Source organism: Archangium primigenium (assembly GCF_016904885.1).
Taxonomy (GTDB): domain Bacteria; phylum Myxococcota; class Myxococcia; order Myxococcales; family Myxococcaceae; genus Cystobacter; species Cystobacter primigenius.
Genome location: NZ_JADWYI010000001.1, coordinates 9092406 through 9205510, shown reverse-complemented (window position 1 = coordinate 9205510; position 113105 = coordinate 9092406). Strand labels below are relative to the sequence as shown.

Here is a 113105-nt window from a genome sequence, read left to right as displayed (position 1 = left end):
AGTCATGGTGTGGGGTCTCGAGGGGGATGGCGTGTCTTATCCTACCCCTCAAGAAATGGCCCTTGGACCCCCAGAACACGGTATGTTCGAACCTATCCGGTCTCGCCGGACTTACTCGAACGGAGCGACGACATGATGAAGCAGGCGAAGGGTCTGTGGGCGGTGGGCGCGTTGATGCTGGGCCTGGGAATGGGCTTCACCGCGGGGGCTTCCTCCACGGCGGCGCAGGCGCCGGAGGCGCCGGGCATCGTGGAGTGTTCGAAGGACTCGCAGTGTGATGCGCGCTGTGGCGGCACGGGCAACGGCGCGTGCCAGATGGGCCGCTGCTACTGCATCCGCTAGGCTCTGTTCGATGCCTCCGGGACCGTTAGCGTGGGCGGACGGTCCCGGGGCTCAGTACCACTGCGCCTGACCCGCCACCCACGTGCCGAGCACCGACAGGTCCGGGCTGAGCAGCGTGAGGTCCGCGTGGTAGCCGGGGGCCACCCGGCCCCGCTGCCGCTCCAGTCCGAGCAGGCCCGCCGGGTAGAGCGAGGCCATGCGCAAGGACTCCTCGAGGCTCAAGCCCAGGAGCTTCACGCAGTTGCGCACCGAGGCCGCCATGTCGATGTCGGCGCCCGCCAGCGTGCCGTTCTCCGTCACCAGCCGCCCGTCGCGCCGCAGAATGGTCTGCCCATAGAGCTGGAAGGTGCGCGCGTCGGTGCCCACCGGGGGCATGGCGTCCGTCACCAGGAACACCTTGCCGGGCGCCTTGCTCTTCACCAGCAGGCGCAAGAGGGCGGGGTGCACGTGGATGCCATCGGCGATGATGCCGCACCACGTGTTCTCGGTGTCGACCGCGGCGAGCACCGGGCCGGGCTGCCGGTTGTTGACGGCCGGCATGGCGTTGCACAGGTGGGTGAAGCCGCGCACGCCCGCGGCCACGGCCGCGTGGGTCCGCTCGTAGGTGGCCGCCGTGTGGCCCGCCGAGAGGATGATGCCCGCCGAGGCCAGGCGGGTGATGAGCGCGTCCTCGACCTGCTCGGGCGCCAGCGTCATGAGCAGCCGGCCCTCCTGGGTGGCCAGCCGCGTGGGCAGGGTGAGCAGGTACTCGATGTCCTGCGCGTCGGGCGCGCGGATGTAGCGCGGCTCGTGGACGCCCGGCTTGTCGCCACTGATGAAGGGGCCTTCCAGGTGGATGCCGAGCACGCCGCCGCCGGGCCGGGCCAGGGCCTGGAGGGTGGCCTCGCACGCGCGCCGCATCTTCGCCTGCTCGTCGGTGATGAACGTGGGCAAAAGCCCCGTCGTCCCGGAGCGCCGCACGGCGGCGGCGATGGCGAGCGCGGCCTCGACGGTGGGCGTCTCGTTGAACAGCACGCCCCCGGCGCCGTTGACCTGCGCGTCGATGAAGCCCGGGGCGAGCACGGCGTCGCCGGGCAGGCGCACCCGCTCGGCGCCCGCGGGCACCTCGGCCTCGGGCAGCACGGCCTGGACGTGCCCGCCCTCGAGCACCACGCCATGCCCCTCGAGGAGCTTCTCGCCCGTGAAGACCCGGGCCCCACTGAGCACGCGTGCCATCACACGGTCTCCGTCACTTTGCGCAGGTGCACGGGCACGTCGGGATCCAACTGGCGCGCCACGGCGAGCCGGTGCACGGCCATGTAGAAGCTCTGCACGTGGCACAGGGGCACGATCGCGGGGTGCGCGCCGCTGATGCTCGGCAGCGGCAGCGCGCCGGGCACCGCGAGCGCCGAGTGCACCTCCGCGCCCAGCTCCACGAAGCGGCGCACCACGGTGCGGGTGCTCTCGGCGGAGTTGTCCTCCTGGCCCAGGGCGATCACCGGGAAGCCGGGCCCCACGAGCGCGAGCGGGCCGTGGATGACCTCCGCGGTGCTGAAGGCCTCGGCGTGCAGGCGGCACGTCTCCTTGAGCTTGAGCGCGATCTCCAGCGCGGCGCCCAGCCCGCTGCCCCGGCCCAGCACGTAGATGCTGCGCGCGTCGGTGAGCCGCGACAGGGTGGGGCCCCAGTCCAGCTCCCGCGCGGCCTCCAGCGCCTCGGGCAGGCGGCGGACGGCCTCGTGCAACTGGGCCTCACCGGACCAGTGCGCCACGAGCTGCAGGAAGGCCAGGCCCGACAGGAGGTAGGACTTGGTGGCCGCCACGCTCTGCTCGGGACCGGCGCACAGCGGAATGCCCACGTCGCACATGCGCATGAGCGGGGAGTCCTCGGTGTTGACGAAGCCGACGACGAGCGCGCCCGCCTCCTTCGCCCGCTCGGTGAGCCGCAGCAGGTCCGGGCTGCGGCCGGACTGGGACACGGCGATGAAGAGGCTGTCCTTCAGGTCCAGGTGGGGCGTCTGGTAGACGGACGCCACGCTCGGCCCCACGGAGGCGACGGCGCGCCCCAGCGTGGTCTCGATGAGGTACTTGCCATAGCTCACCGCGTGGTCGGAGCTGCCCCGGGCGCAGGTGACGACGAAGCGCGGCGGGTTCTGGCGCAGGCGCGCCCCCAGCTCGGCGAAGCGCCCCGCGCAGCGCTCGATCTGCAGGCGCGCGACGTCCGCCGACTGGGCGGCCTCCCGGGCGAGCGCGGGGGCCGGTGGGACGCCAGGGTTCACGGGGTGGGGAGCGAGGCTCATCGGGTTACCTCTCGGGCGGGGGTGGCCAGGTTCAATTCAACGATGAAGTCGTAGGAGTCGCCCCGGTACTGGGAGCGGACGAACTCCATGGGGGTGCCGTCCTCGAGCAGCGTGCGGCGCTCGATGTAGAGGGCCGCGGCGCCCTCGGGCACCCCGAGCTGCTCGGCGTGCTCCACCGTGAGCTGGATGGCCGACAGGCGCTGCAGCGCCCGGAAGGGGATGACGCCCTTGCGGCGCAGGGTGTCGTAGAGCGAGCCCTGGACCTCGTGGGGGTCGGCCAGGAAGCGCGTGGGCAGCACCGCGAGCTCCACCGCCATGGCGATGCCGTTGGCGGTGCGCAGGCGCTGCAGCCGGCTCACCTGGGTGCCCGGGCTCAGCCCGAGCGCCAGCGCCTCCTCGGGCGTCGCGAGCGCGACCGCCCGGTGCAGCCACAGCGAGCCGGCCGCCAGTCCGCGCGAGCCCATGTCCTCGGAGAAGCCCGTGAGCGTGGACAGGCGCTGCTCCACGATGGGCCCCCGGTTGACGAAGGTGCCCGCCCCCTGGCGCTGCTGCAGCAGCCCCTCGTCCAGCAGCTCCTTGAGCGCCTTGCGCACGGTGACCCGCGACACGCCGAAGCGCTCGGCCAGCTCCCGCTCGCCGGGCAGGGCATCACGGTGGCCATAGCGGCCACTGTTGATCTGTCCCCGGAGGTGGCGCGCGAGCTGGAGGTAGAGGGGCAGGTGCAGGTCGCTCGACAGGGCGTCCCGCTCCGTGGGCTCCGATGCGCTCGGTGGGGTGGTCATGGCTCCAGTTCCTTCGGACCGCGATAGGACCATGATAATACCACTATGAGACCATGACGCAAGGCTGAATCCAAACCGGGAGTGCTTGTAAATCGACTCAACCCCTTGGAATCACGAGGTTTTCACTTTCCGTCGTTTTTTTTGACCCGATGCGCCACCGCACAAAGTGAAATTCTCGTTGAAATCGAGAAAGGTGCTGGTATGGTGCACCAGTCCAATCTAATACCAGTCGCTGCCGAGGGGACTCCACATGTCGCGGGAAACGGAAGGGTCGCCCCAGCGCTTGAAGGGGTTGGACACCTGGAGCACCGGGGAGGTCCTCGAGACGTTGTGGGCGAGCCAGTCCCGGGCGGTGGCGGCCTGCCTGCCCGTTTTGCCGGAGCTGGAGCGCGCGGTGGGCGCGGCGCACGAGCGGCTGGCGCGCGGCACCGGGCGGCTCATCTACACGGGGGCGGGGTCCTCGGGGGCGCTGGCCGAGCTGGACGCGCTGGAGCTGGCGGGCACCTTTGGTTGGCCCTCCTCCCGGCTCGCCATCCTGCTGGCGGAGGGGCGGGACCTGGCCGGGGGCATCAACGGGCCCGCCGAGGACGACGCGGCGGCGGGGCGCGCGCGCCTGGCGGAGTTCGGGCCCGGGTCCCAGGACGTGGTGGTGGGGGTGTCCGCCAGCGGCCATAGCGCCTTCACGACGGGCGTGCTGGCGGAGGGGCGGCACGCGGGCGCGCTGACGATCGCGCTGGCCAGCGTGGAGGACTCGCCGCTGATGCGCGCCGCGGAGCACCGGGTGCTGCTGCGCACCGGGGCCGAGGTGATCGCGGGCTCCACGCGGCTGGGCGCGGGCACGGCCCAGAAGGTGGCGCTCAACCTCTTCTCCACGGCGCTCATGACGCGCCTGGGCTTCGTCTTCGACAACCTCATGTGCCATGTGCGGCCGGGCAACACCAAGCTGCGCCAGCGCTGCATCCACATCATCCGCCAGATCGCCCAGGTCGGGGAGCAGGCCGCCGCCGAGGCCCTCGCCGCCCATGGGGACATTCCACGCGCCGTCCTCGGGCTGAGCGGATGCTCCGCCGCCGAGGCCGACGCCCTCCTCGCCCGTTCGGGGGGCAATCTGCGCACCGCGCTCCAGGAGCGCGCTTCCCAGGGGAAGGCCGGTCCATGTCCACGTTGAGTCTCGTCTCTTCCACGGAGCCGGGAACCATGTCCATGCTCAAACTCATCGCACCTCTCGCGGGCTGGGCCACGCGGCTCGAGGAAGTGCCCGATCCCGCCTTTTCCCAGAAGATGGTGGGGGATGGGATCGCCGTCGACCCCACCTCGTCCGAGCTCCAGGCGCCGTGTGACGGCGTGGTGGTGTCGATCCATGCCTCGGGGCATGCCTGCACGCTGCGCGCCGCCACGGGCGCGGAGATCCTCCTGCACATCGGCCTGGACACCGTGAACCTGCGCGGCGAGGGCTTCACCGTGCGCGTGCGCGAGGGCCAGCGGGTGAAGGCGGGCGAGCCGCTCATCTCCTTCGACATGGACTTGCTGGCGCGCCGGGCGCGCAGCCTGTTGACGGTGATGGTGGTGGTCAACGGCGAGGGCTACAGCATCGCGAGCCGGCGCCAGGACCGCGCGGTGTCCCTGGGCGAGCCGCTGCTGGAGATCGAGGGCGGGGAGCGCGCGCCCGAGGAGGCCGCGGCGGGTGCCACGGCCGAGCGCGCCGTGCGGCTCTTGATTCCCAATGGACTGCACGCCCGTCCCGCCGCCGTGTTCAGCCGCCATGCGCGGATGCACCCGGGGTCGGTGAGCGTGGCCCATGGCGGGCGCGTCGCCAATGGCAAGAGTGTCGTGGCGCTCATGGGCCTGGGGGCCAAGCATGGCGACACGCTGACCCTCACCGTGCAGGGCGCCGAGGCGGGCCAGCGGCTGCAGGCGCTGGTGGACCTGGTGTCCAGCGGCCTGGGCGATCCCATCCAGCCCATCGTCGAGGCGCCGGCGGCCACCGCGCCCGCGCCCAGGGCCGCGTCGCCCGTGGCCCTCACGCCCTACGCGGCGGGCGCGCCCGCCCTGTTCAAGGGCACGCCGGCGGCCCCGGGCATCGCCGTGGGCATCGCCGTCCGGGTGCTCGAGACGCAACTGGAGCTGACCCAGCGGGGCCAGGGACAGGCCGAGGAGCAGCGCCGGCTCACCCATGCCCTGACGAGCGTGCGCCAGGAGATCGAGGTGATGATCGAGGGCGAGTCGGGCGTGGCGCGCACGGAGATCTTCCGGGCGCACCTGGTGCTGTTGGACGACCCGGACCTCAATGACGCCGCCCTGCAGTCCATCTCCTCGGGCCACAGCGCCGAGTGGGCGTGGCGCAGCGCCATCGAGCTGCACGTGGGCATGCTGCAGCGGCTGGAGAACGCCCTGCTGGCCGAGCGCGGTGGGGACCTGCGGGACATCGGTCGGCGCGTCGTCGCCCTGCTCACGGGGCAGAGCGGCTCGCGGGTGCCCGAGAACCTGCCCGACAACGCCATCCTCGTGGCGGACGAGCTGATGCCGTCGGACCTGGCGGCGGTGCCCCCGGGTCGGCTGGCGGCGCTGTGCACGGCGCACGGCGGCCCCACGTCCCACGTGGCCATCCTGGCCGCGGGCCTGGGCATTCCGGCGGTGGTGGCTGCGGGCGACGCGGCCCTGCGGGTGCCCAACGGCGCGGCGATGATCGTGGATGGCGAGCGGGGCGAGGTCCACGTCCATCCGAGCGCCGAGCTCCAGTCGGCCACGCTGCGCTCGCTGGCGGAGCGGGCCACCCGGCGCGAGGCCCACCTGGCCCGGGCCCACGAGGGCTGCCACACGCTGGACGGCCGGCACGTGGAGATCTTCGCCAACCTGGGCCGTCCCGGGGACGCGGCGTCCGCGGCGTCGCAGGGCGCGGAGGGCTGCGGCCTGCTGCGCAGCGAGTTCCTCTTCCTCGAGCGCTCCACCGAGCCGACCGAGGAGGAGCAGACGGCGCAGTACCAGCACATCGCCCAGGCGCTGGGCGGCCGTCCGCTCGTCATCCGCACCCTGGACGTGGGCGGGGACAAGCCCCTGGCCTACCTGCCGCTGCCGCGCGAGGAGAACCCGGTGCTCGGCCTGCGCGGGGTGCGCGTCTCCCTGCGGCACCCGGACATGCTGCGCACCCAGCTGCGCGCCATCCTGCGCGTGAAGCCCGAGGGCGTCTGCCGCGTGCTCGTGCCCATGGTGACGTCCGCCCACGAGATGCGCGCGGTGCGCATCATGCTGGAGGAGGAGCGCCGGGCGCTGGGCGTGTCCACGCCGGTGGCCCTGGGGGCGATGATCGAGGTGCCGGTGGCCGCCATGCTGTCGGACCGGATCGCGCGCGAGGCGGACTTCCTGTCCATTGGCACCAATGATCTCACCCAGTACGGGCTCGCCATGGATCGCGGCAACCCGCACGTGGCGGCGCAACTGGACGGTCTGCACCCGGGTCTCTTGCGCCTGGTGGCGAGCACGGTGGAGGGGGCGCGCAAGCACGCGCGGCCGGTGGCGGTGTGTGGTGGCATCGCGTCGGACCTGCGGGCGGCGCCGCTGCTCATCGGCCTGGGCGTCGACGAGCTGTCGGTGTCGCCGGCGGTCATCCCCGGGCTCAAGGCCTTCATCCGCACGCTCTCCATGAGCCAGTGCGAGAAGACCGCCCGTCAGGCGTTGGAACTCGAGAATGGTGACGAAGTGCGCGCGCTCGTGACGAGCACGTGGCCGGGTCTCTGAGGAAAGGCATTACCCATGGAGAACACGAGATGGTGAGCAACAAGTTCGCGGGAGTACAACAGCTCGGGCGCGCCTTGATGTTGCCCATCGCCGTCCTGCCGATCGCGGGCCTGCTGCTGCGTCTGGGTCAACCAGATCTGCTCGGCATCTCGTTCATCGCGGCGGCGGGAGACGCCATCTTCGCCAACCTCGGCCTGTTGTTCGCCGTGGGTGTGGCGGTGGGCTTCGCCAAGGAGAACCACGGCGCCGCGGGTCTGGCGGGCGCGGTGGGCTACTTCATCGTCATCAAGGGCACGGATGCCCTGGTGCAGGTGCCGCCCGCGGTCCTCGACGGGCTGGTGGGCGCGGCCAAGGACCTGGCGGTGTCCGGGTACAAGGCGCGCCTCGCCTCGAAGATCAGCGTGCCCACGGGCATCATCTCCGGCCTGCTCGCGGGGGTGCTGTACAACCGCTTCAAGGACATCAAGCTGCCGGAGTACCTGGCCTTCTTCGGTGGCCGCCGGTTCGTTCCCATCATCACGGGTCTGGCGTGCCTGGGCGTGGCGCTGGTGTTCGGCTTTGGCTGGCCCCTCATCGAGTCGGGCCTGGACAGCGCCAGCCGCGCGGTGTTCAGCGCGGGCCGGGCGGGTCTGTTCCTCTACGGCGTGTTCAACCGGCTCTTGCTCGTCACCGGCCTGCACCACATCCTCAACAACCTCGCGTGGTTCATCCTCGGGGACTACAACGGCGCCACGGGTGACCTGAACCGCTTCTTCAAGGGTGACCCCGCCGCGGGCGCGATGATGGCGGGCTTCTTCCCGGTGATGATGTTCGGCCTGCCGGCGGCGTGTCTGGCCATGTACCGGGCGGCCCTGCCGCGCAACCGCGCCAAGGTGGGCGGCCTGCTCTTGTCCATGGCGCTCACGTCCTTCCTCACCGGCGTGACCGAGCCCATCGAGTTCGCGTTCATGTTCCTCGCGCCGCCGCTCTACCTGCTGCACGCGGTGCTCACGGGGGTGTCCATGGTGGCCATGGACGTGCTCAACGTGAAGCTGGGCTTCGGCTTCTCGGCGGGCATGTTCGACTACGTGCTCAACTACAAGCTGGCCACCAACCCCGTCCTGCTGCTGCCCGTGGGCGCGGTGTACTTCGGCCTCTATTACGGCCTGTTCACCCTCTGCATCTCCCACTTCAACCTGAAGACCCCGGGCCGTGAGGAGGACGACCTCGCCTCGGCCGCTCCGGCCGATGGCGCCTCGCTGCCCGCGCCCGCCCTGTCCCGGGGCGCGGCCTGGATCCAGGCGCTCGGAGGCGCGGCGAACATCCAGGTCGTGGACGCCTGCACCACCCGCCTGCGCCTGAACGTGGCGGACAACACCCGCGTCGACGAGAAGGCCGCCTCGGTGCTCGGCTCGCGCGGCATCATCCGGCCCGCGCCCGGCAGCGTGCAGATCATCATCGGCCCGCAGGCCGACCAGGTGGCCTCCGAGGTGCGCGAGGCGCTGCGCGCGGGTCCGGCCGTCGCTCCCGCGGCCGTCAACCCCGAGCGCACCCTGGCGCAGGGCATGATCGTCGCGCTGGGCGGTGCCTCGAACATCCGGGACATCGGCCTGTGCTCCACGCGCCTGCGGCTGGTGGTGGTGGACGATCAGCGCGTGGATGACGCGGCGCTGCGAGGGCTCGGCACGCGCGGCGTGGTCAAGCCGGCCGCCGGCTCCGTGCAGGTCATCATCGGGCCCACGGCGGACCGGGTGGCCGACGAGCTGCGCGCGCTGCTGCGCTGACGCCTCGAACACGCAGGGTGGGGGAGGGCCCCGGGAGTCTGGTGAACGCCAGACTCCCTCGGGGGTTGGGGGAACTCTGTCTCAAGAACACACAACCGAAGTGAATCCGTTCGCCGGAGGCAACATGAAGCGGTTTCTGACGTCTCTTCCCATCATGGCGGTGCTGGCCTCGGGATGTACTGGCGGAGACTCGCCGACTCCCAACCCGGAGCCCAACAAGCCCGGTGAGCCCCAGCCCGAGCCGGTCCCCACGCCCTCCTCCGCGCTCTCCGTGGAGTGGCAGGTCGTGGAGAACTTCCCGAGCGCGCCGGGCTTCTTCCGCTCCACCTTCACCCTGGAGAACAAGGGCCCCGAGGCCCTGGGCAACCAGGGCTGGAAGCTCTACTTCAGCTTCGTGCGCCGCGTGCTCAACGAGGGCGAGGGCAGCAAGGACCTGCGCATCTACCAGGAGCTCGCCAAACAGGGCGTGAAGGTGTCCCGGGCGGACCGGGCGGGCAGCGGCGACTACTTCGTGCTCGAGCCCCTGCCGGACTTCAAGCCCATCGCGGTGGGCGAGCGGCGGGCGCTGGACGTGCTGGCCACCGACTGGGCCATCCTCAAGTCGGACGGGCCCGCGGGCTTCCACATCGTGTTCTCCGGCGGCCAGTTCAAGAGCGACCGCGCGTACGCCGTGCCGTCGACGGCGAAGCTCGACGCCGCGGACCCCAAGCAGACCTCGCGCTTCAAGGACGACACGCTGCCGGTGCAGACCCCCGCCCTGCGCTTCCAGGAGAACCCGGCCCTGGCCGACCTGGAGCTCAAGCGTCGGCTGTTGCCGTCGCCCCGCGCCGTCACGGCGCGTGAGGGTCAGGTGACGCTGCGCGAAGGCCTGCAGGTGGGCCACTCCGAGGCGCTCGAGAACGAGGCCCGCTACCTGGTCTCGGCGCTCGGCGACGTGATGGCCGGCAGCATCGGCGCGCGCGTCTCCACGGGGAGCGAGGCCATCCAGCTGCGCATCCAGGCGGACCTGGACATCGACGGGGACGGCAAGGCGGACGCCGAGGGCTACCAGCTCGACGCCAAGGACGGCCGCATCACCATCACCGGCACGGACGCGGCCGGCGTGTTCCACGGCCTGCAGACGCTCCGCCAGCTCATCCCCACCGAGGCCTACGCCGCCGCGGTGAAGCCGAGCGGCCGCCGCACGGAGCTGTCCATTCCGGCGGTGCTCATCTCCGACGCGCCGGGCTTCACCTACCGCGGCATGCACCTGGACGTGGGCCGTCACTTCCAGTCCAAGGAGACGGTCAAGAAGCTGCTGGACGTGCTCGCCTACTACAAGATCAACAAGTTCCACTTCCACCTCACGGATGACGAGGGGTGGCGCCTGGAGATCCCGGGCATCCCGGAGCTGACGGACTACGGCTCGCGCCGCGGGTTCGATCCGGACGAGACCCAGATGATGCACGCGGCCATGGGCTCCTCGAACGACCTGGAGACGGGCGATCGCATCGAGCTCAAGCCCGCCAGGCGCGGCGCCACGGAGACGGTGCGTCCGGCCTACCAGGGGTTCGAGCAGGAGATGCTCAACTTCGTGGGCAAGGGCAGCGGCTACTACACGACCCAGGACTTCGAGGAGATCCTCCGCTACGCCACCGAGCGGCACATCGAGGTGATCCCGGAGATCGACATGCCGGGCCACGCGCGCGCCGCCGTGCTGTCCATGGAGTACCGCTACCGCAAGTACAAGGACACGGACCCGGAGAAGGCCACCCAGTACCGGCTCTTCGATCCCAACGACACCTCCAAGCACACGAGCGTCCAGGGCTACACGGACAACTTCGTCAATCCCTGCCTGGAGACCTCGTATGCCTTCCTGACCAAGGTCGTCCAGGAGATCGCGGCGCGGTACGCGAAGGTCCCGGGCGCCAGGCTCACGACCATCCATGGCGGCGGCGACGAGCTGCCCTCGGTCCAGTCCAACGTCTGGTGGCAGGGCTCTCCCCTGTGCAAGGCCAACGCCGAGACCAAGGATCTGGGCGACATCGCGCTGGCCAACCACTTCTTCAAGCGCTGGAGCCAGATCATCACCACCACCGGCGCGAAGATGACCGGCTGGGATGATGTGATTCACAACGGTCTGGACCTCGAGGGCTTCATTCCCATGCCCTGGAGCAACGTGTGGGGTTGGGGCCGCGAGGATGATGCCTACAAGTTCGCCAACCAGGGCTACTCGGTCATCCTCTCCCACTCGACCAACCTCTACATGGACCTGGCCTACAACAAGGATCCGGACGAGCCCGGCTACTACTGGGCCAACTTCACGGACGTGAAGAAGACGTTCGAGTACCGGCCCTTCAACATCTACGCCAACGCCACCCACAACCGGATGGGCAATCCCATCTCTCCGAGCGACCTGAAGGACAAGGTCCGCCTGTCCGCCGAGGGCAAGAAGAACATCCTCGGCATGCACGGTCTGCTCTGGAGCGAGAACGTGAAGACGCCCGAGGTGATGGAGTACCTGGCCTTCCCGAAGATGTTGGGCGTGGCCGAGCGCGCCTGGAATCCCGAGCTGCCCGCCGAGGCGGAGATGCCCGCGCTCTGGGCGCAGTTCACCAATGCCCTGGGTCAATCCATCCTGCCGCGGTTGGATACCTACCGGCCGGTAGACACGCGCGGCGAGCTGCCGGATTCCGTGGGCGTGAACTACCGCATTCCCCTGCCGGGCGCGGAAGTGAGCGGCGGCAAGCTCACGGCGAACGTGCTCTTTCCGGGCATGGTCATCGAGTACTCCACGGACAACGGCGCGACCTGGAAGCGCTACACGGCGCCGGTGGATGTCTCGGGCCGCGTGCAGCTGCGCACGCTCGCGACCGATGGCCGCACCAGCCGTGTCGCCACGCTGAACTGAGGCCGGTTTTCCCGACGGCGCACGCTCCGCGTCAGGCTTTGCCTGGCGTGGGGCGGGCGCCGTTTTCTTTTGCGGGCTATCCCTCTCCAGCCCCGCTTAAGAGGGATGCATGGAAGACGAGAGAAATTGAGAAAAACCGCGCAAACGGGCTTGACCCGAATCACATCCTTGGACAATCTTAGACAGCGGTTCCGCTGAGCCTTCGTGCGGCTGGCCGTGTGTGGCGCGGTCATGTGCGGGTGGCTGGAGTGTCAGACACCCGACAAACCTTGCACCGCGCGGTCCCGCCCCCCTCAAGTCATCCCCAGCAATCTGGAGAGGTCCATGATGCGTCGCAATAAGTTGGCCGTGGGTCTGGTCGTTTCCGCGCTGTCCGCGGGCTGTGGTCCGGAAGCTCTGATGTCCGAGATGGCGGAGGGCCCGGGCTCCGTGCGCAAGGCGCCGCTCGCGGATCCCGCCTGGGCGGCGAACACCGCGTACGCCGCGGGAGCTCGCGTCACCTACGGAGGCAAGTCCTATCAGTGTCTGCAGGCGCATACGTCGCTGCAGGGCTGGGAGCCCCCCAACGTCCCGGCGCTGTGGAAGGACGCGGGCGGCACCACCAACCCTCCCACCACGGGCGACACCACCGCGCCCACGACGTCCCTGAGCGCCAACTCCACGAACTTCACCGCCGCCGGGACGCTGAACCTGACGGCGACCGCGTCGGACGCCGTGGGCGTGACGAAGGTGGAGATCCTCCAGAACGGCGCGGTCGTCTCCACGAGCAAGACGTACAGCCGCTCCTTTACCTCGTCCAACAACGGCACGTACACCTATACGGTGAATGCCTATGACGCCGCGGGCAACGTGGGCAGCTCCAGCGTGACCGTCTCGGTGGCCATCGGCACCACCCAGCCGCCCCCCTCCACCGGCGGCAAGAAGATCGTGATGTACTTCACCGCCTGGGGCATCTACGGCCGCAACTACCAGGTCTCCAACATCCCCGCCGCCAAGGTCACCCACCTCAACTACGCCTTCTCCAACATCGCCAATGGCCAGTGCGTGCTCGGCGACTCGTACGCCGACATCGACAAGGCGGGCGGCTGGACGGGTGAGTGGGACGCCGGCGCGCTGCGCGGCAACTTCCGCGGCATCAAGGAACTCAAGAAGAGCTACCCGAACCTCAAGGCCCTCATCTCGGTGGGTGGCTGGAGCTGGTCCAAGGACTTCTCCGCGGTGGCCGCCACCGCGTCCTCGCGCTCGGCCTTCGTGAAGTCGTGCGTGGACCTGTACATCAAGGGCCAGTACCCGGGCGTCACGGGCTCCAACGGCGTGGGCGTGTTCGACGGCATCGACATCGACTGGGAGTACCCGGTGGGTGGCGGTCTGCCGGGCAACGGCAACAGCCCCGCGGACAAGCAGAACTACACGCTGCTCATGCAGGAGTTCCGCAACCAGCTCAATGCCCTCACCGCTCAGACGGGCAAGCAGTACCTGCTCACGATCGCCTCGGGCGCCTCGCCGGACCTGCTCGCCAACAAGCAGGAGACCAAGAACCTGGCGAACACGCTCGATTGGATCAACATCATGACGTACGACTACCACGGCGCGTTCGAGGCCTCGACGAACTTCCAGTCGGCGCTCTTCCGCGTGACGGGCGATCCGGCGGCCAAGGACGGCTTCTACACCGACGGCACGGTGGCCAAGATGCTCGAGCTGGGCGTGCCCGCGAGCAAGATCGTCCTCGGCCTGCCCTTCTACGGCCGTGGCTGGGGCAACGTGGGCTCCACGAACAACGGTCTGTTCCAGGCCGGTACGCCCACCAAGGGCACCTGGGATGACGGCCAGTCGGGCCTGACGGGCGTGTTCGACTACAAGGACCTCAAGAAGAACTACGAGGGCAAGGGCTACACCAAGTACTTCCACGCCGAGGCCAAGGAGGCCTACCTCTACAGCCCGAGCACGAAGATCTGGATCGCCTACGACGACGCGCAGTCCATGGCGGCCAAGTCCGACTACATCCTGAGCAAGGGCCTGGGCGGCGCGATGGCCTGGGAGCTCAGCGGCGATGACGGCACGCTGCTCGACGCGGTGTACCAGAAGCTGAAGTAGTCGAGCGCGGTCCTCCCAAGGCCGGTGCGGGCTCACGCCTTCACCGGCCTTTTCATATCCAAAACACCGGTGTCCTGCCTCTTCCCGCCATGACCACGATGAAAGCCAATTCGCGATGCCGCCGTCCGGTGAGGGCTTCCCTGGAGGAGCTTCGCCTGCATGCCGTCCTGGACGGCCCGAACGAGTCCGCCGAGACGTTGGTGGCCCGGCTGATGCCCCGGGTGCGCAACCTCGTGCGCTACACGGTGCGCGGCGACTCGGACGTGGATGACATCACCCAGGATGCGTTGATCGCCATCCTGCGGGGCCTGCCGTCCTACCGGGGCGAGGGCGCGTTCGCGTCGTGGGCGGATCGGGTCGTGGGCCGGGTGACGTTCGCCGCCTCGAAGCGCGCGCGCGCCGAGCGCACGCTGCTGCATTCCGAGGAGGAAGGGGCGGAGCTGGAGCTGCCGCGGCCGGACGGGGACGAGCCCGAGGACTGTCTCTTGCGCCGGCAGATGGAGCGGCTGCTCGACAAGCTCTCCGAGGAGCAGCGCCGCGCCCTCCTGCTGCACCACGTGATGGGCATGAGCGTGCCGGAGATGGCGGAGGAGCTGGAGGTCCCCTTCGAGACCGTGCGCAGCCGGTTGCGTCTGGGCAAGGCGCACCTGCGGGAGTTGCTCTACCGCCAGGTGGACCGGGAAGCGGAGGCGCTGCTCTAGCCGCCCCGCGCTTCCCTGACTTCACGACGCCCGAACGTCCCCGCTAGTACTTGGGCAGGCTGGGGATGCTCTGGTTGCAGTTGCTGGTGATGCCGAGCATCTGGCAGACCTTCTGGCCCGTGGCATTCACGGACGCGGCCCCGGACGGCGGCGCGGCGTGCACGCGCTCCTTCCACACCTGCCAGACCATCATGCCGTCGGTGGGCTTGCCCTTGTTCTTCATGTACGTGGCGAGCGTCTCGACGTTGTAATACTTCGTCGCCATGTTGTTCTGCCCGGTGAGCATCTCCGCGTCGTAGACGGTGCCCGAGTCGGCGTTGAGCCGCAGCGTGGCGCCGCCCGCGCCCTCGGGCGCGATCTCCAGGCCCATGGCGATGGGGCCCGAGTAGATGGCCCGGTAGGACTCATAGCCCTCGCGCGGATCGTAGTAGTCGCCGCCGTCGTAGGACATGAGGTTGATGTGGCGCAGCTTGGAGCCGTGGTTCTTCACCACGCTGTACATGGTGCCACCGAAGGGCGAGCCCCACTGCACCTTGCCCTCCTCGAACGGCGTGCCCTTCACGTAGTAGGCGCCCGTGGACCAGCCCGCGATGGAGATGCCCAGGTTGAGGCCCCGCGAGCGGATGGTGCTGTCCAGGGTGGTGATGATGCTGGCGATCTCCCCGTCCTTGCTGCAGCTGAACTGGGACTCCTCGAGCTTGTTGCAGCTGCTGCCGCTCGACTCCCAGTCGATGTCCACGCCGTCCGCGCCCAGGTCCTGCGCCAGGTCCACCACGTGGCCCGCGTTGAAGCGCGACCACTGGTCGCCCTGGCTGTAGCTCCAGCCGCCCACGGAGATCCACACCTGGGTGCCGCGCGCGCGCAGCGCCTTGATGTTGTTGATGAGCGTCTGGGACTGGGCCGCGGTGAACTTCTTCTGGCCGCTGTTGGTCGCGGCACCCTCGAAGAACTCGAAGCCCGCCACCGCCTGGTCGAACGCGAGCGAGCCGCGGGTGTAGGCCATGTCCGGGCGCACGAAGGACAGGTTCAGGTGCGTGTAGTAGCTGGGGATGTTGGCCGTCGTCAGGTCGTTGATGCTCGTGTTCCAGCTGCTCGCGTAGCCGATGTACATGCGGCCGCCCGTGGTGGGCGGGGGCTCGCTGGTGGTGAGCTTGACGGTGACGCTGGCGGCGGAGGACGTGGCGGAGTTGCCCGCGGCGTCGAACGCCTTGGCCGTATAGCTGTAGGTGCCGTTCTGGGTGGTGGACGAGAAGCTGTCCGTGGCGTTGTAGGGGCTGGTGGTGTCGGTGCTCAAGAGCGCGCCGTTCTTGTAGAACTCGACCCGGGCCACGCCCACGTTGTCGCTGGCGGGCGCGGTGAGCGTCACGGTGCCCGCGCTGGTGAGGTTGGTGGGGCTGGCCGACAGGCTCACCGTGGGCGCCGTCTTGTCGCTGGAGGGCGGGGTGCCGCCGGTGCACGCATAGCCGTTGATGTTGCAGGTGCTCACGCCACCGTAGGTGCCCGTGCCCTCGAAGGTCACCGTCACGCTGCCGTTGGCGGGCACCGTGCCACCGCCCCAGGAGTTGGGCAGGAGGGTCCACGAGCCGTCCGAACCCTTGGTGGCCGAGCCACCCGCGCCCCACGGCGTGCCACTCACCGCGGCGCTGCCGTTGAACTTGAAGTTGATGGCCCAGTCATTGATGACACTGGCCGTGGTGTTCTTGATGGTGACGGTGGCGCTGAAGCCGCCGCCCCAACTGGACGCCTGGGCGAACGTCGCGGTGAGCCCGGCGGCGGTCGCGGCGCCCTGCTCCAGGCTCTCGACGTGGGCCGAGGCGGGCAGCTCCTGCTCGGCGCCACAGGCGACGAGCAGGCCCATCAGACTAGGAATGAGGAACTTGGACGACCGACGCATGCTGCCTCCGGATTAGGAGAAAACGAGGAAAAGACAGGCAGAAGAGAGAGCGCCGCGAGCGGCGTTTCGGGTCAACCTGTCTTGCTCGGGTCCGGAGGCGTGCGGGTCGCGCGGCCTACTTGTACGTGTCCAGGTAGGCGCGGTGGCTGTTGGAGAACTCGAAGTTGGTGAACTTGTCCCAGTTGATGGACCAGGTCATGAGCCCCTTGAAGTCCGAGTAGCCGGAAGCCTGACGCAGCACGTAGGAGCCGCCGAAGGACTTGCCCTTGATGAGGTAGTCGAGCGCCTTCTGCACGTTGGCCGGCGTCGTGTAGCCGCCACCCGCCGCCTGGGGCGAGGAGGGCAGGCCGATGACGATCTGGTCCGCGCGCAGGCCGGGGAACATCTGGTTGGTGTTGCCGCCCACGGGGAAGCCGCGGATCATCATCTCCGCCATGGCCACGTGGAAGTCGGGCGTGCCCTGGGCGTAGGACTTGCCATCCAGGCCGGTGACGGTGCCGGTGTTGTAGTGCTGCACGTGCAGGTAGGTGAGGCGGTCGCGCAGCGCGTAGATAACGGGCAGGTAGGCGCCCCACGGGCCGCCGTACGCGGAGTAGCCGCCCTGCACGTAGGCCGTCTCGGGCGCCATGGTGAGCACGAAGCCCGAGCCGTAGCGGTTGATGAGCTGGCGCGTGGCGTCGATCAGGTTGACGATCTTCGGCGTGGTGGGGCTGCGGAAGTCCGTGTCGCCGCCGTTGAGCGCGAGCGAGCTGCCCTCGAGGTCCAGGTCCAGGCCATCGAAACCATAGGTGTCGATGATGGACTGCATGGTGGAGAGGAACTTCGCCTTGCCGGTGGTGTTGTCCAGGTGGATGGTGCCGTTGGCGCCACCGATGGAGATGAGGACCTTCTTGCCCAGGCTCTTGAGGTAGGCGACGTCCGACTTGAACTCGGCCTGCGTCGCGTTGTACGGCGTGAAGACCATGTTGCCCGTATCGGCGCCGCCCACGGGCTCGGCGAACGCGACCTGGATGACGTCGTACTTCGTGGAGATGTCACGCAGGCGGATGTTGGTCGAGCCGTTGTCGAAGTTGTGCCAGTAGCCGACGATGATCTTCTTCGAGCTGCTCGGGGGCGTGCTCGTCGTGGTGGCGGAGACGCTGTTGCTGGCGGTGGAGCGGTTGCCGGCGGCATCGCGCGCCTTCACGCTGAAGGTGTAGGTGGTGTTGGCGTTGAGGCCCGACACCGTGGCGGACGTCGTGGTGACGGTGGTGGCGAGCGTGGAGCCGGTGAACACCTCGTAGCCCGTGACGGCCACGTTGTCGCTGGAGCCCGTCCAGGCGAGCGACACGCTGTTGCCGCTCACGCCCGTGGAGCGCAGGCTGGAGGGCGCCGTGGGCGCCTGGGTGTCGGCGGGGGCGGTGGGAGAGGTGGTGGTGCTGAAGGCGGAGCTGGCGGCGGAGCGGTTGCCGGCGGCGTCGCGGGCCTTCACGGTGAAGGTATAGGTGGTGTTGGCGTTGAGGCCGGAGACGGTGGCCGAGGTGCCGGAGACGCTGGCGGCGAGGGTGGAGCCGTTGAAGACCTCGTAGCCGGTGACGGCCACGTTGTCGCTGGAGGCGTTCCAGGAGAGGGAGACGCTGTTGGCCGTCTTGCTGGGGGAGGTCAGGCCACCCGGCGTGGAGGGCGCCTGGGTGTCCTGGGGCGGCGTCGTGGAGTTCTCCAGCCAGAGCGCGGGGACGTTGGGCGGCTCCCAACCGGTGAGCGAGGTGTGGTTCTGGCGGCAGTCATAGCCCTTGCCGCTGTAGGTGACGAAGTCGCCGGTGACGTAGGAGACGTTGGCGGCCCAGGCGCCACGGTTGGCGGCGAGCGCCAGGCCCGGCGCGAGGCTCCACAGCAGGGCGACGAAGGCCACCAGCACGGAGAGCGCCGCGCGGCCCGAACGAGTCGAGGTGTGCATCAGGGAATCCCTTTCAGGAATGAGTCGAGGAATGGGGAAGGGGTGAATGACAAGGCCACTCAGGGCGCGAGCACCGGGCTCGCGTAGTACTGCTGCACCCGGGTGATCCAGTAGTAGGCGTCCGTGGGCTGATCCTCCGGGTAGGCGCCCGGCTGGGGAATGCCACGGGTGCTGATGCCCACGCCCGCGCCCATGAGGATGGCGACGATGCCCGCGTTGGCCGCGTCCTGGATGTGCGAGCCCCAGGTGACGACGTTGCCGCTCACCGACACCTTGGAGTCGTTCCACACGTTCTTGGAGAAGTAGGACAGGCGGTTGCCCGACAGCGTGATGCGGTCGCCGAAGAAGAACGTGGAGGCGGAGTCCTCGTAGCGCTGCGTGGTGTGGTCGAGGTCCGGGAAGGTGCCCGAGGCGTTGTAGGTCGTGGGGCTCGACTGCTGGGTGCCGTTGATGTGGCCCACGGGAATCTGCCAGAGCACCACGGGCAGGCTGAGCGTCTCCTTCAACGTCTTGCAGAAGAGCAGGTAGTTGTTCCAGAGGTCCGCGTTCCAGAACCACGGCGAGCTCGCCGGATCCGCCGGGTTGCCGCCCGCGGCGATGCCGCCGTCCAGGCCGTACTTGTCGATGGAGATGAACTCGGCATTGCCATACTTCACGCCGGCCTTCAGGGCGAAGCCCGCGTTGGCGCGCGCGTTCTCCTGGATGCGCGTCTTGCCCGTCTCCAGGCCCCACACTTCCGTGGCGTGCATGATGCCGTTGCTCGGCGCGCCCGACGCCGCCCACAGGTTGAGCTGCCAGCCGAGGAACGCCTTGGGGGTGTACTTGCGCAGCGTGTAGTTGATGGCCTGCACGAGCCCCGTCAGGGTGTCCGGGAACGCGGGATCCACGCCCCGCTGCAGCACGCCCGAGTCGTACGCGGCATAGGTGGCCGCCGGGATCCGGGTCGGGTCATTGCCATACTGCGAGGCGTAGTGCTGCATGAGGTAGCCCAGCGTGTCGGGCTCGATGACGTAGCCGATGCGGCCCGTGCCGATGATGCCCGTGGCCGTCTGGCCCACGTCCTTGATGCCCTTGAAGTAGCCGTTGAGGAACCCGGCGCTCTGCAGGTTGCTCCACACCACCCCGTGGTCGTCCGTGTTGCCGCCAATGCCATACACCACGAAGATGGGCGTCATGCCCTGCTCCTTGCTCTTCGTGGCCAGGCGCACGGTCCGGTCATGCCACTCGGACATCTGCGAGCCGCCATTGAGATACAGGTAGCCGTAGTTGAGCCGCTTGCCCGAGGGGAACTGCGGGTTCACCTTGGAGAAGTACTTGTCCGTGCCCGTGAAGGGCTCGTACACGGTGCCCAGCGCCACGTAGCCCGGGCGCCAGGACGTGTCCGGGTTGGTGGTGCCCGCCTGCGTGGTGACGCTCAGCGTGGCGCTCGCCGTGGACTGGTTGCCCGCCGCGTCCCGCGCCTTGACGGTGTAGTTGTACGCCGTCGAGGCCGCGAGGCCGCTGTCCGTATAGGAGGTGCCCGTCGGCGTGCCCACCTGGGTGCCGTTGCGGAAGACGAGGTAGCCGGTGACGGCCACGTTGTCGCTGGAGGCGTTCCAGGCGAGCGACACGCTGCTGGCCGTCTTGCTCGGCGAGGACAGGCCACTCGGCGTGGAGGGCGCCTGGGTGTCGGCGGGGGAGGTGGGGGAGGTGGTGGTGCTGAAGGCGGAACTGGCGGCGGAGCGGTTGCCGGCGGCGTCGCGGGCCTTCACGGTGAAGGTATAGGTGGTGTTGGCGTTGAGGCCGGAGACGGTGGCCGAGGTGCCGGAGACGCTGGCGGCGAGGGTGGAGCCGTTGAAGACCTCGTAGCCGGTGACGGCCACGTTGTCGCTGGAGGCGTTCCAGGAGAGGGAGACGCTGTTGGCCGTCTTGCTGGGGGAGGTGAGGCCGCTCGGCGTGGAGGGGGCCTGGGTGTCCTGGGGCGGAGTCGTGGTGCCCTCCAGCCAGAGGGCGGGGACGTTGGGCGGCTCCCAGCCGGTGAGCGAGGTGTGCGTCTGGCGGCAGTCATAGCCCTTGCCGCTGTAGGTGACGAAGTCGCCGGTGACGTAGGAGACGTTGGCGGCCCAGGCGCCGCGGTTGGCGGCGAGCGCCAGGCTCGGCGCGAGGCTCAAGAACAGCGTCGCGGAGGCCGCGAACACGGCCTGGGCGGGAGCCTTCCAGTAGGGGGAGAACATTCCAGTCTTCCTCGATGCTGAGTGGGCCGAGGACCGACATCGGCCCCAGCGAGATAACAGCAAGAGAAGGAAGCCTTTTTTTTCGGGTCAAACCCGCATTTCCCTCGACTTCTCGTCGCGACCGGACCCGGAAGATGCGCCGTGGGGGCGCGTGCATCCGATAGATTGCCCGCGCCGCGCACCCGACGGTTGGGTCCCCCCGCGGCCAGGGACTTCATGACGCCATCGGTGCAAGAGACGGACGTGCTCATCGTCGGGTGTGGCCCGGTGGGAGCGCTGACGGCCAACCTCCTGGGCCAGTACGGGGTGCGGACGCTCGTGCTCGAGCGCTCCCTGACGCAGCACAACCAGCCCCGGGCCATCACCTGTGATGACGAGGCGCTGCGCATCTACCAGTCCGTGGGCCTCGCCGACGTGCTGGACGCCCACATGTACACCTGCCCCGAGGTGGAGCTCGTGGGGGCCACGGGGGAGGTGTTCGCCCGGTTGGGCGTGGGCAGCACGGACTTTGGCTTTGGCTACCCGGCGCTGCGCTTCTTCAGCCAGCCCTTCGTGGAGCGGGTGCTGCGTGAGGGCCTGGCGCGCTTTGCCTCGGTGACGCTGCGGCTCGGCCAGCAGGTGGAGGCCTATACCCAGGACGAGGATGGCGCGTCGGTGACCGTGCGCGACGTGCGCGACGGGTCCGAGTCCACCGTGCGCGCCCGCTACGTGCTGGCGTGTGACGGGGGCCGCAGCACGCTGCGCCAGCTCGCGGGCATCGACATGGTGGGCTCCACCTATGACGAGGGCATGGTGGCCATCTCGCTCCTGTTGCCCCACGAGCCCCCGGCCGTCAGCCGCATGGTGTGCGACCCCTACCGCCACGTCTTCGTCGCCCGGTGCGCGGGCAACGAGCTGCGCGTGGAGGTGATGATCCGCGAGGACGAGAAGCCCGAGGACATGGTCCAGCCCGAGCGCGTGCGCGCGTTCATCGCGCCCTACGTGGATCCGGACACCGTCACGATCCTGCGCGCCGCCACCTATGTCTTCAACCGCCGCGTGGCCGCGCGCTGGCGGGACGGGCGCTTGTTCCTGCTCGGCGACGCGGCCCACCTCATGCCGCCCGTGCTCGGCCAGGGGCTGTGCTCGGGGCTGCGCGATGGCGCCAACATCGCCTGGAAGCTCGCGGCCGTGCTGCAGGGCCACGCGGAGCCCTCCCTGCTCGACTCCTATGAGGAGGAGCGTCGTCCGCACGCGGAGGCCATGCTGGAGGCGAGCGTGAACATGGGCCGGCTCGTGCTCACCGGCAGCCGCCCCGTGGCCTTCATGCGCGACCGGCTCGTGCGCGCCCTGGACCGCATCCCCCGCGTGCACCGCTTCATCCGGGACCTCGAGTTCAAACCCCGGCCCCTCATCCTCCGGGGCTTCCTGATGGGCGGCGGCCGCAGCCATCGCCTCTCGCCCGAGGGCACCTACTTCCCCCAGCCCCGGGTCGCCCTGACGGACGGCGCGCCCGTGCTGCTCGACGACGTGCTGGGCCCGGGCTTCGCGGTGATCGTGCGCCACGGCGTCCCGGAAGCCTCGGCACGGGCCGCGCAGGTGCTCGCCGACAGCCTGGGCGCCACGTGCGTGCGCCTCGTGCCGCCGCGCAAGACGCCCGCCCAGGCGGGCGAGGTGACGGACCTGGGGGGAAAGCTCGCCACCTGGTTCCACCAGCATGACGCGGACATCGCGGTGCTCCGTCCGGACCGCTACCTCTTCGGGGCCGTGCGCAGCTCGCACCTGTCCTGGCTGTCCGTGGCCCTGCGCCAGCGGATCCAGGGCCCCCTGCGCTCCACGACGCCGCCGGCCCGGGCCGGTGCCTCGGTGGGTTGAGCGCACGCGGGGCTGGGCAACTCATTCGACATGGAAGGGAAGGGTGGATGCGCGGACAGAAGTGTTTCATCGCCAGCCTGATGCTGGCGGGGACGGTGGCGTGTGCGCAGGGCCGCGCGGCGAAGGCGCCCGCGGCGGCGGACACGACCGCGAAGGCCACGGCGACGGCGTCCGCCCAGGTGCGGACCCGCACGCTGTCCAACGGGTTGAAGATCATCGTGTGGCCCGTGCCGGCCAACCCCAGCGTCGCGCTGTACAACTGGTTCCGCGTGGGCAGCCGCAACGAGCGGCCCGGCATCACCGGCCTGTCCCACTTCTTCGAGCACATGATGTTCAACGGCGCGAAGAAGTACGGGCCCGGTGAGTTCGACCGCGTCATGGAGGCGCACGGCGGCAGCAACAACGCCTACACCTCCGAGGACGTCACCGTGTACCAGGACTGGTTCCCGCGCTCGGCGCTGGAGACCATCTTCGACCTGGAGGCGGACCGGCTCGGCCACCTGGCCATCGATCCCAAGGTGGTGGAGAGCGAGCGCGGCGTCGTCTACTCGGAGCGTCGCTCCAGCGTGGACAACAACAACGCGGGCCTGCTCATGGAGCAGGTGCAGTCCACCGCCTTCGTGGCGCACCCGTACCAGATTCCCACCATCGGCTGGCCCTCGGACATCGAGAGCTGGAAGCAGGAGGACCTGGAGCGCTACTTCCGCACCTACTACGCGCCCAACAACGCCACCCTCATCGTGGTGGGCGCGGTGACGCCCGAGCAGATCTTCACGCTCGCGGAGAAGTACCTCGCGCCCATTCCCGCCCAGCCCGAGCCGGAGCCCGTGCGCACCCAGGAGCCCCCGCAGCTGGGCGAGCGCCGCGTCACCGTGCGCAAGCTGGCCCAGGCGCCCCTGCTGCAGATGGCCTTCCACAGCCCGCGCGCCCGGGACGCGCAGATGCCCGCGCTCGACCTGCTCGTGCGGGTGCTCACCGAGGGCGACTCGTCGCGGCTGCACCGGCGCCTGGTGGAGGAGGAGCGCGTGGCGCTCGCGGTCGGCGGCTACCTGGGCGCGGGCTTCGATCCCTCGCTCACGTGGGTGCTCGTGGATCTGCCGCCCGGGGGAGACCCGACCCGGGTGGAGGCGCTGCTCGACGCGGAGCTCGCGCGGGTGAGCACCGAGGGCATCACCGACGCGGAGCTGCGCAAGGCGAAGAACATCGTCGTGGCGGACTTCTGGCGCCGCCTGGAGACGAACAGTGGTCGGGCTCAGGCGCTGGGCACCTTCGAGGTGTTCCACGGCGACTGGCAGGCGCTCTTCGGGGCGCCGGAGCGCTACGAGGCGGTGACGCGCGAGCAGGTGCGGCAGGTGGCCGCCCAGGTGTTTGGACGCAACAACCGCACCGTGGGGGTGCTGGTGCCCGAGCAGGCCTCGGGGGATGCGAAGCAGGAGGCGGCGCGATGAAGGGGCTCAAGGCGGGAGTGGTGCTCGCGGCGTGGAGCCTGACGGCGGCGGCGGCGCCGGCGGCCGAGTCTCCGCGCCCGGCGGTGGTGACCCGGGACGCGACGCGTGACGCGGTGGTCCTGCCCCCGGCGCGCACGGTGACGCTGAAGAACGGCGCCCGGCTGCTGCTGGTGGAGAAGCGGGACGTGCCGCTCGTGGCCTTCAGCGCGCGGGTCCGGGGCGGCTCCCTGGGTGACCCCGCGGGCAAGGAGGGGCTGGCCGCGCTCACCGCCGAGCTGCTGCAGCGGGGCGCGGGCGCGCGGGACGCCAACCAGTTCGCCGACGCCGTGGACGGGGTGGGGGGCTCCCTCGAGGTGTCCCCGGGGCTCGAGGCGCTCGTCGTCCGCGGCCAGTTCATGGCGCGCGACATCCCCCTGATGGTGGAGCTGCTCGCGGACCTGCTCCAGCGGCCCCGCTTCGAGCAGGCCGAGGTGGACAAGACGCGCGAGCGCATGGTGTCCACGCTCGCGGCGGAGAAGGACGGAGACCTCCGTCAGCTCATGCCCGTGTACTTCCAGGCCTTCCACTTCGGCGCGCACCCCTATGCGCGGCCCGTGGGCGGCAACGAGGCCTCGCTCGCCCCGCTCCAGCGCGAGGACGTGCTGGCCTATGCGAAGGCGCAGCTCGGTGGGGACCGGCTCATCCTCTCGGTGGTGGGCGACTTCGACGCGAAGCAGCTCGCGACCCGGCTGGAGGCGGCGCTCGGGGGCTGGGCCCGCGCATCCAGCCCGGCACCCGTGGCGCCTCCGACCGCGCCCACGAAGGGCCGGCGCGTGCTGCTGGTGGACAAGCCGGACGCCACGCAGACGTACTTCACGTTGGGCAACACCGGCATCTCCCGCACGGACGCCGAGCGCGTGGAGCTGGGCGTGGCCAACACCGTGCTCGGGGGCCGCTTCACCTCGCTGCTCAACACGGCGCTGCGCATCAAGTCCGGCCTCACCTACGGCGCGTCCTCGCGGCTGAGCACACCCCTGCGGGCCGGCGCCTACTCCGTGGCCTCGTACACGAAGACGGAGTCGACTGGCCAGGCGATGGACCTGACCGTGGAGGTGCTCACGCGCTTTCGCGAGCAGGGCCTGGACGCGCCCACGCTCGCCTCCGCCCAGGAGTACGTGCTGGGGCAGTTCCCGCCCACGCTGGAGACGGGCGCGCAGATCGCCGCGCAGTGGTCCGAGCTCGCCTTCTTCGGCCTGGACGCGAGCGACGTGGACGACTACGCCCGGCGCGTGTCCCAGGTGGACCCGGCGCGGCTCAAGGCCGTCATCCAGCACCGGGTGCCCGCGCCCGAGGATCTCACCGTGGTGATGGTGGGCAAGGCGGCGGATATCCGCGAGGTGGCGCGCACGTACGGCCCCGTCACCGAGATGCGCATCGCGGATCCGTTCTTCGCGCCGCCCCCGAAGGCTCCCAAGCCCTGAGCCCCGGCGCTACTTGGGAGCGGGCGGCGCGGCCCGCCCCAGGCAGCGCTGGTAGCGCTTGTTCACGGACTGGGCGAACCAGGCCGTGGACCGGTCCCCGCTGAGCTTGGGACTGCGGATGACCACCGTGGGCAGCTTCGCGTAGGCGGGCGCCTTGCCCGTCACCCGCTGGTAGGCGCTCTTGATGGCGCTCCAGGTGTCCGTCTCCTCGAAGGCCAGGGTCTTCTCCTCGCGCGCGTCCTTGCGCACGCGCCGCTCGCTCAGGTCCGGCGCGTGGCGCGCGCGGAAGGCGAGCAGGGCCTTGAGGGAGTTGCTGTCCGTGTCCACGGGCTCGCCCTGCTTGTCGTAGGCGAGCAGATCCCCGTCCTGCACGAGGTCGATGCCCGTGAGCGCGGTGACCTGCTCCTGGAGCGCCGCGTTGCGCGAGGTGTAGACGCCGCCGTTGTAGTCCGCGAAGCGGTAGAGGGGCTGGTCGTAGTGCGCCTCGTAGCCGAGCAGCCGCGCCGTGCCGTAGTAGACGCCGCCGCCGCGCGTGTAGAGCTCCTCGCGCACCCGCCGCCGCGCCCGCTCGTCGTCCCCCGCCAGCTCCTCGGAGAAGCGCACGCTCACCTGCATGGAGCCCGCGGTGGTGATGGGGTTGAGGTCCTCGAGCCGCGTGCTCTTGAAGAGCGAGCTGGCCACCCGCGCCGCCGCGTACGTCACGGGAAACTCCGTGTCGTAGTACTCCAGCAGCTCACGGAAGATGCGATCCAGGTCCCGCTCGGTGCGCACCGCCTCCAGGCGCTGGGCGAAGCTCTTCGACTGGCCGGGGGCCTGACCTCCCAGCAGGGCGGACAGGGCGGGGGGACCCAGTGGGCCCAGCTTCTCCGCGTACGCGTCCAGGCGCTGGCGCACGATGCGCGAGAGCCCCGGTACCGGGGGGTTGGCCTGGAAGCCGGACTCCTGCTCGATGACCGCGAACACCGCGCACACCGCCTCCACGGACGGGTGCTGCTTGTGCGCGTCCAGCGCCGCCAGCACGTCCTCGGCCCAGCCCGCGCGGTCCTTCACGTCCGGGGGCATCAGCCGCTGGGCCTGCTCGGGGGTGACGCGGGGCGGGAGGGGCTCGGCCGGAGCGGCGCGGCGGTGGGCGCACCCGCTCAGGAGCGCGAGCGCGAGGGCGATCCACCCGACGGCGGATCGGGGATGGTGGGGGGCGACGGGCACGGAGGGTCTCCTCGAGGGACGGCGGGGCACGAGCGACAGGGCTATCCTGGATCCAGGGCCCAGGTGCCTTCCTCCCAGCGCTTCAGGGCCTCACCTGCTTCGAAGGGAACAAGTCCCTGGCCCTTGGCTGCTTCCTCCAGAACCGCCTTGGCCTCGGTGGTGCGATAGCGGAGCAGATGCGCGGCGGCCATGACCCGTACATCCATTCGCTCGTGCTCGAGCAACACGAGCAGTGCGTCTCGTCCCGTATCTCCATGGGCCAGGAGCTTGTCGACCGCGGCCCCATACTTCCGGGCGTGCTTGTTGCCGGTCTTGGCATCACCTCGCCAGATGGCCTCGGTCTGCGCCGCGACGTTCAGCGCGAACCGTTCGACAAGTGCCTCCAACTTCATCACCAGCTTCCCTTCCGAATGTTCTGGATGGCCAGTATCCCGAACTCGCGTTGGGCCGCATAGGACTGGGCGCTCAGCCACTTTCGGGCTCGCCGTTCCACACCCGGCCAGGAGCACCCACAGCATCACCAAGCCGCACGTCCGCATGGCGATTGGCCGTAGTGGGAATTCGCGCCGTGTTTCATGAAGATCCACACTGGGGCATGTCCGAGATCACCGCTCCGCGCTTCGAGAACGGCCGCGCCATGCTGATGGCGGGTCTTCGTGTCCACCATGGCTATGACGAGGCGGCCACGGCCATCCCGGCGCAGTGGGCGCGGTTCGCGCGCCTGCTCCCGCTTCCCGGTCAGGTGGGCCGTCAGGACTACGGCGTCATGTGTGGCGGTGATGTCGCCGCACGGCGGTTCGAGTACATGACCGCGGCCGAGGTCGAGCGCTTCGACGGTCTGCCTCAGGACCTGGACCGGATGAAGATCCCCGAGGCCCACTACGCGGTGTTCACCCACGTGGGGCACGTCTCGGGGTTGCGACGGACCTGGGCCGCCATTCACGAATGGCTGCCGACCTCCGGGTGGAAGTCGGCGGCGTCTCCTGATTTCGAGCGCTACGGTCCGGGCTTCGACCCGGTGACGGGCCTGGGCGACATGGAGATCTGGTTCCCCGTCGTCAGGCCCTGACTTCGGGACTCAGCGGCGCAGCACGATGTCGCGCGCGAGGCTGTCTCCCGCGCCCACCAGGTCGAACGAGGCGCGCACCGGAGTGCCCTCGGAGATGCGCTGCAGCGGCACCCGACGGCCCTGGCGCAGGCCCCGGCTGCGCTTGTCGATGCGCAGCTCGTACACGTTGCCCTCGTTGTCGCTCACCTCGATGGTGCTCTTGCCCACGCGCTTGACCCGACCGTCCACCGTCGCCGAGGCGATGGTGATGTCCTCGGTCGCCACGCTCGGATCGATGTTCGGATTGCCCGCGCGCGCCGCCTCGGCCGACTCACTCAGCCAGATGCGGTCGTCCCGCTCCGCCTGACCCTGCGGTTGCGCGCGCGCGGGCTGCCCGGCGGGCACCCCGTTCGTCGTCGGCGCGGTGGCCACCTGCTGGGCCGGAACCACCGGCGTCGCGGGCATCTCCTGACGCGCGACCGGTGCCTGCTCGGTGGTCGTGGTCGAAATCACCTTGGCGGGCTCCGTGGGCTCCGTCCGGGACTCCATCCGGCAGCCCGTGACCCCCAGGACACAACAGCCCAACGCCACCCAACCCCATCCCCGTCCATTCATGTGTGCCCCCCATCCCTCGTTGGTCAGGAAAGGATGGGTCCGATTCCCCGATTCGGCAGGCCCGTGCCCCCCGGTTCCCGCCTGCCCGCCTGCTCAGGGGGCAGGGCTTGTCAGGGCGTGGGCCACGACCGTCACGTGCTCGCGCACGAGCTGTCGGGCCCGCTCCAACTCCGCGCGTGTGCCCGGGGCATAACCCAGACACAGCACCACGTCGTCCTCGGAGGCCGCCCGGGCACCCAGGGCCGCGTAGTCGAGGATGCGGGAGACGGGCTCGCCCTCGGTATCGGGGGTGAAGCGGCCGAACACGGCGGCGTGGGTGCCCCGGTCCGGCGCCGTCTCCTTCAAGGCGAAGAGCCGGCGCATCGCGGCGAGGGCCTCGGGGTTGCGCACGAGGGCCTCCAGGTCCACCGGCCCCGCCTGCTCCCATTCGAGCAGCCGCAGGCAGCCGCGCACGAACTCCACGTCGGTGATGACGAGGCCGTACAGGTACCAGTCCGCGCACGCCGCCTGGACGAGCCGGGCCTGCGCGTCCGTGAGCCAGGTGAACGAGGGGCAGGTGAACGTCTCGCACAGCTCGGCGTGGTAGACGCCGCAGTCGCGCAGGTCCACGCCCCCCGTCACCTTCGGGTGGCCGAGGCAGCCCACGCGCGTGCGCTCGGCATCGAGGAAGCCCAGCAGCGGGCACACCCGCACCGCGGGGAACAGGGGCGGGCCCGCCCGGCGGGCCTCCAGCAGCGAGACGGCCGTGGTGTGCCACGTCTCGCGCTCGGGCGGCAGGGCGCGGAAGGTGTCCGTCTGGAAGCCGAGGCGCTCGGTGAGGCGCTCCCGGGAGTGGTCCCGGAAGTTGTAGAGGCCACAGCAGGCGCCACACGAGGCGCCCCGTCCGGGCTGGCACAGGTGGAAGGAAACGGACACGTCAGAACCACTCGGGCTTCATCCGCGTGTACGAGTCCTCGCCCGTACGGCACAGCGCCACCAGCAGGCTCACCCGGGGCAGCTCCGTGCGGATCCAATACTGCGCCGCCGCGAGCTTGCCCTCGTAGAAGTCCGGCGCGCCCTGGCCCCGGGCGAGGCCCTCCTTCGCCGCCGCCGCCTGCTCCAGCCACCGCCACGCCACCGCGAGCACGGAGAACAGCTCCATGTAGTCCGCGCTGTGGCGCAGCATCCGCTCCACGTCGCCCGTCATGCCCGCCGCGCCCAGCTCCGTCGTCAGCTCCAGCACCTCGCCCGTGGCCTTGTTCAGCGCCTCGCCCCACGCGGCCTCCACGCCCGCGCGGCGCGCCCGCTCCACCGTGGTCGCCACCTCCTCGGCGAACGCACGCAGGCCCGCGCCCCCGCCCGCCCCCACCTTGCGCCCGAGCAGATCCAACCCCTGGATGCCCGTGGTGCCCTCGTGGATGCTGTTGAGCTTCTGGTCGCGCAGCCACGCCTCGGGCAGGTACTCCGTCGAGTAGCCATAGCCGCCGTGCACCTGGACGGCGAGCGTGTTGGCCTCGAAGCCCTTCTCCGCGGGGAACGTCTTGGCCAGCGGCACGAGCAGATCCACGAGCAGGCCCGCGCGCTCGCGCTCCTCGGGCGTGGCCCCGTGCTCCGCCACGTCCGCGTACCACGAGCACGTGGTGAGCAGGGACAGGCCTCCCTCGACGATCGTCTTCTGGCGCAGCAGCATGCGCCGCACGTCCGCGTGCTCGACGATGGGCCGCTGGGGCCGCGCCGCGTCCTTCTCCCACGCGAGCCGCCCCTGGGGCCGGTTGCACGCGTAGGCCAGCGACTCCTGGTAGGCCACCGAGGCCGTCGCCACGCCGTTGAGGCCCACCATGATGCGCGCCTCGTTCATCATCTGGAACATGTGCATGAGGCCCTTGCCCTCCTGCCCCACGAGCCAGCCGTGGCAGTCCCCGCCCTCGCCGTAGTTGAGCGCCAGGCTGGGAATGCCCTTCCAGCCAATCTTGTGGATGGCGCCCGTCACCCGCACGTCGTTGTCCACGAGCCGTCCGCCCTCGGGCCGGCGCGCGGGGATGGCGAACAGGGACAGGCCGCGCGTGCCCGCGGGCGCGCCGTCGATGCGCGCGAGCGTGAGGTGCACCACGTTCTGGGTGAAGTCCTGGTCTCCGCCGCTGATGAAGATCTTCGAGCCCGCGATGCGGTAGCTGCCGGAGTCCGTGGGCGTGGCCCGGGTGCGCACGTCCGCGAGGCTGCTGCCCGCCTGGGGCTCGGTGAGGGCCATGGTGCCCGTCCACTCGCCCGAGTACAGGGGCGCCATGAACGTCTCCTTGAGCCACGGCGTGCCGAAGGCCTCGAGCAGGTGCGCGGCGCCGGTGGTGAGGCCGATGAAGGCGTAGGCGCTGAGGTTGGCCGCCATGAGGTAGGCCGAGGCGACCGAGTACACCGTGAGGGGCAACTGCTGCCCGCCCACCTCGGCGGGCCGCGTGGCGGACAGGAGGCCCATCTCCACGAACTGGGGGTAGAGCGAGCGCATCAGCGGGTGGGTGTGGACGCGGCCATCCCGGAAGGTGGGAGGCTCGGCGTCCATGAGCCGGTAGCTGGAGGCGAGCACGTCCCGGGCGAAGCGGCGCGTGCTGTCGAGGAAGAGCGAGAAGGTCTCGCGCGAGTGGTCCGCGAAGGCGGGCAGTCGGCAGAGGGCCTGGACATCGAGCACTTCGTGGAGCTGGAAGTCCACGTCGCGGTCGGAGAGCAGGGGATTGGGGGCGGGCGCGCTCATGGGCGCGGACTGTAACTCACGTTTCCTCGTCGGGAAGGAGGGTGAGCAACAGCGGGTCGTCCGGACCGAGTGGACGCCAGCCGGGCGGGGGTGGGGTATTCATGAGTGCATCCCCCACGCGGCTGACACGCTCCTGGTGCGTGTCGGGTGTGTAGGTCCCCCAGCGGGCAAGGGCATGCGCGACATCGAACCGGGTTTCCCCGTCCAGAACGGGCGGCCAACCGAGGGGAAGGTGTTGGGACAGCTCTCGCACGAGCTGTCCGCGCACCAATCGTGTGACCCGACGGCTGCGCTCCGCCTCGGCCACCAATCCACTGAACACCTGCACGGCGGCGATGTCGCCCTGACCAAGTTCCTCGGCCAACGCCACCAATGATGCGGTGGGGCGCGCTTCCGCGAATGCTGTGAGCGAATTGTAGCCACACGCACGAGCCCGTTCATACAGGCGCGCCTTCACGTCGCCCTGCCATGCACGGCCATTGCTCACGGTCCCCTCCACATCATGAAGTTCATGGGGATGTCGTATTCCTTCATGTATCCGGCGACGATCTTCAAGAGTTGGCTTGGGGTCAACATCCGACCGGACCTGGCTTCGGTGTCGAGCAGTGCTTTCATGATCATCCGGTTCCACTCACCGGGCCACGTGCGGCCCAAGCGCCAATCGCCACCGCCATGAATGGCTTGATGGTGCGCCTGCTCCATCCGGACACAGAACCGGTCGATGCTCAGCTCGCCGGTGAAGCCGCGCTGCTCGAACCATTCGCGATGTTCCCGAGGGAGGACATGATGCCTCGGGGACTCGGCCATTCCCGCGCCTGCCCTGTCCGTTGGGTGCATCGCGCGCACCTCGGGTCCATCACCCAGCGCCTCACGTACTCCGCGTGGGAGTTCCTCAGGCGCCCCCATCATCTGGACCTGGCCTGATTGGAGCCGCACGGCGGCGCCGACGGCGGGCAGCGACAGGACTCCCGCTCGCACGAGTCGGCGCATGGTTTCCACCCACTCGGCGGAAATGACGACTCGTGTGCCCATCATCACGCCAGGTGTGCCCATGGCCAGGCCCTGGCCGACCACGAGGGGGGCGGATGGCGGCAAGGCGGGCAGTGAAAGGCGCAGCGCCGACAGCAGGGTGAAGGCTTCAAGGGTCTCCTGGAGCACCCGGAGTTGCTGGACGCGTTCTTCTCCCTGACGCGCGGCCGTGCACGTCGCGGCGAATTCACCCGTGAAGTGGCCCAGCAGCGCGGGCATGTCTTCCGCCACGGCTCGCATCTGTCCTGGCTCCAGGGAAGACAGGGCCGTCATGGCGGGCTCGAGCCGCCCGTGGACACGCTCCAGGTCCACGAACAGACGCTCCTTGCTGTAGAGACGACGGGTGAGCAGGACGTCGGCGAGGTGGAGGAAATCGAGCCACATGGCGAGCAGGGGCGCGCCCAGCAAGGCGGCCTCGAGCCGTGGGCCCGCGAGCCGTAGCAGGGCGAGCCGCATGTCCGGGTCCTGCACCTCCGCGGTGGCGGTCGTCAGTCGCCTGGCGGCGGCGAGCTCGGTGTCGAGCCAGCGCAGTCGATGCTCGCCCTGTTCGATGAACCGGCCGAAGACGTCGCTGTTTCCGCCGCAGAGGCCCTGGGTGCTGGCCTTGAGCCTGGAGAGTTCCCCGGAGAGGCGGCGCGAGGCTTGTGAGAGCTCGGCCATCGTGCCGGAGACCGCCAGATGAACCGCGAGGACTTGCCGCGATGCGGTCTCGCCCCCGTGGGGAGGGGCGGCCATCGTTGTCATGTCCCGAGTGCCGTGACGACGGTTCAGCAGCGAGGGGGTCGCGGACGATGGAGACGACGACGGAGCGGGCAAGGCCGCTTGTTGCCGCATTCCCTGGTGGAGGGGCGTGTACGCGCCACAGCCGGAGAGCAGCAGGGCAGTAATCCACGGGCCTGTCCATGTGACGAGTCGGGCTATAGGGTGTGCGCGCTGGGATGGAGTCATCGCCGTCGTTCTGCCCTGCTCTTCAGTTGTGAATACGTCCACGCTCGCCTGGTGCGTCAGGGACGGTTCGAAGTATCGCCGCCGCGCGGTGTTCACCCGCACGTTAAGAGTTCGGCTCAGGCCTCCTCATCGGGAAGGAGGGTGAGCAACAGCGGGTCGTCCGGGCCGAGCGGACGCCAGCCAGGAGGGGGCGGGGTGGTGCGCAGCGCCGCCCTGGCCTGTTCCACGCGCTTCTCGTGGGTTTCCGGGGTGTAGGCGGACCACAGGCCGAGTGCCTTGGCGATCTTGAAGCGCTGGGCTTCGTCCATGACCTCGGGCCAGCCCTCCGGACTGCTCTCCGCGAGCTCGCGCACCAATTGGCCGCGGACTAGGCGGGTGACGCGTCGGCTCCGCTCGGCCTCGGCCACCAGTCCGCTGAACACCTGCACGGCGGTGACGTCCGTCTCACCCAACGCATCGGCCAGTTTTTCCAGCGGGAGGGTGGGGTGCGCTTCGGCGAAGTCCGTCAGCGATTCATGACCCCGCGCTCGGACCCGCTCATACAGACGCGCCTTCCAGTTCCCTTCCCAGGGATGTCCCTGGCTCATCGTCCGCTCCCTCGGATGAAGTTCATGGGGATTCTGTCACGACGCATCGCCGTCGCGACGAGGTCGAGAATCTCGTTCCGTGTCAGCATGCGGCCATTGTCGAGTTCGGTTTCACGCAGGACCTTCATGATCATCCGGTTCCACTCACCGGGCCACGTGCGGCCCAAGCGCCAATCGCCACCGCCATGAATGGCTTGATGGTGCGCCTGCTCCATCCGGACACAGAACCGGTCGATGCTCAGCTCGCCGGTGAAGCCGCGCTGCTCGAACCATTCGCGATGTTCCCGAGGGAGGACATGATGCCTCGGGGACTCGGCCATTCCCGCGCCTGCCCTGTCCGTTGGGTGCATCGCGCGCACCTCGGGTCCATCACCCAGCGCCTCACGTACTCCGCGTGGGAGTTCCTCAGGCGCCCCCATCATCTGGACCTGGCCTGATTGGAGCCGCACGGCGGCGCCGACGGCGGGCAGCGACAGGACTCCCGCTCGCACGAGTCGGCGCATGGTTTCCACCCACTCGGCGGAAATGACGACTCGTGTGCCCATCATCACGCCAGGTGTGCCCATGGCCAGGCCCTGGCCGACCACGAGGGGGGCGGATGGCGGCAAGGCGGGCAGTGAAAGGCGCAGCGCCGACAGCAGGGTGAAGGCTTCAAGGGTCTCCTGGAGCACCCGGAGTTGCTGGACGCGTTCTTCTCCCTGACGCGCGGCCGTGCACGTCGCGGCGAATTCACCCGTGAAGTGGCCCAGCAGCGCGGGCATGTCTTCCGCCACGGCTCGCATCTGTCCTGGCTCCAGGGAAGACAGGGCCGTCATGGCGGGCTCGAGCCGCCCGTGGACACGCTCCAGGTCCACGAACAGACGCTCCTTGCTGTAGAGACGACGGGTGAGCAGGACGTCGGCGAGGTGGAGGAAATCGAGCCACATGGCGAGCAGGGGCGCGCCCAGCAAGGCGGCCTCGAGCCGTGGGCCCGCGAGCCGTAGCAGGGCGAGCCGCATGTCCGGGTCCTGCACTTCCGCGGCGGCGGTCGTCAGCCGTCTGGCGGCGGCGAGCTCGGTGTCGAGCCAGCGCAGTCGATGTTCGCCCTGTTCGATGAACCGGCCGAAGACGTCGCTGTTTCCGCCGCAGAGGCCCTGGGTGCTGGCCTTGAGCCTGGAGAGTTCCCCGGAGAGGCGGCGCGAGGCTTGTGAGAGCTCGGCCATCGTGCCGGAGACCGCCAGATGAACCGCGAGGACTTGCCGCGATGCGGTCTCGCCCCCGTGGGGAGGGGCGGCCATCGTTGTCATGTCCCGAGTGCCGTGACGACGGTTCAGCAGCGAGGGGGTCGCGGACGATGGAGACGACGACGGAGCGGGCAAGGCCGCTTGTTGCCGCATTCCCTGGTGGAGGGGCGTGTACGCGCCACAGCCGGAGAGCAGCAAGGCCATGAGCCTCGGTCCGAACCGCGCGTGCCGGGATGGCGTCATCGCCGCCGCTCCTTCGCGCTCACCAGTGGTGCGCGAGTCCGACGCCCGCGTAGAGCGTCATCGGGGGCAGGGGCTCGAAGTAGCGGCCCCGGGCGGCGTTCACCCGTACGTTGTCGATGGCCGGGGCCGACAGGAGGTTCTGCAGGCCCAGGAAAGGGCTCACCTCGAACGCGCCCCACGTGAAGCGGTGGCCCAGCCGCGCGTTCACCACCCACGCGAGCGGCACCCGCACCGTGTTCGCGTCGTCCGCGAACATGCCCCCCGCGCTGAAGACCTCCACCGCCGCCAGGGGGCCCGCCGGGTGCTGGTACACCACGTCCCCGCTCGCCTGGTGGGTGGGAATGCCCGGCACCTTCTTGCCCGCGAGCGCGCCGCTGCTCAGCGTGGCCGCCAGCGCGTTGTAGGCCGCCCGCACCCGCAGGCGCTCCGTCACCCGCGCCTCCAGCGCCACCTCCGCGCCCACGTGCCGCGAGCGCCCCGTGTTGCGGAAGTAGGCCCGCGTGCTCTCGTCCTCGAAGCGCACCAGCCCGTCGCGCAGCCACACGGAGTACAGCGCCACGTCGTAGCGCAGCCAGCCGCCCAGCAGGCCGCGCGCGCCCACCTCCGCCCCGTTGGAGCGCTGGGGTCTCAAGTCCCGCGACAGGCCTCCGCCCGAGCCCGGCGGCAGCGCCAGCTCCGTCGTCGTGGGCGCTTCGAAGGACTGGGTGAGGCTCGCGAAGAGCGACACCCGCTGCTCCGGGGCCCAGACCACTCCCAAGCGCCCCGTGGGCTGCTGGAACGCGCGGGTGCCCGTGCCGTCGCCGTCCCCCACGAGGTAGTCCTCCACCGCGTAGCGCGACACGTCGTAGCGCGCCCCCGCCACCACCGTCAGGTGCTGGAGCGGCTCCCACTCCTCCTGGGCATAGAGCCCCAGGCCCGTCACGTCCTCGCGCTGGTCGAGCTGCCGCGTGTTCCCGGGTCGGCCCCCGGCGTTGTCGAAGTTCTTGCGCCAGTCCCGCTGGCCCTGGACCTCCGCCCCGAGCGTCAGCCGGTTGCGCCGCCCGAGCAGTGGCGCCCGGTTCGTGTAGCGCGCCGCCAGGCCCTCGAAGCGCCGGTCGAACGCCACCACCACGCCGGGCAGGGCGTTCTGGAAGCTCCGGGGCGACACGAAGCCCCGCGCCTCCACCTCGTGCACGTCCCCGAGCCGCTGCCGCCAGGTGAGCCCCACGCGCGCCTGCCGCACGGCCTCTCCCGCCCGGGCACTCAGGTTGGCCGGTGCCGCCCGCCTCGGGTCCGTCTCCCACTCCTCCCGCGTCAGGGCCCCGGGGTCCTCCGCCCGGGGCGCGTCCACCAGCGACACCACCGCCGTCCACTCCGTGCCCGCGCTCGGCGTCCAGCCCACCTTGCCGTTGACCTGCACCTGCCGCGTGGCCGACTGGGGCCTCCAGCCCTCCTGCTCCCACCGGGACACGCCGACGAGCCAGCGCACCGGGCCGCTCGTGCCCCCGCCCTTCACGTTCAGCTTCCACAGCCCGAAGTCCCCGTTCACCGTGCGGGCCTCCACGAAGGGCCGCTCGGGGCCGTCCTCCGTCGTGAGGCTCACCACGCCGCCCGCCGCGTTCCCATATAAGGAGGACGCGAGCCCCCGGAGCACCTCGATGCGCGACACCATCGCCAGGTCCAGCGCGTCCACGTTCGTCTGGCCGTCCGGCAGCGTCTCCGGAAAGCCGTCCACCACCACCGTGACGCCCCGGATGCCGAACGCCGAGCGCGCGCCGAAGCCCCGGATGGACAGCCGCAAATCCTGCGAGGCGTTGTTCCGGCTCTGGACGACGAGGCCCGGCACCCCCACCAGCGCCTCGTAGAGCCCCAGCGTGGGCCGGGCGTCCTGGATGTCCTCCTGCTCCACCACGCTCACCGCCGCCGGGGTCCGGGTCAGCGGCGTGGGCACCCGGGGCGCCACCACCGTGGTCTCGCCCGCGCCGGACTCGGGTGGGGACGGGGGGGCCTCGGGTGGGGGCGTCTGGGCGAGACCGAGGGCCAGCAGCGTGCCGGACAGCAACCAGGACATCCGAACGACCTTTCCGAGCGGGGGCGACCCCCTGTCTGCCCGCTCCCGGGACGTCTGGCCACCTCGCCCGTGCCTCCGTCGCCCGCCCGCCCGGCGCAAGTGTCGGTTGTGCGAAACCCCAGTCCCCCTGATGGCGACGGTCGTTGGAGGCGTGGCGGGTGCTGGTAACGTCTTTTTCGCGCCGCTATGAACTCCACCGTGTCCCACGCCCCGGATAGTGCTTCCTCGCCGCTCCTCGCCTCGGGTGGCCCCGGGGGGGAGCAGTCCCTCCGGCGGCTCGCCGAGGCCATCCCGCAGCTCGTCTGGACGACCCGGCCGGATGGGCACCACGACTACTTCAACCCGCGCTGGTACGAGTACACGGGCCTGTCCGAGGGCTCGACGCTCGGCGAGGACTGGCGCCTGCCCTTCCATCCGGACGACCTGGCCGAGGCGGGCCGGCGCTGGCAGCACGCGCTGCGCACGGGCGAGCCCTACGAGGTGGAGTACCGCTGCCGACGGCACGACGGCGTGTACCGCTGGTTCCTCGGCCGGGCCCAGCCGGTGCGCGACGCCGAGGGGCAAATCGTCCAGTGGTTCGGCACCTGCACGGACATCGACGACCAGAAGCGCGCCGAGGACGCGCTGCGCCTCTTGTCCGAGACGAGCGCGCTGCTCGCGTCCTCGCTGGACTACGAGGCGACGCTCAAGGCGCTCACGGAGCTGGCGGTGCCGCGGCTGGCCGACTGGTGCTCGCTGGAGATGGTGGGCGAGGACGGCCAGCTGCACCTGCTCGGCGTGTCGCACGTGGAGCCGCGCAAGGTGGACCTGGCGTGGAGCATGCGCTGGCGCTATCCGCCCAACCCCCAGTCCACCTCGGGCATCTACCAGGTGCTGCGCACGGGCCGCGCGGAGGTCATCCCGGAGCTCACCGACGCGCTGTTCACGAAAGCCGCCCAGGACGCGGAGCACCTGCGCGGCCTGCGGGAGCTGGGCCTGTGCTCCTGCCTGTTCGTGCCCCTCACGGCGCGGGGCCGCACCCTGGGCGTGCTCCAGCTCGTCATGGCCGAGTCCGGTCGGCGCTTCTCCGCGCGGGACGTGCCGCTCGTGGAGCAGATCGCCGCGCGCGCCGCGCAGGCGGTGGACAACGCGCGGCTGTACCGCGAGGCCCAGGAGGCCCTGCGGCGCAAGCAGGAGGAGCAGCGGGTGTCCGAGACGCTGCGCCAGGTGGGCCTGTCCCTGGCCTCCGAGCTGGAGCCGGCGCGCCTCGCGCAGATCATCACCGACGCGGCGGTGTCGCTCACGGGCGCCGCGTTCGGGGCCTTCTTCGAGCAGCGCCCGGACGAGCGCGGCGAGCTGCAGCGGCTGTACACCTTCGCGGGCGGCTCGAAGGACCGCTTCGCGGGCCTGCCCGTGCCGCGCGTGACCGCGTTCTTCGAGAGCACCTTCAAGGGCGAGGCCACGGTGCGGATGGACGACGTGACGCGCCATCCGACCCACGGCAAGAGCGCGCCGCACTTCGGCCCGCCGCCGGGCCACCCGCTCGTGCGCAGCTACCTGGGGCTCGCGGTGAAGGGCCGCGCGGGCGAGGTGCTGGGGGGACTCTTGCTCGGCCACCCCGAGCCCGCCCAGTTCCAGGCCGTGCATGCCCAGCTCGCCGAGGGCCTCGCGGCGCAGGCCTCGGTGGCCCTGGACAACGCCCGGCTCTACCAGCAGCGCGTGCAGGCCGAGGAGCGCTTCCGCTCGCTCGTGCATGCCTCCTCCCAGGCGGTGTGGGCCACGGGGCCGGACGGCATGGTGCGCGAGGACTCGCCGTCCTGGCGGGAGTTCACCGGGCAGACGTACGAGGAGTTCCTGGGCTTTGGCTGGCTGTCCGTCGTGCACCCGGAGGACCAGGAGCGGGTGCGGCGCGGGTGGGAGGCGGGACGGGCGCTCAAGCGGCCCTACGAGGTGGAGCTGCGGGTGCGCCGCGCGGATGGCTCCTACGCCGTCACGCTCGCGCGCGCCGTGCCCCTGTTCGGCGCCAAGGGCATGGTGCGCGAGTGGATTGGCACCAGCCTGGACGTCACCGCCCAGCGCCAGGCCGAGGAGTCCTCGCGGCGGCTCGAGAGCGAGCAGCGCACGCGCCAGCTCAACGCCCTGCGCGCGCAGGTGAGCGAGGCGCTCGCCCAGGAGACGACGCCCGAGCGGATGATGCAGGCGTGCGCGGAGGTGATGACGCGCTGCCTGCCCACGCTGCCCCTGGTGCAGTTGTGGTCCTTCGCGCGGGACACCCAGCAGCTCGTGCTCGAGGGCCACGCGGGCCTCGCCGTGCCCACGAGCATCCAGCCCGAGCGCCTGCCGCTGGGCGAGGGCTTCGCCGGCACGGTGGGCCAGACGCGCCAGCCGCTGCTCATCAACGACGCGCTGTCGCACCCCGGCGCGCGCTCGCGCGAGTGGATGCAGTTGCAGGGGCTCGTGTCCTTCCTGGGCGTGCCGCTGCTGGTGGGCGGCGAGCTGGTGGGCGTGCTCAGCGTGTTCGGCCTCCAGGCGCTGGAGGAGGAGACGCTCAGCACGCTGGCCACGGTGGCCGAGGCGCTCGCCCAGGGCGTGGAGCGCCGCCGCGCCGAGCTGGCGCTGCGGGAGCATGCCCTGGAGCTCACGCGCTCCAACGAGGAGCTGCAGCAGTTCGCCTACGTGGCCTCGCACGACCTGCAGGAGCCCCTGCGCATGGTGGCCAGCTACACGCAGCTGCTCGCGCGGCGCTACAAGGGCAAGCTGGACTCGGACGCGGACGAGTTCATCGCCTTCGCGGTGGATGGCGTCAACCGGATGCAGCGGCTCATCCAGGACCTGTTGACCTACTCGCGCGTGGGCACCCGGGGCCACGCGTTCCAGACCACCGACTCGCGTCAGGCGCTGGAGCGGGCGCTGGCCAACCTCAAGGCGCTGATGGACGAGTCGGGGGCCTCGGTCATCCAGGGCCCGCTGCCGCAGGTGCTGGCCGACGAGACGCAGCTCACCCAGCTCTTCCAGAACCTGGTGGGCAACGCCGTCAAGTTCCGGGGGCCCACGCCCAGCCGCGTGCTGGTGGAGGCCGAGCGCCAGGGCGACCAGTGGCGCTTCAGCGTGGAGGACAACGGCATCGGCATCGAGCCGCAGTACTTCGAGCGAATCTTCGTCATCTTCCAGCGGTTGCACAACAAGGAGGACTACCCGGGCACGGGCATCGGTCTGTCCATCTGCAAGAAGATCGTCGAGCGTCACGGGGGCCGCATCGGGCTGGACTCCCAGCCAGGCCAGGGCACGACGTTCTGGTTCACCCTGCCCGCCGTCCCCGCTTCCCGGAAGGTCTGAGACCCCCCATGCACGACGATTCCCTCGGCCGGCCCATCGAGATCCTCCTCGTCGAGGACAACCCGGGCGACGTGCGCCTGACCATCGAGGCGCTCAAGGAGGGCAAGGTGCGCAACCGGCTGTCCGTGGCCCGCGATGGCGTGGAGGCCATCGCCTTCCTGCGCCGTCAGGGCGCGCACGCCGACGCCGCCCGGCCGGACCTCATCCTCCTGGACCTGAACCTGCCCCGGAAGGACGGCCGCGAGGTGCTGGCGGAGATCAAGGAGGACCCCTCCCTGCGCCGCATCCCCGTGGTGGTGCTCACCACCTCCAAGGCGGAGGAGGACATCCTGCGCACCTACGATCTGCACGCCAATTGCTACATCAACAAACCCGTGGACCTGGAGCAGTTCATCACCGTGGTGCGCTCCATCGACGATTTCTGGCTGTCCGTGGTCCGGCTGCCCGCGAGTGGATGAACGCCCATGACGGTGGATGAGTCGCGCGTGTTGCGGCTGCTCCTGGTGGAGGACAACCCCGGAGACGCCCGGCTCTTGCGCGAGGAGCTGCGGGACGTGGTGGGCCCGCGCTTCGACGTGCGCCACGTGACGCTGCTGGCCCAGGCGCTGGAGGCGGCGCACGAGCCGGGACTGGACGTGGTGCTGCTCGACCTGTCGCTGCCGGATGGCCACGGCCTGAGCAACATCGAGCGGCTCACGCAGGTGGCGCCCGCGCTGCCCGTGGTGGTGCTCACGGGCACGGACGACGAGCAGCTCGCGATGCGCGCGGTGCACGCGGGCGCGCAGGACTACCTCGTGAAGGGACAGGTGACGGGGCCCTTGCTGGTGCGCGCGCTGCGCTACGCCATCGAGCGCAAGCGGGCCGACGAGGGCCTCAAGCGCGAGGAGGCCGCGCGCCAGACGGCGGTGTTCCGCGAGCAGTTCCTCGGCATCCTCGGCCACGACCTGCGCAACCCCCTGCAGGCCATCACCGGCAACGCCGCGCTGCTCCTGCGCTTCGGCGGCCTGAGCGAGCCCCAGCGCCGGGCGCTCCAGCGCATCACCGACTCGTCGGACCGGATGGCGCGGATGATCAACGACCTGCTCGACTTCACGCGCACGCGGCTGGGCGGGGGCTATGCGTTGGAGCGCGCGCGCACGGACCTGTACGAGGTGCTGCGCCTGGTGGTGGAGGAGCTGGAGGTGGCGCACCCCACCCGGCGCTTCGAGCTGAGCGTGGACGGGGACGGGTGGGGCGAGTGGGACGCGGGCCGCATCGCCCAGGCGGCGAGCAACCTGGTGGGCAACGCCGTGCAGTACTCCCCGGCGGACAGCCCCGTGCGGGTCGCGGCGCGCGACGAGGGCGAGCGCCTGCGGGTGGAGGTGCGCAACGGCGGCGCGCCCATCCCCCCCGAGCGCCTGACCCACATCTTCGACCCCTTCGTGCGGGGCACCGACAGGACGCGGGCGCGCACGGGCCTGGGGCTCGGGCTCTACATCACCCACGAGATCCTCAAGGCCCACGAGGGCTCGCTCCAGGTGCGCTCGTCCGCCGACGAGGGCACGTGCTTCTGGTTCTTCCTGCCCCGCGGGCCGCGTGATGGCCGGCCGGGGAGCGAGCGGTCATCCGAGCCACCGGAATAGCCCGGCCGGGGGAAGGCGGCGCGCCTACCTTGTCTCAAAAGGAGACCACGCTCATGGCCTTTCTCATCGCGTTCGTGATCATGTTCCTGGTGGTGTTCATGACCCTCGTCCTCGGCGGCGTCAGCAAGCTGGCGGACAAGCGCGTGGCGCGCGAGGGTCGGGTGGAGAAGGACCAGCACATCTCGCTGCCTCCCTCGGGCGGCGTGAACCTGCCCGTCTGACGCCCCGGGCGCCTCGCTTCAAATCCCCTCGGGCGCGCCCGGGGGGCTCGGGTGGTAGTAGCGGCGCAGCCAGCGCGACAGCCCGTCCAGGCCCGGAAAGAGCACCCGCTCGGTGATGTTGGCCTGGTCGAGCTTGTCGCGCACCTCGCGCTTGAGGCGCGCGGGGACGATGAGCCGACGCACGCCCTTCTTCTGGTTCTGGAGGAACTCGTCCAGCCGCAGCGAGGCGTCGTTCATCACCGAGAACAGGGCGAACTGGTTGACGATGCGCTCGTCGAGCGAGGGCGGCTCGAAGAAGAGCACGAAGGAGCGGCGGGTGAGCTGGTTGAAGGTGCTCAGCGTGGGGGCCACCTCCGCGAGCATCTCCGCGCTGAACACGTCCGCGCCTTCCTTCTCCAACTGCTGCTTGAGCGGACGGGGCAGGAGCCGGTTCGTCTCGCGGTAGTCCACGCACCACACCACGCCGTCCATGTCGTACAGGGACGGGTCCTCGGTGAGGAAGTGCAGCGCCACGTAGGGGCTGAACGTCCAGTCGAGCAGCCGCGTGGGCAGGCCGTGGTGCTGGGCGAGCGCGAGCCAATCCCAGAGGGTGTCACAGGGGTTGGAGGTGCCGCGCGCGTACTTGCGGAAGGCGCGCAGCATGACGTGTTCCTGGCGCGAGTAGTCCCCGCCGCGCCGGTTGAGGCCCGTGGCCAGGTCGTGGCTCGCGTCGGGCGTGCCCCGGAAGGCCAGGGTCGGCCGGAAGCGGTGCAGGGTCGCGTTCCACGAGCCCGCGAAGAGCAGTTCCTGCAACTCCACCCAATTGCGAATGCGATGTTCGAGCACGGTGTCCTCGGGGGGTGTTCAATGCCAGGGGGCTTCGACGAGCTTCAGCTCCTCCAGGGCGTGTCGGGTCAGCCGCCGCCAGTCCGCCGCCGTCAGCCGACGCGTCGGGGACTCGGCCGCGAACGTCTCGCGCGAGGGGCGGGTGAAGTCGTAGCGCGGCGCGCGGCGGTAGTTCTCCTGCTCCCAGGCCACCCACGGCGCGCCACGCGACCGGGCACACGCGAGCATGCGCTGCTTGGTGGCGCGCCCCTCGTCGGTGAGGTGCACGCGCGCCACCGCGGGCGCGCTCAGCGCCCCGCCCACCGGCGGCAGCATTTCCAGCAGCACGGGCTCGCTGCGGCCCCCCCGGCGCAGCAGCGCCACGGCCGCGTGGGCGACGAAGGCGGTGGCGTCCTGGTCCGGATCACCCCCGGTGTAGGGCGGGACGACGAGCAGCGCGGGCCGCAGCGCCTTGACGAGCGCCAGCAGGCACTCGGTGAGCGTGACGAGCTCCCACGGGGCCTCCTCGGCCACCGCGCCCAGGGAGAGCAACTGGTCCGGCGTCAGCCCCGCGAGCGACAGGGCCTCGAAGGACTCCGCCTCGCGCAGACGGGCCTGGGCCCCGTGCGGCGGCCCCTCCGGGTGGGTCCTCCGGGGCACGCCATCCGTGACATGCACGACGTGGCAGCCCGGACTGCGGCGCAGCAGCCACGAGGCGCCCTGCACGGCCTCCTCCGGGTGCGCCGCCACGAACAGCACCGGGCCCCTCAGGGCCTGGGCGGACACGAGCGGCTCGAGCACCTCGGCCACGGTGCGCTCGCGCGGTGCCGTCCCGTCCAACGCCATGCGCTCATCGGGCGGCCACATGAACCCTCCCCCTCGTTGAATCCCCGTGCACCCTCGCCTCCCTTTCCCGCGGGCTCCCCGCGTTCCGGCCCTGTCCTCCGGCTCACGCCCAGCGCTTGAGGCCTCCCGGCTCGGCGCGCATCGCGGGCAGGGGCGCCGCGCCCATGACCTCCTCCAACAGCCGGCGCACTTGAGGCGCCAGCCGGATGCGCGCGAGCCGCCAGCGCTGGGGGGGCCGCAGCCGCTCCAGGGTGTGGATCATCTCGCGGCGCGTGCGCGCGCGGGTGAAGGTGCGCGCGAAGCCGGAGGCCTCGAGCGAGAAGAAGGACAGGGCATCCGCCTCGTTGAGCAGCGCGAGCGCCGCCTCGGCTTCCGGCCGCTCGTGGTGGCGGATGAGCCAGCGCACGTGCTCGCGCGTGTCGGGCGCCACGCCCACCCGGCTCAGCACCCCGTCGGCCAGGGCCGCGCTGCGCTCGGCGTGCGCGTCCTTGAAGCACTGGTAGTCGCGCGTCGGACCCGCCGTGCGCGCGCCCAACTCCGAGCGCGTGTGCTCCACGTCGTGGAAGAGCGCGGCCACTTGCAGCGCCAGGTCCGCGCGCGGCTCCAGCCGCAGCACCCACTGCCAGGTGTCCAGCGCGTGGCGGAAGTCCTCGCGGAAGAGCGGCTCGCCCAGGTCATGCAGCGCCCGCAGGTGCGCGAGCAGGGTGGTGAAGAGCGGGCCCTGGGACGCGGTGTTGCGGCGGTCGATGAGGCCCTGGTAGCGCGTGAGGACCTCCAGCGCCGTGGAGGTGAGGGCCTGACGCGACCCGCCGGTCAGGTGCAGGGTGATGCCCGGCGCCCGGGCGGCGGCGCCGAAGACGCGCTCGTCCCAGTCCCAGGGGTCGAAGCCCGGGGCGCGCCACTCGGACGCGTCCAGCCGCACCACGCCCGTGCCCTCCTCGGGCGCGCGGGTGAGCAAGGTGAGGGAGGGGAACTCCTGGGCCAGCGGCGACAGCGCCGCGGGCATCACGGGCCGTACGCCCGTGGGCTCCGGGCCGGTTTCGGACAGCAGGAGCTGTCGGATCATGGTGCCTCCCCCCCTCGTGTGACGGGAGGAAGGTGCGGCGGTGAGGCTGGAAAAACCAGGGCACGGGGAGGGCGAGCGGACGCGGACGTCGGGCGGGAGGCACTTGCCCGCGCGCGAAGGGGTCCGTCCCACCTCCCACCGTGCGCTGGTGCACACCTGGAGGGATTGGGCCGCGAGGCGTCTGGCTTCGACGGATTACGGACGGCCGTTGTCGGCGGGCTGATCAAAAGCGAAAACATCCGCCCGGGGCGCCGCGTCCTGGTGGAACAGGGGGCACTTCCGACACGTGAAGCCCTCCCAGTCCTCGCGGACGGCCGTGTCGATGCACCGTCCGTAGGACCGGCAGTTGACGTTGCGGTAGTCCTCGACGCGGTGGTTCTCGGCCCACATCGGCAGGCGCAACGCGGTGGGATTGGGCTTGGGGGGTGGACAGGCCATGTCGCTGCTTTCTCCTCTCTATAGATGTCGGTCCCCACCGGTGGTGGGGAGATGGAGTGCATACGCCCCAGTGCCAGGCCTCATTCCCGAGTGAAAACCAGGGGATGGAGGGGCTCGGGCCGCGCTACTCCGGCCCAGAAGTCCCGAGCGCGGGACGGCCTCCCGGTGGCCCGGAGAGCGGGCGGGCGTGGATTGAACGCTTCGTCCTCCGAGGGCTTTCCCCGAAGATGCCCCGGTGCGATCGCTCTCTTCTGACGCCCCGTCCGCCCCCGCCCGCCGAGGGGCGCTGCTCGCCTTGTCGCTTTGCGCCCTGCTCGCCGCGGTGGGGTGCACGACCTTCGCCCGCGCCCTGAAGGAGGGCGACACGCTCACCAGCCAGCGGCAGTGGGCCCAGGCGGAGGCCGCCTACCAGCGCGCGCTCGCCGCGGAGCCCGGGGACTCGGAGGCCAAGCTGAAGCTGCGCGACATGCGCCGCGCGTGGAGCGCCGAGGTGCTCGCCGCCGCCGAGGCCCGGCGCGCCGAGGGGGACCTGGCCGGCGCCACGCCCCTGCTCGTGCGCGCGCGGGAGCTCGACGAGGACAGCGCCGCGGCGGCCGAGGCGCTCCAGCACAACCTGGAGGCGCGCGTGGCGGTGGCCCAGAAGGCGCTCAAGGAGGACAAGCTGCCGGAGGCCCGCGCCGAGTTCGACGCGGTGCTGGCGGTGGACCCGCAGAACGCCGCGGCGCTCAAGGGCGTGACGGGCGTGCGCACCGCGTCCGCGCGCCGCTGGTTCCACATCGCCAGCCGCCTGGAGGAAGAGGGCAAGCTGGGCAACGCGCTCATGTCCTACGTGCGCGCGGACCAGGAGCTGGTGGGCGTCACCCCCGCGCGCGAGCGCGCCGAGCTCGTGCGGCGCAAGCTCCAGGACGAGGTGGCCTTCATGGTGGTGACGGCGCCGGCCGAGGACAAGGCGAGCGCGCCGGACGTGCTGCAGCGCCTGTCGCCGGGCCGGCTCGCCGCCCTGCTGCCCCACGAGGTGCCCATCCGCGTCGTCACCACCGAGGCCTCCAAGGACCACGAGGGCGTGCGCGTGGGCCTGGCGCTCGAGCGCGTGCTGCCGGTCAAGTCGGTGGAGCAGGCGCAGAAGTCCACGCGCTACGTGGTGACGAACAAGGCGGTGCCCAACCCGCGCCGCACCGAGCTGGAGACGGCGCTGCTCGCCGAGGAGCGCAAGCTGGAGGAGGTGGAGCGCCGGCTGGGGATGGCGCTGCGCGAGTACCTGCGGCGCCAGGACGAGCTGGTGCAGGCGCGCGAGGTGGCCGGGGCGTGCCGCGACCGCGAGCGCAAGACGTGCCTCACCGCGCTGTCCGAGTGCACCAACGCCATCGGCCGCTCCGAGCGCGGCTCCATTCCCAAGGAGTGCGACCCCTCGCGCTGCAACCCTCAGTGCCGCCAGGAGGAGGAGTCCTACGAGCGCCGGGCCTCGGGCGCGGTGGAGCTGGAGCGCAAGCTGGAGAACGTCCAGGAGGCGGCCGAGGCCCAGCGCCGCGAGGTGCAGCGCGGCCGGGACGGCTGGTACCGCGAGCCCCTCACGGTGGAGGAGCCCGTCTACGCCGACTACCCCTATGACGTGGAGCTGCACCGGCTGAGCCTCACGACCACCGTCACCGAGCGCCTGGTGGACCTGAGCAAGGACACCGCGGCGGCCTCGCCCCACACCGGCGACTACACGGCCATGCACGAGGACTCGTCCAACAAGGCCTACGACAAGGTGGGCGTGCTGGCGGACCCCGTGCAGCTGCGCAGCGAGGCGGAGCTGCGCGTGGAGTCGGGTGACAAGGCCATGGAGTCCGTCGCCGCGCGGGTGATGGAGCGCTTCGACGCCTACCGCCAGCGCCGGGTGGAGGACGCGCGCCGCGGCATGGTGCGCCCGAGCGCCGAGGACGTGGTGGAGACGGCCGTGCGCGCCCTGCTGCTCACCGCGGACGCGCCGCCCGAGGACATCCTCCTGCCGCTCACGCGCGCGCGCGGCCTCACCAACCCCCAGGCCCTCTTCGGCGGCCCGTAGCCGCCTTCAGCGCGCCGGGGCGCCCGGGGGCGGCGGACTCCAGACCGCCGCCTCGGCGGACTCCAGACAGTCCTCGAGGAAGCGCAGGTGGAGGTCGAGCACCCCCGCGCCCCGCTCCGCGAGCACCTGGGCGTTCTCCGGCATGGTGCGCAACAGGTCCTCCATCAGCCGCGCCTGGGTGAGGGCGCGCCCGGTGGCCGGCTGGGCGTTCTCCTTGAGGAAGGTGAGCCCGTCGAGCGCCTCCCGGCCGAGCGCCCGCGCCACGTGGGCGAGCAGCACCGGGCCCAGCGTCTGGTGGAAGTGGCCCAGCTCGTAGGCGAGCGCGATCTGCGCCCCCGGCGGCTCCTCCGTCAGCGTCTCCTCCACGTGCAGCCGCCAGTCGCGCATGGCGTCCGTGGGGAACTGCGCGAGCAGCCGCTCGGCGTTGAGCGTGCAGGGCCGCCGCAGGTTCCAGCGCCGCACGAGCAGCCGCGTGTCGTCCATGAGCATGACGTGCTGCTGGGCCTCGGGGCGCGCCTGGGCGAGCAGCGCCTTGCCCAGCGCGTCCAGGCCCTGGAAGAGGCAGCGCTGGCCCTCGCGGCGCACCCAGCTCTCCAGGGGCTCGGTGAGGTACACCCCGAGCGCGTGGTACTGGAGGAAGAAGCGCTCCAGCACGTGGGGTTCCAGCGAGCCATCGCCCAGCCGGCGCACCACGGCCTCCGTCGCGAGACGGGCGCGGGTGGGCAGGACATAGGGCTCGTACAGCTCTTTGACCAGGCTCATGAAGCTCCTCGGGGCGGATGGAAAAGGGGCGACGGGGACGGGCTCAGGCGTCGGGGGGCGTGGGCGGCAGACGACCCACGGTCGCCTCGCTCACGTACTCCAGGAACTCGGGCAGCAGGCGCGCGGACAGGAGCCACAGGCACTGCCGGGGGCTGTCGGCCTCCAGGAGGACCTCGTCCTCCTCGCGCTCCACCACCAGGGTGAAGGTGGCGCGCTCGCGCGCGGCGTACCAGGCGCGCGCCTCGTCGAGCAGGGTGGGGAAGGTGTCCTCGCCCCCCGGCGCGAGCGGGAAGAGGCGCACGGTGTCCAGCAGGCCGGAGAGCGTGGCGCCCTCCTGCGCGAGCTCCACCAGGGCCGCGGCCACCACCTGGCCCTCGTGGCGCGCCACCAGCACCTGCCGCTCGCGCTCCAGGCCCGCGGCGCGCCAGGCCTCGGCGGTGCCCCGGAGCTCCAGCCGCTCGGGCGTGAGGTCCAGCGCGTCCACGTAGGCCGCGGGCCGGATGCGGGCGAGCTCCAGCGCCACGTCCACGCGCTCCTCGGCATCGGCCGGGCCGCACTCGATGCCCGGGGCGTCCACGTCGCTCGGCGTGTCGCTGCGCAGCGTGGCCATGCGCACGGGCATCACCGCCGCGTCGCCGCTGGCCTCGTGCGCGCGGGCGAACGTCAGGTGCAGCCGCTCGAAGAGCGGGTGGTGCTCCCCGGCGTAGGCCATGAGCCAGCGGAAGTCCGCGTCGCTCTGGGCGTGCTCCAGCGTGCGCACGTGCAGGTCACGCAGGATTTGACCCGAGGGCACGTGGCCGGGGGGCTTGCCGGGGCGCCGGGCGAGCTGGTGGATGAGCCAGCCATGGCGGTAGGCGCGCACGGAGGACAGCGTGCCCTCCACGCCCCGCTCGGACGGCCACACCGTCTGGCAGAAGAGCTGGGGGGCCTGGGCGGCGCGGCGGCTCGTGTCCAGGAAGAGGGCGCGCTCGGCCTCCACGCGCTCGGCGGGCAGGCCCGTGAGCTGGAAGTAGCCCGAGTCGGCGAGCAGCTCCCAGAGCGGCTCCAGCCACGCCTCGCCGCCGCGCGTGTTCGGGCACAGGCAATGCGACACGAGCCGCACCCAGCGCGTCTCGTCCTCGGCGGACAGGGGCGTCACCTGCACGCCGAGCATCCGCCGCCCGTCCGCGTTCGTCTCGCCCACGTAGCGCACCTCGCCGCGCAGCCACAGGGACTCGCCGCGCGCGTCGCGCACCTCCATGGGGCGCAGGATGAGGCCCGGGAAGACGAGCTCGTCCGGCGCGCCGCTCAACGACAGGCCGGTGAAGGACACGTCCAGCACGTCGCACGCGCGCGCGCCCAGCTCCCGCCACAGCGGGTGGTGGAAGTGGGCCTGGAGCCCCGGGGGCGCCGGCACCCGCCGCTGCGAGCGGTGGCGCACCCGCCAGAGCTGGCGCGGAATGGGCGTCACCAGCCGCTCGCCGCGCACCGCCCGCGCCGGCACGCGCAGCCGGTAGGCGGAGTTGTAGCCCACCACCTCGATGTCGTGCGGCGCGGGCCCCCACTGCGCGCCCGGCTCCTCCAGCCGCCAGTGCAGCTGCGAGCCCTCCACGTCGAAGTACTCCAGGGACACGCGCATCGTCCGGCCGAGCTGCCGCAACAGGCCCTGGTGCTTCATCACGCACACGGCCTTGAGGATGGAGCGGATGCGCTCGGGGTCCACCAGCGCCTCCTCGATGGGGCGCGGCGACACGGCGGGCAGGGCGCGTCCCTCGCGCGAGGCCACGTCCAGCGCGGAGAGGATCTGCCGACCCTGCTCCAGCGTCACGTCCACGAACTGGATGCCGAAGGGCGCGTTCTGGTGGCGGGGGTCGCTCCAGAAGATCTCCCCGCGCAAGGGCCCGATGGTGCGCCCGTTGTCGTCGAGCAGCACCTGCAGCGGGCGCTCGCGCGGGGGCAGCTCGGTGCCCGGCTCGGCCAGGGCCCACACCGCCGTGGGGCTCAGCCGCGTCACCCGGCTGCTGCTGATGCCCGGCTGGGACAGGATGAGATTGATGCCCTGGTCGGGCCGGTGCGCGTGCAACGAATAGCCTGAGTACGTCCCGGCCGCGAGCGCCGTTGCCGTCGCGGTCTCCTGGTGTTCACGCATGGCGTCCCCTCTTCCGGGGGAAGGGCGCGCGGCGAAGCACGCTCTGGCTTCACCCGATGCCTCAATCCCTTGCACCCAAGAAGAACGCTCCGCCCGCCATCCGTCAAGGTGAGGAGCGCCATTCATTGCTCAACCGCCCGGGACTCGCCGCGGCGGTGGAAAAGTCCGTTCCCCTCGGCGGAGACTCCCGAAGGAGCCCATCTCCCAGCGAAAGCCGCGCCCGAATGGAGCCCGGTGAACACAGACTTCGTCGCGCCGCCGCGAGGCTTGTCAGGCTCTTTCCTGGCTGGCGGGGCTGCGGCCGCACCCCGTATGTCCTTTCTTCCCGGTGAAACCCCCGCCGCCGCGTGAGAGGGATTGCCGGGAAGGGAGGCTTTACGTGAAGTGTGGGCGGGGCCGCGCCCCGGGGGCCGCGCGGGTGGTGGACATGCGGAGCCGGGAAGTGTGGACCCGGTGACATCCAAAGTGTCGGCCGCGCGAGAGAGAAGGGCATGGCGGCCGGGCCCGGGAAAAGCGAGGCTCCCGGGAAGGAGGGCCCTCCATGGCCAGGCTCAGCGCGGACGATCTCTTCAACATCGAGGTGCTCAAGGTGATGCTGCAGCTCGCGCAGAGCGACGGGCGGGTGGACCCGCGCGAGGCGGGCGTCATCCTGGGCTCGGCCCGGAGCTGGGGGGTCCCGGAGTCGGAGCTGAGTGCCCTCAAGAAGTCATTGGAGCAGGGCACGCCGCCCCCCGCGCCGGACCTGGCGCTGCTCCAGGGCCGCTCGGACGAGGTCTTCGAGGCGATCCAGGCCCTCATCGCCAGTGACGGCGAGCTCCAGGCCGAGGAGAAGGAGCTGCTCGCGGAGCTGCGCCTCATCCTCGGCCCGGCGTGACTCGCGCTCAGCGCGGCTTCTGGGGGTGGCTGGCGGGCGTCACCTCGCCCTTGCCCGCCACCAGCTCCTCGCGCCGCAGGAGCAGGTAGGCCTTCTCGTTGGGGAGGATGCGCAGCTGGAAGCGCCGGTCGTACGTGTCCTCCTGGCCGAAGACGTGGCGGTCCGTCACCAGCAGGAGCGCCGTGGGCACCACGCCCCGCTGGGAGCGGCTGCCGTAGTAGTGCACCAGCACGTGGTAGGGGCCCGGCCACGCCTTGCGCGCGTGGTACAGCTCCGGGCCCAGGCCATCGGTGATGTCCCAGTACAGCTCGCCGCCCAGGCGCGTGCGCTTGTTGTCATAGGCGCACTTCTCCCCGCTGGGCTCCACCACCCACAGGTCGATGTCCGTCGAGTCCACGTTCCAGTGCGTGGTGAGCTGGTAGTCGAGGAGGCCCGCGGCGCCCTTGCCCAGCCCCTCGCTCACCTGGAGCAGCCGGGCCTGGAGCGCCTCGCTCTGCTTCTGGAGCCGGGGGTGTTTGGCCAGCGCCGCGAGCAGCCGCGCGTAGTGCCAGGCGGCCACCGTCTTCACCTCGCGGGAGTGCCGGGGCCAGTCGCGCGCGAGGACGATCTCCCAGTCGCGCGCGGCCTCCGCGGGTCGGCCCGCCGCGTCCAGCGCGAGCGCCTCCTCCAGGTAGGCCTGGGGCTCGAAGGGGCGGGTGAGCCGCACGTGCTCGAAGAGCTCCGTGGCGGCCGCGTACTGGCCGAGCGCGAGCAGGCCATAGCCCACCAGCCGCAGGGCCTCGGCGTCCCGGGGCCGCAGCTCCACGGGCGAGGAGAGCGCGCGCACCGCGCCCCAGGTGTCCCCGGCGAAGGCCCGCTGGCGCGCCACCGCCTCGTACACCAGCACGTCGTCCTTGTTGGCCCGCCGTGCCTTGCGGTACGCGAGCTCCGCCGCCAGGCGCTTGTCTCCGCCCGCGTAGGGCTCGTCGCGCAGGGGCTGGGCCTGGATGCGCGTGCCGAGCTCCGCCTGCCGCTCGCCCAGCGTCTTGAGCAGCGCGAGCCCCGACTCGGGCACGCCCGTGAGGGAGAGCCCCAACAGCTCGTCGCGCCGCTGGTCCTGGAGCTTCGCCTGCAAGGCGTCCAGGTCCCCCAGGTCCTGCTGCTCGTTGGCGATGGCGTAGCGCTTGTAGTCCGCCTCGGACTCGAGCACGAGCATGGACGCGCGCGCGTTGGTCAGCCGGTAGTGCTGGCTGAGCGCGACGATCATGGAATCGAGCTTCGGATCCTCCAGCGCGATGAGCCGGGAGACGAACAGCTCCGCCCAGGCGCGGGGCGCGAACGTGTCTCCGCCGGGGCCCTCGGGCACGCGCAGGGGCACCTCCAGCACGCGCTCCTCGTCGCCCACGCGCGTCACCACCTCCAGGGACACCGGGGCGTAGCGCGGCAGCCGTCCGGCCACGCGCAGCTCCTGGCCCGGGAAGACCAGGTGCGGCCGGCCCGAGACCACCAGATCCTTGGCCCCCGCGCCGCTGCCCGGCCCCTTCACCGCCACCCGCGCGAGCGCCACCGCGCCCAGGCGGTGCGCGCGCGCCGCCGCGTCCACCTCGGCGCCGGACAGCACGTTGACCACCCGGCCCCGGCCCGAGCGCGCCAGGGCGTCGAACAGGTCCTGGTTCACCGCCGACTCGCCGAAGCGGTAGCTCACCCAGCGCAGCGTCTCGGCCACCGGGTGGCGCGAGACGAGCGCGTCCACGTGGCTCTGGCCCCAGGTGACGTTGCCGTCGGACAGCAGGAAGGCCGTCACCCGCTCGTTGGCCGCCGCGGGCTTGAGCCAGCCCCGGCTCGCCGTGTCCAGCTCCGTGAGCATGCCGTCCACGTGCGAGGCGCCTTCCAGGAAGACGCGCTCCAGCTCGGCGAACGTCTCCTGGCGGGCCTCGGGGGTGTTGCGCCGGAAGCCCGTGCCGTGCAGCCAGCGGGGCCGCACGTCGAAGAGCAGCACCGCGTACTCGCTCAGGCTCTCGTCCTTCTCCAAGAGCGCCCGCAGGAGCGCGCCCTGCAGCGTCCAGGCATTGCCCTCCTCGGCCGACAGCGAGGTGTCCACCACCAGCACCGCGCGGCCCGTGGGGGCGGCGGGGGCGGCGGCGGTGAGCCGCTCGGGCAGCCGCACGCGCGAGAAGAAGGCCGGCCCGGGCAGGCCCGCGGCATCCACGCCCACCAGGGTGTCCGCCTCGGGGCTCTTGGGCGTGATCGCCACGTCCAGCGCGCCGTCCCCCTGCAGCGAGGCCCAGTCCCACTCGCGCCACGGGCCGCGCCGGGCGGACTCACGCGTCTGGGGAGCCACCGTCACCGTGTCCGTGTGCTGGGGGTCCACGTGCACGCGCGCGGAGACCTTGAGCGCCTTGCCCGCGCCTGGCGGCAGGGTCCACGTGTAGCGCAGGCGCTCGCCGTCGAAGACGAGCGTCTGCTCGTAGGCGATGACCACGCGCTTGAGCGAGCGGGGCGGCAGCGGGAAGACGCGCGCGCTGAACGTGGAGCCGCCCGCCCACTCCACCAGCGCCGGGTCCACGTTCTGGCGCACCACGTCCTCGTAGACCTGGCGCGCGCGCTTCTGCTCGACGACGCGTGCCTCCTGCGGCTCGCCCCAGGGCTGCTTGCCGTCACCGGGCGGGGCCGCCGCCGCGAGCCGCGTCATGTCCCGCGTGTCCCCGAGCGGGGGCAACAGCCGCGAGGACTGGAAGAGCGAGGGCGACGTCACCACCTGGGCGCCCGAGTACAGCGCGAAGCCCGCCACGGTCGCGCCGCCGGGCAGGGGCGAGTAGAAAGTCCCCTCCAGCGCGCGGTCGCTGTCGTTCTCGAAGAGGTAGTCCACCACGGTGCGCGCGCGCGGGCCCTGCACGTACGTCACCACCCGCACCTCGCGCGCCTGCAGCGGCTGGTAGCGGCCCTGGGTGTCCTGCACCAGCACCTTGGCCATGCGGGGCGCCGACTCCACCCGGGGCAGCACGGTCCGGCCCCCCTTCTCCGGGGCCTCGTTCCTCGCGGCCTCGTTCTTCGAGGCCCGCTTCTTCGCGGGCTCGCCTCCGCCGCCCGGGCCTCCGGCCAGGCCCCCCAGCGAGCCCCCCGCGCTTCCCTTGATGATCTGGATGATCTCCCGCCGCTGCTGCCTCATGACGGGGCGCTCCGCGCGCGCCGGGGCCTCGGCCGCGCTCGCGAAGTCCTCCTGGGGGGCGGCGGCGGCCGGGGCGCTCGGCCGGGGCGCGGCGGCCGGGGCGGGCGGCGGCGGTGGAGGCGGCGCCTGGCGGGGGGCGTCTCGCTCGGCCTCCTCCGCGGGCATCGCCATGTCCTCCGGTCCGCCCAGCGCCTCCGCCTGGGCGGAGCCGAAGTTGCTCAGGGAGCCGCTCCGGGCGGGCTCACCCGCCGGGGCGCCGGGGCTGGAGGAGGACGGGAAGGTGACACCCCGCTCCCAGGCGCGCTGCCGGGCGTCGGCGCGCAGCTTCTCGATGTCCTGCTCCGTCATCCGCACGGGGTCGGCCACGGCGTCCTGCAGGGCGGGCACGTCCACGCTGCCCGGGTCCGGCGTGCCCGCGAGGGTGGTGGGCATGGTGAGGCCCGCCTGGGCGAAGGCGGGCGGCGGCGTCACCCGGGGCGCCTGGCGCGCCGGGAGCGGCTCGGGCGTCGCGACCGGGGAGGGGACCGGGGACGCCTCGGGCGGCGGGCCCTGGATCTTCTCGGGGGGCGGCGGCTGGGGCGCGGGGTCGCGCTGGCAGCCCGCCAGCAGCAGGACGGCGAGGAGGACTCCGGAGAGGGACACACGCGTCGGGGACATGGACGCGCAGGCTACTCCACCCGCGCGGGCCGTCGCAGGTGGGGTCGGCGCGGACAGGAGTGGATGTGCCGCGCGAAATCCAGGAAACCCCTCGCATGGCCCTGACTCCCCTCCGCGTCCTGCTCCCGCCCCTGCTGCTCCTGTCGTGCCTGCTGCCCGCCTGCGCCCGGCGGGCCCCCATCGGGAAGGGGCCCCGCGTCGACAAGACGGCCGCCGTGCTCCACCTCACCTCCGTGCGGCCCCTGGACCTCGCCGCGCCCGAGCGGCCCGGCGGCCCCCGGTACATCTCCGCCGCGAGTGGCCTCGTGCGCGTGGGGGACTGGTTGCATGTCGTCGCGGACGACTCCCTGTCGCTCTCCTCCTTTCCGGTGGCGGGGGCGGGCCCCGGACACCTCACGCGCCTGCTGCCGGGCGAGCTGCCCCGGGAACCCGAGGCCCTCAAGGCGCGCAAGCCGGACCTGGAGGCGCTCTGCCGTGTGGACGGGCTGCCCGGCGCGCCCCATGGCGCCCTGCTCGCGCTGCCCTCGGGGAGCACGCCGGAGCGGCTGCGCGGGGCGTGGGTGCCCCTGGCGGAGGATGGGACGATCGGCGGCGCGCCGCACCTGGTGGACCTCGCGCCGTTGTACGCGCGGCTGACGCGGGAGGCGGGACCGCTCAACGTGGAGGGCGCGGCGTGGGTGGCGGGCCACCTGCGGCTGCTCAACCGGGGCAACCGGGTGGGGGGCGCGGACGCGGTGATGGACGTGGACGGCGCGCGGGTGCTCCAGGCCCTGGCGGCGGACACGCCCCCGGAGCCCGAGTCGGTGCGGAGCGTGCGCCGCTGGAAGCTGGGTCGGCTGCACGGCGTGCCCCTGACGTTCTCGGACGCGGCGCCGCTGCCCGACGGGCGCCTCGTCTTCACCGCCTCGGCGGAGGACACCCGGAGCGCGTATACGGATGGGGCCGTGGTGGGCTCGGCCGTGGGCCTGCTCTCGGAGGACGGGACACCCCTGTGGCTGCGGGCCGTGGACACGCGCGTGAAGCTGGAGGGCGTGGAGGTGCGCGAGACGGCGGGCCGGCTGTCCTTGTGGCTCGTGTCGGACGCGGACGACCCCGCCGTCATCGCCACCCTGTTCGAGCTCGTCCTGGACGCGCCGGCCGACGCCCTATAGCGCCACGCCCACTTCCAGCAGGGTGAGGCCAATGAGCAGGCCGCGTCCGGGCAGGTCCGAGCCCACGCCCACGCCCACCTCCAGCAGGGACACCTGGGCCTCGCCGAGCTGGAAGCGCGCGGGGGCGAGCGTCACGCCCACGCCGAGCGCCGGACCGCGCACGGTGTGGTCGCGCTCGCTCAGGGCGAAGGAGAGCTGGTCGCCGAAGAGGCCGGTGAGGGACAGCAGCGCCGCGGGCGCCCAGAAGCCCTGGCGTTGCACGCCCGCGCCCAGGCGCACCTCGAGCACCGAGCCCAGGCCGGTGAGCGCGCCCACGTCGGCCTGGAGGAGCCAGCGCCCGTGCACGGTGTCACGCAGGCCCACGCCGCCGCCCAGGCCCCCCTTGCTGCGCGCGTCGGACAGGTACGCCGTCACGTTCGCGCGCGCGTGGAGGGAGAGCCGGTGGGCCGGGACGGGGGTGTCGGGGGCGGCCGTCAGCGCGGCGGCGAGCAGGAGCGAGGCGGCCATCATGGCAGGGGGCCTTCCGCCCAGTAGGCGATGCCGGCGGCGGACAGCCGGGTGACGCCGGTGAGGAAGTCCGGGTCGAGCGTGTCGGGCACGTCGGAGGCGAGGTGGTAGTGGGGGTTGCGGAAGTTGGCGGTGTCGGTGAGGAACAGGGCGTTCTGTCCGGTGAGCCAGAAGGGCGCGTGGTCGCTGCGCATGAGGTTGCCCGAGGCCGGCCCCGAGCCATCCTGGGGCGTCACGATGGCGACGACGGCCACGTGCTGGAGCCGCGCGCCCAGCAGCTTGAGCTCCTCCACCTGGGGGCGCGAGGCCTCGTTGGCGATGGCGGCGAGGAAGTCCCCCCGGGGCGGCAGGGGGAAGCCGGGCAGGCCCTTCTGCGAGCCGGGCTCCTGGCTGCGGTAGCCCACGCAGTCGAACACGAGCGAGGCGACGATGCGCTCGTCCGGGAAGGCGCGCACGTAGCGGGTGCTGCCCACCAGGCCCAGCTCCTCCAGGTCGAAGCCGATGAAGCGCACGGTGCGCCGGAAGCGCTGGCCCGCGGCGAGCCGGGCCAGCTCCAGCATCGCCGCCACGCCCGAGCTGTTGTCGTCCGCGCCGAGGAAGAAGGAGTCGTAGTGGGCGCCCACCAGCACCACCTCGCCGGGCAGCTCGGTGCCAGGGATCTCCGCGATGAGGTTGGTGGTGGGAAAGCGCGGATCGTCCACCTGATGCGTGGTGACGCGCAGGCCCAGGGACTCCAGGCGCGCGCGCACGAGCTCCCGCGCGCGGTCCCGGGTGAGGTGGCACACGGGCCGGCGGGTGCTGTCGGTGCCCGGCTCGAACAGGTCGCACGGCAGGGGCGTGTCCTCGGCATGCGCGGCGACGAGCGCGTCGATGTCCGCCACGAGTCGCGCGCGCTCCACGCCCTCGGCGAAGGCGCCCGCGCGCGCGAGCGATGTCTCCTCCAGGGACACGTGCGTGGCGCACGCGGCCCAGCCCAGGGCCAGTCCCAGCAGGACGGCGGACGGTGCTCTCATAGCTCGACTCCCAGGTGGAGCAGCCCGAACTGCACGCGCAGCGCCGCGCCCGGGGCGTTGATGGGGGTGCCCCACTGCACCTCCAGCGCGCTCAGGCTCCAGGCGCGGTGGACGAAGCGCAGGGGTTGGGCCTGCACGGCGAGGTACACGGGGGCCAGCTGGGCGCTTTGCAGCTCCGGCAGATCGTCGGGGAAGCCCCCCGTGGGCGGCAGGACGATGGGCAGGCCGCTCACGCCCAGCTCGAGCCCCACCGCGGGCCGCCACACGCCCCGGGCGGGGCTCAGCAGGGCCTGGGCATACAGCTCCAGGGGCAGCGCGCCCTGTCCCCTCGGCGCCCAGCGCACACCGCCGCCCAGGCGCCAGGTGTCGAAGGCATGCGTGTAGCGGGCGTCGAGTCCCAGGCGGGGCGCGGTGATGTTGTACGCGCCGCCGTTGGTGAGGACGACCGCCGTGGCGCCGAGCGAGACTTCATGTCCGGACGCCAGGGCCTCTCCGGACAGCAGCAGGGCCAGGGCCCCCCAGGCTTTCATGTGGGTCCACTCCGTTCCTGTTGGGCGCGCCGGGAGAAGCGCAGGATGGCGCGGAAGAGGGCCTCCACGCCGTCGGGTTCCAGACCGCGGGCCTGGGCCCACTCCCGCCGCGCGCCGAGCATGGCTTCCTCGCGGGCGGGGTCCGGCACGGGCTGACCCGCCTGGGCCTTGGCCTTGAGCGCGCGCCGCGCCAGCTCCGCGCGTCGCGCCAGGAGCGCCACCAGCTCCTGGTCCACCTGGTCGATGAGCGCGCGTGTCTCCTGGAGCTCGGGCAGGCCCGTCTCGAGCGCGGGTGGGGCGAGGGGCGGCTCCTCGGGAAAGCCCACCTCGGCGGGCTGGGCGTCCAGCTCGCGGTGGACGTTCTGGAGCGCCTCGAGCAGGTGGCCCCGGGCCTCGCGGGCGAAGGGGTTCTCGTGCTGGATGGCGCTGAAGAGGTGGCCCGCGTCCGAGCGCACCAACTGGATGGTGCGCGAGAGCGAGCGGAAGCTGGCGGGCGCGAAGGGCACGTTGACCCCCGAGCCCGCGTCCACCATGCCCTTGGCCACGAAGAAGGTGAGCGCGTGGGTGTGGGCCATCACCCGGTCATGCCCCTCGGGGCTCTGCTCGATGAGCTCGCAGCCCAGGCGCTCGTAGAAAGCGCGTGCGCGGGCGGCGGCCTCGGGGTGCAGGGGGTTGGGACAGAGCACCACGTGCAGGGGCCGCTCGGCCATGGCGAGGCTCAGCGGCCCGAAGAGCGGATGCGTCCCCACCCAGGGCACCCGCGTGCCGAGCACCTCGGTGAGGGCCTGCACGGGCCGCACCTTGACGCTGCCCACGTCCATCACGAGCTGCTCGGGGCGCAGGGCGGGGCTCAGGTCCAGGAGCACGTGCCGCATGAGCGCCACGGGCACGGCCACCACCACGTGGGTGGCGTCCCGGAGGGCCTCGCGGCTCGAGGCCGCGCGGTGGGGCGCGGGGATGTCCGCCACCGGATCCCACGCCCGCCAGGGGACCTGGGCCTCCTCCAACAAGCCGCCGAGCGCGCGGCCGAAGCGTCCGAATCCCACGATGGCGACCGTCGTCATGGGCGCGCAGTGTAAACGACAAGCGGCCCGCCGGGAGTGCCAGCGGGCCGCGCGTGCTGTCCGGCGTGAGGCCGGGGCCGAGGACTAGAACACGTCCTTGAGCGTCACCTTGAGGTGCGTGTCGCTGGTGCCCAGCGTGCTCGCGTCGTCCTTGGGCACCACGTAGCCCTGCGCCTCGCCCACGTTCTTGCGGTAGTAGTCCACCACCGACTGGTCCTGCACCTCGGCGTGGGTCGTCTTCTTGATGCCGTACACCGAGCCGTCCGCGTTCTTGGCCTGGATGGACTCGGGGGCGCCCGCCGCCAGGTTGTCCAGGGTGCCGGACACGCGGCCGCCGCTCTCCGGCGCGATCGTCATCGCGGCGTTGTTCCCCTCGATGTAGCTCACGTCGTAGTAGGTGTTGTTGCCGCCCCCGTTGAACGCCACCTCGCCGAGCGTGGCCGCCGCGCCGTCACCGGCCGTGCTGCGGAAGTTGCCCGTCCAGCCCTCGGGGAACTGCTTCGTCATGCTCTCGCCCGGCTGCAGCGTCAGGGACTCGATCTCCTGGCCACCGGCGTTGGGCGTGAACTTGATCTCCATGGGCTTGGTGCCGTCGTTCTTGAACTCCATGGTGTTGCCCACCTTGGGGTCGCTCTTGGACGCGCCCGCCTTGGCCGTGGGAGCGGTCGCGCCCGCCTCGGCCGGCGCCGCGGCGCCCTGGGGAGCGCTCGGGGCCACGGGGGCCTGGGGCGCGGCGCCCACGGGGGCCTCACCGCCGAGGTCCGGCACGGCGCTCTCGGCGGGCATGCCACCCGCCGCGCCCGGAGCCTGCGCCCCCTGCGCGCCCTGCGCGCCCTGCGCCCCCAGCAGCTCCGCCACCTTGCTCAGCGTCTGGACCATCTGCTCCAGGCCCTTGGTCAGCTGCTCCAGCCCCCCCTCGCCAAAGCCATCGCTGTTGAGCATCTGCTGGATGGGGTTGGCCTGGGGCGGGGCCGCCGGGGACTCCACGGCCGCCGGCTTCTGGGCGTGCTGGAGCTGGGGCAGGGCGGGCAGCGAGACGGGACCGCGGTTGATGGAGTTGATGGACATGGCGGGCATCCTCGGAAGACGGCGGGCGGGGGCGCCGTCTGTGAGCGGCGTCGTATGCCGGGGACATTAGCACCCGCCGTGCCAGCCCTGGAGCCCTCGTAACCTCTTGAAATCCCGTGAGCCCCGGGGCGCGGGGCGGGCCGTCTCCTGGTGACTGCCGTTGCCCCTGATGACAGGAGTCACCAGGGGCCGGGCCGCTCAGCCCAGGACCTTCATGGTGCCGCGGGTGACGCCGAACTGCTCGTGCACCGCGGCGCGTCGCACCGCCTCGGCCGGGGCGCAGCGGCCCGCGAGCAATTCCTGGTAGGCGGCGAGCACGCGCGTGGCCTCCTCACGCGACTCGCGCACGAACTCCACGCGGAAGCGCCGCACGCCGCGCTCCAGCAGCCGGGGCACCAGCGAAGCGGCGCTCTGCGCCTGGGCGTTGAACACCGTGTTGCGGCAGCCCACGTCCACGATGACCGGGTGCTCCAGCCCGATGCGATCCCGCAGGGACACCTGGTGCTTCTCGCAGGGCCGGCCGCAGCTCTTGAAGTCGCGCCCGTTGGAGAGCGTGTGCGAATAGACGCAGTGCTCGGTGTGGTACGTGGCGATGTGGTGGTGCAGCGCCACGGCGAAGCGGTGCGCGGGGGCCTCGGCGAGCAGGGCGAAGAGCTGCGCCTCGTCCAGGTCGTGCGACACGGTGAGCGTGTCCAGGCCCAGGCCGAGCAGGTGCGCCGCCGTGAGCGAGTTGGTGACGTTGAGCGAGAAGTCCCCATGGAGCACGGGCCGGGGCCCGCCCGCGGGGCGCTCGAGGAAGTGCATCATCGCGCCCCAGTGGCGCACGAGCACCGCGTCGGGCCGCAGCTTGTCCAGGCGCGTGTCGTAGCCCTCCTCGCCGGGCTTCTGCACGCGCAGGGTGGCGATCGTCACGCGCAGCCCGGCCGCGCGCGCCCGCTCCACCGCGCGCTGCAGGCCCACGAGCTCCATCCAGTCCAGCTCCACCTCGCCCAGGCCCGCGGCGATGACGGCGTCCAGCTGCGCGTCGTCGCGGCACAGGGGCAACAGCCGGGGCGCGGTGTCGGGCGGGGCCTCGGGCACGCGGGCGAGCGCCTCGGCGCGCACGGCGGCGAGCACCGGCGTGTCCGTCACCGTGCGCCGGGGGCCGCGCTCCAGCTGGGGCAGGAGGCCCGCCACCACGTCGCGCCGCAGCGCCTTGAGCTCGGACACGGGCAGGTGCAGGCCCGGCGGCAGCGCCGAGACGTCCAGGCCCGCGAGCGTGAAGGGCGTGCCGCCACAGGCCCCCAGCTTGTCGCGCAGGAGCGCCTCGTCCAGGCCCTTGCCCTTGGAGGGGGTGAGGAGGGTGGGGCTCTCGGCGGAGGCCTCGTGGCCCCAGGCGCGCGCGTGCACGCGCAGGGGCGCGCCCTCGGCGCCGGAGACCGTGAGGGCGAGGGGCACGCGGCCCTCGGGCTCGCCCTGGGCCAGCAGGGCCTCGGTGCGGCGCACGAGCGCGGGATCGCTGTTGAGCCAGACGCGCTGGCCGGGCGCCACCCGTCCCAGGTCCGGTCCCGGATGGCCGAAGCCGAGCACCCAGTCCGCGCCCTGCCGCTCGACGCGGAAGATGGGGCCTCCGGGCTCGTGCTTGTCCTCGGGGGCGCTCGCGTCGAACACCACGCCCATGCCCGGGCGTGGCTCCAGCTCGGCGGGCGTGGGCTCGCCGATCGGCGCGGACACGGCGCCCTGGGGCCCCTCGGGCCGCGCCTCGCCGAGGCCGAGCGCACCCGTCCACGGCCGCTCGTCCCGGGTGACGCGCACGTCCTTGCCGGACACGGAGCGCACGCGGCCGAGGAACAGGCCCCGGTGCTTGGGAAAGCGCCCCTCCACGAGCGTCTGGTGGTCCGAGCCCCCGAGGAAGCCGTTGGACACGCCACGGCTGTAGGTGAGGGACATGTCGGCCAGGTCCCGCGCGAGCTGCGCCTCGTCGGGCTGGCCCGCGACGACCCCGTCCACCCAGCGGCGGTAGCCCTGCACGGTGGTGGTGACGTACTGGGGCCCCTTGAGGCGGCCCTCGATCTTCAGGCTGTGCACGCCAATGTCCACCAGCTCTGGCACCGCGCGCACGCCGGCCAGGTCCTTGGGGCTGAGCAGGTAGCGCACGTCGCCCAGCTCGCGCGTCTGGCCGTCCACCACCAGGTCATACGGCAGGCGGCAGGACTGGGCGCACTGGCCCCGGTTGGCCGAGCGTCCGCCCCACGCCTCGCTCGTGAGGCACTGGCCGCTCCAGGACATGCAGAGCGCGCCGTGGATGAAGACCTCCAGCTCCATGTCCGTCTGGCTCGCCAGCCGGCGGATCTCCGAGGTGGACAGCTCGCGGGGCACCACCACGCGCGTGACGCCGAGCGCCCGGGCGAAGCGGATGCCCTCCGCGCTGGAGACGGTCATCTGCGTGGAGGCGTGCAGCTCCAGCTGGGGGCACACGGCGCGCGCGAGCAGGGTGATGGCGGGGTCCTGCACGATGAGCGCGTCCACGCCGGCCCGGGCGATGCTCCGCAGGAGCTTCTCCACGCCGGGCAATTCGGGCTCGAAGATGAGCGTGTTGAGCGTGAGGTAGGCGCGCGCCCCGGCGCGGTGCACCAGCGCCATGGTCTCCGCGAGCGTGTCGACGGAGAAGTTGTTGGCGCGGGCGCGGGCGTTGAAGCCCTCGTCGAGCCCGAAATAGACGGCGTCCGCGCCGCTGGCGAGCGCGGCGCGCAGGGAGTCGAGGTCGCCCGCGGGGGCGAGGATTTCCGGACGGCGGGGAGGCATGGGGCCTCCATAACACGCGAGCCCCGCCGGGTCCGCCCCGCCCGCCTGGAGGGCCAGGAGGGGGGCGGCGCCCGGGCCTACTCCTCCCCGGCGAGCACCCGCTCGTACTCGGCCTCCCGGGCGCTGTGGACGGCCCAGAACGAGGGAGGCACCCGGCCATGGAGCCGGTCCTCCAAGAGCTCCAGGTGGGTGTGCCAGCCGCCCGCGACACTGACGCGCTCGCGGCGCGCGCCGAGCAGCCGGTGGGTGAGCACGAGCAGCACGTCCGCGCCCCGGGGGCTCAGGTCGAAGGTGACCTCGGAGGCGTCGGGCGCGTCGCCCCAGGTGTAGGCCAGCACGTGGGGCGGCTCATAGCGGGTGATGCGGCCGGTGAAGGCATGGCCGTCCTTCATGTGCTGGTAGCGCTCGGGGATGGGCTCGGGCGATGAGCCGAGGTCCGCGTGGCGGAAGACGTGCGCGATGCGCCCGCCCACCCAGGGCTCCATCGCCCCGGTGGCCAGCCACTGGCCCCGCTTGTCCGAGTCCGTGAGGTAGGCCCAGAGCCGCTCCACGGGCCCGGGCAGCAGCCGCTCGAAGCGGACCGTGCCGGGCGCGGGAAAGGCGCCGGGCGCGCCGCGGGTCCGGGCGCGGTGCATCACACCTGCACGAGCTGGAGGAAGTTGCCGCAGGTGTCATCGATCTTGGCGACCGTGGGTCCACCGGGGATGGACATGGGCTCGTTCGCGAACACCACGCCCAGGGCCTTGAGCCGGGTGAACTCGCTCGCGAGGTCCTCGACGAAGAACGCGGTGAGGGGGATGCCCGCCGAATAGAGCTCCCGCTGGTACGTCTTGGAGAACGCATGGGCCATGGGCTCGAGCACCACCTCGGCGCCGTCGGGCTCCGAGGGCGAGACGACGGTCAACCACCGGTAGGGCCCCATGGGGATGTCGTTCTTCTTCAGGAAGCCGAGCTTCTCCGTATAGAAGGCCAGCGCCTTGGCCTGATCATCCACCAGCACGCTCGTCAGTTTGATCTTCATCGCTTCTTCTTCCTTTCGGGGTTCTTGGCGGTCGCCGCGTCCTCGGCCCGGAGCAGGGCCTCGAGCGCGTCGAGCCGCCCGGTCCAGTAGCGCTCGTAGAAGCGCAGCCATTCGTTCGCCTCGGCCAGGGGCGAGGGGTTGAGTCCACAGACATGGGTGCGTCCGCGCACCGTGCGGCGCACGAGCCGCGCCCGCTCGAGCGTCTTGACGTGCTTGGACGCCGCCGCGAGCGACATGGAGAAAGGCTCGGCCAGCTCGCCCACGGTGTGCTCCCGCGCGCTCAAGCGGCGCAACATCGCCCGCCGCGTCGGATCGGACAGGGCGTGGAACACCTCGTCCAGCGCGCGGGAGTCATGCTCAACCATACGGTTGAGGATAGGGCCTCGGGCGGGACTGTCAACCATTGGGTTGAATCAGACGCTAGACTCGCGCCATGACTGCTCGTTTCCGATTCCATTCCCTGGGCCTGGCGGCGGTGCTGCTGGTCGCCGGGACATCCTTCGCGGGGCCGCCCGCCCAGACGGCACCCGCCGTGGAGCCGCCGCGCTGCGCGCACGGCCAGCGGGTCCAGGTGAAGCCCTCGGACTGGACGGCGAAGGTCCGGGCCGCCCCGTCGGCGGGGGAGTTGAAGTCCCTGTTCACGGCGCTGGGCCTGAAGACCGACTGGGCGCGCGCGGCCTGTGGAGGGACCCCGGCGGTGGTGCCCGAGCTCCAGGATGCGCGGGTCCTGTCGGCGGACACGCGGGACGTGCTCCTCCAGGTGCGGGGCACGGTCTGCGGGGGCACGCGCCTGCTCGATGGCGTGCTGCTCCACCCGATGGGGGCGCCAGACACGTGGTGCGCCCTGCGGCTGCCTTTCCTGCCAGGCGTGCCGGAGGCGTCCTGGGTGCGCACCACCGTGGGCTTCGAGCACCTGACGGACGCCACGCGCCAGGTGATTCGTGTGGACTCCAAGACCTCGGATGGGCGCGACGACGTCGAGGCGCTGGAGTACTGGGAGGGCGGGCGGGAGGACGTCCACCTCATCTTCATCGTCCCCACGAAGACCCGGCACCAGGGCGTCGTGGAGCGCGCGTCCACGGCGAAGGTGTCCCCGCGGGGCGAGGGCTTTCCGCGCGAGCTTTTCATCGAGGAGACGATGCGCGACTGCGGCCAGTTCGTGGACCTGCCCTCGGGGGCGCGCGCGCTGTCGGGGACGTGCCGTGAGGAGTCCCAGAAGACGCCCTGGTGCTACCGGCGCTCCCCCGCGCGAGACACGGGCGGCTACCACCCGTGCGCGCTGTCTCCCTGAAGCGCACGCCCCGGCAGCGTACTTTTTGAGGCTCAATGAAATTTCTGGGAAAACTTGATTTCCGCTGTTAGGGCCGGTGTCCAATCACGACAACGCCCGCCGGGCGCGGGCGAAGGAGACACCGTCATGCGGAATGGACAGCGGAAGAACGTGGGCTTGCTCGCGGTGGCCGGGCTGGTGGCGAGCGCGACGCTGCTGCAGCCCACGGGAGTGTCGGCGGCGGTCAGCTCGCCGTGTCCCTGGTCGAACACGCTCTGCCTGTTCGAGGGTGAGAACTACACGGGCGCGGTCTTCAACGTGCGGGCGCTCAACCCGCGCGCGGGCACCTGCGTCAACCTGCCGGAGCATGGCTGGGAGGGCCGGGCGCACTCGGCCATCAACACCAACAGCGCCACCGCGGCCATGTTCCTCAACGAGAACTGTGTCGGCGGGCCGGCGCCCGTCCAGGGGTCGATCCCCTCCCTGGGCTTCACGCCCAAGAGCGTCTGGGTCTACTGACCTGACGACAGGCGCGCCGGTTCCGGGGGCGAGGTGGCTCGGAACCGGTGTGCACCTTCCGCGCTCCGACGCTCCACGGAGGCGGCACGGCTTGAGGACAGCACCATGAATCTTCGCGCGTGCACCTCGCTGCTGCTCTTCGTTTCCGCCTGCGCCACGTCAGGGCCAGGCCCGACGGCGAGCGTGCGCCGGGACCCGAGGATCGTGAACCTTCAGCGTGCGGCGACGTTGCCTTGGACAGACGGCGGGCGGTGCGCCGTCCAGGAGGCTTCGCGGCCTTGGCCCGTGCTGGCGGAACGCTGTTACCAGGCCCTCGACCATGATCGGGTCGAGTTTCACGACACCACGGGACGGTGCATGCTCAGCGCCGTGGGCGCGGCTGTCGTGGGGTTCGGTGTCTGCGTCTTGGCGGCACCGGAGATCGCCTTGGGGGCCGTGATCGTGACAGGCGGAGTGGTCGTGGGATTCGCGATCCAGGAGGCGCTGGACGCATATGAATCGAAGAGGAACGCTCCGTCCGGGGAACTTCAGACAAAGAGAAGGCGGAAGCCCAAGCCGGAAGGCCCTGACATCCCTCCGCCATGGCCTCCCGGACTCTCGGAACAGGAGCGCCGCTTCAGATGCGAGCCCATCCCGGTGAAGCACCGGGGCGGGGACGACGCGCATGATCGATGCGCCGACATGTTTCCGCCCAACCGCTATCCGGGAATGGACGTGCTCGTCGATGGCAAGCACTTCGACGCACTGCAAGTGGGGGCGCGCGTGCTGTGGGAGATCAAGACCGACCAGTTTGGCACGTACAGTGACTTCCTCCGCGGACAGGTGATCCGCACCCAGGTGGAAGAGCTTCGGGCGGAACGCGACATCGCCACGTCTTGTGGGTACGGTTTCGTCGTGGGCGTGAGCACGGAAGAGCACAAAGAAGCCCTGGAGTTCCAGGCGCTTGACCTCCAGATCGTCGTCACGGGGTGTCCGCGATGAGTCAGCGAAGGACGCTGGGGCTCATCGTCTATGCCCCCGAGTTCGCGGACAATGACGAGCGTGCGCTCGCCGCTGTTCACGGCATGGAGCGGGCGCTTCCCGATGTGCATCTGGCGTGGAAGGTCTCGCGGGAAGGGCAGCCCATCGCATTGCCTCGGCGTGATGCATGGCTCACGCAAGAAACGCGGAAGGGGGCATTCCCGTTGGTGTGCAACGGTGACGACCGTTCTCCCATGACGATTTATGGGCTCCGGACGCCGCCTCGTCAGGCGCCGGGGGGTCAACCGCTGTCGGACATCCACGCCGAGCTGCCACTGGACGAGTCCGTGCTCCCATTCGCGGGGAATGTGCTTGAAGGCGTCGCGGAGGGAGCACGGGCGTTCTGGGGACACGCGACACCGTTTCGCGCGGGAGTGGAGATCGCACGGCAAACAGTGGACTCAGTGCACAAGCCAGGAACTCCACCCCGAGGACTTCCCGCGCTCAAGCTTCCAGAGCAGATGCGCTCGCCCGCGGTTCCGCAGCGACTCGGGTGGTTGAATTACTGGTCGGAAGCCGCCTCACGGGCCATTGGCTTTCCGGATTTCGCCCGCGACGCGGATCTCCTCGCGCGCTCACGTCGTACCGCGTTGGGCGGATGGATTGTTCAACTCACCGAGGCGCCCCTCGACCTGGACAACTCCGAGCATCTAGACATCCTCCAACGGGCCTATGCGTCCTTTCCAGAAATAGGTGGACGCGCATCCCCTTGAGGTCGCTTGGTAGCCGCAACGCTTCCCCGGGTTGTGACTTGGTGAGAGGCCACTGAGGGTTCTGCCCTGCGGTTGAGCTAGGCCCCCATCGTGGTTCAGCGGGAGGCCTCAGCCCGAGGAACGCGGTGTCGTCCAGTCCGTTACCAAGGAGGACTCACAGAGGGAATCTCGTCGGAATTTCTCCACGGGTGCCCCGCTCTGAGGGAACTCTTATGGGAAACACCCCAATCCGACTTCTGGGTTCTGTGCTCGTCTGCGCCGACCGGATAGGACAAGGCTCACCCGCTGCGTTGTACCTCAACAGGTGGGCAGAGGTGCTTGGTGTCTTGTTGCGTGTATTCGGTGCGGCATGGTTGCTTGCGATGTTCACTGACGAGTCCATGGCGTCGGAACAGCGGTATCTGGACTGCATTTGCTTGGCAGTCGAGCAGTTCGGCGCTTCGCGAGCGATTCGTGAACTCGCCAAGAGGTTGCAGCGGCTCTCCAATTCGCGAAGCAATTCAGTCGGTGGCAGGGCCGCGCGGTGGGTCTACCGAGGCTCTGAACTGAGCTTGCTCGCTTTCGCTGCGTTTCTTGTGGGCGCGTGACCGGGCACCGAGCCGGTCGCCGGGATTCTCTCTCTTTGCGTGCCCGACGCTGAAACCACGCCCGATGCCTGTCCAGGTGACAGGCATCCCGGTCTGCGGAGAACGAGAAGGCGGGCAACGCCAGCCCAATGACGCACGCTGCCCGTCACACCGGGTGGTGCTCGCGCACGTAGGCCTCCAGCCGGTCGAAGGCGGCGGTGAGGACCTCCTCCTGGGGCAGGAACACGATGCGGAAGTGCTGCGTGCCTTCCTTCTGCCCGAAGCCACTGCCGTGCACGAACAGCACGCCCGTCTCGCGCAGGAGCGACATCACGAAGGCCTCGTCCGACGTGACCCCGGGCAGTTGCATGCGCGGCATGGCGTAGAAGGCCGAGGACGGCTCCTGCATGCTCAGGCCGGGGATGGCGTTGATCCGCCGCACGGTCAAATCCCTCCGCGCGCGCAGCCGCGTCATCATCTCCTGGATGTGCTCCTGGGGCCCGTCCAGCGCGGGCGCGATGGCGTGCTGCTGCGGCCCGGACGAGCACAGCCGCGCGTCCGCCAGCCGCAGCACCGCCGCGCGCAGCTCCGGCATCAGGTGCGCGTTGTTGAAGACGAGCCAGCCCACGCGCCAGCCACACGTGAGGTACGCCTTGGTCAGGCCATTGAACGTCAGGATGGGCACGTCCGTGGCGAGCGCCGCCGTGGGCACGTGCGCCTTGTCGTAGATGAGCTTGTCGTAGATCTCATCCGACAGGACGACCAGGTTGCGCCGCCGCGCGATCTCCAGCAGCCCCTGCAACACCTCGCGGCCGAGCACCGCGCCCGTGGGGTTGTTGGGATTGCACAGCAGGATGGCGCGCGTGTCGGGCGTGCACAGCCGGTCGATCTCCTCCAGGTCCAACGACCAGTCGTGCTCCTCGTCGAGCGTGTAGGGCACGCCCACGGTGTTGAGCTTGGCCATCAGCGCCCCATAGAGCGGGTAGCCGGGGCAGGGCAGCAGCACCCGCTCGCCGGGCTCCAGGAGCGCCGTGAGCGCCAGCTCCAGCGCCTCGCTCGCGCCGGACGTCACCACCACGTCGTCCGGGGACACGGCGATGCCCTTGTCCGTGCACTCGCGGGCGATGGCCTCGCGCGCGGTGAGGATGCCCGCCGAGGGCGCGTAGCCGTTGTGTCCGTCCCGCATGGCCCGGCTCACCGCCTCGATGAGGTGCGGCGGCGTCTGGAAGTCGAACTTCAGCGGATCCCCGATGTTGAGGTAGAGGATGCGCCGACCCTGGGTCTCCAGGCGGTGGGCTTCGGCCACGACATTGCGGATGGCGTAGCGGACATTCTCGATGTGACGGGCGGGGCGGACCAAGTGGAGGACCTCGGGTGGAATGGGCGCGTTGTAACACCGCGCGTCGTGCCGTGCTCCCAACCCTGGGGGGGAGCCGCTGAACGGAAGGGGAGCGGTCATGTCTTTGTGGTTGCAACGAGGCGGTCGTGTCCTGGTGCTGGGGTTCGCGCTGCTGGGGGGCTGTGGGGAAGGGACGGAGGGCGAGCCCGGTTCGCCGCCCGCGTCGTCCTCCCGGGTGAGCGTGGAGTTTCTCGCGCCCCAGGAAATGGCCGTCACGCGCGGTGACCTGGGCATCGCCCTGAATGTGCGGGGGGGCGTGCCGGAGCGGATGGACCTCTATGTGGACGAGGGCTGGGTGACCCAACTCGAGGCGGCCAGCTACCGGTGGGACACCCGGGACTGGCCCGAGGGCGAGCACGCGCTGTCGGTCCGGGTGGCGTCGGGCACCCAGGGCTTCACGACGCCCAAGCGCAAGGTGGTGGTGGATCGCACACCGCCGCGCATCGTCTCGCGTCAGCCCGCGGCCGGCGCGAGGTCGGTCCGCAAGGGCGACCCCATCGTCCTGGAGTTCTCCGAGCCCCTGGAGCCCTCGGCCGTGGACACCCTGTGGCTGGAGGCGCAGGCGGCGGGCGATTTCCCGCGCACCCTGCGCGCGCCGCGCCTGTCCGAGGACCGCAAGACCCTCAGCTTCGCGGACGTGACGGACGCGTCGTGGATGCCCTACACCCTGTCCGTCGTCGTGCGCGGGGTCGTGGCGGATGGCGTGGGCAACCAGGGCACGCCGGCGTCCGAGGCCTGGTCCTGGCAGGTGACCGGCTACTGAGCGCGCTGAAACGCCCGGCGGGCGGCCCCCTCCTCGAGGGAGAAGAGGCGCCGCCCGCCGGGCAGTCACGTCCTGTCCGCGCGCCTCACGCCGGCTGGGGCGTGCCCTCGGGTCCACCGCCCTCGGGCTTGGAGGGCGGGGGCGTCTTCTTCTCGTGGCGCTTGAGCACCTTGCCGCGCGCCGTCTCCACCAGCGTGTAGAGCACGGGGATGAAGATGAGGTTGACGAAGGTGGACAGCAGCATGCCGCCGAACACCGCCGTGCCCAGGGACTTGCGCGACGAGGAGCCCGCGCCCGTGGCCAGCACCAGGGGCAGCACGCCCAGGAGGAAGGCGAAGGACGTCATCAGGATGGGGCGCAGGCGCGTGTCCGCCGCTTGAATCGCCGCTTCCACCACGCCCTTGCCCTGGTGGCGCAGCTGCTCGGCGAACTCCACGATGAGCACCGCGTTCTTGCTCGACAGGCCCACGAGCATGAGCAGACCCACCTGGCAGAACACGTCGTTGACGAGCCCGCGCAGCAACTGGAAGCCCAGCGCCCCGAGCATCGCCACCGGCACGGCGAGCATGATGACGAAGGGCAGGGCGAAGCTCTCGTACTGGGCGGAGAGCACCAGGAACACGAACACGATGCCCAGGCCGAAGATGAGCAGCACCGTGCCGCCCGCCTGCTTCTGCTCGAGTGACAGGCCCGTCCACTCGTAGGCGTAGCCGTTGGGCAGGCTCTGCCGGGCGACCTCCTCCATGGCCTCCAGCGCCTGACCGGTGCTGGTGCCCGGCGCGCCCTGGCCGTTGACGGTGGCCGAGCGGAACAGGTTGTAGTGCTGGATGGTCTGCGCCGTGGTGATGGGCGTGATGGTGACCAGGCTCTCCAGGGGCACCATCTGCCCCGTGGTGGAGCGCACGTAGAAGGACGCGATGTCCTTGGGCTCGCTGCGGAAGGGCGCGGCGGCCTGCACGTAGACGCGGTAGACGCGCGTGGCGAGCGTGAAGTCGTTCACGTACGCGCTGCCCATGTACACCTGGAGCGTGGAGTACAGCTCGTTGAGCGACACGCCGAGCGCCTTGGCCTTCTCCCGGTCCACCGACACGTTGAGCAGGGGCGTGGTGGCGGTGAAGGACGAGAAGACGCTGCGCAGGGGGCCCGCCTGGTTGGCCTTGGCCGACAGCTGCTGGGTCGCCGCCGACAGCTCGTCGAGCGTGTGCGTGCCCTGTTGATCCTCCAGCACGAACTCGAAGCCGCCCACGCTGCCCACGCCGCGGATGGTGGGCGGTTGGAAGGCCAGCACACGCGCGCCCTGGATGGAGGCCAGCGGCCCGCGCAGCCGCTCGATGATGCCCGCCACCGCCTGCTCCTTCTCCTCGCGCTCGGCCCACGGCTTGAGGTTGACGAAGAGCGTGCCGTAGTTGGGACCCGTGCCGAGCACCGAGAAGCCGCCCACGGTGAAGCGGCCGGTGACCTCGGGGATCTTCTCCAGCTGCTCCTCCACCTGGATGAGCACCTGCTTGGTGTAGTCCAGGGACGAGCCCTCGGGGCCCTGCACCGCGATGATGAGGTAGCCCTGGTCCTCCTCCGGGATGAAGCCGCTGGGGGTGACCTTGTAGAGCAGGCCCGTGAGGGCCATGAGCACCACGAACACGCCCACCACCCCCCAGCGCGCCCGGGGCCCGAGCAGCCGGCCGAGGAAGCGCGAGTAGCCGCGCCGGAAGGCATCCACCGTGCGGTCCACGTACTGGAAGACGCGCCACTTCTCGCCCTCGTGGGGCTTGAGCAGCCGCGCGCACAGGGCGGGGGACAGCGTGAGCGCCACCAGGGCGGACAGGCCGATGGAGAAGGCGAGCGTCAGGGCGAACTGCCGGTAGATGGAGCCCGAGGTGCCCGGGAAGAAGGACACGGGGATGAACACCGCGGAGAGCACCAGCGCCGTGGCGATCACCGCGCCGCCCACCTGCTTCATGCTGTCGTGGGTGGCCTGACGCGCGTCCGTCTTCTCCTCGGCCATGACGCGCTCGACGTTCTCGATGACCACGATGGCGTCATCCACCACCAGGCCCGTGGCCAGCGTGAGGCCAAAGAGCGTGAGGGTGTTGAGCGAGAAGCCAAACGCGCTCACGAAGGCGAAGGTGCCAATGAGGGACACGGGCAGCGTCGTGGCCACCACGAGGATGCTGCGCCAGCCGTGCAGGAAGACGAACACCACGATGATGACGAGCACCACCGCCTCGAAGAGCGTCTTGACCACCTCGTCGATGGACTCCTGCACCGCGAGCGTGGTGTCGAAGGAGCGCTCGTAGACGAGGCCCGGCGGGAAGTTCTGCTGCAGCCGCTGCAGCTCCTTCTCCACGTCCTCGCGCACCTGCAGGGCGTTGGAGCCGGCGAGCTGGGAGATGCCCAGACCCACCGCCTCGCGGCCATTCCAGCGCAAGAGCTGGTTGTAGTTCTCCGCGCCCAGCTCGACCTTGCCCACGTCCTTGATTTGCACGAGCCCACCGTCCGGCCCGCGCTGCACGACGATGTCCTCGAACTGCTGGACCGAGGAGAGCTGGCCGGCCACCTGGACGTTGATCTGATACGTCTGGCCGGTGGGGGCGGGGGGCTGGCCCACCTGGCCCGCGGCCACCTGCACGTTCTGCTCGCGCAGGGCGTTGGTCACGTCCGTGGCGGTGAGGCCCCGGCTGGCCAGCTTGACGGGATCCAACCACAGGCGCATGGCGAAGCGGCGCTCGCCGAAGATGCGCACGTCGCCCACGCCGTTGATGCGCAAGAGCGCGTCGCGGATGTACACGTCCGCGTAGTTGCTCAGGAAGCTCGTGGTGTAGCGGCCTTCCTTGTCATAGAGGCCAAAGGAGACGAGCAGCTGCGACTGGGCCTTGTTGATGATGATGCCCAGGGCGTTCACTTCCGAGGGCAGCTGGGCGCTGGCGCGCGCCACGCGGTTCTGCACGTCCACCGCCGCCACGTCGATGTCCCGGCCGGGATCGAAGGTGACGGTGATGGTGCTCTGCCCGCTGTTGGTGCTGCTGGAGGAGATGTAGCGCATGCCCTCCAGGCCGTTGAGCTGTCGCTCCAGCACGGTGGTCACCGCGCTCTCCACCGTCTCGGCGGAGGCGCCGATGTACGTGGACGTCACCGTCACCTGGGGCGCGGCGAGATCCGGGTACTGCTCGATGGGCAGGGTGGGCAGGGCGATGGCGCCCACGAGCGTGATGAGGATGGACAGCACGCTCGCGAAGATGGGCCGCTTGATGAAGAAGTCGGAGAACATGGGCCGTCACCCGCCCCCGCTGGTTCCAGCGTCCGTGCCGGCATCGGTGCCAGCGTCCGGGCGCCGGGTGCCGCCGTCGCCGGGCGTGGCCGTGCCCGCGTCCGCGGCGCCCCCCACTCCCGACTCCTCGCCGCGCGGCCTGGCCGGCTTGGGCTGCACGGGCTGACCGTCACGCAGCGACTGCAGCGCGCCCACGGCGACGGTGGCGCCCTGCTCCAGGCCCTTGAGCACCTCGTAGTAGTTGTCCTGGAGCGCGCCGAGCTGCACGGGGACGCGCTGCGCCACCTGGCCGCCGCCGTCTCCCTCGGTCACGACGGTGGCGAAGAACTGACTGCTCTGCTGGGACACGGCATAGGTGGGCAGCCGCAGGGACTCGCGCACGGCGTACTCCACCTCCACGTGCACCACCTGGCCGGCGAGCAGGCCCACCTCGTTGTTGTCGAACACCGCCTTGAGCTCCACGAGCTGGGTGTTCGCGTTGGGGGTGGGCGCCACGAAGAAGACGGGGGCGCGCACCACCGGCTTGCCCTCCATGTTCAGCACGTCCACCTGGGTGGTGCCGGGCTTCACCTCGGCGGCGCGCTCGGGCGGCACCGACACGGACAGCTCCAGGGCGCGGCTTTGATCCACGCTGGTGAGCGCCACCTGCTGGGTGACGTAGTCGCCCACCTTCACGGGGATGTTGCCCACCACGCCGTCGAAGGGCGCCGTCACCTGGTAGAAGCCCAGCTCCACCTGCTGCAGCTCCACCTGCGCCTCCGCCGAGCGCGCGCTCGCCTCGGCCGCCGCCGCCTGGGACACGGACTGCTCATAGTCCTGTCGGCTCAGCAGCCCTTCCTTGAGGAGCTGCTCGGCGCGCTGGCGCGTGCTGCGCGCGAACTGGCGCTGGGCCAGGGCGGAGCTGCGCTGGGCCTGGGCGCTCTGCACGCCCGCGCGGCCGATGCGCGGATCCACCTCCAGCAGCAGTTGCCCGCGTTTGACCTGCTCGCCGGGCCGCACCGCGATGCGCTTCACGTAGCCGTTCACCTGCGGGTAGAGCGTGATGCTGCGCCGGGAGATGAGCGTGCCGATGTACTCGCCCGTGTCGCGCACCGGGCCGGGCTGCACCTGGATGACCTCCACCGCGAGGGGCTGTCCGCCGCCCGCGCCTCCCCCGGGGCCCCCGGGGCCCCCCGCGCCGCCCGCCTGGGACGGGCCCTTGTCCTTGTCGCCGTGACAACCCGCGAGCGCCATGACGGTCAACCACACTCCCACGACGCCCCGCCTCACCAGTCGCATGTTGCCTCCACCAGGAACGACTCGATCCGTGCCTGGAAGAATTGGAACTCACTCACCACCAGATTCAGCTCCGCCTGCCGCAGCGCCGCCGCCGACACCACCAGGTCCTGGCTCGTGCCGGCGCCCACCTCGAAGGAGCGGCGCGTGAGGCGATCGTTCTCGTCCGCGAGCTCGCGCGCGCGCGAGGCGATGTCCTTCTGCTCCCGCGCCACCTGCACGCCGCGCCGGGCGCGGCGCACCTCCACCGTCAGCGAGCGCTCCAGCTCCACCGCCTGCTGCCGGGCCTGCTCCTCCTGGGCCCGCGCCTGGCGCACGAGCCCGCCACGCGCTCCGCCGTCATAGATGGGCAGGGTGAGCACCGCGCCGATGTTCCAGACGGGCACCCGCGCGAAGCCCGGGTCCACCGTGAAGCCCAGGGCGGTGCTCTGCGCCTCCAGGGTGGGCAGGTACTGCGAGCGCGTGGCGGACACGGAGCGCTCGGCCGCGAGCACCCGGGCCCGCGCGGCCGCCTGATCCGCCCGCTCGCGCACGTCCTGGAGCGCGCGGCACTCGCGCTGGCCCTGGGCGAACAGCTCCTCCAGGGACAGCTCCTTGTGGATGCCCACCGGCTCGTTCACCCCGAGCAGCTGCCCGAGCGCGTCGCGCGCCCGCCGCAGGTTCTCGTCGCCGGACACCACCGAGGTGCGCGCCGACTCCGTGTCCTGTTGCAGGCGGATGACGTCCAGCCGGGTGCCCGCGCCCAGCTCCAACCGGCGCTGGGCGAGCGCCAGCCGCTCCAGGGCGGAGCGCAGATTGACTCGATTCACGTCGGCGACACTCTCCGCGGAGGACACCTGGATGAGGGCCTGGGCGAGCGTGAGGGTGAGCTGGCGCTGGGTGTCGTCGAGCGACAGCTCGGTGGCCTGGCGCGTGGCGTTCGCGGCGCGCAGGGCGTTGACCGACTGGAGGTTGAACAGGGACACGGCGGCCGTCAGGGTGCCGGTGCCCACGGGGGAGGTGAGCGTGTAGTCCCCCACGCCGCCGCCGACACCGCCGCCACCGACGCCCCCACCCACTCCGCCTTGCAGGAAGGTGGCGCCCAGCAGGTTGTTCTGCACGGCGACCGAGCCATTGAGCGAGGGCAGCAGGCCCGCGAGCGCCACGCGCCGCTGGCCCCGGGCGGCCTCCACCTGGGCCAGGGCGATGGCCAGTTGCGTGGAGCGCTGGCGCAGCAGTTGGAGGGCCTCGTCCCAGGAGTTCAGCCGCACGGGCGCGGGGGCGATGGGCTCCAATTGAGGATCCGACACCTCGAGCTGGATGGGCGCGGGCGGGGCGGACGCGGGCGCCTGGGCCAGGCGTTCTCCAGCGGGCAGCGGCGCGGTGGTGAGCAGGGTGGCGAGAAGAAAGGGATTCATAGACAGGCCCCACACAGTGGGGCCGCCCGCATCGCTCCGCCGCTTGCCCTCGGGGGATCGTTGTGGATGGAAACAAAGAGTGCCCGCTGGTGAGCACTCCTCCTGCCTGAATGGCGTGAAATGACACAGGCGGACGCGGGGTCCTTGGGGCCCCACGGGTCGCCGGTCGTACGCCGGAGGGCAGGCGAGCACTCGTCGTTCACGGGGCGCGATGCCCACACCGGCTAGAGTCCCGGGCGCCCATGCCCAAATCCCGTTCCGCCGCTCCGGTCCCGGTGTCCGCTTCCGCGTCTCCGTCGCTCCACGCCGCGGGGGCCCCCGCTGGCGCCGTCGGGGTGCTTCCCGCCGCGCGGCTCATGGCACATGCCGCCGCGTGGCTGCTGCTGGTGGGCCTGCTCACCGGGGGGTACGTGGCCGCGGCGATGACGGGCAAGGTGCCCGCGGAGCCGCGCGGCGCGCTCGCCTCGCACCTCAACGCGCTGATGGGGACGTTCCTGTTGCTGGGCGTGGCCTGGTCGCTGCCGATGCTGCGCTACGGGCCCCGGGGCCAGACGCGGCTCGCCTGGGCCTTCATCGGGGCCAACTTCGCCAACTGGGCGGTGACGGCGGTGAAGGCGTGGCTGCACGTGGCCGGGGTGGATGCCACGGGCGAGCCGGTGAACGACGCCGTGTTCGGCGTGCTCACGCTCAGCGTGGTGCTGCCCTCGCTCGGGGCGGCGGCGGCGTGGGTGTACGGCTTCCGGCGGCCGACGCGGCCGTGACGTCAGCCGGGGGCGTCGCGCGGCAGGACGACCCGGAAGGTGGTGCCTTCGTCGGCCCGCGAGGTGAGCTGGACCTCGCCCCCGTGCGCCTGCGCGATGGCGCGCACGATGAACAGGCCCAGGCCCACGCTGCGCCCCTGCCGGTCCACGCCTTCCACGCCGCGTTGCATGGGCTGGAAGAGTGAGGCCTGGCGCTCGGGCGGGATGGGCTCGCCCTGGTTGTGCACGCTCAGCGTCACGGTGCCGTCGTGGGCCTCGGTGCGGATGTCCACGGGCGCGTCCGCCGTGCCGTACTTGAGCGCGTTGGTGACCAGGTTCTGCACCACCTGCTGGAGCCGGTCCGCGTCCCAGGCGCCCCGGCCATCGCCTCGCACCTCGTGGCGGATGCGCACCCCCGGCCGTGCCTCCTGGACTTCCTGCACCGCGCCGCGCGTCAGGTCGTGGAGGTCCGCGGGCCGACGCTCGATCTTCAGTCCGCCCCCGAGCCGCGCCTGGGTGAAGTCGAGCAGGTCGCGCACCATGCGCTCGGCGCGATCCGTGGAGGCCAGGATGCGCTCCACGGTGCGGCTCGCCTTCGGCTCGATGGCCCCCCGGCGCTGGAGCGTGGCCGCCCCGAGGCTGATGGCGGCCAGGGGGTTGCGCAGATCGTGGCTCACGATGCCGATGAGCTGCTGGGCGAAGTCCGCCCGACCGCTCTCCTGTTGCGCGAGCGCCTCGGCGCGCTCGCGGGCCCGCACCGAGTCCGTCACGTCCAGGGTGAGCACGAGCAGGCCGGTGATGCTCCCATCCAGCTCGCGGATGGGCTGCCAGCTCGCGTTGTAGAACCGCAGCTCGGGCGCGCCGGTGCCCCGCACGTCGATGTGCAGGGGCTGCTCGTGCTGGGTCAGGGGCTGCCCCGTGCGCAGCAGCGTCCGCAGCTGCTCGGCCATTCCCTGGCCCGCGAGCTCCGGGAGCGCGTCCTCCAGGCGGCGCCCCAGCAGCTCGCGCTGGCCCACCAGGCGACGGTGGACGGCGTTGGCCATCTCGTAGCGCAACGCCTGGCCGCGCAGCACGCACACGCCGAAGATGTCCTGCTCGGCGAGCGAGGCGAGCAGCCCCTCCCGTCCCGCGTCCGCCACCTTGCGGGAGGTGGCATCGATGGCGGTGCCGGAGATGCGCACGGGAGCGCCCGCCGCGTCGAAGGTGACCTGTCCCCGTGCGTCGAGCCACCGCACGGGCTGTCCCTCGCCGGGCAGCACCCGGTACTCCTGCAGGAGCACGCCCCCGTCCGCGCCCGTGAGCGCGGCGTGGAGGCCCCGGGCGATGCGCGGGGTGTCCTCGGGGTGGAGGTGCGCGAGCGCCGCCTCCAGGAGCGGCCGGGGCTCGTCCGGGGAGAGCCCGAAGAGCTCGCGCATGCGCCCATCCATCCGGATGTCCTGAAGACGGGGGTCGAGCTCCCAGGTGCCGGCGCCCGAGTTGGTGAGCGCCCCCTGGAGCCGCTGCTCGCTTTCGCGCACCCGCTCCGCCGCGCGCTCCAGCTCCCGGGCCGCGTGCTGGGCCCCCTCGCGCGAGCGCACGAGGTCCGTGACCTCCACCGCGTGGACGAAGATGGCGTCCATCTGACCCGAGGCGTTCCGGATGGGCTGGTAGACGAAGTCCAGGCACACGTCCTCGAGGGGCCCCTCGGGGCGCCGACGTAGCTGGAGCCAGGTCTCACGGCCGACGTACGGCTCGCCCGTGCGGCGCACCGTGTCCAGCAGGCCCAGGAAACCCTGCTGGGCCATTTCGGGCAGCGCCTCGGCCAGGGGGCGCCCGAGCACCTCCCGGCCACCCACGAGCTGGAGATAGCGCGCGTTGGCGACGCGGAAGCGGTGCTCGGGTCCCTCCAGCAGCGCGATGATGGCGGGGGCCTGCTCGAACATGAGCCGCAGCAGCTGCTCCTGAGCGGCGAACTGGTGCGAGAGCGCCTCGAGCCGCCCCTGCTCCGCTTCCGCCTGGGCCTGGGCCTCCCGCGCGGCGGCGACCGCCTCCTCGCGCTCCCGCTCCAGGCGCCGCAGCTGGGTGACGTCCTGGAGCATCGCCACGTAGCCCTCCACGCGGTCGTCGGCTCCCCGGTGGGGCATGAAGCTGACCTTCACGTCGCGCGTGCCCCCGAGGCGGTAGGGCACCCCGTGCTGCTCGAAGGAGAAGTGTTCCCCGGCGAGCCCCCGGCGCACGTAGGGGCCGAGGACCGCGTAGGCCGCCTCCCCGATGACCTCGCGGACCTTGCGCCCGCGCATCTGCTCGTCGGTGAGCCCGAACCACGAGCGGTAGGCGTGGTTGACGCGGCCATAACGCTCATCCGCGGTGACGAAGGAGACGAGGACCGGGATGGAGTCCAACAGCAGCCCCAGCTCCGCCTCGCTCCGGCGCGTTGCCCACGCCATCGCCCGGTGGAAGAAGTCCGCGACCCGCTGGACGTCCTCGAGGGCGATCGGCCCGGGCGCGGCCAGCTCGAGCACCAGCGCGTGCAGCGCCGCGTACTCGGCCAGCACCCGCTCGCGGTCGAACCCGGGCCGCGGGGCCGGAACGGGGACGGGGTGGCCCTGGCGCAGCGTCTCGGCGAGGGCCGTCAGGAACGGCGCCGCCTGCTCGCCCAGCTCGGGTGTTCGCCCCAGCCGCGCGCGCCAGCGCACGAGCAGCTCCTCCCGGTGGGTCGTGAGCAGATCCGCGAGCCCCGTCACGCGCGTGCCTCGTGAAAGGACCCCTCATGCGCGAGGTGGGCGCGCGTCTCTGGAATGCGGTCGTTCAGCACGGGAGGGGGCGCGGGGACAGGAGGCGCCGTTGGATGTCTAGCGCATCCCTCCGTGGGCGTCACCGGGGGAGGGCAAGGACCCCCGCCGCTCTTCCGGGAATCGTTGCACCTCCAGTCGTCCCTCGGTCTGGACTGGCGGTCCCCCGGGTTTCACGGCACAAGGCGCGCCATGACCTCGATCGTGGCGCTGCTGGTCGCCTGCCTGCTGCTCGGGCTGCTCGCGCGGCGCAGTGGCCGCTTTCCGGAGCAGACGGCGCCGGTGCTCAACACCTACGTGCTCTACGTGGCGCTGCCCGCGCTGGTGTTGCGCTCCATCCACCGGCTGTCGCTCGTGCCCGAGCTGCTGCTCGCCGCGCTCACGCCCTGGCTCGTCTTCGGCGCGGCGTGGCTGCTCTTGCGCGGGGTGGGGCCGCGCCTGGGGCTCGCGCCGGCGAGCGTGGCGGCGCTGGTGCTCTCGGGAGGGCTGGGCAACACGGCCTTCGTGGGCCTGCCCTTCATCGAGGGCGCCCGGGGCCCCGAGGGCGTCACGGTGGCGGTGGTCGTCGATCAGCTCGGCTCCTTCCTGGTGCTGTCCACGCTGGCCTCGCTCTTCGCGGCGCGCGCGGCGGCCCGGGACACGCGGCCCGGAGCGCTCGTGCGCAAGCTGCTGACGTTCCCGCCGCTGCTCGCCCTGGGGGCCGGGTTCCTGTCCCAGGCCTGGGCCTGGCCCGGCTGGATGGATGACGTGCTCGCGCGGCTGGGCGGGTCGCTCACGCCACTGGCGCTGTTCTCGGTGGGCTACCAGCTGCGGCTGTCGGGACTCGCGGGCCGGGGCCGGGCGCTGGTGCTGGGCCTCGGGTACAAGCTGGTGCTCGCGCCGCTGCTCATCGCCCTGGTGCTGCTCGCGGTGCCGCGCCTGGACCGGCTCGTCTTCGAGGTGTCGGTGCTCCAGGCGGCGATGGGCCCCATGGTGACGGGGGCCCTCCTCGCCGTGGAGCACGACCTGGACCCCGACCTGGCCGTGCTCATGGTGGGCGTGGGCATTCCGCTGTCCTTCCTCACGCTCGCGGGCGTCCTGTGGGCCCTGGGGCCTGGCGGCCTCGTGTGAGCGGGCCTACTGCTCGCCAATCACCACGAAGCGGATGGCGGCGTTGAGGACCGAGACGGAGACGGCGTTGCCGAAGTAGCCCCCGCCCGAGTCCCCGCCCCCGAAGCCCCAGAAGCAGACCCGGTAGATGCGGTCCGCCCGGACGTTGAAGTAGGGGGCCTCGTGCCCGTAGAGGTAGGCGTTGTCGTCGTCGGGGGAGGGATCGCTCGGGTTGGTGTGGTGCTCCCACCAGCCCGTGCCATCGGCCCAGGTCCGGTAGCGGTGGTCCAAGTCCTTGGAGCGGCCGGTGCCATCGCGGTTCCAGCTCAGCACGAGAATCCCGAACCCGCCGTGCCCGTGCGCGGTGTAGCCATACTGGGACCGGAGGTCGTATTGGTAGTTGAAGGGCGCGTAGGCCCGGGGCTGGGCCTGGGTGTCCCGCGTGGGCACGAACTCCGTCCAGACGCCCACGCCCGCCGAGGTGGCCCCATCCGCGGAGCCCATGAAGTAGCGCAGGTCGCCCGTCTGCCGGTTCGCGGTGAGGTTCTGGATGGTGGCGACCTCGCCCGACACGCGCGGCGGGGACATCCAGACATCCACGTAGGGCGGGCCCAGGACGTGGAGGTGGCGGTCCGGCTTGGGGATGAAGAAGTGGCTGTCCATGACCTGGTAGGGCCGGGTGATCACGGCGCGGGCGGTGGGCGAGTCGGTGAACGTCGCGCGGGGCTTGAAGCGCTCGTCGCCCAGGAGTGCGTCGAGCTGTTCGCGGGGCGGTGAGGGATTCCGGGGCGAGAGCCGCTCGAGCTCCTCCCGCGCGAAGCTCTTGCGAAGCAGGGCCTCGGTGACCCGCGGACCCACGAGCGTCCGGGCCCGGACCTCGTCCTGGCGCCGGGTGACGGTGTCGAACACCGCGTCGAGCTCCGACCGGGCTTCCTCTGAAAGATGGTCCGAGACCTCCGGGACCGCTGCGGTAAGCGACATGATTCCCTCCTCGGGAGCGACGCTCCCGGTGAGAAGGACGCGCCTCGTGCGGGATGTGACGGTTCGCGTAGCATCGCGCGCCATGGCCATCTCCCAGCTCGAGGTCTCGGGGTACCGCTCGGTGCGCAAGCTGGTGCTGCCCCTGGAGCGGCTCACCGTGGTGGTGGGGCCCAATGGCAGTGGCAAGACGAACCTCTACCGGGCGCTGTACCTGCTGTGCGCGGCGGCTCAGGGGCAGCTCACGCGCGTGCTCGCGGACGAGGGCGGCGTGCCCAGCGTGCTGTGGGCGGGCGCGCGGGAGAAGAAGCCCGCCCGGCTCACCGTGGGCGTCACGCTGGACGGGCTGGCATACGAGCTGAGCCTGGGTCCCGTGCCGACCGGTCCCCTGGACCCGAGCTTCTTCATCCTCGACCCCGAGGTGAAGGAGGAGCACCTGTGGGCGCTGGAGGCGCGCCGCAAGCTGGTGCTCATGGAGCGCAAGGACCGCTCGGCCTTCCTGCGTGACGGCGAGGGGCAGCGGGTGGCCTTCCCGCTGACGCTCTGGTCGGGCGAGTCGGTGCTCGCGCAACTGGCCGAGCCGCACCGCTTCCCTCGGCTGTCGGAGCTCCAGGGCACGCTCCGGCAGTGGCGCTTCTACCATCACTTCCGCACGGACCCCGACGCGCCCCAGCGCTCGCCTCAAGTGGGCGTGCGCACGCCCGTGCTCGCGCATGACGGTCGGGACCTGGCGGCGGCGCTCCAGACCATCGTGGAGATCGGCGACGCGGCCGGACTGGAGCGCGCCATCACCGAGGCCTTTCCCGGCGCGCGGCTGGAGATTCAAGCCACCGAGGGCCGCTTCGGTCTCTGGCTCCACCAGGCGGGCCTCGCGCGTGCGCTGTCGGCGCGGGAGTTGTCCGACGGCACCCTGCGCTACCTCTGTTTGCTGGCGGCGCTCCTCAGTCCCCGTCCTCCGGAGTTCCTCGTCCTCAACGAGCCGGAGACGAGCCTGCACCCGGAGCTGCTCGGCCCGCTGGCCCGGCTCCTGGTGGATGCCTCCCAGCGGAGCCAGATCTGCGTGACGACGCATGCGGACGCCTTGTCCGAGGCCCTGGCCCGGAGCGGACGGAGCACCTCCGTGCGGCTGCGCAAGGTGCAGGGCGCCACCGAGCTCGTTCGCGCCGACGAGGAGGAGTCGTGACGGGGGAGGCTGCGCGCGTCGGTCTACTGTGCCCCATGACGTGTGCTTGCCCGGGCAGCGCATGCGGAGCCGGGCGGGGCGGTTAAAGAAGGTAGCGGTCCGTCGCCGGGGTGCTGAAGCTCGCGCCTCACGAGACCGTAGACCCACCGTGAGGGACCGACTCTTGAATGACTTGCTGCGCAGCCCGGGTGAGCTCGCCGCCTCGCTCGACAAGGCGCTGGCCGCCGCCCCCCATGACGCCGCCCGGACGGACTCCTGGTTGTTCGTCTACGGCTCCATGCTGGAGGCGCCGCCCTTCACGCCCGTGGAGCGGCGGCTCGCGACCCTCGAGGGCTGGACGCGGCGCTTCTGCCTCGCGGATCCGAAGATGCGGGGCACCGCGCGGCACCCTGGGTTGAGCTTGGGACTCGTGCGGGGGCGGAGCTGTCGGGGCATCGCCTACCGGCTGTCCGCGCGCACCGTGCGCGAGGAGCTGTTCCGGGTCTGGGAGCGCGAGATGACGCTGCCCTTCTACGTGCCGTGCTGGCTCGAGACCTGGACGACCGAAGGCGGCATTCCCGTGCTGACGTTCTGTACGGATCCCGTGGGCCCGCTGCATGAGCCCACCCCCGAGCCGGGCGCGATGCTCCAACGCCTCGCCACGTGCGAGGGGGAGAGCGGCCCGAACGCCGACTACCTCGAGGAGACCGTCCAGCAGCTCGCCGAGGCGGGCATTCCCGATGCGGACCTGGCCCAGCTGGCCGAGCGGGTCCGCGCCGCGCGCGCCGTCCTCGTTCCCTCCGGGCGGTGACGCGCCGGTGCTCTAGGATGGGCGGCATGACCTCCCCCTTCGCCGAGCATTTCCCCGCCTTGCGGCTGGACTTCAGCTACCTGGACAACGCGGCGGGGGCGCAGGTGCCCGCGCGGTGCATCGACGCCATCTCCGGCTACCTGTCCACGGGCAGCTGCAACGTGAACCAGCCGTATGGGGTCTCGGTGCGCACCACGGAGCTCAAGGCCCGGGCGCGCGCCGCGACGGCCGAGTTCCTCGGCTGCCAGCCCGACGAGGTGATGCTGGGCACGAGCGCGACGGCCCTGTCCTTCCAGCTCGCGCGGGCCTTCTCGCGGCTGTTCCAACCGGGCGACGAGGTCGTCATCTCGGAGCTGGAGCACGAGTCCAACGCGAGCCCCTGGCGGGACCTGGAGGCCCAGGGCGTGGGCGTGCGGCTGTGGCGGGCGCACTGGCCCGAGGGGCGGCTGGAGCTGGCGGACCTGCGCGCGCTGCTCACGCCGCGCACGCGGCTGGTGGCGCTCACGGCGGCCTCCAACGCGGTGGGCACGGTGCCGGACGTGGCCGGAGCGGCGGCGCTGGCGCGCGCGGTGGGCGCCTGGACGCTGGTGGACGCGGTGCACGCCAGCCCGCACCTGCTGCCGGACGTGAGGGCCTGGGGCGCGGACTTCGCGCTGATGTCTCCGTACAAGGTCTTCGGGCCGCACCTGGGCTGTCTGTACGTGCGGCGGGACCTGCTGGCGCGGCTGCCGGCGGACAAGCTGTGGTTCGTGCCCGACGACAGCGTGCAGAAGTTCGAGCCGGGAACGGCGCCCCATGAGCTGCTCGCGGGGTGGTTGGGCTCCTTGGACTACGTGCGCGAGGTGCTCGGGGACGGGGTGCCCGGACGCGCGGGTCTGGAGCGGGCCTTCCGCCGCATCGTGGCCCTGGAGCAGCCGCTGCTGGAGTCCACCCTGGAGCGGCTCCTCGCCCATCCCCGGGTGCGGCTCTACGGCATCGCCGAGCCCCAGGGACGCGTGGCCACGTTCTGCTTCAACGTCCCGGGGCGCACGCCCCGCGCGGTGGCCGAGCACCTGGCCCGGCACGGCGTGGGCGTGGCGGCCGGGCACTACTACTCCACGATGACGGCCCAGGCGCTGGGGCTGATGCCCGAGGGCGCCGTGCGCGTCTCGCTGCTGCACTACAACAGCGCGCGGGACGTGGAGCGCCTCATGGATGCGTTGAACCGTCTGCCCTGAGCGGGCGCGCCCCGTTCAGCGCCCGACGCCCGGGCCCGGGTTTTGTCTCGCCAGTCATCAGATGCCGCGCGGTTGGCTGTCCGCCTCGCGCTGGCTCGTGACAAGCACGCGCTCCAGGACCGAGGCGCGGTCCGGGAGAGTTCCAAGACATGTCGACGTTGACGAGGCGCATCCTGCTCGCGGGCGTACTGTCCTTCGCGAATCTGTCGTGTGCCATGCGGTCCGGAGCGGCCGGGGGCGTTCCCACGCGGCCCGCGCCCACGCCGCTCCATCCGCTGGAGGCCTTCTCGGCGGCGGAGTACACGCGGGCCCTCCACCTGCTGCGCGAGCGGGGTCACGTGAACGAGCACACGCTCATTTCCCTGGCCGCGCCCTGGGAACCCTCCAAGGAAGAGCTCGAGGCCTTCGAGGCGGGGACGCCCGTGCCCCGCCGCGCTTTCGTGGTGGTCCATGACACCGCGCGGAACATGACCTTCGAGGCGCGGGTCCGGCTGACGCCCCCCGAGGCCGTGGAGGAGTGGAAGCACGTGCCCGGCGTGCAGCCCTCGCTGGTCACCGCGGACAAGGAACTGGGCAAGGCCCTGGTGTGGAAGGACGAGCGCTGGCTCACCGCCATGCGCCGACGGGGGTTGGGCAATCCTCAGCACATCCACCTGGACACCTGGGCACCCGGGCCTTCCCAGGACCCCGCGCTCAAGGACCATCGGCTGCTGCGTGTCTTTCCCTTCTTCAAGGGCGACAGCGCCTATGCCTATGCGCGGCCCGTGGAGGGCGTGCTCGCGCTCGTGGACCTCACCACGCGCACGGTGGTGGACGTCATCGATGGGGACGTCGTCCCCGTGCCCCAGGACGCCGGGGCCTTCGACGCGGCCTCCGTCGGTCCGCCGAGCCCCCGTCCCCGGCCCATCGTCATGACCCATCCGGAGGGGGTGAACTTCACGGTGACGGGCAACGAGGTGCGCTGGCAGAACTGGCGCTTCCGCGTGGAGGCCCATCCGCGGGAGGGCGCGGTGCTCCACCAGGTGACCTACGCGGACGGAGGGCGGGAGCGCAAGGTGCTCCACCGGCTGTCCCTGTCCGAGATGGTGGTGCCCTATGGCGACCCCGGGGAGACGTGGTCCTGGCGGAGCGCCTTCGACGTGGGCGAGTACGGCTTCGGCAACCATGTCGGACCGCTGGACCCGGGCGTGGATGTGCCCGCCGGTGCCGCGTTCCTGCCGGCCATCGGGAGCAACGGCGCGGGCGAGGTCCTCGAGACCCCCCGCGCGCTCGCCCTCTACGAGCGCGATGGCGGCATCCTGTGGAAGCACTACGACACCGACGCGAAGCGCAACGAGTCCCGGCGGGGCATCGAGCTGGTGGTGGCCTATGGGGTGGCGGTCGCCAACTACGACTACCTCCTGGCCTATGTCTTCAAGCAGGACGGCTCCATCGCGGTCGACGTCCAGCTCACGGGCATCATGCTGGCCAAGGGCGTGCGGCCCGAGTCCGGCCACGCGGGGCACGCGGGGCATGATCCGTTCGGCCACAAGGTGGCCGAGGGCGTCCTCGCCGTCCATCACCAGCACTTCTTCAGCTTCCGGCTCGATCTGGATGTGGACGGGCGCCGCAACTCCCTCCTGGAGATGAACACGCGCTCGCTGCCCATGGGCGCGGCCAACCCCCTGGGCAATGCCTTCGCCATGGACATGGAGCCCCTGGCCAGCGAGGCCCGCGCCCAGCGCGACATGAACCTGGCGAGCGCGCGGCGGTGGTTGATCCAGAACCCCCAGGAGCACAACACGCTGGGAATGCCCACGGGCTTCGCGCTGGTTCCGGGCGAGAACACCGTCCCCTTCGCCGCGCCGGAGAACCTCTCGCGCAGGCGCGCGGGCTTCATCGACCACCACTTCTGGGCCACGCGCTACGCGCCGGGCGAGCTGAATGCCGCCGGGGCCTATCCCAATCAGAGCCGGGGCGGGGACGGTCTGCCCACCTGGGTGAAGGACGATCAGTCCCTGGTCGGCGAGGACGTGGTGGTCTGGTACACGCTGGGCGTGACGCACACGCCGCGCCCCGAGGAGTGGCCGGTCATGCCCGTGGCCCACGCGGGCTTCCACCTGCTGCCCGTGGGCTTCTTCGCGCGCAATCCCGCCCTGGCGCTGCCCCGGGTGTCCATGGATCCCGCGTCCCCGTAGATAGGGGCGCCCCGCAACGAAGTGCGCACGCACTCCGCGCGGGGTCCGCCCGATGCCGCGACCCGACTGTCCGGTCTCGACCATCCTTCGGATTTTTCGAAGGAATCGTGCCGGATTTCCTGCGTTCCGAAACCAAAGGATCTTTTTACTTTCTCCACCCTGAACCTCTCCGACACGGCCGCCGGCCGGGATTGAACCCATCCCCCTATGTCCGACCACGACCGCGACACGCTGCCCGAGCCCTCCGCCGCGCCGGAGGGCCCTCCGCCCAACACCGGCGACGACACCTTCGCGCCCCTGCCCGAGGCCCTCGAGGAGGTGCTCTTGGCGCTCGCGCAGTCCACGGGCCAGTCGCCCGGACGGGGGGCCGTGCGCGGGGCGCTCCGGGATGCCACGCGGCACCTGCCTGGCGGGCTCGAGGCGCAGTGGGGCGCGTGGTTGCAGCACGCGGGCCAGGCCCTGGGCCTCACGCTGACGCTGTTGCGCCGTCCCCTGGACGAGGTGCTGCAGGAGGGCCACCGCCAGGGGCCCATCGCCGCGGTGTTCTTCGCGCAAGGGCAGGCGCGCTGGGTGCGGTTCGACGAGTGGGATGGCGCGCGGGTGCGGGTGCACGGGAGCGCCCTGCCCGAGCAGGGGGCGCAGTGGACGCGCCGGGAGCTGGTCAAGCGGCTGGCCGGCTGGGGCGCGGCGCCGGACATCTGGGTGCTCGCCGAGGAGTCCGAGCCGTTGCAGTCCCTGCGGGGCCCGGAGGGGCGCACGCCCTCGCCCTTCGCGCGGGTGCGGGGGCTGGCGCGCCTGGAGGCGGCGGACATCCGGGCGGTGTTCATCTACGCGGTGGGCGTGGGGCTCTTCGCCTTGACCACCCCCATCGCCGTGCAGTCCCTGGTCAACACCGTGGCGTTCGGCTCGCTGCTGCAGCCCCTGGTGGTGCTGAGCATCCTGTTGCTCGGGGGCCTCGCGTTCGCGGCGGCCCTGCGGGCCATGCAGTACTGGGTGGTGGAGCTCATCCAGCAGCGGCTGTTCATCCGGGTGGTGAGTGACCTGAGCCACCGACTGCCCCGCGTGCGGACGCGGGCAATGGACCAGGCGCACGGCCCCGAGCTGGCCAACCGCTTCTTCGACGTCGTCACCGTCCAGAAGGCCTGCGCGACGCTGCTCATCGATGGCCTGGCGCTGGTGCTGCAGACCGCCATCGGCCTGCTGATGCTGGCCTTCTACCACCCGATGTTGCTCGCCTTCGACTTCTTCCTCCTGGTGTGCGTGGCCGGCATCCTCATCGGTTACGGGCGCTCGGCGGCCTCCTCGGGCATCAAGGAGTCCAAGGCCAAGTACGCCGTGGCGGCGTGGCTCCAGGAGCTGGTGCGCCACCCGGTGGCTTTCCGTCAGCGGGGCGGCTCCACGCACGCGCTGGAGCGGGCCGACTCGCTCGCGCGCGACTGGCTGGGCAGCCGACGCAAGCACTTCAAGTACCTCTTCCGGCAGGTGATTGGCGCCCTGGCGCTCCAGGCGGTGGCGAGCGCGCTCTTGCTCGGCCTGGGCGGCTGGCTCGTCATCGGCCGGCAGCTGTCGCTCGGTCAGCTCGTGGCCGCCGAGCTCATCGTCACCTCGGTGCTGGCGGCCTTCGTGAAGTTCGGCAAGCACCTGGAGGCCTACTACGACCTGCTGGCGGCGGCGGACAAGCTGGGCCAGCTGGTGGACCTGCCCGTGGAGCGGGAGTTGGGCGAGAGCCATGCCCCGCGCTCGGGGCCCGCGGAGCTGGTGGTGCGGGGCCTGGCGTTCCACTTCCGCGAGGACGCGCCGGTGCTGAGCGACGTGAGCTTCACGCTCCGGGCGGGCGAGAAGGTGGCCCTGACGGGCGAGTCCGCCGAGGGCAAGAGCACGCTGGGCGAGCTGCTCTATGGCCTGCGCAGCCCCACGCGGGGCCGCATCCTCGTGGATGGCGCCGACACGCGGGACGTGTCCTTCGCCACGCTGCGCCGGGACGTGGCGCTCGTGGGCGCGCCGGAGCTCTTCGCCGGGACGATCGTGGAGAACCTCCGCATGGGCCAGCCCGAGCTGCCGCTGGGGGAGATCCGGCACGTGCTCGAGGAGCTGGGCCTGGGGGACGCCATCTCCCGCCTGCCCGAGGGGCTGCACACGGAGCTCACCACGGGCGGACAGCCCTTGTCGTCCGGTCAGCGGGTGCTGCTGCACCTGGCGCGCACGCTCCTGTTGCGCCCGCGGCTGCTCGTCATCGACGAGGTGCTGGACGCGCTCGATGCGCGCACCCGGGACCGGGTGCTGCGGCTGCTGCTCGCGTCCGATGCGCCCTGGACCCTGCTGCTCATCACCCACCATCCGGACCTGTTCAGCCGGTGCGAGCGTGTCCTGGCGCTGCACGCGGGCCAGATCCACGCCTTCTCCTCCGAGTCGTCGGCTCGGGCTCCCTCCCACTCGGACGCCACGCTCAACCCATGACCGCCTCCACGCCTCCGCCCTCCGTTCCCACGCTTCCCGTCATGCGGCTGGTCCGCCATGACACCCGGTTGGCCCGCATGGTCGCCTGGGGCCTGCTGCTGTTGCTGCTGCTCGGCGCGATCGCGCTGATCCTCGCGCCCTGGCGGCAGAACGTCACCGGCCACGGCCGGGTCATCGCGTACGCGCCGTTGGACCGGCAGCAGACCATCCAGTCCCCCATCGCCGGGCGCATCACCCACTGGGCGGTGCAGGAGGGCTCGCGCGTCAACGCGGGGGACCTCATCGTGGAGCTGGCCGACAACGATCCGGAGTTGATGACGCGCCTGCGCGAGCAGCGCGACGCCATCGAGCTGCGCATCCGCGCGGCCCAGAGCCAGGTGCGCGCCTACGAGTCGCGCGTGGACGCGCTGCGCTCCTCGCGCGCGTCGAGCGTCGACGCGGCCGGCTCGCGCCAGCGCATGGTGCAGGAGCGCATTCGCGCCGCCGAGCAGACGCTCGCCGCGGCCAAGGTCGCGCGCGAGACGTCCCGGCTGCAACTGGAGCGTCAGCGCTCGCTGCACGCCAATGGCCTGACGGCCACCCGGAGCGTGGAGCTCGCGGAGCTGGAGTACACCAAGACGAGCACGGACATGGAGGGCGCCCGCGCCAGCCTCGAGGCCGTGCGCAACGAGCTGGCGGCGCTCGGCTCGGATCGCCAGCGCGTGCAGACGGACGCGGATGCGCTCGTCAACGATGGCCTCGCGCGCTACGAGTCCTCCAAGGCGGAGCTCGCCAAGGAGCGCATCGAGCTCAACCGGCTGGACAGCCTGCTCGCGCGCCAGTCCACCCAGCGCATCTACGCGCCGCGCGCGGGCACGCTCCTGCGGCTGTTGGCCCAGCAGGGCGCGGAGTTCGTCAAGGTGGGCGATCCCCTGGCCGTGCTGGTGCCCGACACCGACGCCATCGCCGTGGAGCTGCGCGTCGCCGGACGGGACGCGCCCCTCATCTCCCAGGGCCGTCACGTGCGCTTGCAGTTCGAGGGTTGGCCCGCCATCCAGTTCGCCGGTTGGCCCTCGGTGGCGGTGGGCACCTTCGGCGGCACGGTGGCCTTCGTGGACGCGGCGGACGACGGCCTGGGCGCCTTTCGCATCGTCGTGGTGCCGGACGAGGGCGAGCCCTGGCCCGAGGGCCGCTTCCTGCGCCAGGGCGTGCGCGCCAACGGGTGGATCCTCCTGGACGAGGTGCGGCTGGGGTTCGAGCTGTGGCGCCAGTTCAACGGGTTCCCCCCGTCGGTGGAGACCGAGAAGGAGCCCCAGGACAAGAAGGGCAAGGGGGGCCGCGCGTGAGGAGGGCGGGTTGGAAGGTCGGGTGGGTGGTGTGCGTGGTGCTCGGCGGGATGGGGACGGCGTCCCGGGCGCGGGCCCAGGGCGAGGGCGTGCCCCTCTCCCTCGAGGAGGTGCTCGGCTCCACCCGTGAGCATCATCCGCGCATGGAGGCGGCTCAGCGGGACGTGGCGGCGGCGGAGGCGGAGCTGCTCGCCGCCAGGGGCGGCTTCGATCCGCTGGTGCGGGCGCGCGGGCTCGCCATCCCGTTCGGCTACTACCAGCACGAGCGCATCGAGGCGACCGTCGAGCAGCCCACGCCGCTCTGGGGCCTGCGCCTGTCCGCGGGCTACCGCCTGGGGCAGGGGGACTTTCCCGTGTACTACGGCCAGTACGAGACGCTCTCGGCGGGCGAGGTGCACGCGGGGCTCGCCTTGCCCCTGTGGCGCGATGGCGCCATCGACAAGCGGCGGGCCGTGCTCGCCCAGGCGCGCCTGCGCCAGCGCATCGCCGCGTTCGAGCTCGCCGGGGAGCGGCTGGGCCTGCAACGGCAGGCGGCCTACCACTACTGGGACTGGGTGGCGGCGGGACGGCAGCTGACCATCGCCACCTCGCAGTACGAGCTGGCCCTGGCGCGCCGCACGCAACTCGCGCACCGCGTGACCGCGGGCGACATCCCGCAGATCGAGCACACGGAGAACGAGCGGGTCCTCCTGGGGCGTGACGCGGATCGGATCGCCGCCCGGCGGGCGCTCGAGCGGGCCACGCTCAAGCTGTCGTTGTTCCTGCGCGACGCCCGGGGCGAGCCCCAGGTCGTCTCGACGGCGCGCCTGCCCTCCGGGTTTCCGGTGCCCGCGGCCCTGATGGAGGAGGGGCTGGAGCGGTGGCTGGAGCAGGCCTTGCGCCGGCGCCCGGAGCTGCGGGGGTTGGACTTGCGGCGTGAGGTGCTCGAGGTGGACGTGGCCCTGGCGCGCAACCTGGCGGCGCCCGCGGTGGACCTCGGGCTGCGCGTGGCGCGGGACGTGGGCGTGGGCCCCGCGAACCTGCGGCCCACCGAGGTCCAGGGCTCCCTGGTGCTCGACATTCCGCTGTTCGCCCGCGAGGCGCGGGGGCAGCGCCGGGCCGCCGAGGCGAAGCAGGCGGCGGTGGCCGCGCGGGCCCGCTACGCGCGCGAGGAGATCATCACCGAGGTGCGCGATGCGCTCTCGGCCCTGCGGGCCTCCCACGAGCGGGTCGGGCTCGCGCACGGCGCCGCCGAGGTGGCACGCCAGCTCGCGCGGGCGGAGTACACCCGTTTCGAGCATGGGGATACGAGTCTGTTGGTGGTGAATCAGCGCGAGCAGGCCGCGGTCGAGGCCGAGATCGGCGAGGTGCGGGCCCTCGTGGACTACCAGCGCGCGCTGGTGGATTTGCTCGCCGCGACGGTCGCGCTTGAGCCCTCCGCGGAGGAGCTTCAGGACAACGGTCCGCGGGGACCCTGAGCCCTCGGCCCAGGCGCCCCTCGGGGTGAATCAGGCGAACGCCGCGGTGGCGTAGGCGATCTCCAGGCCATTCTCGTGCATGCGCAGACGAGGCCGGGACAGGTAATGGCAATGGGGGCAGTAGCTGTGCGCGCCGCCACCCGGCGTCTTGCGGATGTTCACCGCGCCGCCGCACAGCATGCAGCCCTCGGGGAGGATGAAATCGGCGATGCCCTCGCCGGCCTTCTTCTCAGGTGAACTGTTCATACATTCACTGGTAACGCAGCATTTGGCGACCACAAGGCGACCCGGTCCATTCTTGGACTTCCTCGGAGGGCGGGCAGGCGGCTGAGGGGTTCCGGAGCGGGGGCACTCCTGCTAGGACACACACCATGAGCAACGGCAGCGGCAAGTACTACACCCCCCGTCCCCATCGTGAGCCCATCACCCGCGAGACGGATCCGGGTGGCCGGTGGTCCACGCAGTTCCCGGACATGATGGGCTACAAGAGCCAGGGCGGCGGCAAGGTGCCCGAGGACCTCGAGTGGAAGTCCAGCCCCAAGCAGGCCCAGGAGGAGCTGACGCCCGAGACGCTGATGTCGCGCTACCACCAGCGCGTCATCCCCCGGCTGGCCACGCCGCCGGGCGCGCCCGCGCTGCCCGAGGACACGACGAAGAAGTAGGGCCGGAAGAAGGGCTCAGGTGAAGGGCAGGGCGGCGAGGCGCTCGCGGAACACCTCCAGCGTCTCGCGCAACTGGGCGTCGTCCTGGGTCTGCCCGGGGGCCATGCGCGCCTTGCGCAGGAAGGTGTCGAAGGTCGGCGAGCGGCCGTAGAGCGCCTCGGCGGTCTTGAGCGCATCGCGCACCACGCGCTCGGCGCCCGGGGAGTGGAGGAACAGGTGCATGGCCGCCTGCTCCAGCCGCGCGCCGCATACGGACCACACGGCCCGGTCATGCGCCACCAGCGTGCGCTGCGTGAGCTCCGTGCCCACCCGGGCCAGCTCCGCGAGCATCGGCTCCATCACCGCGCGCAATTCGCCCGTGTCCGCCTCCGGCCGGGTGGCCAGCGTGTCCAGGTGCCCGCGCTGCTCCACGAGCATGCGCTTGTCCCGCGTCTTCATGGTGAGCGAGGCCGGCATGTGGGCGAAGGCGGCCAGCATCTCCTCCATGCGCCGCGCATGGGCGGGCACGTCCTTGGGTGGCATCGCCGCGAGCTTCTCCATGCGCGACTGGGCCGAGCGGCGCAGGTCCGCCAGGGCGCTGCGCAGCGCCGCCGCGGCGCCCACCTGCACCTCGTAGCCGGGCACCACCTGCTCGCGTGGCACGTCCTCGAAGGCCGTCGCCGTGAGGTACACGAGGTCGCCCATCTGCGCGCGGAAGTCCGCGCGGAAGCTCTGCAGCTCGGACATCAGCGCCCACCGGTCGCTCACCACCTCGGGCTGGCGCACGCGCTGGCCCAGGTCCGCCACGCGCTGCGCGAGCCGCCCCGCGCACGCGTTGAGCACCGTCTCCACCTCCTGCGCCAGGCGCTCGTCGAAGCTCGCGGGCGGCGGGGCCCAGGCCCCATCCCGCGCCTTCTGCTCCGGGGGCGGAAACGCCTGCTTCACCACGGACACCAGGGCGTTCACGTCCATCACCGTGTCGCGCAGCACCGGCGCCATCGTCTCCCACAGGGACAGGTCCGCGCCGCCCTCCTCCAGCGAGGTGGGCTCGTACTTGACGATGTTGATGTGGCCCAGGCGATCGATGGCCAGGGCCGCCGCCCGGTAGACCTTCTCCAGCCGCGTGGCGAGCTCACGGTAGGTGAGCCCCTCGAGCAGGGTGCTGAGCCGGGGGGGAAGGGTGTCCTGGGCGGGACGAGAACTTTTCACCTGGGGCATACGCGCACGCTAGGCGGTGTGCAGCAAGGCGTCCACCCAGTGCTCCACGGCCTGGGGGCCGCCCAGCCGCAGGAAGAGGTTGGGCTCGGTGGCCTCCAACTCCATGAGCCTGAGGGCGCCGTGCGCGTCGCGGGCCACGTCCACCCGGGCGTAGAGCAGGCGGCGCCCGGTGGCGTCGAGCACCTTCTGGGCGAAGGCGCGCTCCTCCTCGGAGGCGGAGGCGAGGGTGGCGGCGGTGGAGTCGTAGCCGGGCTGGCCGGAGAGGGCGGCCTGCCGCCGGACGGTGTGGGTGTGCCGGCCGCCGAGGAAGACGAGCCCGAACTCCCCTTGCTGCTCCACCGAGGGCAGGTAGGGCTGCACCATCATGTCCTTGTGGGGCAGCACGCGCGCCACCAGGGCGTGGGCGGCGGTGAGGTCTCCGGGGCCGCGCAGGCGCAGGGTGTCCCGCGCGCCGGCGGAGACGGCCGGTTTGAGCACCGCGTCCGTCCAGCCCCGCTCGGCGAGCAGGGCGCCCACGTCCGGAGCCGCGCCGCGGTCGAGCCAGAGGGTGGGGATGGTGGGGATGCCCCGGGCCTCCAGCTCCCGGAGGTAGCCCTTGTGGGTGTTCCAACGAATCACGTCGGGGGGATTCCACAGGGGGCACAGGGCCCCCGCGCGCTCGGCCCAGGCGACGAAGGCGTCACGGCGCATGTCCGAGTCCCACGCGGTGCGCACCAGGGCCAGGCGGAAGCGGCTCCAGTCCACCGCGGGGTCGTCCCAGACGACGGGGCCCGCCCTCACCCCCCGCCGCGCCAGCGCCTGGGCGAGCAGGGTCTCGTCCGGGGTGCAGTCGGGGAGGGTGGGGGCGGTGACCAGGGCGATGTCGGGCGGGGGCGCGCGGGAGGACATGGGCCTCACCCTACCGCGCGCCGTCCACGTCCGCTCTCAGTGCACGAACGTCTCGACGGGGCGCAGGAAGTCCGTCGGCTCGTCGCGCAGCTCACCCTGGAACTGGGGCCGCACCTCCAGCAGGGAGCGCACCGTCTCCACGCGGGTGATGGGGCCCACCTTGAAGGGCGACTTGCCGCCCGTGGAGATGGCCGGCTCGAAGGGCACCACGCCCTCGAGGCGCTGGATCTGATCCAGGATGCCGGCGTTCAGGCTGAAGCGCGGGCCGCACGTGGAGCAGGTGGCGATGTCGTACAGCCGCTGGTGGCGCCGCTCCAGGTCCGCGAAGTTCCACGTCGCCACGGACGCGCCGAACTGCTGGTCGGGCACGCCGAACATGAAGCCCGGGCCACCGCCCGTGAGGAACTTGGACGTGCGGGCGGGAATGCCCGACGTGGGGCTGATGTGCGTGAAGCTCAGGTTGCCGCCCGCGCCGTTGGTGGCCGTGTCACCGAAGTGGCAGCCATTGCAGGTGTTGACGGACAGCTCCTTGCGCGCGCACACGTCCTGGGCCGAGGTGTTGCTCAGGCCCGAGACGATCCAGCGGTTGGCCGGAATCTGCGAGCTGGCGCCGAGCAGCGGCCGGCCGTTGAAGCTCGAGGGCATGGAGAAGCTGGACGCGCACTGGAAGGGCACGCTCAGCGGGGTCTGCAGGCCCGCGGCCACGGTGGTGGACACGTAGGCGGTCAGGTCCGGGTCCCCGCCGTTGGGGTTGTGCAGGCTGTCGCTCGGCGTGAGCGCCACCGTGTGCGGACGCAGCGGGCCGTTCACGGGCGTCTCGGTGTCGGTGGCGAAGTTCTGCGTGCTGAGCGTGAACTCGCGCAGCTGCCACAGCGTGTTGAGCGTGTTCTCGTTGGTGCGGATCTGATTGATGGCGTTGCGGTTGCCCTTGCCGGGCGCCTTGTCGCGCAGCACCACGCTCTGGGTCATGCCCTGCAGCTGCGACAGGTAGGTCGCGTCGAACGAGGGCCGGCTGGCCAGCTGCGTCCACTGCCGCGCCCAGTCAATCACCTGCTGGCAGCCCGAGCGGGGCACGCCATACTCGAAGATGACGGTGAAGGGCCTCAGGCCACACGTCGCCTCGGTGCCGCCGCCCCAGGGCGAGGGGCGCGTCAGGCCGAACACGAAGCGCAGCTCGCCCGCGTCGGACGAGCCGCCGTAGCCGCCGCCGCCCACGCTGCGGCCCAGGTCCGTGCGGTTGACGATCGCCAGCAGGCGGAAGGGCGAGATGTTCAGGTTGAGCGGGCCGCCCAGCAGCACCTCGCGGCGGTTGGTGGACGGGTTGGTGACGAGCGCCGAGGAGACCCCGCTGGCGGTGGCCCAGGGCTGGATGACCTGGGAGAAGATGTTGGTGCGCGCCGGCACGTTGCTGCCGTTGAGGGCGTAGTCGTTGAGCCAGAGGCTCAGCCACTCCTTCACGAAGTCCTCGGGCGTGCGGCCCGAGTTCTGCGCCATCTCCCGCACGAGGTGCGCGAAGGTCCACACGCCGCCCTGCGTGCCCGCGCCCGTGCACGGATCCCACGTGCGCGCGGGATCCAGCACCACGGCGGGATCCGTGATGAGCAGGCTCTTGCCCCAGGAGGCCTGGGTGGACACGGGACGCACGGGGCAGATCGACAGCGGGGTGAGCCCGCCCCCCTGGAACGTGCGCACGTCCACCGGCGCCCCCACCGTGCGGCTGATCGGCGTGCGGCCGTTGAACACGATGGACTCGCGGGTGACCTCTCCGAACGCGCCCGAGGCGATCTCCTCCTCGTTCTTGGCGCGGCGCTCCAGCTCCGACACGTCCAGCTGGGCGAAGGAGGTGTAGAACTCCCGGCCCGGGCTCTGGGGAATCTGCTTGAGCTCGGCCAGCACGTCCGAGCGGAACAGCACCTGGGGATTCTTCTGGTCCCCGAGCACGCGCACGAGGCTGCCCTCCAGCTCCTTGTTGGCCGGCGGCGGCAGCTTCACGTGCACCGCCACCGTCTCCCGGAGCGCGGTGGGCTGGGGCAGCTTCTGCACCATCACCCGCGTGGCGCTGCTGGCCTCCACGAAGGGCAGGTTCTTGAAGGGCGTGGTGATGGGATCCTCGGCGGCGGCCGCGGCGGCCACGAGCTGCTCCGTCGCGGGATCCATCGGGGGGGCCTGCTCGGACAGACATCCGCCCAAGGCCAGCGCGGCGCCCAACAGCCAGCACGAGCCCGACTTCAAACCCTTTGCCTGATTGCGTTCCTGATGCATGGACACACCCCCTTCTTGGGAAGGACGCCCCGGTCAGGCATCCTTCTTCGCAAGATAAGAAACAAAGCCTTATCAAGGCAAGGTTTAAACGGGGTGTGGGTGTTATCCTGGTTTTGTTGCCCCGGCGGCAACATGTCTGGTGTTGCTCTCGGGGCAACGGGAATGTGTGTCTTCCCAGGCAACCGCGAGGGGTTGCGAGGAATTGGCGCTCAGGCGCGCCGCGACGCGATGACGGCGCCCAGCCGCCGCATCCCTTCCTCCAACAGCTCCGGCGGGCGGTTGGAGAAGTTGAGCCGCATGAACTCGTGGCGCGGCTCGGCGGCGAAGAACGAGGTGCCGGGCACGAAGGCCACCCGCTTCTCCAGCGCGAGCGGGAAGAGGGTGTCCGCGTTGAGGCCCGCGGGCAGCTCCGCCCACACGAACATGCCGCCGTCGGGCCGGGTCCACCGGGTGCCCGCGGGCATGTGCCGCTCGAGCGCGCCGAGCATGGCCTCGCACCGCTCGCCGTACACGCCGCGCAGGTGCGCCAGGTGCCCCTGGAAGTCGAAGCGCGACAGGAGCCGCGCCGTGGCCCGCTGCGCCACGGTGGCCGTGTGCAGGTCCGCCGCCTGCTTGACCACGGTGGCCGCGCGCTGCACCTCGCGCGGCGCCACCATCCAGCCAATGCGCAGCCCGGGGGCCAGCACCTTGGAGAACGAGCCCAGGCCCACCACCACGCCCTCGTCGTCGAGCGACGCCAGCGACGGCAGGTGCTCGCCGCGGAAGCGCAGCTCGCCATACGGATCATCCTCGAGGATGAGGATGCGGTGGTGCTGGGCGAAGCGCACGAGCGCCCGGCGCCGCTCCAGCGACAGCGTGGTGCCCTTGGGGTTCTGGAAGTTGGGCACCAGGTAGATGAGCTTGGGCTTGCGCGCGGCGCACAGCCGCTCCAGCTCGTCCACCCGCATGCCGTCGTCGTCACTGCCCGCCACCAGGAACGACACCTCGTAGCCGCTGAACGTCTGCAGCGCCGCGAGGTAGCTCGGGCTCTCCACCACCACCAGGTCGCCTGGATCCAACATCACCTTGGCCACCAGCTCGATGCCCTGCTGCGAGCCATTGGTGATGAGCACCCCGTCGGCGCTCACGCGCTGGCCGTGCCCGCCCAGCCAGGCGGCGATCCACTCGCGCAAGGGGCCGTAGCCCTCCGTGGTGCTGTACTGGAGCGCCGCGCGGCCCTCCTCGGCGAACACCTCGGCATGCGCCTGGGCGATGGCCTCCACCGGGAAGAGCTCGGGCGCGGGCAGCCCTCCGGCGAACGAGAGCACGTCGGGCCGCTCGGCCACCTTGAGGATTTCCCGGACGGCCGAGGGTTTCATGCGCGACATGCGCTGGGCGAGCCGCAAGGACGGAGGCGCGGAGGCGGGGACGGCGGTCATGATCAAGCTCCCTTCAGCTCGTCGGGGTCGACATACACGTGCGTTCCCTCCTTGATGGAGGTCAGCACGATGGTGGTGTGGGTGCGGGTGACGCCCGCGATGACACGCAGCGTCTCCACGAGCAGTGAGTCCAGGGTGCGCGTGTTCGCCGTGCGCACCTTGAGCAGATACGAGTCCTGGCCGGCCACCCGGTGTGCCTCGAGCACGTCGGGCAGGGCGAGCACCTTCTTGGCGAAGCCCTCGAAGTACTTGGGGTGCTCGATGCTCACGCCGATGAAGGCGGTGATGTCCTTGCCCAGCTTCGTCGCGTCCACCCGCGCCGCGTAGCCGGTGATGACGCCCCGCTCCTCGAGCTTGCGGATGCGCTCGGCCACCGCCGGCTGGCTCAGTCCCACCGAGCGGGACAGCTCCAACTGGGTGGCGCGGCCGTCGCGCTGCAGCAGGTCGATGAGGCGGTAGTCCAGGTCGTCCATGGCGTCTCCCGCCGCGACCTTATTTTTATAAGTCGCGGTGGTGTTACGCCGATAAGATAAATGTCCCTGGCGCCGGGCGCAAGGACGTTGACGGTCCACGGGCTTCTCGGCCCACCGGGAGGGGGGCGCGTGGGAGGGGCCTGTCCGCCCGCTTCCTCAGGGCGAGGGGGCGGGCGCGCACGTGTAGCGCCAGGCGTGGCGCCCGCGCTCGTAGCGCCCGCTCGAGCCGGGGACGCACTCCACCAGCAGCCGCACCGCCATCGTCCGGGCGGGGCTGACGGTGTACAGGGTGCTCGTCTGGAAGGCGCCCACCTCGCGCAGGCCCGCGGGGCTGTCGGGCAGGAGCTGGGCCCAGTTCTGGGTCCAGTCGAAGAAGCGGGGCGGGTGCTCGGTGAGGTACGCCTGGGCATCGGCGTCCAGCATGCGCGGCGAGTTGAGCGCGAGCATGTCCACGACGTAGGCCCGCCCGAAGAAGCGCGAGGCCCCCGCGTCGAGCGCCCACACCACGTCCGTGGGCGCGGCGCGGGCGAGCCGCCGGCCCTGCCGCACCTGGAGGTCGTCGATGTTGTGGGCGTCGTTCTCCAGCAGCGCCAGCCGGGACGGCAGCCCCAGGGCCACCACGAGCGGCAGGGCCCCCGCGAGCAGCCGTGACACACCCGGGCCCCGCCCCGCCCGCCGCGTGTCCAGCCACGCCCCCAACAGCACGGGCAGGGGCGCGAGGATGAAGGGCAGGGCGGGCAGGATGTAGCGCTGCAGGTAGAAGATGGGCGCGCTGCCCTGGCGCAGCAGGGCCATGGAGACCGCCACGAAGACGAGCCCCACGGCGAACAGTCCGGCCGCCTCGCGCTCCGTCACCGACAGGCGTCGGCGGTAGACCGCCACCCGGAGCACGAGCCCGGCGAGCACGGCCAGGGCGGCCCGGGGCAGGGAGACCTCGGGCAGCAAGTCCCAGAGGCCCTCGGCGCCCGCGCGCGCCATGGACAGGAGCAGGGCCTCGCCGGGCGCCACGACGACCTTGGCGTAGAACGTCCCGGGCAGCGGCCTGCCCGAGGCATGCAGGTTCCACGCGGCCCACGCCCCGCCCGCGAGCGCCACGCCCACCCCCGCCTCCACCCACCGGCGCACGAGCGGCCGGAACCCCGGCCGGGGCCGCACGACGAGCGGCAGCAGGAAGACGAACAGCCCGCCCTCGGGACGGGCCAGCAGCCCGGCCGCGCCGCACAGCACGTACAGGCCCGGGCGCTGGCCGCGCAGCACGTGCGCGCACCCCACCGCCACGAGCGTGGCCAGGGGTACCTCCATGCCGGACAGGCTCGCCGCCACCAGGTGCGGGCTGAGCAGCACGAGCAGCGCCGCGCTCACGGCCCAGCGCCGACCCGCCTCCCGCAGGAGTCCATAGGTGCCCGCGGCGGTGAGCGCATGCAGCAGGAAGCCGAGCAGCTTGGTGAGCAGCACCGCGCCCTCGGGGCTCCGGCCGCCGAGGTACACCCCGGACACGACGATCGCCCACAAAGGGGAGGTCTCCCCCGTGGAGGGCTCCCCGGGGTTGTAGCTGAGCCCCTCGCCCTGGGCGACGGCGCGCGCGTACACGGCGTGGATCCAGGCGTCGTCGAGCGGGAAGCCCCGCTCCCGCCAGTACTCGGGCACCAGGAGGTAGGTGAGCAGCAGCACCGCGAGCGCGCAGAGCGTGCCCACGAGCCCGGTGAGGCGTCGGGTGTGTCGGAGGGCCACGGGGGAGGGCGGGGGCGCTGCCATGGTGGGGCGGCACTCTATCTGGTGACACTGGACACCAGGGTGGTGAGCGCCGTCATCGCGTCGGGTGATGCGCACGCGGGGAGGGCTCGCCCCAAGTGGTTGATTTCGTGAGCGGGGCCGTCGTGCCGGGCCTTGGCATGCGTCCTGCTCTAGGTCCTCTCGTGCCGCGCCTCGGCGGCCCGTCGTCCTCCACGTCCGCGCCCGAAAGCCCCGCCATGTCCATCAGCTCCATCGCGCACCGCCCCGTCGTCGCTCCCCAGGTCCAGTCGCCCGTCGCCTCGGCCCCGAGCGTGGCGAGCACCCCGGCGCAGTCGCCTGGGAACGATCTGCGGCGGCAGCTCATGAGCGACTCGTTCGACATGGGCGGCGCCGGGGGCATCGGCCAGGCGCTGGAGCAGGTGTCCCAGGCGATCGAGCAGCTCTCCCAGATGCTCCAGGGTCTGCAGGGCGGCGGTCAGGTCAGCGACCTGGGCGACGCGCCGCAGGACCTCGGCGCGAGCCCGATCAGCGGCGCGGGCGGCGCGGGACCGGTCAGCGGCGCGGGCGCGGCTCCGGCTCTCCAGGGCGCGGCCCCGGCCAAGGGCGCGGCCAAGAGCGAGTCCTTTGGTCCCGGCTCCGACGCGGGCCCTGGCTTCGGTGCGCCGTCCGCGGGCGCCAACGATCCGGTGAACCCGGCCGAGCCGTGGCTGGCCAAGAACAACGTGGGCTCGCCCTACAACAGCAACATGCTGCTCATCGACCCGAGCCAGAAGGGCGATTACAAGTACACCAACACCTTCACCAACAAGACGAACGAGCCGCAGACCATCACCCTGTGGAACAAGACGGGGGAGAACGGGATGCCGAACGACGGGCAGAACTTCGACAAGAGCACGCCCAAGACGTTCACGCTCCAGCCCGGCGAGTCGCAGCTGGTGGCCTTCGACACCAACACCAGCGTGGCGTGGTGCGCGTCCAAGGACGGCACGGCCAAGCCGGGCGCCAACTCGGGCCAGACCTGGGGCGAGGCGACGTTCGCCAACGGCACCACCGGCTGGAGCGGCTACGACACCAGCCAGATCAGCCCCGCGGGCCACAACGGCAAGATGTCCATCAGCAACGAGGCCAACGGCCACACCGTGACCGAGGCCAACGCCTGGCAGACCCCCCAGGACGATCCGGCGGGCCTCGACGTGGGCGTGCCCGCCGGTCCGCTCAACCTGGTCACCACCTTCGGGTGAGCCGGACCCTGATGTCCAATCCAGAAGTGTGTCTGTGATTGAAGCGGTGTTCCCGGCGCTGATTGCATCCAGGATCTAGACGGCGCCCTGGGCACCCGAGCTGGCGCCCGCGCCGGGTCTCAGACGGCGGATGGCGCGCAGCAGCATCAGCTCGTCGAGCGGGTTGGAGACATAACCCCGCGCGCCGACCCGGTGGGCCCGCTGCAAGTCCTCGTCATCCGAGGAACCGGACAGCAGCAGGGTGCCCTCGATCCGCGCCTCGCCCGCGAGCAGGCCTTCCATGGCCTGGACGGGGGCGAACACCAGGTCACCCGGCTGGGTGTGCATGGTCTCCAGCGGCGAGACGACCCGCGTCTGGATGCCCTCGCGCGAGAGCGCCCGGGAGATGAGCGTCGCGGTGACGGGCGGCCACGCATAGAGCAGCACGGGCGCATCCGGGCCCCGGGCGTACGTGGACCGCTTGAGGGGCGGTTCGGGCTTGTCCATGGGAAAGCGGTAGAGCGCCGCGAGCGCCCGGGTCAGCGCGGGATCCGAGGCGAGGTGCGCCTCCACGCGCGGCTTGCCCGCGACGGCCCGCACGGCGTCCAGGGCCTCCAGGGACACGGGGGCGGGCACGGCGATGTGCAGCACCTCGCGCTCGCCCTTCTCCAGCCGCAGCGGCACCACGCGGTACTGACGCGCGATGCGCTTGGACACCAGCCGCGTGAGCTTGGGGTGCAGGGGCTCGCGGTCCAGGTCGATGGCGGGCACGCCCTGTTGCTGGGCGAGCGCGCGCAGGATGTCCGCCTCGGTGCACAGGCCCTCGCGCACGAGCGCCCGGCCCAGGGGCACGTTCATCTCGTGGTGGTGCACCAGGGCGAGCCGCAATTGAGCCCGATCGATCAGTCCCAACTCCATCAGGACTTCACCGAGCATGGATTTGGTTGGGGCGTGCATGCCTGTAAGGCTGCTCACGCCCCCGCCGGTCGACGACCAACGTCAGGACCAGTCGACGCTGCGCCGCTCGCCTGCTGGGCGGCCCGTCAGACGCGGCCCGCCTGGAGCCAGCGCAGCACGGCCTCGGCGGCGTCGATGTGGACGAAGTGTCCCGCCTCGGGGAGCGTCTCCACCGGGCAGCCAAGGGCCTCCATGCGGGCCTGTGCCCGCTCATCCACATATTGGGACCGGCCGCCGCGAATGCAACGCACCGGCAGCCCCGGCCGGGTGAGGGCCGGCCACAGGTCCTCGTCGAGGAACCGGCCGTGGAAGTGGGCGAGGGCCTCGCGATCGAAGCGCCAGCGCACGCCGCCCTCGGGCGCCGTCTCCAGGTTCATCAGGAGCCAGTCGGACAGCCCCCCCGAGAGCCCCCGGCCCGTCAGCTCCTCGCGCATGGCCTTGCGGTCCGCCGCCCGCGCGGGGGCCGCCCCGAGTATCTCCAGCACCTTGCCGCTCTCCGAGAGGGCGTGCGGGACGGGGCCCGGGGTGATGTCCAGCAGGTCGACGCGCGCCACCGCCTCGGGCGCGAGCTGGCTCAGGGCGAGCGCCACGCGGCCGCCCAGCGAATGGCCCACCACGTCCAGGGGCCCGTCCAGGCCCGCCGCGCGCGCGGTGTCCAGGACATCCCGGGCCACGCCGGCCAGGGTGGCGTCCGCGGGCAGCCCCGGCGAGGTGCCATGGCCCGTCAGGTCCGGCAGGAGCAGGCGGCGCTCCGGGTCCGCGGCGCTCCAGGCCGTGGCGAGCGTGCGCAGGTTGCGCCCCGTGCCGAGGAAGCCATGCAGCATCACCGTGGGCCGCGGCCCCTGTCCCACCACGAAGTTCGAGAGGATCACGGCGTGTCCCTATAACGCACGGCGGCGGGCGTCTCCAGGCAGCCGAGCGAGCTCATGAGGACGGGTCATGCCGGGAATAGGCAAGACTGGTCTGTCCCGGGGGCCATGCCCAGCTTCGCTCCATGATGCCCGAGCGACAGGACAGGTGGGGGGTGGTTCGGCGGGGAGCTCGCGGGATGGCGCTGGCGCTGGCGCTGCTGGCGGGAGGCGCCGAGGCCCGCGCCCTCAGTGGCGTGCGGATGCCGGATGCCATCTCCGTGGAGGGTCAGGAGCTCACCCTGAACCACATGGACGTGAAGCGGCGCTACGTCTTCGACGTCTATGTGTGGGGGCTCTACCTGACCCAGAAGCCCAGCTCCAACCAGGAGGCCATCGCCTCCAACCAGGCCAAGCAGCTGCAGATGCACTTCAAGCGCAACGTGAACCGTGACCAGCTCGTGACGGCCTTCCGGGAGTTCCTCTCCCAAAGCGAGTCGTTGCGCTCGCCGGAGATGCGGCGGCTGTCCGAACAGCTCCTGCAGTCGCTGCGCGGCGTGAAGAAGGGTGACTCGTTGCTCATCAGCTACGTGCCCGACCAGGGCCTGGTGGTCGCGGGCGAGGGCAGCGGAGGCGCGAACATTCCCGGCAAGGCCTTCGCGGATGCGCTCTTCACCGCCTGGCTGCGCGCCAATCCCATCCAGTAGCGGACCGCGGTCCAGCGTCCATCGCCTGGACACTCGGGGCGGGGCGGGGTCGACCTGAAAAGTTCGTTCCGTCGGGCTCACTTCTCAAGTAGTGTCCCCGGCGCATGGACGACATTGATTCGTTGAAGCGCCACCTCGGAGCCGCCTTGCTGCGGGCGCGGGAGCGGGCGGGATTGACCCAGGCGGACGTGTCCTCGCGCTCGGGGCTCGCCGCGGCCGTGTATGGGCGGATCGAGCGGGGACAGATGCTGCCCAGCGTGCCCACGCTGCACCGGCTGTGCATGACGCTGCCCATCTCCGCCAGTGCCCTCTTGGACCTCCAGTCCCCCAAGGCCCTGGCCGCCGCCGCGCCCGAGCCGGAGCTGACCCCGGAGCTCACGCGCCTGGCCCGCCTGCTGCGCCTCCTCACGCCCCAGGGCCTGCGCTGTGTGGGGGCACTCGCCGCGGACATCCGTCGACGAAAGAACCTCGCGCCCTTCGCGGAGGATTGACGGCTGGAGCGGGCGCGTTCCTCCCGGCTAGGGTCGCGGGCCATGCTCTTGAAGATCGTCCAGACGGGAGAGCCGGTGCTGCGCCAGCGGGCCCGGGACCTCACGCCCGAGGAGATGACGAGCCCGGCGACCCGACGGCTCATCGACCTCATGCGCGACACCATGCGGGATGCGCCCGGTGTCGGGCTGGCCGCGCCCCAGGTGGGCGTGGACGTGCGGGTGGCCGTCATCGAGGACCGCGCCGAGTACCAGGCGATGCTGCCCCCCGCGGAGCTCGCCGCGCGCGAGCGCCAGGTGGTGGACTTCCACGTGCTCATCAACCCCCGGCTGGTGGTGGAGGACGCGACGCCCGTGGAGTTCCACGAGGGGTGCCTGAGCGTGAATGGCTTCTCCGCGCTGGTGCGGCGGGCGCGCGCCGTGCGGGTGGAGGCCTTCGACGAGCAGGGCCGGCCCTTCAGCCGCGTGGCCACGGGCTGGTACGCGCGCATCCTCCAGCACGAGGTGGATCACCTCGAGGGCACGCTCTACCTCGACCGCATGGAGCCGCGCAGCTTCTCCACGCTGGACAACCACCGGCGGCACTGGGCGGGCAAGCAGGTCGCCGAGGTGCGCCGGGCCCTGGGGCTCGTCCCCTGACGTGAGGCGACCATGCGTGTGCTCGGGCCGCTGTGGGGACTCTTGCTGATGGGCACGGCGTGCGGCGAGGACGTGCTGGAGCGGCTCGAGGACGAGGCCGCGGCCTGTGACGAGGCGCCCGCGATGCGGCTGGGGCCGGCGCCCTCCGCGGCCGTGTTCCTCAACGCCTACTACCTCCAGGAGGAGGCGACGCGGGACGTGCGCCGGGGCCTCGCCGAGTCGCCCGGGGTGGAGGAGACGCTCGCCAAGGCGGCGGCGCTCGGGGCCTGGGCCGTGCGCACCAACGCCTATAATGATGGGACGGGGGACGCGGCCCTCCAGGTGGCGCCGCTCGTCTATGACGAGCAGGCGCTCCAGGGGTTGGACCGGGTGCTCGCGCGGGCGCGGGTGCACGGGGTGCGGCTCGTGCTGACGCTGGGCAACTACTGGGATGCGTACGGGGGCACGCGGCGCTACGTGGGGTGGGCGGGGCTGCCGTCTCCCGTGGAGGGCGACGCGCGCTTCTTCACCGAGCCCACCGTCATCGCGCACTACACGGCCCACATCGGTCGGCTGCTCTCCCGGGTCAACACGGTGGACGGGCTGCGGTATGGCGAGCACCCGGCGGTGCTGGCCTGGGAGCTGCTCAACGAGCCGCGAGGCCGGGGCCTGGACGCCGAGGGGCGGGCGATGCGCGCCTGGGTGGACACGGTGGCCGCCGAGGTGAAGCGCCATGCGCCCGGCCACCTGGTCGGCACGGGCGAGGAGGGCTTCGACACCTCCCCGGAAGGCTATGACGCCGCGTTCTGGCGCGACGCGGCGCCCGGCTCGCTCTTCCAGGGGGGCAGCAGTTTCCGGCGCAACACGGCCTCGCCCTTCATCGACTTCGCCAGCCTGCACTTCTATCCGGAAGCCTATGGCGTGACGCGCGAGGCCACCGCCCGGGCCGGGGCGCGCTGGTTCGCCGAGCACGCGGCGCTCGCCCGCGCGTCGGGCAAACCGTTGTTCGTGGGCGAGTTCGCCCTGCGCAACCGGGACGGCTTCGCGCTCGAGGAGCGGCGTGCCCTGTACCGGGGCTGGTGGCGGTGCGCCTGGCGCTCGGGCGTGGCCGCGAGTGCGCCGTGGATGTTCGCCTACGACGCCCGGCCCGACTCCTGGGACGACTACACGTTCTATTTCCGGGACGGCAGCGCGCCCTCGGACGCCGCCAACCGCTACGCGGACCTGGTCATCGAGGCCGCCGCCCTCGCCGGCTCGCGCTGAGTCCTCCGGCCGAGGGTGACCCATTCCACACTCTGGGCACCAAATGACACCCCGTGGGTTGTGGGACTTCCCTGGAAGGACAAATTTTTTCCCTTCGAGTCGTTTCGGAGCGGAGGGGCAGGACATGAGGACTCTCATCAAGTCGGCTGCGTGGGTGTTCATCTGGGTTCTCGGTTCGGGGATGGCGGCGCCAGGGCAGGAGGACGCCTGGCTCCAGCCCTTGCCCCAGGCGGTGCATGAGGCCTGTGGGGGCCCGGTGCCGGGGCTGTCCACGTGTGGGCTGCTGGACAGTGAGCGGCGCCCGGTGGCGGAGGGCATCGCCGAGTACACCTACACGCTCCAGGTGGGCGCGGGCGCGTACGACAAGGTGGTGATGCACCGGGTGGTGCAGGAGGAGTCACCGGGCGTGCCGCGGACGCCGGAGCGCGCCCTGTTCCTCTTGCATGGCGACATCTGGGGCTTTCGGGGGGCGTTCCTGTCGGGCGTCGCCGGAGGCTCGAGGCCGGGCAAGCCCTCCTTCGCGGTCTACCTGGCCCAGCAGGGCCTGGACGTGTGGGGCCTGGACATGCGCTGGGTGAACGTCCCGGCGCAGACGACGGACTTCACCTTCATGCGCAACTGGAACCTGGAGATGCACGCGCGGGACCTGGGCACGGGGCTGGCGGTGGCGCGCTACGCGCGGGGCCTGAGCTCGGCCCGCGCGGGCGGACCCCTGCCGCTGCTGGGGTGGAGCCGGGGCGCCATGGTGGGCTACGCCTACCTGAACGAGGAGACGCAGGCGCCGCCGGACCGGCGTCACGTGAGCGCCTTCATCCCCGTGGACATGGCCTTCTCCTTCGGGCCGGACGCCGCGGCGCAGCGCCAGGACGCGTGCCAGGGCTACAAGATGCTGGCCTCGCTCCAGGTCTCCGGGATGTACGTGGATGGCAGCGGGCAGACGCTCCAGGACCTGGGGGCCTTCGCCAACGTGGCGCCCGCGCTGCCCTCCTCGCTCTTGCCGGGCTTCACCAACCGGCAGGCGGCGCTGCTCGCGGGCGCGGCCACCTGGCGGCTCCAGGGGCTGCCCATCTTCAAGTGGTACCACTTCACCGGCGGCGTGTTCTCGGGCGCGACGCCCACGTCCCTGTCGTGGACCCAGGAGCGCTTCTTCTTCGACACGCTGGAGCAGGCCGCGCCCTACCAGAGCATCGGCGAGCAGGTGGAGTCGCTGGCCCTCTGGTGCGGCGCGCCGAAGCTGCCCTACAACGACCGGCTCAAGCAGGTGAAGGTGCCGGTGCTGTACGTGGGCGCCGAGGGCGGCACGGGCCGCTATGGCCTGCACTCGGTGTCCCTGCTGGGCAGCAAGGACGTGTCCTCGTTCCTCGTGCAGCGCCTGCGCGACGGCTCCAATGCCCAGGACTACGGCCACGCGGACCTGTTCCTGGCCACCGATGCGGACCGGGACGTGTGGCCGCGCATCACGGACTGGCTCGCGCGGCACTAGAGCGTCGCGGACGCCCGACCCAGGCCCTCGGCCACGGAGGTGAAGGCGTCGCGCGTGCGCACGCGCGCCTCGCCGAAGCGCTCGGTGTACAGCCGGCGCACGGCGGGGATCTGCGAGGAGCCGCCGGTGAGGAACACCGCGTCCACCTCGCCCGCGCCCGCGCAGCGCGCGAGCAGCCCCTCGGTCACCTCGCTCAGCTCGCGCAGGAGCGGCTCGCACGCCGTCTCGAAGCCGGCGCGGGTGATGGGCTCGTGCAGCTGGATGCGCGCCTCCTCGAAGTCCAGGACCGTCTCCTCCTGGGTGCTCAGGCGCACCTTGGCGGCCTCGATGGCGCGAAAGAGCCGGTAGCCCAGGTTGTCCATGACCAGGTCGTAGAGCGCCGCGGCCTCGGTGGGCTTGTCGCTCGTCTCCTGCAGCAGCTCCAGCAGCTCCTGGGTGCTCTTCTCGCGGATGAAGGACATCTCGTGCCAGGACAGCAGCTTGGCCATGATGTGCTGGGGCACCGGCAGGCGCTTGTCGCTGAAGCCGCGCACGCGGTAGGTGCTGCCCGCGCCGAAGCGCGGCAGGAGCGCATGGCGCATGATCTCCGCGTCGAAGCGGTCTCCACCGATGCGCACGCCCGTGGAGCCCACCACGTCCGCGCGGCGGTCCGGGTTGCCCCGGCGCGAGGGGCCCAGGCGCATGAGCGTCAGGTCCGTGGTGCCCGCGCCGAAGTCGGCCACCAGCACCAGCTCGTCGCGCGTGAGCTGGGACTCGTAGGAGAGCGCCGCGGCGATGGGCTCGATGAGGAATTGAATCTGGGTGAAGCCGGCGCTCTCGGCGGCGCGGCGCAGGCGCTGCTCGGCGAGCGCGTCCGACTCGGCGTCCGAGGAGAAGAGGGCGGGCCGGCCGAGCACCACGGACTCGGGGGCGGTGCCTCCCAGGTGCGGGGCCGCCGCGTCGCGCACCCGGCGCAGCAACAGGGCCACCAGGTCCTCGATGAGCCAGGTGCGCCCGCGAATCTGCGTGGCGCGGAAGGACGCGCTGTGCAGGAAGGACTTCACCGACTGGATGAACCGGCCGGAGGGGTCGTCCAGGTAGCGGTTGATGGCGGGAAAGCCCGTGAAGGGCTCCTTCTCGTCCTCGGGAAAGAAGATGACGGAGCGGTACAGGCGCGGGTCGCTGTAGCCGGGCGACACGGGGAGCACGGTCCCGTCCGGGAGCGCGAGGGCGGTGTTGCTGGTTCCGAAGTCGAGTCCGCAAGCGGGCATGGGGCGCCTCCTCTACGTGCAAACGCGGCGGATGGGTAGTGCGGAGTGCGGCTCATTCCAGCAGGTGGCGCAGCCCTCGCACGAGCTTCTCGGCATGCCAGCGTTGCAGCTCTCGCGCGGTATGGGCGGCGTGCCCGGCGCGCTCCTCGCGCACGCGCTCGAGCAGCTCGCGCGCGGCGGTGCGGGGGGCCTCGGTGCCCTCCGCGGACTGGGCCTCGAGCAGCCCCATGCGCACGTCCGCGTCGTGCAGCTCGCCGAGCAGCTCCTGCAAGGGCACCAGGGCCTCCAGCAGGGCCTGCATCTTGCGGCGCATGGCGGGGCGGAAGATCTCCGCCTCGTAGCGCAGCTTCTTCACCGTCTTGCGCATCTCGTGCGCGATGAGGGCGTCGGGCGCCTCGGCGTAGTCCGCCATGAGCCCGTCCAGGGCGCGCAGCCGGCGGCGCAGCTGCTTGCGCACGCGGCGGCCCCCGTAGCGGCCCGGGCCTTCCAGGTGCTTCACGGCGTCCAGGAGCGCGGGCACGGTGTGCCGCTCCCAGCGCTTGAGCGCCCGCCGCAGCGCCTTCTCCTTGGTGGGCAGCGGCGCCGTCACGTGCGCGCTCAGGGCGTTGTAGCCCGCGCGCCGGGAGGCCTTGCCCTCGCGGGCGGCCTCGTGCAGCCAGTCTCCCTGGACGTGCAGGTCGCGCACCTCGCCGAGCGCGTCCTGCAGGCGCTTGACCTCGGTCTCCAGCGGGCGGAGGTCTCCCAGGCCGCGGAAGATCCGCAGCGCCGCGCGCAGCCGCCGGATGGCCACGCGCATGTCGTGCACCCCGTCCATGGACAGCGCGTGCGCGAGGGCATCCTCCTCGTGGCGCACGTCGGCCAGGCGGCTGGTGACGAGCCGTCGCGCGGCCTCGGCCAGGCGGCTGTCGGGGCCCAGGCCCCGGGTGGGAGACGGCTGTGCCATGGTCTACTCCTCGGTCTGGCGGGCCTCGTGGCGGGTGGCCGCTTCCTCCACCATCCGCTCGGCGCTCTGGGCGCCCTCCCAGCCGAGGATGCGCAGATCCTTGTCCGCGAAGGTCACGGCGGCGCTGAAGAAGTGCTCCAGCTCCTGGCGCTCGCGCTGGGACAGGTCGTCGATGTCGCGCAGGCTCTCCGCCCGGGGCGACTGCGTGGGCACCACGAGCAGCCGGTCATTGCGCTCGCGTCCGCGCCCCTTCGACTTCTTCTGGTCCACCATGAGCACCCCGAGCGCGCGGCACGCCAGCACCACGCCCGGATAGGTGGTCTGATGCCAGTACACCATGGCGTCCAGGGGATCCCCATCCGAGGCCCGGGTGCTGGGCACGAAGCCCCAGTCGAAGGGGTAGCGCAGCCCGCGCACCAGGGGGCGCGACAGGGTGAACACCCCGAGCTCGGGCTCGTACTTGAGCTTCAGGGTGGAGCCCCGGGGCGACTCGACCACGACATGGAAGGCGCCGTCCTTGCCACGCAAGGGCAGACGGGTGAGGTCCGTGTGCATCCCCGGAGGCTCACCCCTCACGGCCCGGCGGGACAAGCCCTCCGGGCGGGGAGTTTCGTCTCGGCAACACGCCGGGCGCCGCGGGCCGGTCCGCTCAGGCGTTGGGCGACGCGGGCTCCTCGCGGATGGCGGACGGCGCGGACTCCTCGCGGGTGATGGTGGCCGAGCCGTACAGGTGGCTCTCGAGGAACCACAGGTCCTCCTCCACCACGCCGAGGATCTGCGTGAGCATGTCCGCGGTGACCGGATCATTCAGGTCGTCGGCGCGCTGGATGCCCTCGCGCACGCTGGCGGCGTAGCGCGCCACGCGGTCCACCACCACGCGCACGTGGTCGTCCCCGTTGACGGCGCTCAGGTCGTACTCCTGCAGCTCCGTGTTCTTCACGGCCAGGCGGATGGTGCCCTCCGCGTAGCCGCCCAGGGCGCCCGCGCGCTCGGCGAACTCGTCGGCGTGGGCGCGCACGTGATCGGCCACCTTGTCGAAGAGCAGGTGGCGGCTGATGAAGTGGCTGCCGCGGATGTTCCAGTGCGCCTGCTTCACCTGCCAGTGCAGGTCGACGGCGGTCGCCAGGTTCGTGTTGAGCATGTCGATGAGCTCGGAGCGAGTCTCGCGCGACAGGTTGATGTGGCTGGGGAACTTGGTGGTCATGCGTTGGCCCTCGAACGGAAATCGCCGGTCGGAGATCCCGCCGGTGCTCAGGTTGTGAGCAGAGGGTGGGGATGGGTGGGGCCCCCGCCAAGCCGTGATACCCCTTTTAGTGGGCGGGCAAGCGAGCGGTCACCCGGCCCTCACGCTGGAGGGCCTGTCCCTGTCCCACACGGCGATGGCGCCGACGGAGCCGTCCCTAGGTTGAAACGACAGTGGAGGATTCGCTCCACACGGGAGACGCCATGTCGAGCAAGAGCCTCGTGGGATTGCTGGTGTTGTGGGCGGTGCTGCCGGGATGCACCAGCGTCGCGTACCGCATGGGCGAGAGCGCCACGAAGGGGGCCCAGGACGCGATGCGCGCGGAGAAGGAGCAGCGCGCGCCCGAGGCGCAGGCCCTGGATGACGCCCTGGCGCGCCGTCAGTCCGAGCAGATGGGGCGAGGCTTCGCGGATGCCCTCACCCGGGCGGAGGCGCCCTTCCAGCCACCCGGAGAAGAAGCGCTCGTGGCGGCGGCTCCGGGGGGACCAGAAGCGCTCCGGGGCGTGGGCGGCTCGGGCCTGGGCACGACGTCCTCGGCCCTGGCCTCGGAGATCGTCCGGGGGCTGAGCACGGAGCTGGAGCGCCAGTTGGGGAGCGAGGGGGAGGGACCGCTCGGGCAGAGCCTGTCGGCCACGGCGGGCCGGGTGGCCTCCACCATGGTCCAGCAGTCCCGCGACGAGTTGGGGGCGCTGTTCCCCGAGTGCGGCGGGCTCCAGGGCGCCGAGGCCCGCGCGTGCCGGGACGCGCAGGTGGCGCGCCTGGGCGAGTCCTTCACCCGGGGCGCGACCCTGGGGGTCGTTCAGGCCCTGCGGCCCTGGCTGTTGGTGCTCACCTTCGCGGGCGGCCTGCTCGTGGGGCTGCTCGTCTTCCTGTGCGTGTCCATGGTGCGCGCCAACCGGGAGTCCGGCCGCCGGGCGGGGGCCTTGCGCGAGCGGCGGCTGGCCTGAGTCACGTG

93 protein-coding genes and 1 pseudogene (2 of these 94 cut by a window edge) are annotated in these 113105 nt (G+C 71.5%); 40 read left to right on the top strand and 54 right to left on the bottom strand.

Features of this window, described 5'->3' with window-relative positions:
• Positions 1 to 6: the start of a hypothetical protein gene (locus tag I3V78_RS37715; RefSeq protein ID WP_204495789.1), read on the bottom strand. 732 nt of this gene lie to the left of the window's left edge; 6 of the gene's 738 nt are visible here — the first part of the coding sequence; the start codon lies at positions 4 to 6; its stop codon lies beyond the left edge, outside the window.
• 126 nt (positions 7 to 132) lie between these two features.
• On the opposite strand from I3V78_RS37715, the gene I3V78_RS37710 reads away from it, so the two are divergent.
• Entirely contained in the window at positions 133 to 342 is a 210-nt protein-coding gene (locus tag I3V78_RS37710; protein ID WP_204495787.1) for a hypothetical protein, read from the top strand.
• Positions 343 to 393: 51 nt separating this feature from the next.
• On the opposite strand, the gene nagA is transcribed toward I3V78_RS37710, so the two are convergent.
• From nagA to I3V78_RS37695, 3 genes are read right to left on the bottom strand one after another with little or no spacing between them, the layout of a single operon-like run.
• Complete coding sequence (gene nagA / locus I3V78_RS37705) at positions 394 to 1557, bottom strand: N-acetylglucosamine-6-phosphate deacetylase (protein WP_204495785.1); 1164 nt, start codon at positions 1555 to 1557, stop codon at positions 394 to 396.
• The gene (locus tag I3V78_RS37700) at positions 1557 to 2618 is read right to left on the bottom strand and encodes an SIS domain-containing protein (RefSeq protein WP_204495777.1); all 1062 of its coding nucleotides are present in this window, start codon (positions 2616 to 2618) and stop codon (positions 1557 to 1559) included. Before I3V78_RS37700 ends, nagA begins: the two co-directional genes overlap by 1 nt.
• Entirely contained in the window at positions 2615 to 3400 is a 786-nt protein-coding gene (locus tag I3V78_RS37695) for a GntR family transcriptional regulator (protein ID WP_204495775.1), read from the bottom strand. The genes I3V78_RS37700 and I3V78_RS37695 overlap by 4 nt, the downstream gene beginning before the upstream one ends.
• Positions 3401 to 3650: 250 nt before the next feature.
• On the opposite strand from I3V78_RS37695, the gene I3V78_RS37690 reads away from it, so the two are divergent.
• The 6 genes from I3V78_RS37690 to I3V78_RS37665 all read left to right on the top strand — a co-directional run bounded on the left by I3V78_RS37690 (position 3651) and on the right by I3V78_RS37665 (position 14583).
• Positions 3651 to 4568 carry an N-acetylmuramic acid 6-phosphate etherase gene (locus I3V78_RS37690; protein ID WP_204495773.1) on the top strand — a complete coding sequence of 306 codons (918 nt, stop codon included), beginning with the start codon at positions 3651 to 3653 and terminating at the stop codon, positions 4566 to 4568.
• A gap of 29 nt (positions 4569 to 4597) precedes the next feature.
• Entirely contained in the window at positions 4598 to 7135 is a 2538-nt protein-coding gene (gene ptsP, locus I3V78_RS37685) for a phosphoenolpyruvate--protein phosphotransferase (protein ID WP_239576979.1), read from the top strand.
• Positions 7136 to 7164: 29 nt separating this feature from the next.
• Positions 7165 to 8898, top strand: a complete 1734-nt coding sequence (nagE, locus tag I3V78_RS37680; protein ID WP_204495769.1) for an N-acetylglucosamine-specific PTS transporter subunit IIBC — start codon at positions 7165 to 7167, stop codon at positions 8896 to 8898.
• A 124-nt stretch (positions 8899 to 9022) separates the two neighbouring features.
• Positions 9023 to 11788, top strand: coding sequence for a family 20 glycosylhydrolase (locus I3V78_RS40035; protein WP_204495767.1), 2766 nt, complete (start codon positions 9023 to 9025; stop codon positions 11786 to 11788).
• A gap of 324 nt (positions 11789 to 12112) precedes the next feature.
• A complete protein-coding gene (locus I3V78_RS37670) occupies positions 12113 to 13882 on the top strand; it encodes a glycosyl hydrolase family 18 protein (RefSeq protein WP_239576977.1) in 1770 nt (589 codons plus the stop codon).
• A gap of 98 nt (positions 13883 to 13980) precedes the next feature.
• Positions 13981 to 14583 carry an RNA polymerase sigma factor gene (locus tag I3V78_RS37665; RefSeq protein WP_204495765.1) on the top strand — a complete coding sequence of 201 codons (603 nt, stop codon included), beginning with the start codon at positions 13981 to 13983 and terminating at the stop codon, positions 14581 to 14583.
• Between the two features lie 43 nt (positions 14584 to 14626).
• Here the strand turns inward: I3V78_RS37665 and I3V78_RS37660 are convergent, their stop codons facing one another.
• The 3 genes from I3V78_RS37660 to I3V78_RS37650 all read right to left on the bottom strand — a co-directional run bounded on the left by I3V78_RS37660 (position 14627) and on the right by I3V78_RS37650 (position 20626).
• Positions 14627 to 16441 carry an Ig-like domain-containing protein gene (locus tag I3V78_RS37660; protein ID WP_204495763.1) on the bottom strand — a complete coding sequence of 605 codons (1815 nt, stop codon included), beginning with the start codon at positions 16439 to 16441 and terminating at the stop codon, positions 14627 to 14629.
• A 151-nt stretch (positions 16442 to 16592) separates the two neighbouring features.
• Positions 16593 to 18413 carry a fibronectin type III domain-containing protein gene (locus tag I3V78_RS37655; protein ID WP_204495755.1) on the bottom strand — a complete coding sequence of 607 codons (1821 nt, stop codon included), beginning with the start codon at positions 18411 to 18413 and terminating at the stop codon, positions 16593 to 16595.
• A gap of 59 nt (positions 18414 to 18472) precedes the next feature.
• The gene (locus tag I3V78_RS37650) at positions 18473 to 20626 is read right to left on the bottom strand and encodes a fibronectin type III domain-containing protein (protein ID WP_204495749.1); all 2154 of its coding nucleotides are present in this window, start codon (positions 20624 to 20626) and stop codon (positions 18473 to 18475) included.
• A 216-nt stretch (positions 20627 to 20842) separates the two neighbouring features.
• On the opposite strand from I3V78_RS37650, the gene mhpA reads away from it, so the two are divergent.
• From mhpA to I3V78_RS37635, 3 genes are read left to right on the top strand one after another with little or no spacing between them, the layout of a single operon-like run.
• Positions 20843 to 22480 (top strand): bifunctional 3-(3-hydroxy-phenyl)propionate/3-hydroxycinnamic acid hydroxylase MhpA, encoded by a 1638-nt coding sequence (gene mhpA / locus I3V78_RS37645; RefSeq protein ID WP_204495746.1) that lies wholly within the window; start codon positions 20843 to 20845, stop codon positions 22478 to 22480.
• Positions 22481 to 22527: 47 nt separating this feature from the next.
• Entirely contained in the window at positions 22528 to 23928 is a 1401-nt protein-coding gene (locus tag I3V78_RS37640; protein WP_204495745.1) for a M16 family metallopeptidase, read from the top strand.
• Positions 23925 to 25388, top strand: coding sequence for a M16 family metallopeptidase (locus I3V78_RS37635; protein WP_204495743.1), 1464 nt, complete (start codon positions 23925 to 23927; stop codon positions 25386 to 25388). Before I3V78_RS37640 ends, I3V78_RS37635 begins: the two co-directional genes overlap by 4 nt.
• Positions 25389 to 25397: 9 nt before the next feature.
• On the opposite strand, the gene I3V78_RS37630 is transcribed toward I3V78_RS37635, so the two are convergent.
• Both I3V78_RS37630 and I3V78_RS37625 read right to left on the bottom strand, forming a co-directional pair.
• Positions 25398 to 26594: a DUF1615 family protein gene (locus I3V78_RS37630; protein ID WP_338023837.1), complete on the bottom strand. Its 1197-nt coding sequence runs from the start codon at positions 26592 to 26594 to the stop codon at positions 25398 to 25400.
• A 41-nt stretch (positions 26595 to 26635) separates the two neighbouring features.
• The gene (locus I3V78_RS37625; RefSeq protein ID WP_204496944.1) at positions 26636 to 26986 is read right to left on the bottom strand and encodes a DUF2019 domain-containing protein; all 351 of its coding nucleotides are present in this window, start codon (positions 26984 to 26986) and stop codon (positions 26636 to 26638) included.
• A gap of 203 nt (positions 26987 to 27189) precedes the next feature.
• On the opposite strand from I3V78_RS37625, the gene I3V78_RS37620 reads away from it, so the two are divergent.
• On the top strand, positions 27190 to 27663 hold the full coding sequence (locus I3V78_RS37620) for a GyrI-like domain-containing protein (RefSeq protein ID WP_204495742.1): 474 nt from the start codon (positions 27190 to 27192) through the stop codon (positions 27661 to 27663).
• Between the two features lie 9 nt (positions 27664 to 27672).
• On the opposite strand, the gene I3V78_RS37615 is transcribed toward I3V78_RS37620, so the two are convergent.
• The 8 genes from I3V78_RS37615 to I3V78_RS37580 all read right to left on the bottom strand — a co-directional run bounded on the left by I3V78_RS37615 (position 27673) and on the right by I3V78_RS37580 (position 37059).
• Complete coding sequence (locus I3V78_RS37615; RefSeq protein ID WP_204495740.1) at positions 27673 to 28155, bottom strand: hypothetical protein; 483 nt, start codon at positions 28153 to 28155, stop codon at positions 27673 to 27675.
• 195 nt (positions 28156 to 28350) lie between these two features.
• A complete protein-coding gene (locus tag I3V78_RS37610) occupies positions 28351 to 29172 on the bottom strand; it encodes a hypothetical protein (protein WP_204495739.1) in 822 nt (273 codons plus the stop codon).
• A 1-nt stretch (position 29173) separates the two neighbouring features.
• On the bottom strand, positions 29174 to 30979 hold the full coding sequence (locus I3V78_RS37605; RefSeq protein WP_204495737.1) for an acyl-CoA dehydrogenase: 1806 nt from the start codon (positions 30977 to 30979) through the stop codon (positions 29174 to 29176).
• A gap of 16 nt (positions 30980 to 30995) precedes the next feature.
• Positions 30996 to 31466 (bottom strand): NUDIX hydrolase, encoded by a 471-nt coding sequence (locus tag I3V78_RS37600; RefSeq protein ID WP_204495736.1) that lies wholly within the window; start codon positions 31464 to 31466, stop codon positions 30996 to 30998.
• Positions 31463 to 32743 carry a DUF2380 domain-containing protein gene (locus I3V78_RS37595; RefSeq protein WP_204495735.1) on the bottom strand — a complete coding sequence of 427 codons (1281 nt, stop codon included), beginning with the start codon at positions 32741 to 32743 and terminating at the stop codon, positions 31463 to 31465. Before I3V78_RS37595 ends, I3V78_RS37600 begins: the two co-directional genes overlap by 4 nt.
• 329 nt (positions 32744 to 33072) lie before the next feature.
• Positions 33073 to 33543, bottom strand: coding sequence for an NUDIX hydrolase (locus I3V78_RS37590; protein ID WP_204495733.1), 471 nt, complete (start codon positions 33541 to 33543; stop codon positions 33073 to 33075).
• Positions 33540 to 34970, bottom strand: coding sequence for a DUF2380 domain-containing protein (locus tag I3V78_RS37585; protein WP_204495731.1), 1431 nt, complete (start codon positions 34968 to 34970; stop codon positions 33540 to 33542). Before I3V78_RS37585 ends, I3V78_RS37590 begins: the two co-directional genes overlap by 4 nt.
• A 58-nt stretch (positions 34971 to 35028) precedes the next feature.
• Positions 35029 to 37059, bottom strand: a complete 2031-nt coding sequence (locus tag I3V78_RS37580; protein ID WP_204495729.1) for a TonB-dependent receptor family protein — start codon at positions 37057 to 37059, stop codon at positions 35029 to 35031.
• Positions 37060 to 37257: 198 nt separating this feature from the next.
• Between I3V78_RS37580 and I3V78_RS37575 the strand changes: the two genes are divergently transcribed.
• The 4 genes from I3V78_RS37575 to I3V78_RS37560 are packed head-to-tail and all read left to right on the top strand — an operon-like array spanning position 37258 to position 42217.
• Positions 37258 to 40374: a PAS domain-containing protein gene (locus I3V78_RS37575; RefSeq protein WP_338023836.1), complete on the top strand. Its 3117-nt coding sequence runs from the start codon at positions 37258 to 37260 to the stop codon at positions 40372 to 40374.
• A gap of 8 nt (positions 40375 to 40382) precedes the next feature.
• On the top strand, positions 40383 to 40832 hold the full coding sequence (locus tag I3V78_RS37570) for a response regulator (protein WP_204495726.1): 450 nt from the start codon (positions 40383 to 40385) through the stop codon (positions 40830 to 40832).
• A 6-nt stretch (positions 40833 to 40838) separates the two neighbouring features.
• Complete coding sequence (locus I3V78_RS37565; RefSeq protein WP_204495723.1) at positions 40839 to 41996, top strand: hybrid sensor histidine kinase/response regulator; 1158 nt, start codon at positions 40839 to 40841, stop codon at positions 41994 to 41996.
• 53 nt (positions 41997 to 42049) lie between these two features.
• Entirely contained in the window at positions 42050 to 42217 is a 168-nt protein-coding gene (locus I3V78_RS37560; RefSeq protein WP_204495721.1) for a hypothetical protein, read from the top strand.
• A gap of 18 nt (positions 42218 to 42235) precedes the next feature.
• On the opposite strand, the gene I3V78_RS37555 is transcribed toward I3V78_RS37560, so the two are convergent.
• The 4 genes from I3V78_RS37555 to I3V78_RS37540 all read right to left on the bottom strand — a co-directional run bounded on the left by I3V78_RS37555 (position 42236) and on the right by I3V78_RS37540 (position 45371).
• Positions 42236 to 43042 carry an FRG domain-containing protein gene (locus I3V78_RS37555; RefSeq protein ID WP_204495719.1) on the bottom strand — a complete coding sequence of 269 codons (807 nt, stop codon included), beginning with the start codon at positions 43040 to 43042 and terminating at the stop codon, positions 42236 to 42238.
• Between the two features lie 18 nt (positions 43043 to 43060).
• Complete coding sequence (locus I3V78_RS37550; RefSeq protein WP_204495717.1) at positions 43061 to 43888, bottom strand: PIG-L deacetylase family protein; 828 nt, start codon at positions 43886 to 43888, stop codon at positions 43061 to 43063.
• Between the two features lie 82 nt (positions 43889 to 43970).
• Positions 43971 to 44933, bottom strand: coding sequence for a DUF4202 family protein (locus I3V78_RS37545; RefSeq protein WP_204495709.1), 963 nt, complete (start codon positions 44931 to 44933; stop codon positions 43971 to 43973).
• Between the two features lie 195 nt (positions 44934 to 45128).
• Complete coding sequence (locus I3V78_RS37540) at positions 45129 to 45371, bottom strand: hypothetical protein (RefSeq protein WP_204495707.1); 243 nt, start codon at positions 45369 to 45371, stop codon at positions 45129 to 45131.
• Positions 45372 to 45606: 235 nt separating this feature from the next.
• On the opposite strand from I3V78_RS37540, the gene traC reads away from it, so the two are divergent.
• Positions 45607 to 47418 (top strand): outer membrane exchange accessory lipoprotein TraC, encoded by a 1812-nt coding sequence (gene traC / locus I3V78_RS37535; protein WP_204495705.1) that lies wholly within the window; start codon positions 45607 to 45609, stop codon positions 47416 to 47418.
• Positions 47419 to 47424: 6 nt separating this feature from the next.
• On the opposite strand, the gene I3V78_RS37530 is transcribed toward traC, so the two are convergent.
• Positions 47425 to 48180 carry a hypothetical protein gene (locus I3V78_RS37530; RefSeq protein ID WP_204495703.1) on the bottom strand — a complete coding sequence of 252 codons (756 nt, stop codon included), beginning with the start codon at positions 48178 to 48180 and terminating at the stop codon, positions 47425 to 47427.
• 43 nt (positions 48181 to 48223) lie between these two features.
• A complete protein-coding gene (locus tag I3V78_RS37525; RefSeq protein ID WP_204495701.1) occupies positions 48224 to 50308 on the bottom strand; it encodes a PilZ domain-containing protein in 2085 nt (694 codons plus the stop codon).
• A 541-nt stretch (positions 50309 to 50849) separates the two neighbouring features.
• Here I3V78_RS37525 and I3V78_RS37520 point away from each other — a divergent pair.
• Entirely contained in the window at positions 50850 to 51182 is a 333-nt protein-coding gene (locus I3V78_RS37520) for a tellurite resistance TerB family protein (protein ID WP_204495699.1), read from the top strand.
• 7 nt (positions 51183 to 51189) lie between these two features.
• Here I3V78_RS37520 and I3V78_RS37515 read toward each other — a convergent pair whose 3' ends face one another.
• Entirely contained in the window at positions 51190 to 54987 is a 3798-nt protein-coding gene (locus I3V78_RS37515; RefSeq protein ID WP_204495697.1) for a VIT domain-containing protein, read from the bottom strand.
• 95 nt (positions 54988 to 55082) lie between these two features.
• Here I3V78_RS37515 and I3V78_RS37510 point away from each other — a divergent pair, with 95 nt between their 5' ends.
• On the top strand, positions 55083 to 56138 hold the full coding sequence (locus tag I3V78_RS37510) for a DUF6929 family protein (RefSeq protein ID WP_239576973.1): 1056 nt from the start codon (positions 55083 to 55085) through the stop codon (positions 56136 to 56138).
• Here I3V78_RS37510 and I3V78_RS37505 read toward each other — a convergent pair.
• The 10 genes and pseudogenes from I3V78_RS37505 to I3V78_RS37465 all read right to left on the bottom strand — a co-directional run bounded on the left by I3V78_RS37505 (position 56133) and on the right by I3V78_RS37465 (position 64490).
• Positions 56133 to 56648, bottom strand: a complete 516-nt coding sequence (locus I3V78_RS37505) for a hypothetical protein (RefSeq protein WP_204495693.1) — start codon at positions 56646 to 56648, stop codon at positions 56133 to 56135. The genes I3V78_RS37510 and I3V78_RS37505 overlap by 6 nt on opposite strands.
• Positions 56645 to 57658 carry a M28 family peptidase gene (locus tag I3V78_RS37500; protein ID WP_204495691.1) on the bottom strand — a complete coding sequence of 338 codons (1014 nt, stop codon included), beginning with the start codon at positions 57656 to 57658 and terminating at the stop codon, positions 56645 to 56647. The genes I3V78_RS37505 and I3V78_RS37500 overlap by 4 nt, the downstream gene beginning before the upstream one ends.
• On the bottom strand, positions 57655 to 58188 hold the full coding sequence (locus I3V78_RS37495) for a hypothetical protein (RefSeq protein WP_204495688.1): 534 nt from the start codon (positions 58186 to 58188) through the stop codon (positions 57655 to 57657). Before I3V78_RS37495 ends, I3V78_RS37500 begins: the two co-directional genes overlap by 4 nt.
• Positions 58185 to 58721 (bottom strand): chorismate mutase, encoded by a 537-nt coding sequence (locus I3V78_RS40470; protein WP_476756501.1) that lies wholly within the window; start codon positions 58719 to 58721, stop codon positions 58185 to 58187. Before I3V78_RS40470 ends, I3V78_RS37495 begins: the two co-directional genes overlap by 4 nt.
• 87 nt (positions 58722 to 58808) lie before the next feature.
• Positions 58809 to 59309: pseudogene (locus I3V78_RS40465) on the bottom strand (prephenate dehydrogenase/arogenate dehydrogenase family protein); the annotation flags it as partial.
• A gap of 27 nt (positions 59310 to 59336) precedes the next feature.
• The gene (locus tag I3V78_RS37485) at positions 59337 to 60320 is read right to left on the bottom strand and encodes a glycoside hydrolase 64/thaumatin family protein (protein ID WP_204495683.1); all 984 of its coding nucleotides are present in this window, start codon (positions 60318 to 60320) and stop codon (positions 59337 to 59339) included.
• Positions 60321 to 60518: 198 nt separating this feature from the next.
• On the bottom strand, positions 60519 to 63104 hold the full coding sequence (locus I3V78_RS37480) for a U32 family peptidase (RefSeq protein ID WP_204495681.1): 2586 nt from the start codon (positions 63102 to 63104) through the stop codon (positions 60519 to 60521).
• A 77-nt stretch (positions 63105 to 63181) separates the two neighbouring features.
• Positions 63182 to 63739 (bottom strand): SRPBCC family protein, encoded by a 558-nt coding sequence (locus tag I3V78_RS37475; protein ID WP_204495679.1) that lies wholly within the window; start codon positions 63737 to 63739, stop codon positions 63182 to 63184.
• Positions 63739 to 64125: a VOC family protein gene (locus tag I3V78_RS37470; protein WP_204495677.1), complete on the bottom strand. Its 387-nt coding sequence runs from the start codon at positions 64123 to 64125 to the stop codon at positions 63739 to 63741. The genes I3V78_RS37475 and I3V78_RS37470 overlap by 1 nt, the downstream gene beginning before the upstream one ends.
• Positions 64122 to 64490, bottom strand: a complete 369-nt coding sequence (locus I3V78_RS37465; RefSeq protein ID WP_204495674.1) for an ArsR/SmtB family transcription factor — start codon at positions 64488 to 64490, stop codon at positions 64122 to 64124. The genes I3V78_RS37470 and I3V78_RS37465 overlap by 4 nt, the downstream gene beginning before the upstream one ends.
• Before the next feature lie 68 nt (positions 64491 to 64558).
• On the opposite strand from I3V78_RS37465, the gene I3V78_RS37460 reads away from it, so the two are divergent.
• From I3V78_RS37460 to I3V78_RS37445, 4 genes are all read left to right on the top strand, one after another.
• Positions 64559 to 65416, top strand: a complete 858-nt coding sequence (locus tag I3V78_RS37460) for a hypothetical protein (RefSeq protein ID WP_204495672.1) — start codon at positions 64559 to 64561, stop codon at positions 65414 to 65416.
• 126 nt (positions 65417 to 65542) lie between these two features.
• On the top strand, positions 65543 to 65914 hold the full coding sequence (locus I3V78_RS37455) for a peptidase inhibitor family I36 protein (protein WP_204495670.1): 372 nt from the start codon (positions 65543 to 65545) through the stop codon (positions 65912 to 65914).
• A 357-nt stretch (positions 65915 to 66271) separates the two neighbouring features.
• Complete coding sequence (locus tag I3V78_RS37450; RefSeq protein ID WP_338023835.1) at positions 66272 to 66895, top strand: DUF6310 domain-containing protein; 624 nt, start codon at positions 66272 to 66274, stop codon at positions 66893 to 66895.
• Positions 66892 to 67647 (top strand): DUF5953 family protein, encoded by a 756-nt coding sequence (locus I3V78_RS37445; protein WP_204495666.1) that lies wholly within the window; start codon positions 66892 to 66894, stop codon positions 67645 to 67647. The genes I3V78_RS37450 and I3V78_RS37445 overlap by 4 nt, the downstream gene beginning before the upstream one ends.
• 732 nt (positions 67648 to 68379) lie before the next feature.
• Here I3V78_RS37445 and I3V78_RS37440 read toward each other — a convergent pair.
• A complete protein-coding gene (locus I3V78_RS37440) occupies positions 68380 to 69573 on the bottom strand; it encodes an aminotransferase class I/II-fold pyridoxal phosphate-dependent enzyme (protein WP_204495664.1) in 1194 nt (397 codons plus the stop codon).
• Between the two features lie 97 nt (positions 69574 to 69670).
• Between I3V78_RS37440 and I3V78_RS37435 the strand changes: the two genes are divergently transcribed.
• A complete protein-coding gene (locus I3V78_RS37435) occupies positions 69671 to 70375 on the top strand; it encodes an Ig-like domain-containing domain (RefSeq protein ID WP_204495662.1) in 705 nt (234 codons plus the stop codon).
• An 85-nt stretch (positions 70376 to 70460) separates the two neighbouring features.
• On the opposite strand, the gene I3V78_RS37430 is transcribed toward I3V78_RS37435, so the two are convergent.
• From I3V78_RS37430 to I3V78_RS37420, 3 genes are read right to left on the bottom strand one after another with little or no spacing between them, the layout of a single operon-like run.
• Positions 70461 to 73640 carry an efflux RND transporter permease subunit gene (locus I3V78_RS37430; RefSeq protein ID WP_204495654.1) on the bottom strand — a complete coding sequence of 1060 codons (3180 nt, stop codon included), beginning with the start codon at positions 73638 to 73640 and terminating at the stop codon, positions 70461 to 70463.
• Between the two features lie 6 nt (positions 73641 to 73646).
• Positions 73647 to 74918, bottom strand: coding sequence for an efflux RND transporter periplasmic adaptor subunit (locus I3V78_RS37425; protein ID WP_204495651.1), 1272 nt, complete (start codon positions 74916 to 74918; stop codon positions 73647 to 73649).
• Complete coding sequence (locus tag I3V78_RS37420; RefSeq protein ID WP_204495649.1) at positions 74906 to 76312, bottom strand: TolC family protein; 1407 nt, start codon at positions 76310 to 76312, stop codon at positions 74906 to 74908. The genes I3V78_RS37425 and I3V78_RS37420 overlap by 13 nt, the downstream gene beginning before the upstream one ends.
• Before the next feature lie 242 nt (positions 76313 to 76554).
• Between I3V78_RS37420 and I3V78_RS37415 the strand changes: the two genes are divergently transcribed.
• Entirely contained in the window at positions 76555 to 77073 is a 519-nt protein-coding gene (locus I3V78_RS37415; RefSeq protein ID WP_239576964.1) for a styrene oxide isomerase, read from the top strand.
• Between the two features lie 2 nt (positions 77074 to 77075).
• Here I3V78_RS37415 and I3V78_RS37410 read toward each other — a convergent pair whose 3' ends face one another.
• Positions 77076 to 79775, bottom strand: coding sequence for a PAS domain-containing protein (locus tag I3V78_RS37410; protein WP_204495646.1), 2700 nt, complete (start codon positions 79773 to 79775; stop codon positions 77076 to 77078).
• Positions 79776 to 80015: 240 nt separating this feature from the next.
• Here I3V78_RS37410 and I3V78_RS37405 point away from each other — a divergent pair, with 240 nt between their 5' ends.
• Positions 80016 to 80933, top strand: a complete 918-nt coding sequence (locus tag I3V78_RS37405) for an AEC family transporter (protein WP_204495640.1) — start codon at positions 80016 to 80018, stop codon at positions 80931 to 80933.
• Positions 80934 to 80939: 6 nt separating this feature from the next.
• Here the strand turns inward: I3V78_RS37405 and I3V78_RS37400 are convergent, their stop codons facing one another.
• Entirely contained in the window at positions 80940 to 81893 is a 954-nt protein-coding gene (locus tag I3V78_RS37400) for a hypothetical protein (RefSeq protein WP_204495638.1), read from the bottom strand.
• An 82-nt stretch (positions 81894 to 81975) separates the two neighbouring features.
• On the opposite strand from I3V78_RS37400, the gene I3V78_RS37395 reads away from it, so the two are divergent.
• The 7 genes from I3V78_RS37395 to I3V78_RS37365 all read left to right on the top strand — a co-directional run bounded on the left by I3V78_RS37395 (position 81976) and on the right by I3V78_RS37365 (position 92496).
• Complete coding sequence (locus I3V78_RS37395; protein ID WP_204495636.1) at positions 81976 to 83073, top strand: AAA family ATPase; 1098 nt, start codon at positions 81976 to 81978, stop codon at positions 83071 to 83073.
• Between the two features lie 163 nt (positions 83074 to 83236).
• Positions 83237 to 83863: a gamma-glutamylcyclotransferase gene (locus I3V78_RS37390; RefSeq protein ID WP_204495633.1), complete on the top strand. Its 627-nt coding sequence runs from the start codon at positions 83237 to 83239 to the stop codon at positions 83861 to 83863.
• A gap of 26 nt (positions 83864 to 83889) precedes the next feature.
• A complete protein-coding gene (locus I3V78_RS37385) occupies positions 83890 to 85080 on the top strand; it encodes a cysteine desulfurase-like protein (protein WP_204495625.1) in 1191 nt (396 codons plus the stop codon).
• A gap of 149 nt (positions 85081 to 85229) precedes the next feature.
• Positions 85230 to 87257, top strand: coding sequence for a primary-amine oxidase (locus I3V78_RS37380; protein ID WP_204495622.1), 2028 nt, complete (start codon positions 85230 to 85232; stop codon positions 87255 to 87257).
• 207 nt (positions 87258 to 87464) lie between these two features.
• On the top strand, positions 87465 to 89714 hold the full coding sequence (locus I3V78_RS37375; protein ID WP_204495620.1) for a peptidase domain-containing ABC transporter: 2250 nt from the start codon (positions 87465 to 87467) through the stop codon (positions 89712 to 89714).
• Complete coding sequence (locus I3V78_RS37370) at positions 89711 to 91039, top strand: HlyD family secretion protein (RefSeq protein ID WP_204495618.1); 1329 nt, start codon at positions 89711 to 89713, stop codon at positions 91037 to 91039. The genes I3V78_RS37375 and I3V78_RS37370 overlap by 4 nt, the downstream gene beginning before the upstream one ends.
• Complete coding sequence (locus tag I3V78_RS37365; RefSeq protein WP_204495615.1) at positions 91036 to 92496, top strand: TolC family protein; 1461 nt, start codon at positions 91036 to 91038, stop codon at positions 92494 to 92496. Before I3V78_RS37370 ends, I3V78_RS37365 begins: the two co-directional genes overlap by 4 nt.
• Before the next feature lie 30 nt (positions 92497 to 92526).
• Here the strand turns inward: I3V78_RS37365 and I3V78_RS37360 are convergent, their stop codons facing one another.
• Complete coding sequence (locus I3V78_RS37360; protein ID WP_204495613.1) at positions 92527 to 92742, bottom strand: hypothetical protein; 216 nt, start codon at positions 92740 to 92742, stop codon at positions 92527 to 92529.
• 125 nt (positions 92743 to 92867) lie between these two features.
• Between I3V78_RS37360 and I3V78_RS37355 the strand changes: the two genes are divergently transcribed.
• Positions 92868 to 93158 (top strand): hypothetical protein, encoded by a 291-nt coding sequence (locus I3V78_RS37355; protein ID WP_204495611.1) that lies wholly within the window; start codon positions 92868 to 92870, stop codon positions 93156 to 93158.
• A 15-nt stretch (positions 93159 to 93173) separates the two neighbouring features.
• Here I3V78_RS37355 and I3V78_RS37350 read toward each other — a convergent pair whose 3' ends face one another.
• From I3V78_RS37350 to I3V78_RS37325, 6 genes are all read right to left on the bottom strand, one after another.
• Positions 93174 to 94355 (bottom strand): hypothetical protein, encoded by a 1182-nt coding sequence (locus I3V78_RS37350; RefSeq protein ID WP_204495609.1) that lies wholly within the window; start codon positions 94353 to 94355, stop codon positions 93174 to 93176.
• 9 nt (positions 94356 to 94364) lie between these two features.
• Positions 94365 to 95243, bottom strand: a complete 879-nt coding sequence (locus I3V78_RS37345; RefSeq protein WP_204495607.1) for an ATP-grasp domain-containing protein — start codon at positions 95241 to 95243, stop codon at positions 94365 to 94367.
• Between the two features lie 36 nt (positions 95244 to 95279).
• On the bottom strand, positions 95280 to 97400 hold the full coding sequence (locus tag I3V78_RS37340) for a hypothetical protein (protein WP_239576962.1): 2121 nt from the start codon (positions 97398 to 97400) through the stop codon (positions 95280 to 95282).
• 314 nt (positions 97401 to 97714) lie between these two features.
• A complete protein-coding gene (locus tag I3V78_RS37335) occupies positions 97715 to 98923 on the bottom strand; it encodes an aminotransferase-like domain-containing protein (protein WP_204495602.1) in 1209 nt (402 codons plus the stop codon).
• Between the two features lie 2 nt (positions 98924 to 98925).
• On the bottom strand, positions 98926 to 99396 hold the full coding sequence (locus I3V78_RS37330; protein WP_204495599.1) for an Lrp/AsnC family transcriptional regulator: 471 nt from the start codon (positions 99394 to 99396) through the stop codon (positions 98926 to 98928).
• A 156-nt stretch (positions 99397 to 99552) separates the two neighbouring features.
• A complete protein-coding gene (locus I3V78_RS37325) occupies positions 99553 to 101151 on the bottom strand; it encodes a hypothetical protein (protein ID WP_204495597.1) in 1599 nt (532 codons plus the stop codon).
• 215 nt (positions 101152 to 101366) lie between these two features.
• On the opposite strand from I3V78_RS37325, the gene I3V78_RS37320 reads away from it, so the two are divergent.
• Positions 101367 to 102371 (top strand): hypothetical protein, encoded by a 1005-nt coding sequence (locus tag I3V78_RS37320; protein WP_204495595.1) that lies wholly within the window; start codon positions 101367 to 101369, stop codon positions 102369 to 102371.
• A gap of 75 nt (positions 102372 to 102446) precedes the next feature.
• Here I3V78_RS37320 and I3V78_RS37315 read toward each other — a convergent pair whose 3' ends face one another.
• Positions 102447 to 103286 (bottom strand): GspE/PulE/PilB domain-containing protein, encoded by an 840-nt coding sequence (locus I3V78_RS37315; protein ID WP_239576960.1) that lies wholly within the window; start codon positions 103284 to 103286, stop codon positions 102447 to 102449.
• Positions 103287 to 103393: 107 nt separating this feature from the next.
• The gene (locus I3V78_RS37310) at positions 103394 to 104131 is read right to left on the bottom strand and encodes an alpha/beta fold hydrolase (protein WP_239578751.1); all 738 of its coding nucleotides are present in this window, start codon (positions 104129 to 104131) and stop codon (positions 103394 to 103396) included.
• A gap of 224 nt (positions 104132 to 104355) precedes the next feature.
• Between I3V78_RS37310 and I3V78_RS37305 the strand changes: the two genes are divergently transcribed.
• The 5 genes from I3V78_RS37305 (at position 104356) to I3V78_RS37285 (ending at position 108714) form a co-directional block, all read left to right on the top strand.
• Positions 104356 to 104862 carry a chalcone isomerase family protein gene (locus I3V78_RS37305; protein ID WP_239576958.1) on the top strand — a complete coding sequence of 169 codons (507 nt, stop codon included), beginning with the start codon at positions 104356 to 104358 and terminating at the stop codon, positions 104860 to 104862.
• Between the two features lie 104 nt (positions 104863 to 104966).
• Positions 104967 to 105353: a helix-turn-helix domain-containing protein gene (locus I3V78_RS37300; RefSeq protein ID WP_204495586.1), complete on the top strand. Its 387-nt coding sequence runs from the start codon at positions 104967 to 104969 to the stop codon at positions 105351 to 105353.
• A gap of 42 nt (positions 105354 to 105395) precedes the next feature.
• Positions 105396 to 105989 carry a peptide deformylase gene (def, locus tag I3V78_RS37295; RefSeq protein WP_204495584.1) on the top strand — a complete coding sequence of 198 codons (594 nt, stop codon included), beginning with the start codon at positions 105396 to 105398 and terminating at the stop codon, positions 105987 to 105989.
• Between the two features lie 12 nt (positions 105990 to 106001).
• Positions 106002 to 107231 (top strand): cellulase family glycosylhydrolase, encoded by a 1230-nt coding sequence (locus tag I3V78_RS37290; protein WP_204495582.1) that lies wholly within the window; start codon positions 106002 to 106004, stop codon positions 107229 to 107231.
• Positions 107232 to 107355: 124 nt separating this feature from the next.
• A complete protein-coding gene (locus tag I3V78_RS37285) occupies positions 107356 to 108714 on the top strand; it encodes a hypothetical protein (protein ID WP_204495580.1) in 1359 nt (452 codons plus the stop codon).
• Here the strand turns inward: I3V78_RS37285 and I3V78_RS37280 are convergent.
• The 4 genes from I3V78_RS37280 to dps all read right to left on the bottom strand — a co-directional run bounded on the left by I3V78_RS37280 (position 108711) and on the right by dps (position 112111).
• Positions 108711 to 109964, bottom strand: a complete 1254-nt coding sequence (locus I3V78_RS37280) for an Hsp70 family protein (RefSeq protein ID WP_204495578.1) — start codon at positions 109962 to 109964, stop codon at positions 108711 to 108713. The genes I3V78_RS37285 and I3V78_RS37280 overlap by 4 nt on opposite strands.
• Positions 109965 to 110016: 52 nt before the next feature.
• Positions 110017 to 110907, bottom strand: a complete 891-nt coding sequence (locus I3V78_RS37275; RefSeq protein ID WP_204495575.1) for a CHAD domain-containing protein — start codon at positions 110905 to 110907, stop codon at positions 110017 to 110019.
• 3 nt (positions 110908 to 110910) lie between these two features.
• On the bottom strand, positions 110911 to 111462 hold the full coding sequence (locus tag I3V78_RS37270; RefSeq protein ID WP_204495573.1) for an inorganic diphosphatase: 552 nt from the start codon (positions 111460 to 111462) through the stop codon (positions 110911 to 110913).
• Positions 111463 to 111556: 94 nt separating this feature from the next.
• On the bottom strand, positions 111557 to 112111 hold the full coding sequence (gene dps / locus I3V78_RS37265; protein WP_204495571.1) for a DNA starvation/stationary phase protection protein Dps: 555 nt from the start codon (positions 112109 to 112111) through the stop codon (positions 111557 to 111559).
• A 242-nt stretch (positions 112112 to 112353) separates the two neighbouring features.
• On the opposite strand from dps, the gene I3V78_RS37260 reads away from it, so the two are divergent.
• Positions 112354 to 113097 (top strand): hypothetical protein, encoded by a 744-nt coding sequence (locus tag I3V78_RS37260; protein ID WP_204495569.1) that lies wholly within the window; start codon positions 112354 to 112356, stop codon positions 113095 to 113097.
• A 1-nt stretch (position 113098) separates the two neighbouring features.
• Here the strand turns inward: I3V78_RS37260 and I3V78_RS37255 are convergent, their stop codons facing one another.
• On the bottom strand, positions 113099 to 113105 hold the end of the coding sequence (locus I3V78_RS37255; protein ID WP_204495567.1) for an esterase/lipase family protein. Its footprint extends 1127 nt past the window's final position; the window shows 7 of its 1134 coding nt (coding positions 1128-1134); the start codon falls outside the window, past its right edge — the gene reads right to left on this strand; its stop codon occupies positions 113099 to 113101.

Coding starts and splice junctions, on each gene's coding strand:
- I3V78_RS37375 (WP_204495620.1), top strand. CDS start 87,465: ATGTCCGACCACGACCGCGACACGCTGCCCGAGCCCTCCGCCGCGCCG.
- I3V78_RS37455 (WP_204495670.1), top strand. CDS start 65,543: ATGCGGAATGGACAGCGGAAGAACGTGGGCTTGCTCGCGGTGGCCGGG.
- I3V78_RS37545 (WP_204495709.1), bottom strand. CDS start 44,933: ATGATCCGACAGCTCCTGCTGTCCGAAACCGGCCCGGAGCCCACGGGC.
- I3V78_RS37345 (WP_204495607.1), bottom strand. CDS start 95,243: ATGTCCTCCCGCGCGCCCCCGCCCGACATCGCCCTGGTCACCGCCCCC.
- I3V78_RS37530 (WP_204495703.1), bottom strand. CDS start 48,180: ATGAGCCTGGTCAAAGAGCTGTACGAGCCCTATGTCCTGCCCACCCGC.
- I3V78_RS37570 (WP_204495726.1), top strand. CDS start 40,383: ATGCACGACGATTCCCTCGGCCGGCCCATCGAGATCCTCCTCGTCGAG.
- I3V78_RS37460 (WP_204495672.1), top strand. CDS start 64,559: ATGACTGCTCGTTTCCGATTCCATTCCCTGGGCCTGGCGGCGGTGCTG.
- I3V78_RS37470 (WP_204495677.1), bottom strand. CDS start 64,125: ATGAAGATCAAACTGACGAGCGTGCTGGTGGATGATCAGGCCAAGGCG.
- I3V78_RS37540 (WP_204495707.1), bottom strand. CDS start 45,371: ATGGCCTGTCCACCCCCCAAGCCCAATCCCACCGCGTTGCGCCTGCCG.
- I3V78_RS37335 (WP_204495602.1), bottom strand. CDS start 98,923: ATGACCGCCGTCCCCGCCTCCGCGCCTCCGTCCTTGCGGCTCGCCCAG.
- I3V78_RS37260 (WP_204495569.1), top strand. CDS start 112,354: ATGTCGAGCAAGAGCCTCGTGGGATTGCTGGTGTTGTGGGCGGTGCTG.
- I3V78_RS37565 (WP_204495723.1), top strand. CDS start 40,839: ATGACGGTGGATGAGTCGCGCGTGTTGCGGCTGCTCCTGGTGGAGGAC.
- I3V78_RS37665 (WP_204495765.1), top strand. CDS start 13,981: ATGAAAGCCAATTCGCGATGCCGCCGTCCGGTGAGGGCTTCCCTGGAG.
- I3V78_RS37310 (WP_239578751.1), bottom strand. CDS start 104,131: ATGCTGCATGGCTTCCTCGGCACGGGGCGCAACCTGCGCACGCTCGCC.
- I3V78_RS37525 (WP_204495701.1), bottom strand. CDS start 50,308: ATGCGTGAACACCAGGAGACCGCGACGGCAACGGCGCTCGCGGCCGGG.
- I3V78_RS37635 (WP_204495743.1), top strand. CDS start 23,925: ATGAAGGGGCTCAAGGCGGGAGTGGTGCTCGCGGCGTGGAGCCTGACG.
- I3V78_RS37350 (WP_204495609.1), bottom strand. CDS start 94,355: ATGCCCCAGGTGAAAAGTTCTCGTCCCGCCCAGGACACCCTTCCCCCC.
- I3V78_RS37475 (WP_204495679.1), bottom strand. CDS start 63,739: ATGCACCGCGCCCGGACCCGCGGCGCGCCCGGCGCCTTTCCCGCGCCC.
- I3V78_RS37670 (WP_239576977.1), top strand. CDS start 12,113: ATGATGCGTCGCAATAAGTTGGCCGTGGGTCTGGTCGTTTCCGCGCTG.
- I3V78_RS40035 (WP_204495767.1), top strand. CDS start 9,023: ATGAAGCGGTTTCTGACGTCTCTTCCCATCATGGCGGTGCTGGCCTCG.
- I3V78_RS37620 (WP_204495742.1), top strand. CDS start 27,190: ATGTCCGAGATCACCGCTCCGCGCTTCGAGAACGGCCGCGCCATGCTG.
- I3V78_RS40470 (WP_476756501.1), bottom strand. CDS start 58,721: ATGGTGGACGCGGGCTCGGGGGTCAACGTGCCCTTCGCGCCCGCCAGC.
- I3V78_RS37585 (WP_204495731.1), bottom strand. CDS start 34,970: ATGGCCTTGCTGCTCTCCGGCTGTGGCGCGTACACGCCCCTCCACCAG.
- I3V78_RS37420 (WP_204495649.1), bottom strand. CDS start 76,312: ATGAATCCCTTTCTTCTCGCCACCCTGCTCACCACCGCGCCGCTGCCC.
- I3V78_RS37660 (WP_204495763.1), bottom strand. CDS start 16,441: ATGGGCCTGCTCGTCGCCTGTGGCGCCGAGCAGGAGCTGCCCGCCTCG.
- I3V78_RS37320 (WP_204495595.1), top strand. CDS start 101,367: ATGTCCATCAGCTCCATCGCGCACCGCCCCGTCGTCGCTCCCCAGGTC.
- I3V78_RS37520 (WP_204495699.1), top strand. CDS start 50,850: ATGGCCAGGCTCAGCGCGGACGATCTCTTCAACATCGAGGTGCTCAAG.
- I3V78_RS37450 (WP_338023835.1), top strand. CDS start 66,272: ATGCTCAGCGCCGTGGGCGCGGCTGTCGTGGGGTTCGGTGTCTGCGTC.
- mhpA (WP_204495746.1), top strand. CDS start 20,843: ATGACGCCATCGGTGCAAGAGACGGACGTGCTCATCGTCGGGTGTGGC.
- I3V78_RS37695 (WP_204495775.1), bottom strand. CDS start 3,400: ATGACCACCCCACCGAGCGCATCGGAGCCCACGGAGCGGGACGCCCTG.
- I3V78_RS37605 (WP_204495737.1), bottom strand. CDS start 30,979: ATGAGCGCGCCCGCCCCCAATCCCCTGCTCTCCGACCGCGACGTGGAC.
- I3V78_RS37280 (WP_204495578.1), bottom strand. CDS start 109,964: ATGCCCGCTTGCGGACTCGACTTCGGAACCAGCAACACCGCCCTCGCG.
- I3V78_RS37415 (WP_239576964.1), top strand. CDS start 76,555: ATGCCCAAATCCCGTTCCGCCGCTCCGGTCCCGGTGTCCGCTTCCGCG.
- I3V78_RS37465 (WP_204495674.1), bottom strand. CDS start 64,490: ATGGTTGAGCATGACTCCCGCGCGCTGGACGAGGTGTTCCACGCCCTG.
- I3V78_RS37595 (WP_204495735.1), bottom strand. CDS start 32,743: ATGGCCGCCCCTCCCCACGGGGGCGAGACCGCATCGCGGCAAGTCCTC.
- I3V78_RS37300 (WP_204495586.1), top strand. CDS start 104,967: ATGGACGACATTGATTCGTTGAAGCGCCACCTCGGAGCCGCCTTGCTG.
- I3V78_RS37640 (WP_204495745.1), top strand. CDS start 22,528: ATGCGCGGACAGAAGTGTTTCATCGCCAGCCTGATGCTGGCGGGGACG.
- I3V78_RS37655 (WP_204495755.1), bottom strand. CDS start 18,413: ATGCACACCTCGACTCGTTCGGGCCGCGCGGCGCTCTCCGTGCTGGTG.
- I3V78_RS37400 (WP_204495638.1), bottom strand. CDS start 81,893: ATGTCGCTTACCGCAGCGGTCCCGGAGGTCTCGGACCATCTTTCAGAG.
- I3V78_RS37710 (WP_204495787.1), top strand. CDS start 133: ATGATGAAGCAGGCGAAGGGTCTGTGGGCGGTGGGCGCGTTGATGCTG.
- I3V78_RS37500 (WP_204495691.1), bottom strand. CDS start 57,658: ATGAGAGCACCGTCCGCCGTCCTGCTGGGACTGGCCCTGGGCTGGGCC.
- I3V78_RS37480 (WP_204495681.1), bottom strand. CDS start 63,104: ATGCCTCCCCGCCGTCCGGAAATCCTCGCCCCCGCGGGCGACCTCGAC.
- I3V78_RS37425 (WP_204495651.1), bottom strand. CDS start 74,918: ATGCGACTGGTGAGGCGGGGCGTCGTGGGAGTGTGGTTGACCGTCATG.
- I3V78_RS37330 (WP_204495599.1), bottom strand. CDS start 99,396: ATGGACGACCTGGACTACCGCCTCATCGACCTGCTGCAGCGCGACGGC.
- I3V78_RS37560 (WP_204495721.1), top strand. CDS start 42,050: ATGGCCTTTCTCATCGCGTTCGTGATCATGTTCCTGGTGGTGTTCATG.
- I3V78_RS37380 (WP_204495622.1), top strand. CDS start 85,230: ATGTCGACGTTGACGAGGCGCATCCTGCTCGCGGGCGTACTGTCCTTC.
- I3V78_RS37315 (WP_239576960.1), bottom strand. CDS start 103,286: ATGCTCGGTGAAGTCCTGATGGAGTTGGGACTGATCGATCGGGCTCAA.
- ptsP (WP_239576979.1), top strand. CDS start 4,598: ATGTCCATGCTCAAACTCATCGCACCTCTCGCGGGCTGGGCCACGCGG.
- I3V78_RS37495 (WP_204495688.1), bottom strand. CDS start 58,188: ATGAAAGCCTGGGGGGCCCTGGCCCTGCTGCTGTCCGGAGAGGCCCTG.
- nagA (WP_204495785.1), bottom strand. CDS start 1,557: ATGGCACGCGTGCTCAGTGGGGCCCGGGTCTTCACGGGCGAGAAGCTC.
- I3V78_RS37445 (WP_204495666.1), top strand. CDS start 66,892: ATGAGTCAGCGAAGGACGCTGGGGCTCATCGTCTATGCCCCCGAGTTC.
- I3V78_RS37650 (WP_204495749.1), bottom strand. CDS start 20,626: ATGTTCTCCCCCTACTGGAAGGCTCCCGCCCAGGCCGTGTTCGCGGCC.
- I3V78_RS37690 (WP_204495773.1), top strand. CDS start 3,651: ATGTCGCGGGAAACGGAAGGGTCGCCCCAGCGCTTGAAGGGGTTGGAC.
- I3V78_RS37580 (WP_204495729.1), bottom strand. CDS start 37,059: ATGTCCTGGTTGCTGTCCGGCACGCTGCTGGCCCTCGGTCTCGCCCAG.
- I3V78_RS37360 (WP_204495613.1), bottom strand. CDS start 92,742: ATGAACAGTTCACCTGAGAAGAAGGCCGGCGAGGGCATCGCCGATTTC.
- I3V78_RS37485 (WP_204495683.1), bottom strand. CDS start 60,320: ATGTCCATCAACTCCATCAACCGCGGTCCCGTCTCGCTGCCCGCCCTG.
- I3V78_RS37270 (WP_204495573.1), bottom strand. CDS start 111,462: ATGCACACGGACCTCACCCGTCTGCCCTTGCGTGGCAAGGACGGCGCC.
- I3V78_RS37505 (WP_204495693.1), bottom strand. CDS start 56,648: ATGATGGCCGCCTCGCTCCTGCTCGCCGCCGCGCTGACGGCCGCCCCC.
- I3V78_RS37550 (WP_204495717.1), bottom strand. CDS start 43,888: ATGTGGCCGCCCGATGAGCGCATGGCGTTGGACGGGACGGCACCGCGC.
- I3V78_RS37510 (WP_239576973.1), top strand. CDS start 55,083: ATGGCCCTGACTCCCCTCCGCGTCCTGCTCCCGCCCCTGCTGCTCCTG.
- I3V78_RS37275 (WP_204495575.1), bottom strand. CDS start 110,907: ATGGCACAGCCGTCTCCCACCCGGGGCCTGGGCCCCGACAGCCGCCTG.
- I3V78_RS37305 (WP_239576958.1), top strand. CDS start 104,356: ATGGCGCTGGCGCTGGCGCTGCTGGCGGGAGGCGCCGAGGCCCGCGCC.
- I3V78_RS37625 (WP_204496944.1), bottom strand. CDS start 26,986: ATGAAGTTGGAGGCACTTGTCGAACGGTTCGCGCTGAACGTCGCGGCG.
- I3V78_RS37285 (WP_204495580.1), top strand. CDS start 107,356: ATGAGGACTCTCATCAAGTCGGCTGCGTGGGTGTTCATCTGGGTTCTC.
- I3V78_RS37325 (WP_204495597.1), bottom strand. CDS start 101,151: ATGGCAGCGCCCCCGCCCTCCCCCGTGGCCCTCCGACACACCCGACGC.
- dps (WP_204495571.1), bottom strand. CDS start 112,111: ATGACCACCAAGTTCCCCAGCCACATCAACCTGTCGCGCGAGACTCGC.
- I3V78_RS37435 (WP_204495662.1), top strand. CDS start 69,671: ATGTCTTTGTGGTTGCAACGAGGCGGTCGTGTCCTGGTGCTGGGGTTC.
- def (WP_204495584.1), top strand. CDS start 105,396: ATGCTCTTGAAGATCGTCCAGACGGGAGAGCCGGTGCTGCGCCAGCGG.
- I3V78_RS37515 (WP_204495697.1), bottom strand. CDS start 54,987: ATGTCCCCGACGCGTGTGTCCCTCTCCGGAGTCCTCCTCGCCGTCCTG.
- I3V78_RS37370 (WP_204495618.1), top strand. CDS start 89,711: ATGACCGCCTCCACGCCTCCGCCCTCCGTTCCCACGCTTCCCGTCATG.
- I3V78_RS37355 (WP_204495611.1), top strand. CDS start 92,868: ATGAGCAACGGCAGCGGCAAGTACTACACCCCCCGTCCCCATCGTGAG.
- I3V78_RS37385 (WP_204495625.1), top strand. CDS start 83,890: ATGACCTCCCCCTTCGCCGAGCATTTCCCCGCCTTGCGGCTGGACTTC.
- I3V78_RS37340 (WP_239576962.1), bottom strand. CDS start 97,400: ATGGATCCCGCGACGGAGCAGCTCGTGGCCGCCGCGGCCGCCGCCGAG.
- I3V78_RS37290 (WP_204495582.1), top strand. CDS start 106,002: ATGCGTGTGCTCGGGCCGCTGTGGGGACTCTTGCTGATGGGCACGGCG.
- I3V78_RS37405 (WP_204495640.1), top strand. CDS start 80,016: ATGACCTCGATCGTGGCGCTGCTGGTCGCCTGCCTGCTGCTCGGGCTG.
- I3V78_RS37395 (WP_204495636.1), top strand. CDS start 81,976: ATGGCCATCTCCCAGCTCGAGGTCTCGGGGTACCGCTCGGTGCGCAAG.
- nagE (WP_204495769.1), top strand. CDS start 7,165: ATGGTGAGCAACAAGTTCGCGGGAGTACAACAGCTCGGGCGCGCCTTG.
- I3V78_RS37590 (WP_204495733.1), bottom strand. CDS start 33,543: ATGAGCCAGGGACATCCCTGGGAAGGGAACTGGAAGGCGCGTCTGTAT.
- I3V78_RS37700 (WP_204495777.1), bottom strand. CDS start 2,618: ATGAGCCTCGCTCCCCACCCCGTGAACCCTGGCGTCCCACCGGCCCCC.
- I3V78_RS37430 (WP_204495654.1), bottom strand. CDS start 73,640: ATGTTCTCCGACTTCTTCATCAAGCGGCCCATCTTCGCGAGCGTGCTG.